The sequence below is a fragment of the Aquamicrobium ahrensii genome, assembly GCF_040545755.1.
GTDB classification, from domain to species: domain Bacteria; phylum Pseudomonadota; class Alphaproteobacteria; order Rhizobiales; family Rhizobiaceae; genus Mesorhizobium; species Mesorhizobium ahrensii.
In genome coordinates this window covers 110,958-222,954 of sequence record NZ_JBEPMN010000005.1, presented here as the reverse complement: position 1 = coordinate 222,954, position 111,997 = coordinate 110,958, and the positions used below count along the sequence as shown (strand labels likewise).

At 64.9% G+C, this 111,997-nt stretch carries 112 protein-coding genes and 1 riboswitch (2 of these 113 only partly in view); of the genes, 37 read left to right on the top strand and 75 right to left on the bottom strand.

The window, feature by feature from the left end; all coding sequences use genetic code 11:
• The 5 genes from ABID44_RS09580 to tesB form a co-directional block, all read right to left on the bottom strand.
• Positions 1–1,386: the 5' portion of a DNA translocase FtsK gene (locus tag ABID44_RS09580; RefSeq protein ID WP_354151476.1), read on the bottom strand. The gene continues 1,281 nt to the left of window position 1, outside the view; 1,386 of the gene's 2,667 nt are visible here — the first part of the coding sequence; it begins with the start codon at positions 1,384–1,386; the stop codon falls past the left edge of the window.
• A gap of 249 nt (positions 1,387–1,635) precedes the next feature.
• Complete coding sequence (locus ABID44_RS09575) at positions 1,636–2,805, bottom strand: porin (protein WP_354151475.1); 1,170 nt, start codon at positions 2,803–2,805, stop codon at positions 1,636–1,638.
• Between the two features lie 428 nt (positions 2,806–3,233).
• The gene (locus tag ABID44_RS09570) at positions 3,234–4,586 is read right to left on the bottom strand and encodes an ammonium transporter (protein WP_354151474.1); all 1,353 of its coding nucleotides are present in this window, start codon (positions 4,584–4,586) and stop codon (positions 3,234–3,236) included.
• A gap of 32 nt (positions 4,587–4,618) precedes the next feature.
• Positions 4,619–4,957 (bottom strand): P-II family nitrogen regulator, encoded by a 339-nt coding sequence (locus tag ABID44_RS09565; protein ID WP_354151473.1) that lies wholly within the window; start codon positions 4,955–4,957, stop codon positions 4,619–4,621.
• A 198-nt stretch (positions 4,958–5,155) separates the two neighbouring features.
• Positions 5,156–6,025, bottom strand: coding sequence for an acyl-CoA thioesterase II (gene tesB / locus ABID44_RS09560; protein ID WP_354151505.1), 870 nt, complete (start codon positions 6,023–6,025; stop codon positions 5,156–5,158).
• A gap of 101 nt (positions 6,026–6,126) precedes the next feature.
• Between tesB and ABID44_RS09555 the strand changes: the two genes are divergently transcribed.
• The 3 genes from ABID44_RS09555 (at position 6,127) to ABID44_RS09545 (ending at position 8,419) form a co-directional block, all read left to right on the top strand.
• Positions 6,127–7,392, top strand: a complete 1,266-nt coding sequence (locus tag ABID44_RS09555; protein WP_354151472.1) for a ubiquinone biosynthesis hydroxylase — start codon at positions 6,127–6,129, stop codon at positions 7,390–7,392.
• A 40-nt stretch (positions 7,393–7,432) separates the two neighbouring features.
• Positions 7,433–7,894, top strand: a complete 462-nt coding sequence (locus ABID44_RS09550; RefSeq protein WP_354151471.1) for a YbaK/EbsC family protein — start codon at positions 7,433–7,435, stop codon at positions 7,892–7,894.
• Positions 7,895–7,981: 87 nt separating this feature from the next.
• Positions 7,982–8,419, top strand: coding sequence for an OsmC family protein (locus ABID44_RS09545; protein ID WP_354151470.1), 438 nt, complete (start codon positions 7,982–7,984; stop codon positions 8,417–8,419).
• A 54-nt stretch (positions 8,420–8,473) separates the two neighbouring features.
• On the opposite strand, the gene ABID44_RS09540 is transcribed toward ABID44_RS09545, so the two are convergent.
• From ABID44_RS09540 to ABID44_RS09515, 6 genes are all read right to left on the bottom strand, one after another.
• A complete protein-coding gene (locus ABID44_RS09540) occupies positions 8,474–9,109 on the bottom strand; it encodes a YceH family protein (RefSeq protein ID WP_354151469.1) in 636 nt (211 codons plus the stop codon).
• A gap of 121 nt (positions 9,110–9,230) precedes the next feature.
• Positions 9,231–10,010: a succinate dehydrogenase iron-sulfur subunit gene (locus ABID44_RS09535; RefSeq protein WP_354151468.1), complete on the bottom strand. Its 780-nt coding sequence runs from the start codon at positions 10,008–10,010 to the stop codon at positions 9,231–9,233.
• 11 nt (positions 10,011–10,021) lie between these two features.
• On the bottom strand, positions 10,022–11,830 hold the full coding sequence (sdhA, locus tag ABID44_RS09530; protein WP_354151467.1) for a succinate dehydrogenase flavoprotein subunit: 1,809 nt from the start codon (positions 11,828–11,830) through the stop codon (positions 10,022–10,024).
• A gap of 3 nt (positions 11,831–11,833) precedes the next feature.
• The gene (gene sdhD, locus ABID44_RS09525; RefSeq protein WP_354151466.1) at positions 11,834–12,229 is read right to left on the bottom strand and encodes a succinate dehydrogenase, hydrophobic membrane anchor protein; all 396 of its coding nucleotides are present in this window, start codon (positions 12,227–12,229) and stop codon (positions 11,834–11,836) included.
• A complete protein-coding gene (gene sdhC / locus ABID44_RS09520) occupies positions 12,226–12,648 on the bottom strand; it encodes a succinate dehydrogenase, cytochrome b556 subunit (protein ID WP_354151465.1) in 423 nt (140 codons plus the stop codon). Before sdhC ends, sdhD begins: the two co-directional genes overlap by 4 nt.
• 246 nt (positions 12,649–12,894) lie before the next feature.
• Positions 12,895–13,281 (bottom strand): hypothetical protein, encoded by a 387-nt coding sequence (locus ABID44_RS09515; RefSeq protein WP_354151464.1) that lies wholly within the window; start codon positions 13,279–13,281, stop codon positions 12,895–12,897.
• A gap of 362 nt (positions 13,282–13,643) precedes the next feature.
• Between ABID44_RS09515 and ABID44_RS09510 the strand changes: the two genes are divergently transcribed.
• Positions 13,644–13,997, top strand: a complete 354-nt coding sequence (locus ABID44_RS09510; protein ID WP_354151463.1) for a hypothetical protein — start codon at positions 13,644–13,646, stop codon at positions 13,995–13,997.
• A gap of 66 nt (positions 13,998–14,063) precedes the next feature.
• Here ABID44_RS09510 and ABID44_RS09505 read toward each other — a convergent pair whose 3' ends face one another.
• Complete coding sequence (locus ABID44_RS09505; RefSeq protein ID WP_354151462.1) at positions 14,064–15,281, bottom strand: GGDEF domain-containing protein; 1,218 nt, start codon at positions 15,279–15,281, stop codon at positions 14,064–14,066.
• Positions 15,282–15,429: 148 nt separating this feature from the next.
• On the opposite strand from ABID44_RS09505, the gene ABID44_RS09500 reads away from it, so the two are divergent.
• A complete protein-coding gene (locus tag ABID44_RS09500) occupies positions 15,430–15,741 on the top strand; it encodes a hypothetical protein (protein ID WP_354151461.1) in 312 nt (103 codons plus the stop codon).
• A 173-nt stretch (positions 15,742–15,914) separates the two neighbouring features.
• Here the strand turns inward: ABID44_RS09500 and leuC are convergent, their stop codons facing one another.
• From leuC to ABID44_RS09475, 5 genes are all read right to left on the bottom strand, one after another.
• Positions 15,915–17,324, bottom strand: a complete 1,410-nt coding sequence (gene leuC / locus ABID44_RS09495; protein ID WP_354151460.1) for a 3-isopropylmalate dehydratase large subunit — start codon at positions 17,322–17,324, stop codon at positions 15,915–15,917.
• Positions 17,325–17,574: 250 nt separating this feature from the next.
• Positions 17,575–18,390, bottom strand: a complete 816-nt coding sequence (locus ABID44_RS09490) for an amino acid ABC transporter permease (RefSeq protein ID WP_354151459.1) — start codon at positions 18,388–18,390, stop codon at positions 17,575–17,577.
• A 107-nt stretch (positions 18,391–18,497) separates the two neighbouring features.
• Complete coding sequence (locus ABID44_RS09485) at positions 18,498–19,295, bottom strand: transporter substrate-binding domain-containing protein (protein ID WP_354151504.1); 798 nt, start codon at positions 19,293–19,295, stop codon at positions 18,498–18,500.
• Positions 19,296–19,418: 123 nt separating this feature from the next.
• Complete coding sequence (gene rplS, locus ABID44_RS09480; protein WP_354151458.1) at positions 19,419–19,967, bottom strand: 50S ribosomal protein L19; 549 nt, start codon at positions 19,965–19,967, stop codon at positions 19,419–19,421.
• A 226-nt stretch (positions 19,968–20,193) separates the two neighbouring features.
• On the bottom strand, positions 20,194–20,355 hold the full coding sequence (locus ABID44_RS09475) for a hypothetical protein (RefSeq protein WP_354151457.1): 162 nt from the start codon (positions 20,353–20,355) through the stop codon (positions 20,194–20,196).
• Positions 20,356–20,492: 137 nt separating this feature from the next.
• Here ABID44_RS09475 and ABID44_RS09470 point away from each other — a divergent pair, with 137 nt between their 5' ends.
• The 5 genes from ABID44_RS09470 (at position 20,493) to ABID44_RS09450 (ending at position 26,058) form a co-directional block, all read left to right on the top strand.
• Positions 20,493–22,400 carry a propionyl-CoA synthetase gene (locus ABID44_RS09470; RefSeq protein ID WP_354151456.1) on the top strand — a complete coding sequence of 636 codons (1,908 nt, stop codon included), beginning with the start codon at positions 20,493–20,495 and terminating at the stop codon, positions 22,398–22,400.
• A 104-nt stretch (positions 22,401–22,504) separates the two neighbouring features.
• Positions 22,505–24,268 (top strand): SLC13 family permease, encoded by a 1,764-nt coding sequence (locus ABID44_RS09465; RefSeq protein ID WP_354151503.1) that lies wholly within the window; start codon positions 22,505–22,507, stop codon positions 24,266–24,268.
• An 84-nt stretch (positions 24,269–24,352) separates the two neighbouring features.
• Complete coding sequence (locus tag ABID44_RS09460; RefSeq protein WP_354151455.1) at positions 24,353–24,613, top strand: hypothetical protein; 261 nt, start codon at positions 24,353–24,355, stop codon at positions 24,611–24,613.
• A 24-nt stretch (positions 24,614–24,637) separates the two neighbouring features.
• Positions 24,638–25,228: a DJ-1/PfpI family protein gene (locus tag ABID44_RS09455; RefSeq protein WP_354151454.1), complete on the top strand. Its 591-nt coding sequence runs from the start codon at positions 24,638–24,640 to the stop codon at positions 25,226–25,228.
• A 113-nt stretch (positions 25,229–25,341) separates the two neighbouring features.
• Positions 25,342–26,058, top strand: a complete 717-nt coding sequence (locus ABID44_RS09450; RefSeq protein WP_354151453.1) for a helix-turn-helix transcriptional regulator — start codon at positions 25,342–25,344, stop codon at positions 26,056–26,058.
• Between the two features lie 97 nt (positions 26,059–26,155).
• On the opposite strand, the gene ABID44_RS09445 is transcribed toward ABID44_RS09450, so the two are convergent.
• From ABID44_RS09445 to ABID44_RS09410, 8 genes are all read right to left on the bottom strand, one after another.
• Positions 26,156–26,605, bottom strand: coding sequence for a RidA family protein (locus ABID44_RS09445; RefSeq protein WP_354151452.1), 450 nt, complete (start codon positions 26,603–26,605; stop codon positions 26,156–26,158).
• Entirely contained in the window at positions 26,602–27,804 is a 1,203-nt protein-coding gene (locus ABID44_RS09440; protein WP_354151451.1) for an acyl-CoA dehydrogenase family protein, read from the bottom strand. Before ABID44_RS09440 ends, ABID44_RS09445 begins: the two co-directional genes overlap by 4 nt.
• Positions 27,805–27,807: 3 nt before the next feature.
• A complete protein-coding gene (locus ABID44_RS09435) occupies positions 27,808–28,650 on the bottom strand; it encodes an enoyl-CoA hydratase family protein (RefSeq protein WP_354151502.1) in 843 nt (280 codons plus the stop codon).
• A gap of 4 nt (positions 28,651–28,654) precedes the next feature.
• Positions 28,655–29,434: an SDR family NAD(P)-dependent oxidoreductase gene (locus ABID44_RS09430; protein WP_354151450.1), complete on the bottom strand. Its 780-nt coding sequence runs from the start codon at positions 29,432–29,434 to the stop codon at positions 28,655–28,657.
• Complete coding sequence (locus ABID44_RS09425; RefSeq protein ID WP_354151449.1) at positions 29,431–31,755, bottom strand: bifunctional salicylyl-CoA 5-hydroxylase/oxidoreductase; 2,325 nt, start codon at positions 31,753–31,755, stop codon at positions 29,431–29,433. The genes ABID44_RS09430 and ABID44_RS09425 overlap by 4 nt, the downstream gene beginning before the upstream one ends.
• A gap of 158 nt (positions 31,756–31,913) precedes the next feature.
• Complete coding sequence (locus ABID44_RS09420) at positions 31,914–32,438, bottom strand: MarR family winged helix-turn-helix transcriptional regulator (protein WP_354151448.1); 525 nt, start codon at positions 32,436–32,438, stop codon at positions 31,914–31,916.
• 75 nt (positions 32,439–32,513) lie between these two features.
• Positions 32,514–33,497 carry a pyridoxal-phosphate dependent enzyme gene (locus ABID44_RS09415; RefSeq protein ID WP_354151447.1) on the bottom strand — a complete coding sequence of 328 codons (984 nt, stop codon included), beginning with the start codon at positions 33,495–33,497 and terminating at the stop codon, positions 32,514–32,516.
• Positions 33,494–34,273, bottom strand: coding sequence for a GntR family transcriptional regulator (locus tag ABID44_RS09410; protein ID WP_354151446.1), 780 nt, complete (start codon positions 34,271–34,273; stop codon positions 33,494–33,496). Before ABID44_RS09410 ends, ABID44_RS09415 begins: the two co-directional genes overlap by 4 nt.
• Before the next feature lie 205 nt (positions 34,274–34,478).
• On the opposite strand from ABID44_RS09410, the gene ABID44_RS09405 reads away from it, so the two are divergent.
• The 4 genes from ABID44_RS09405 (at position 34,479) to kynU (ending at position 38,627) form a co-directional block, all read left to right on the top strand.
• Positions 34,479–35,465, top strand: a complete 987-nt coding sequence (locus ABID44_RS09405; protein ID WP_354151445.1) for an ABC transporter substrate-binding protein — start codon at positions 34,479–34,481, stop codon at positions 35,463–35,465.
• 83 nt (positions 35,466–35,548) lie between these two features.
• Positions 35,549–36,328, top strand: coding sequence for an ABC transporter ATP-binding protein (locus tag ABID44_RS09400; RefSeq protein ID WP_354151444.1), 780 nt, complete (start codon positions 35,549–35,551; stop codon positions 36,326–36,328).
• Positions 36,329–36,332: 4 nt separating this feature from the next.
• Positions 36,333–37,256 carry an ABC transporter permease gene (locus tag ABID44_RS09395; RefSeq protein ID WP_354151443.1) on the top strand — a complete coding sequence of 308 codons (924 nt, stop codon included), beginning with the start codon at positions 36,333–36,335 and terminating at the stop codon, positions 37,254–37,256.
• Positions 37,257–37,364: 108 nt separating this feature from the next.
• On the top strand, positions 37,365–38,627 hold the full coding sequence (gene kynU, locus ABID44_RS09390) for a kynureninase (RefSeq protein ID WP_354151442.1): 1,263 nt from the start codon (positions 37,365–37,367) through the stop codon (positions 38,625–38,627).
• A gap of 10 nt (positions 38,628–38,637) precedes the next feature.
• Here the strand turns inward: kynU and ABID44_RS09385 are convergent, their stop codons facing one another.
• From ABID44_RS09385 to ABID44_RS09355, 7 genes are all read right to left on the bottom strand, one after another.
• The gene (locus ABID44_RS09385) at positions 38,638–39,324 is read right to left on the bottom strand and encodes an ABC transporter ATP-binding protein (RefSeq protein WP_354151441.1); all 687 of its coding nucleotides are present in this window, start codon (positions 39,322–39,324) and stop codon (positions 38,638–38,640) included.
• On the bottom strand, positions 39,321–40,070 hold the full coding sequence (locus tag ABID44_RS09380) for an ABC transporter ATP-binding protein (protein WP_354151440.1): 750 nt from the start codon (positions 40,068–40,070) through the stop codon (positions 39,321–39,323). The genes ABID44_RS09385 and ABID44_RS09380 overlap by 4 nt, the downstream gene beginning before the upstream one ends.
• Positions 40,063–41,034 (bottom strand): branched-chain amino acid ABC transporter permease, encoded by a 972-nt coding sequence (locus tag ABID44_RS09375; RefSeq protein WP_354151501.1) that lies wholly within the window; start codon positions 41,032–41,034, stop codon positions 40,063–40,065. The genes ABID44_RS09380 and ABID44_RS09375 overlap by 8 nt, the downstream gene beginning before the upstream one ends.
• A 5-nt stretch (positions 41,035–41,039) precedes the next feature.
• Complete coding sequence (locus ABID44_RS09370; protein WP_354151439.1) at positions 41,040–41,960, bottom strand: branched-chain amino acid ABC transporter permease; 921 nt, start codon at positions 41,958–41,960, stop codon at positions 41,040–41,042.
• Positions 41,961–42,053: 93 nt separating this feature from the next.
• Positions 42,054–43,190, bottom strand: a complete 1,137-nt coding sequence (locus ABID44_RS09365; RefSeq protein ID WP_354151438.1) for an ABC transporter substrate-binding protein — start codon at positions 43,188–43,190, stop codon at positions 42,054–42,056.
• A 40-nt stretch (positions 43,191–43,230) separates the two neighbouring features.
• On the bottom strand, positions 43,231–44,070 hold the full coding sequence (kynA, locus tag ABID44_RS09360) for a tryptophan 2,3-dioxygenase (RefSeq protein WP_354151437.1): 840 nt from the start codon (positions 44,068–44,070) through the stop codon (positions 43,231–43,233).
• Entirely contained in the window at positions 44,067–45,689 is a 1,623-nt protein-coding gene (locus ABID44_RS09355; RefSeq protein WP_354151436.1) for an AMP-binding protein, read from the bottom strand. The genes kynA and ABID44_RS09355 overlap by 4 nt, the downstream gene beginning before the upstream one ends.
• 264 nt (positions 45,690–45,953) lie before the next feature.
• Here ABID44_RS09355 and ABID44_RS09350 point away from each other — a divergent pair, with 264 nt between their 5' ends.
• The 5 genes from ABID44_RS09350 to ABID44_RS09330 all read left to right on the top strand — a co-directional run bounded on the left by ABID44_RS09350 (position 45,954) and on the right by ABID44_RS09330 (position 49,068).
• The gene (locus tag ABID44_RS09350) at positions 45,954–46,784 is read left to right on the top strand and encodes a hormone-sensitive lipase (RefSeq protein ID WP_354151435.1); all 831 of its coding nucleotides are present in this window, start codon (positions 45,954–45,956) and stop codon (positions 46,782–46,784) included.
• A gap of 145 nt (positions 46,785–46,929) precedes the next feature.
• On the top strand, positions 46,930–47,811 hold the full coding sequence (locus ABID44_RS09345; protein WP_354151434.1) for an MBL fold metallo-hydrolase: 882 nt from the start codon (positions 46,930–46,932) through the stop codon (positions 47,809–47,811).
• Complete coding sequence (locus tag ABID44_RS09340) at positions 47,808–48,134, top strand: ArsR/SmtB family transcription factor (protein WP_354151433.1); 327 nt, start codon at positions 47,808–47,810, stop codon at positions 48,132–48,134. The genes ABID44_RS09345 and ABID44_RS09340 overlap by 4 nt, the downstream gene beginning before the upstream one ends.
• 95 nt (positions 48,135–48,229) lie before the next feature.
• Positions 48,230–48,658 carry a YeeE/YedE family protein gene (locus tag ABID44_RS09335; RefSeq protein WP_354151432.1) on the top strand — a complete coding sequence of 143 codons (429 nt, stop codon included), beginning with the start codon at positions 48,230–48,232 and terminating at the stop codon, positions 48,656–48,658.
• Positions 48,658–49,068: a DUF6691 family protein gene (locus ABID44_RS09330; protein WP_354151431.1), complete on the top strand. Its 411-nt coding sequence runs from the start codon at positions 48,658–48,660 to the stop codon at positions 49,066–49,068. The genes ABID44_RS09335 and ABID44_RS09330 overlap by 1 nt, the downstream gene beginning before the upstream one ends.
• 59 nt (positions 49,069–49,127) lie before the next feature.
• On the opposite strand, the gene ABID44_RS09325 is transcribed toward ABID44_RS09330, so the two are convergent.
• Positions 49,128–49,823, bottom strand: coding sequence for a DUF1013 domain-containing protein (locus tag ABID44_RS09325; RefSeq protein WP_354151430.1), 696 nt, complete (start codon positions 49,821–49,823; stop codon positions 49,128–49,130).
• 223 nt (positions 49,824–50,046) lie between these two features.
• On the opposite strand from ABID44_RS09325, the gene ABID44_RS09320 reads away from it, so the two are divergent.
• Positions 50,047–52,248, top strand: a complete 2,202-nt coding sequence (locus tag ABID44_RS09320; protein WP_354151429.1) for an esterase-like activity of phytase family protein — start codon at positions 50,047–50,049, stop codon at positions 52,246–52,248.
• Between the two features lie 15 nt (positions 52,249–52,263).
• Here ABID44_RS09320 and ABID44_RS09315 read toward each other — a convergent pair whose 3' ends face one another.
• The 5 genes from ABID44_RS09315 to ABID44_RS09295 form a co-directional block, all read right to left on the bottom strand.
• Positions 52,264–52,695, bottom strand: coding sequence for a DUF1284 domain-containing protein (locus tag ABID44_RS09315; RefSeq protein ID WP_354151428.1), 432 nt, complete (start codon positions 52,693–52,695; stop codon positions 52,264–52,266).
• Complete coding sequence (locus ABID44_RS09310) at positions 52,692–53,285, bottom strand: biotin transporter BioY (protein WP_354151427.1); 594 nt, start codon at positions 53,283–53,285, stop codon at positions 52,692–52,694. Before ABID44_RS09310 ends, ABID44_RS09315 begins: the two co-directional genes overlap by 4 nt.
• 264 nt (positions 53,286–53,549) lie before the next feature.
• Positions 53,550–54,218, bottom strand: a complete 669-nt coding sequence (locus ABID44_RS09305) for a GntR family transcriptional regulator (protein WP_354151426.1) — start codon at positions 54,216–54,218, stop codon at positions 53,550–53,552.
• Positions 54,219–54,405: 187 nt separating this feature from the next.
• Positions 54,406–54,546 (bottom strand): DUF1127 domain-containing protein, encoded by a 141-nt coding sequence (locus tag ABID44_RS09300; protein ID WP_354151425.1) that lies wholly within the window; start codon positions 54,544–54,546, stop codon positions 54,406–54,408.
• A 135-nt stretch (positions 54,547–54,681) separates the two neighbouring features.
• Positions 54,682–55,662, bottom strand: coding sequence for an NAD(P)H-quinone oxidoreductase (locus tag ABID44_RS09295; protein WP_378226603.1), 981 nt, complete (start codon positions 55,660–55,662; stop codon positions 54,682–54,684).
• 166 nt (positions 55,663–55,828) lie between these two features.
• On the opposite strand from ABID44_RS09295, the gene ABID44_RS09290 reads away from it, so the two are divergent.
• From ABID44_RS09290 to ABID44_RS09280, 3 genes are all read left to right on the top strand, one after another.
• Positions 55,829–56,023: a DUF1192 domain-containing protein gene (locus ABID44_RS09290; protein ID WP_354151423.1), complete on the top strand. Its 195-nt coding sequence runs from the start codon at positions 55,829–55,831 to the stop codon at positions 56,021–56,023.
• A gap of 231 nt (positions 56,024–56,254) precedes the next feature.
• The gene (locus ABID44_RS09285; RefSeq protein ID WP_354151422.1) at positions 56,255–57,502 is read left to right on the top strand and encodes an MFS transporter; all 1,248 of its coding nucleotides are present in this window, start codon (positions 56,255–56,257) and stop codon (positions 57,500–57,502) included.
• A 32-nt stretch (positions 57,503–57,534) separates the two neighbouring features.
• Positions 57,535–57,798, top strand: a complete 264-nt coding sequence (locus tag ABID44_RS09280; protein ID WP_354151421.1) for an ArsR/SmtB family transcription factor — start codon at positions 57,535–57,537, stop codon at positions 57,796–57,798.
• A gap of 136 nt (positions 57,799–57,934) precedes the next feature.
• Here the strand turns inward: ABID44_RS09280 and rpmF are convergent, their stop codons facing one another.
• Together rpmF and ABID44_RS09270 are read right to left on the bottom strand one after the other, a co-directional pair.
• Positions 57,935–58,117, bottom strand: coding sequence for a 50S ribosomal protein L32 (gene rpmF / locus ABID44_RS09275; RefSeq protein ID WP_035021965.1), 183 nt, complete (start codon positions 58,115–58,117; stop codon positions 57,935–57,937).
• A gap of 134 nt (positions 58,118–58,251) precedes the next feature.
• Positions 58,252–59,019, bottom strand: coding sequence for a biosynthetic peptidoglycan transglycosylase (locus tag ABID44_RS09270; protein WP_378226577.1), 768 nt, complete (start codon positions 59,017–59,019; stop codon positions 58,252–58,254).
• Between the two features lie 84 nt (positions 59,020–59,103).
• Here ABID44_RS09270 and ABID44_RS09265 point away from each other — a divergent pair, with 84 nt between their 5' ends.
• Both ABID44_RS09265 and ABID44_RS09260 read left to right on the top strand, forming a co-directional pair.
• The gene (locus ABID44_RS09265; RefSeq protein ID WP_354151420.1) at positions 59,104–60,042 is read left to right on the top strand and encodes a polyprenyl synthetase family protein; all 939 of its coding nucleotides are present in this window, start codon (positions 59,104–59,106) and stop codon (positions 60,040–60,042) included.
• Positions 60,043–60,179: 137 nt separating this feature from the next.
• A complete protein-coding gene (locus ABID44_RS09260) occupies positions 60,180–62,495 on the top strand; it encodes a response regulator (protein ID WP_354151419.1) in 2,316 nt (771 codons plus the stop codon).
• 7 nt (positions 62,496–62,502) lie between these two features.
• Here the strand turns inward: ABID44_RS09260 and ABID44_RS09255 are convergent, their stop codons facing one another.
• From ABID44_RS09255 to ABID44_RS09245, 3 genes are all read right to left on the bottom strand, one after another.
• Positions 62,503–63,357: a lytic transglycosylase domain-containing protein gene (locus ABID44_RS09255; RefSeq protein WP_354151418.1), complete on the bottom strand. Its 855-nt coding sequence runs from the start codon at positions 63,355–63,357 to the stop codon at positions 62,503–62,505.
• A 4-nt stretch (positions 63,358–63,361) separates the two neighbouring features.
• On the bottom strand, positions 63,362–64,618 hold the full coding sequence (gene ispG / locus ABID44_RS09250) for a flavodoxin-dependent (E)-4-hydroxy-3-methylbut-2-enyl-diphosphate synthase (protein ID WP_354151417.1): 1,257 nt from the start codon (positions 64,616–64,618) through the stop codon (positions 63,362–63,364).
• 375 nt (positions 64,619–64,993) lie between these two features.
• Positions 64,994–65,173, bottom strand: coding sequence for a YdcH family protein (locus tag ABID44_RS09245; RefSeq protein WP_354151416.1), 180 nt, complete (start codon positions 65,171–65,173; stop codon positions 64,994–64,996).
• A 246-nt stretch (positions 65,174–65,419) separates the two neighbouring features.
• On the opposite strand from ABID44_RS09245, the gene ABID44_RS09240 reads away from it, so the two are divergent.
• Positions 65,420–65,623 carry a YdcH family protein gene (locus ABID44_RS09240; protein ID WP_354151415.1) on the top strand — a complete coding sequence of 68 codons (204 nt, stop codon included), beginning with the start codon at positions 65,420–65,422 and terminating at the stop codon, positions 65,621–65,623.
• A 131-nt stretch (positions 65,624–65,754) separates the two neighbouring features.
• On the opposite strand, the gene ABID44_RS09235 is transcribed toward ABID44_RS09240, so the two are convergent.
• The 4 genes from ABID44_RS09235 to thiB form a co-directional block, all read right to left on the bottom strand.
• A complete protein-coding gene (locus tag ABID44_RS09235) occupies positions 65,755–67,206 on the bottom strand; it encodes a M48 family metalloprotease (protein ID WP_354151414.1) in 1,452 nt (483 codons plus the stop codon).
• A 185-nt stretch (positions 67,207–67,391) separates the two neighbouring features.
• The gene (gene thiQ / locus ABID44_RS09230) at positions 67,392–68,120 is read right to left on the bottom strand and encodes a thiamine ABC transporter ATP-binding protein (protein ID WP_354151413.1); all 729 of its coding nucleotides are present in this window, start codon (positions 68,118–68,120) and stop codon (positions 67,392–67,394) included.
• Entirely contained in the window at positions 68,117–69,745 is a 1,629-nt protein-coding gene (thiP, locus tag ABID44_RS09225) for a thiamine/thiamine pyrophosphate ABC transporter permease (RefSeq protein ID WP_354151412.1), read from the bottom strand. The genes thiQ and thiP overlap by 4 nt, the downstream gene beginning before the upstream one ends.
• 6 nt (positions 69,746–69,751) lie before the next feature.
• Positions 69,752–70,750 carry a thiamine ABC transporter substrate binding subunit gene (thiB, locus tag ABID44_RS09220; RefSeq protein ID WP_354151411.1) on the bottom strand — a complete coding sequence of 333 codons (999 nt, stop codon included), beginning with the start codon at positions 70,748–70,750 and terminating at the stop codon, positions 69,752–69,754.
• 43 nt (positions 70,751–70,793) lie between these two features.
• A riboswitch (TPP riboswitch) is annotated at positions 70,794–70,906 on the bottom strand.
• An 83-nt stretch (positions 70,907–70,989) separates the two neighbouring features.
• On the opposite strand from thiB, the gene ABID44_RS09215 reads away from it, so the two are divergent.
• Positions 70,990–71,652: a thiamine diphosphokinase gene (locus ABID44_RS09215; RefSeq protein WP_354151410.1), complete on the top strand. Its 663-nt coding sequence runs from the start codon at positions 70,990–70,992 to the stop codon at positions 71,650–71,652.
• Between the two features lies 1 nt (position 71,653).
• Positions 71,654–73,462, top strand: coding sequence for an ABC-F family ATP-binding cassette domain-containing protein (locus ABID44_RS09210; protein ID WP_354151409.1), 1,809 nt, complete (start codon positions 71,654–71,656; stop codon positions 73,460–73,462).
• A gap of 92 nt (positions 73,463–73,554) precedes the next feature.
• On the opposite strand, the gene ABID44_RS09205 is transcribed toward ABID44_RS09210, so the two are convergent.
• The 4 genes from ABID44_RS09205 to ABID44_RS09190 form a co-directional block, all read right to left on the bottom strand.
• Positions 73,555–74,505, bottom strand: coding sequence for a DMT family transporter (locus ABID44_RS09205; RefSeq protein ID WP_354151408.1), 951 nt, complete (start codon positions 74,503–74,505; stop codon positions 73,555–73,557).
• 71 nt (positions 74,506–74,576) lie between these two features.
• Entirely contained in the window at positions 74,577–75,227 is a 651-nt protein-coding gene (locus ABID44_RS09200; protein ID WP_354151407.1) for a LysE family translocator, read from the bottom strand.
• A gap of 226 nt (positions 75,228–75,453) precedes the next feature.
• Positions 75,454–77,115, bottom strand: a complete 1,662-nt coding sequence (locus ABID44_RS09195) for a hypothetical protein (RefSeq protein ID WP_354151406.1) — start codon at positions 77,113–77,115, stop codon at positions 75,454–75,456.
• A 69-nt stretch (positions 77,116–77,184) separates the two neighbouring features.
• Positions 77,185–78,480, bottom strand: a complete 1,296-nt coding sequence (locus ABID44_RS09190; protein WP_354151405.1) for an adenylosuccinate synthase — start codon at positions 78,478–78,480, stop codon at positions 77,185–77,187.
• Positions 78,481–78,688: 208 nt separating this feature from the next.
• Between ABID44_RS09190 and ABID44_RS09185 the strand changes: the two genes are divergently transcribed.
• The gene (locus ABID44_RS09185; protein WP_354151404.1) at positions 78,689–79,588 is read left to right on the top strand and encodes a DMT family transporter; all 900 of its coding nucleotides are present in this window, start codon (positions 78,689–78,691) and stop codon (positions 79,586–79,588) included.
• A gap of 39 nt (positions 79,589–79,627) precedes the next feature.
• Here ABID44_RS09185 and serA read toward each other — a convergent pair whose 3' ends face one another.
• The 18 genes from serA to rcdA form a co-directional block, all read right to left on the bottom strand.
• Positions 79,628–81,229: a phosphoglycerate dehydrogenase gene (gene serA, locus ABID44_RS09180; RefSeq protein ID WP_354151403.1), complete on the bottom strand. Its 1,602-nt coding sequence runs from the start codon at positions 81,227–81,229 to the stop codon at positions 79,628–79,630.
• An 81-nt stretch (positions 81,230–81,310) separates the two neighbouring features.
• Positions 81,311–82,486, bottom strand: coding sequence for a phosphoserine transaminase (locus tag ABID44_RS09175; protein WP_354151402.1), 1,176 nt, complete (start codon positions 82,484–82,486; stop codon positions 81,311–81,313).
• Positions 82,487–82,671: 185 nt separating this feature from the next.
• The gene (locus tag ABID44_RS09170) at positions 82,672–83,517 is read right to left on the bottom strand and encodes an outer membrane protein (protein ID WP_354151401.1); all 846 of its coding nucleotides are present in this window, start codon (positions 83,515–83,517) and stop codon (positions 82,672–82,674) included.
• Between the two features lie 202 nt (positions 83,518–83,719).
• On the bottom strand, positions 83,720–85,069 hold the full coding sequence (gene glmM / locus ABID44_RS09165; protein ID WP_354151400.1) for a phosphoglucosamine mutase: 1,350 nt from the start codon (positions 85,067–85,069) through the stop codon (positions 83,720–83,722).
• 247 nt (positions 85,070–85,316) lie between these two features.
• Entirely contained in the window at positions 85,317–87,254 is a 1,938-nt protein-coding gene (gene ftsH, locus ABID44_RS09160; protein ID WP_354151399.1) for an ATP-dependent zinc metalloprotease FtsH, read from the bottom strand.
• A gap of 102 nt (positions 87,255–87,356) precedes the next feature.
• On the bottom strand, positions 87,357–88,724 hold the full coding sequence (gene tilS, locus ABID44_RS09155; RefSeq protein ID WP_354151398.1) for a tRNA lysidine(34) synthetase TilS: 1,368 nt from the start codon (positions 88,722–88,724) through the stop codon (positions 87,357–87,359).
• Positions 88,718–89,752, bottom strand: coding sequence for a tol-pal system protein YbgF (gene ybgF, locus ABID44_RS09150; protein WP_354151397.1), 1,035 nt, complete (start codon positions 89,750–89,752; stop codon positions 88,718–88,720). The genes tilS and ybgF overlap by 7 nt, the downstream gene beginning before the upstream one ends.
• A gap of 225 nt (positions 89,753–89,977) precedes the next feature.
• Complete coding sequence (gene pal, locus ABID44_RS09145) at positions 89,978–90,481, bottom strand: peptidoglycan-associated lipoprotein Pal (RefSeq protein ID WP_354151396.1); 504 nt, start codon at positions 90,479–90,481, stop codon at positions 89,978–89,980.
• 287 nt (positions 90,482–90,768) lie between these two features.
• Positions 90,769–92,058 carry a Tol-Pal system beta propeller repeat protein TolB gene (gene tolB / locus ABID44_RS09140; RefSeq protein WP_378226601.1) on the bottom strand — a complete coding sequence of 430 codons (1,290 nt, stop codon included), beginning with the start codon at positions 92,056–92,058 and terminating at the stop codon, positions 90,769–90,771.
• A 55-nt stretch (positions 92,059–92,113) separates the two neighbouring features.
• Complete coding sequence (locus ABID44_RS09135; RefSeq protein WP_354151394.1) at positions 92,114–93,232, bottom strand: UCP034077 family protein; 1,119 nt, start codon at positions 93,230–93,232, stop codon at positions 92,114–92,116.
• 5 nt (positions 93,233–93,237) lie between these two features.
• On the bottom strand, positions 93,238–93,687 hold the full coding sequence (gene tolR / locus ABID44_RS09130) for a protein TolR (protein ID WP_354151393.1): 450 nt from the start codon (positions 93,685–93,687) through the stop codon (positions 93,238–93,240).
• A 46-nt stretch (positions 93,688–93,733) separates the two neighbouring features.
• Entirely contained in the window at positions 93,734–94,441 is a 708-nt protein-coding gene (tolQ, locus tag ABID44_RS09125; protein ID WP_354151392.1) for a protein TolQ, read from the bottom strand.
• A gap of 11 nt (positions 94,442–94,452) precedes the next feature.
• Positions 94,453–94,749, bottom strand: a complete 297-nt coding sequence (locus ABID44_RS09120) for a hypothetical protein (RefSeq protein ID WP_354151391.1) — start codon at positions 94,747–94,749, stop codon at positions 94,453–94,455.
• Positions 94,750–94,827: 78 nt separating this feature from the next.
• The gene (gene ybgC, locus ABID44_RS09115) at positions 94,828–95,286 is read right to left on the bottom strand and encodes a tol-pal system-associated acyl-CoA thioesterase (protein WP_354151390.1); all 459 of its coding nucleotides are present in this window, start codon (positions 95,284–95,286) and stop codon (positions 94,828–94,830) included.
• Positions 95,283–96,320, bottom strand: a complete 1,038-nt coding sequence (gene ruvB, locus ABID44_RS09110; protein WP_354151389.1) for a Holliday junction branch migration DNA helicase RuvB — start codon at positions 96,318–96,320, stop codon at positions 95,283–95,285. Before ruvB ends, ybgC begins: the two co-directional genes overlap by 4 nt.
• Positions 96,321–96,363: 43 nt before the next feature.
• Complete coding sequence (gene ruvA, locus ABID44_RS09105) at positions 96,364–96,984, bottom strand: Holliday junction branch migration protein RuvA (RefSeq protein ID WP_354151388.1); 621 nt, start codon at positions 96,982–96,984, stop codon at positions 96,364–96,366.
• Between the two features lie 18 nt (positions 96,985–97,002).
• A complete protein-coding gene (ruvC, locus tag ABID44_RS09100) occupies positions 97,003–97,512 on the bottom strand; it encodes a crossover junction endodeoxyribonuclease RuvC (RefSeq protein WP_354151387.1) in 510 nt (169 codons plus the stop codon).
• A 71-nt stretch (positions 97,513–97,583) separates the two neighbouring features.
• The gene (gene rcdA / locus ABID44_RS09095) at positions 97,584–98,105 is read right to left on the bottom strand and encodes a protease adaptor protein RcdA (RefSeq protein ID WP_354151386.1); all 522 of its coding nucleotides are present in this window, start codon (positions 98,103–98,105) and stop codon (positions 97,584–97,586) included.
• A 500-nt stretch (positions 98,106–98,605) separates the two neighbouring features.
• On the opposite strand from rcdA, the gene ABID44_RS09090 reads away from it, so the two are divergent.
• The 3 genes from ABID44_RS09090 to ABID44_RS09080 all read left to right on the top strand — a co-directional run bounded on the left by ABID44_RS09090 (position 98,606) and on the right by ABID44_RS09080 (position 101,190).
• On the top strand, positions 98,606–99,253 hold the full coding sequence (locus tag ABID44_RS09090) for a thiamine phosphate synthase (RefSeq protein ID WP_354151385.1): 648 nt from the start codon (positions 98,606–98,608) through the stop codon (positions 99,251–99,253).
• 3 nt (positions 99,254–99,256) lie between these two features.
• On the top strand, positions 99,257–100,246 hold the full coding sequence (locus ABID44_RS09085; protein WP_354151384.1) for a tetratricopeptide repeat protein: 990 nt from the start codon (positions 99,257–99,259) through the stop codon (positions 100,244–100,246).
• A gap of 143 nt (positions 100,247–100,389) precedes the next feature.
• A complete protein-coding gene (locus ABID44_RS09080) occupies positions 100,390–101,190 on the top strand; it encodes an inositol monophosphatase family protein (protein ID WP_354151383.1) in 801 nt (266 codons plus the stop codon).
• Here the strand turns inward: ABID44_RS09080 and ABID44_RS09075 are convergent.
• Positions 101,156–102,166: an acyltransferase family protein gene (locus ABID44_RS09075; RefSeq protein WP_354151382.1), complete on the bottom strand. Its 1,011-nt coding sequence runs from the start codon at positions 102,164–102,166 to the stop codon at positions 101,156–101,158. The genes ABID44_RS09080 and ABID44_RS09075 overlap by 35 nt on opposite strands.
• Before the next feature lie 207 nt (positions 102,167–102,373).
• Between ABID44_RS09075 and ABID44_RS09070 the strand changes: the two genes are divergently transcribed.
• The 4 genes from ABID44_RS09070 (at position 102,374) to ABID44_RS09055 (ending at position 107,199) form a co-directional block, all read left to right on the top strand.
• Positions 102,374–103,402 (top strand): MotA/TolQ/ExbB proton channel family protein, encoded by a 1,029-nt coding sequence (locus ABID44_RS09070; RefSeq protein WP_354151381.1) that lies wholly within the window; start codon positions 102,374–102,376, stop codon positions 103,400–103,402.
• 1 nt (position 103,403) lies between these two features.
• Positions 103,404–104,435: a peptidoglycan -binding protein gene (locus tag ABID44_RS09065; RefSeq protein ID WP_354151380.1), complete on the top strand. Its 1,032-nt coding sequence runs from the start codon at positions 103,404–103,406 to the stop codon at positions 104,433–104,435.
• A gap of 51 nt (positions 104,436–104,486) precedes the next feature.
• The gene (locus ABID44_RS09060) at positions 104,487–105,971 is read left to right on the top strand and encodes a carboxypeptidase M32 (protein ID WP_354151379.1); all 1,485 of its coding nucleotides are present in this window, start codon (positions 104,487–104,489) and stop codon (positions 105,969–105,971) included.
• Between the two features lie 79 nt (positions 105,972–106,050).
• On the top strand, positions 106,051–107,199 hold the full coding sequence (locus tag ABID44_RS09055; RefSeq protein WP_354151378.1) for an amidohydrolase: 1,149 nt from the start codon (positions 106,051–106,053) through the stop codon (positions 107,197–107,199).
• Between the two features lie 5 nt (positions 107,200–107,204).
• Here the strand turns inward: ABID44_RS09055 and ABID44_RS09050 are convergent, their stop codons facing one another.
• Positions 107,205–108,998: an ABC transporter transmembrane domain-containing protein gene (locus ABID44_RS09050; RefSeq protein ID WP_354151377.1), complete on the bottom strand. Its 1,794-nt coding sequence runs from the start codon at positions 108,996–108,998 to the stop codon at positions 107,205–107,207.
• 188 nt (positions 108,999–109,186) lie between these two features.
• On the opposite strand from ABID44_RS09050, the gene rpmE reads away from it, so the two are divergent.
• The gene (rpmE, locus tag ABID44_RS09045; protein WP_354151376.1) at positions 109,187–109,408 is read left to right on the top strand and encodes a 50S ribosomal protein L31; all 222 of its coding nucleotides are present in this window, start codon (positions 109,187–109,189) and stop codon (positions 109,406–109,408) included.
• A gap of 88 nt (positions 109,409–109,496) precedes the next feature.
• On the opposite strand, the gene ABID44_RS09040 is transcribed toward rpmE, so the two are convergent.
• From ABID44_RS09040 to ABID44_RS09025, 4 genes are all read right to left on the bottom strand, one after another.
• On the bottom strand, positions 109,497–109,793 hold the full coding sequence (locus ABID44_RS09040; RefSeq protein ID WP_354151375.1) for an Rdx family protein: 297 nt from the start codon (positions 109,791–109,793) through the stop codon (positions 109,497–109,499).
• The gene (locus ABID44_RS09035; protein ID WP_354151374.1) at positions 109,790–110,539 is read right to left on the bottom strand and encodes a YebC/PmpR family DNA-binding transcriptional regulator; all 750 of its coding nucleotides are present in this window, start codon (positions 110,537–110,539) and stop codon (positions 109,790–109,792) included. Before ABID44_RS09035 ends, ABID44_RS09040 begins: the two co-directional genes overlap by 4 nt.
• A 280-nt stretch (positions 110,540–110,819) precedes the next feature.
• Positions 110,820–111,587, bottom strand: a complete 768-nt coding sequence (locus tag ABID44_RS09030; RefSeq protein ID WP_354151373.1) for a TerC family protein — start codon at positions 111,585–111,587, stop codon at positions 110,820–110,822.
• A gap of 95 nt (positions 111,588–111,682) precedes the next feature.
• A protein-coding gene (locus ABID44_RS09025; RefSeq protein WP_354151372.1) for a TIGR00282 family metallophosphoesterase crosses the window boundary here: on the bottom strand, positions 111,683–111,997 show its end. The gene runs 510 nt beyond the window's last position; only the last 315 of its 825 coding nucleotides appear in the window; the start codon falls outside the window, past its right edge; its stop codon occupies positions 111,683–111,685.

Genomic DNA, 111,997 nt, shown 5'->3' with positions numbered 1-111,997 from the left:
CGCGATGTCGTCGGCAAGACCGATGACACGGCTCGACTTGATGCCCGGCGCGGGCTCAAGCTCATAAAGCGTGACCACAGGGCCGGGGCGCACCTGAATGATCTCCCCCTTGACGCCGAAGTCTTCGAGCACGCCTTCCAGCAGGCGCGCATTCTGCTCCAGCGCATCCATTGACAGGCTGGCGTCACGCACGACATTGGGCGGATTGGACAGGAAATGCAGCGACGGCATTTCGAAGCTGCCGCTTCCGATCAGCCCCGGGGGGATCAACGAAGTCTGCGCCTCACGCTGCACGCGCGCGCCCTGCGCCGGACGTGGCGCAGGCGCGGTTACGCGGGCGGTTGCTTCCGGCGAGCGGAAATGCTGGACGTGGCCATGAGACGCCTGCGCCTGCTGATCGTCGAAATAGAGGTCGTCCGTTCCGGCGTCGTCGAACATGTCGCGATCATGCGGATCGAGCGACGGCGCGCGCTGCCTCACCATTTCGGCGAAGAATTCCGGCTCGACACGGGCGTTGCCGCCCCGGATCATGCGCGCCTCTTCCATCTCGGCAGATTCCACACGCTCAGCCGCACGACGCCAGGCGCTGGCGCGCGACTGCTCCGGGGTTTCGAAATAGCCGTCATCCGCCGCGCGGCGAGAAGGCATATGCCTGTGCGTCCACGCACGCGCCGACATCCACCAGTGCGCCAGCATCCCCAATACGAGGCTGCCGCGCCCGTCATCGTCCTCATCGTCGTCACCGAACTGGCTGGCGCCCTGGTCGAGTTCCTCGTCCTCTTCAGGTTCCATAATGGCGAAACCGTTGCGACGCCTGATGAGAGCCGAGCCATAGGCGAACAGCCACAATGCGGGAACCGCAAGAAACGCGATGACGCCGGCCGCGAACAGGCCGGTCGGGTAGCCTCCGATGACCATGCCGGGGAGCTTCAGCACCATATCGCCGAACACGCCGCCAAGGCCGGTCGGCAGGGGCCAGGTGGGCGGAGGGGAGATACAGCCGGCCATGGCCGCGGCGGCCAGCGAAAAGCCAAACCAGCCGAGGGCGCGCTTCGGCATGCGATCAACGGCGCGACCGGAAAACAGCAGGACGCCCCAGATCACCGCCGGCGCAAGCCCGGCGACCGCGGACAGGCCGAAGAACTGCATGGCGAGGTCCGAAAACACCGCGCCGGCATAGCCCATGGCGTTGGTGACCTGCGCGTCCGTCGCGTGGCTGAAGCTCGGGTCCGCGACATTCCATGTCGCCAGAGCGGCGACCCCGAAGGCGACGAAAGCGAACAGCGCAAAGCCAGCCATCCGGCCCACCTGCCGGCGCGCGAACGCCTGCAAGCCCCCATAGGCCGAATCTTCCAGCGCAAGCCGTGCGGTAGCCCCTGAACGCATGAATTGATCCTCGTCGGTCGTGGTGAGCCGGCGCGGACGCCGGACAGACTCTGAGGCTCAAACTAGCGAAGGGATGGTTAAAACCGCATTAACCATGGGGGTTGCGGGACTTGATCCCCAAAAGCTGCGCGCTCCGTGCTGCGCTTTCGGCGCGCCGATTTCGGAACCAGCGGGCATTGGCGCGGCTTCAAAAAGAAAGAACCCGGCAGTTGCCTGCCGGGTTCTTCTGTTCAGACGGTGAAACCGATCTTAGAACGAACGCTGGAAGCGGAGGTAACCACCCCAGCCGTCCTGCTTGCCGCCAACCTTGGCGCCGGTGATGTCGCGCTCGTAACCAGACGCGTAGACAACTTCCGGACGGATGTTGAAGCCGGGAACCAGTGCGTAGTTCACGCCGACAGCAGCGCCGAAGTTCTCATGGTCGTCATAAGCGAGCTGGAAGTCCAGCGCGGCCTTGTCGGTGAACTGATACTTGCCACCGCCCCAGACAGCCCAGTCGCCGCCCCAGACGCCATAATAGCCGCTCTTGCCGAGCGTCGTGGCGGTGCCGAGAACCCAGGCACGATCGAAGTCGTAATCCTGGTAACCGGCCATGACCCAGAGGCTCAGAGCTTCGTTGACGTTGAAGTCGACGCGCAGCTTGGCGGCAACTTCACCATAATTGGAGTCGTAGCCGATGACGCCCGACACCTTGCCCCAGCCCTGCGTGAACGAGGCGCCAGCCACGACATGCGGAACGTAGGAATCGATGGTGTAGTTAACCCCGGAACCTTCTTCAACGCCGATCGTGGCGGAGAAGCCGTTGCCGCCGTCGAAGGTGTAGGCGATCAGGTGGGTCTTGCCCGGGGTGTAGTTGACGCCGATGTCGTCGTTGATGACCGAGCCGGCCGAGTCGGTCAGCGTCTCGAACAGCGAGTCGGTGTAGGCGATGGTCAGGCCGCCGAGCTGGATGATGGCGTGCTCAAGAGCCCAGGAAGACTCAGTGCTCGACAAAGGATCAACGGTACCAACACCGGGGATCGTGGCGCTGGCTTCGATGGAATCGCGCTGGTAGTAGGTGGCGATGAAGCCGCGCAGGGTGCCGTACTCGGTCTCCGAACGGGCGTCGAAGGTGAGCTGGGCGCGCATGCGCTTGAAGTACGTGTCGTTCAGATCGGGGATACCGGCCAGAGCGTCCTTCTTGTCGAAGCTTTCGATGCCCGACACGTCACCAACGCCGATGTCGTAGCGCAGGTAGCCGCCGACCTTGAGGCAGGTCTCGGTGCCCGGGATGTAGAAGTAACCAGCGCCGTAGACGTCGCAGATGCGGACGTATTCAGCGGGTTCCGGCTCGGCCACGACGATAGCGTCGGCGGCGCGCGCACCGGAGACTGCGACGAGAGCCGCAGCGGAGCCGAGAAGCAGGCTCTTGATGTTCATTTTCTGACCTCCAGTCAAAAGTTCAAAAACGGGTCTGGGCTATTCTTTGCTGAAGGACAGCGTTCCCTGCCCCATCCCCTACGGTGAAAAAGACGCGCACCGCGCCTCTCCTTCGAAACCGACATTACCCATCGGGCCGGCGCGTTCAACAAGGAACACAACGCGCTGCAACCCCTGCGGCTGCTATCCGAAAGGTGTGTTGCAGAAACGCCACGTTTTTGCAGGGCGCGGAAACCTCTCGTTAACCATTGGGGCCTTGCCGGGGGCGTTTTTCCGCATCACGGCTCGAATCGGAATGGAACCGCCCAAAAAAAGAGGGCCGGCAGAACCGGCCCCCAAGGAACGCCACGGCGGAACCTGTGGCGCGTCCACTCTATTTGCCCCTTTCCGAGGCGTTCCCCTTTGGTGGTTGATGAGTGATGGGGTGGTTATGCGTGATAGGCGACTTCGCCATGGGAGGTGATGTCGAGGCCCTGCGCTTCAGCCTCCGCGGCCGGCCGCAGCCCGACGGCCAGGTCGACCAGCTTGTAAAGGATGGCGGAGACCACGCCGCACCAGACGATGGTGACGAGAACGGCAAGGATCTGCGTCCAGACCTGAGCGCCCATGGTCACGCCTTCCTCGTAGCCGACGCCGCCAAGCGAAGCGGAGGCGAAGACGCCGGTTCCGATGGCCCCGACGATGCCGGCCACGCCGTGAATGCCGAACACATCCAGCGAATCGTCATAGCCGAGCCTGTGCTTGACCACCGCGACGAAATAATAGGCCACGACGCTGGCGATCGCTCCCAGAACGATCGCGCCGACCGGGCCGACGAAGCCCGCCGCCGGCGTCACGGCGACGAGGCCGGCGATCACGCCGGATGCGCCGCCGAGCATCGAGGCCTTGCCGCGCACCGCCTTTTCGACGGCCGACCAGGCGATGACCGCGCCTGCGGTGGCGGTGAAGGTGTTGATCATGGCGAGCGCAGCAGTTCCGCCGGCCGAAAGCGCCGAGCCGGCGTTGAAGCCGAACCAGCCCACCCACAGCACAGCCGCGCCAACGAGCGTCAGCGGCAGGTTGTGGGGGGCCATGTTCTCCTTGCCGTAACCCGCGCGTTTGCCGATGATGATCGCCCCGACCAGCGCTGCGATGCCCGCATTGATGTGAACCACGGTGCCGCCGGCGAAATCCATCACGCCCCATCCGAAGAACAGGCCGTTCTCATCCCACGCCATATGCGCGATCGGGAAATAGACCAGACTGACCCACAACACGACGAACAGGACGAGCGCGCCGAACTTCACGCGCTCGGCGAAGCCGCCGACGATCAGCGCCGGCGTGATGCAGGCGAAGGTCATCTGGAAACAGATGAAGACCAGTTCGGGAATGGAGCCCGCTTCGGACTCCGGCGTCACGCCGGCGAGGAACAGCTTGCCGAAACCGCCGAAGAAGGCGCTTTCGCTGCCGCCGAAAGCGAAGGAGTAGCCCCACAGCACCCACACCACGATAACCGCCGCGGTGATCATGGTGCACTGCATGAGCACCGACAGCACGTTCTTGGCGCGCACGAGCCCGCCATAGAAGAGAGCGAGGCCGGGCAGGATCATGAACAGCACGAGGATGGTCGAAACCAGCATCCATGCGGTGTCGCCGGAATCGAGTGCCGAAGCCGCTGCTTCCGTCGCGGCTTCAGCCGCCTCCGGGGCGGTCTCCTGCGCCAACGCGGCGAGCGGACCGAACAGGGCGAGAGCCGCCGGACCGAACAGCCCCGCTCTTCTGAGGGTGGAAGAAAAACGCATTGATCTCTCCATGATAGGTCGACCGCGCCGGATCACAGGGCGTCGGTGTCGGTTTCGCCGGTGCGGATGCGCACGGCCTGATCGATGCCGAAGACGAAGATCTTGCCGTCGCCGATCTGGCCCGTCCGGGCTGCGATGCGAATGGCCTCGACGGCCTTGTCGGCGAGGTCGCCGGCAACCGCGACCTCGATCTTGATCTTCGGCAGGAAGCTCACCGCGTATTCGGCGCCGCGGTAGATTTCGGTATGCCCCTTCTGACGCCCGTAGCCCTTGACCTCGGTGACGGTCAGGCCTTCGATGCCGAGCGCAGTCAGCGCCTCGCGCACCTCGTCGAGCTTGAACGGCTTGATGACAGCCATCACGATTTTCATCAGCTTCACCCTCTGCTGGTGCGCCGGCCCCACACGGACCGGCAGCACAAAGGGTCAATCAAGCTCCGTGCCAATTGCGGGAACGGAAGCTCAACACTCTGATTTAAAAAGGATAAAATTTGAATCTGGGGATGCGCGGCAGACAAGCCGCTCCCACGGCAGACTAATTTTTATGCAGAATATTCCATCTGCATAAAATTAAGGCTGACGACGCAAGCGGATCAGGCCTTCCTGCGCGACCGAAGCGATCAGGGTTCCGTCGCGCGCGAACAGGTCGCCACGCGTGAAACCGCGCCCGCCCTGCGTGGAGGGGCTGTCCTGCGTGTAGAGGATCCAGTCGTCCAGCGGATTCTGGCGATGAAACCACATGGCGTGGTCGAGGCTGGCGGCTTGGATGTCGCGATCGAAGACGGCGCGGCCATGGGCGAAGGTCGAGGTGTCGAGCAGCGTCATGTCGGAGAGATAGGCCAGCACCGCGGACTGCAGCGCGCGGTCGGCCGGAACCGGGCCGGTGGTGCGAATCCAGATGTTCTGCTTCGGCTCCAGCTTTTCGCGGCTCGTATAGTGCTTGAGCATCACCGGCTTCATCTCCACCGGCCGCGGCCGCTCCCAGTAGCGCTTGATGCCTTCCGGGACGGTGTCGCCGAAGCGGCCGATCAGCTCCTTCTGCGACATCAGCGAATCGGGCTCGGGAACGTCGAGCGGCATGGGCGCCTGATGCTCAAGCCCCTCCTCGTCCTGCTGGAACGACGCCTCCAGCGAAAAAATCGCGTGGCCGTGCTGGATCGCCACGACGCGCCTTGTGGTGAAGGAGCCGCCGTCACGGATGCGGTCCACCTCATAAACGATGGGCAGCTTGGTGTCGCCCGGCAGCATGAAATAGCCGTGCAGCGAATGCACATGGCGATCCGGCTCCACGGTGCGCTGGGCGGCCACCAGCGCCTGCGCGATGGTCTGGCCGCCGAACACGCGCTGCCAGTCGCTTTGCGGGCTGCGACCACGGAACAGATTGTGCTCCAGCCTTTCAAGGTCGAGAATGGAAAGAAGCTCGTCCATGGCCGTCGTCATCATCTGGTCCCTTGCCTTATCGTGGCCCGTGGTGTCCGACAGGATGGGCATCGCGTCAAGGCTGCTGTATATCCGCAGTCGGCCGAAGAAGAGGTTGAACGATGTCTGGAACGAGCGAAGCGACGAAGGCCGCGAACGAATTGTCTGACACCGGCAGGCTCGACGTTCTGGTTGCGGGCGCGGGGTATGTCGGACTGGCCAGCGCCGTCGCCCTCAAGCACGCGCGTCCGGGCCTCAGGGTCGCCGTGGTCGACGCCGCGCCCGCCGATGTCTGGCGGAAGGACAGCCGCGCCTCGGCAATCGCCGCCGCCGCCTCTCGCATGCTGGAACAGCTCGATATCTGGCGCCGCGTCGAGCCGCACGCGCAGGCCATCACCGAGATGATCATCACCGATTCGCGCACCGGCGACCCGGTGCGGCCGGTGTTCCTCACCTTCGACGGCGAGATTGCGCCGGGCGAACCCTTCGCCCACATGATCGCCAACCGCGACCTCAACCGCGCCCTGCGCGACCGGGCCGCCGAACTGGGCGTCGACATCATCCAGGGCGTCGGCGTGCAGGGCTTCGACACGGACGGCGGCGGCGTCACCGTGCAACTGGCCGACGGCGCGTCGCTGCGCGCGCGGCTGCTTGTGGCCGCCGACGGCGTGCGCTCGAAGCTGCGCGACATGGCCGGCATCAAGACCGTGCGCTGGGACTACGGCCAGTCCGGCATCGTCTGCACCGTGGCGCATGAGCGTCCGCACAACGGCCGCGCCGTCGAGCACTTCTTCCCCGCCGGACCGTTCGCCATCCTGCCCCTGAAAGGCAACCGCTCGTCGCTGGTCTGGGCCGAGCGCACCGAAGAGGCCGAAAGGCTGATCAACGGCGACGAGATGATCTTCGAGGCGGAGCTGGAGCGCCGTTTCGGGCTTGAACTTGGTGAGATCCGGGTTGAGGACAAGCCCCGCGCCTGGCCACTCGGCCTCACGCTTTCCCGCAGCTTCGTGGCGGCGCGCGTGGCGCTCGCCGGCGACGCCGCCCACGGCATCCACCCCATCGCCGGACAGGGCCTGAACCTTGGCCTCAAGGATGTGGCCGCGCTCGCCGAGGTGATCGTCGAGGCCGACCGGCTCGGACAGGACATCGGCGCGCTTGACGTGCTGGAGCGCTATCAGCAATGGCGCCGCTTCGACACGGTGCAGATGGGTGTGACCACCGACATTCTGACGCGCCTGTTCTCCAACGACGCAGCGCCCGTCCGCGCCGCGCGCGACTTCGGCCTCGGGCTGGTCGAGCGCCTGCCCAGGCTGAAGAATTTCTTCATCAGGCAGGCTGCCGGCCTTGCCGGACCCACGCCACGGCTCTTGAAGGGCGAGCCCCTTTAAAGCCGCTCCGTTCCACCACAGCCATTTGAGGAGGTAGCCCATGAGCCTCGATTCCGTCCGCGCCTTCTTCAGGACACACGCGCCCGACCTCGAAGTCATCGTCACCGACCAAAGCTCCGCCACGGTGGCGCTGGCGGCCGAGGCCCATGGCGTGGAGCCGGCCCAGATCGCCAAGACGATCTGCCTCAGGGCCGGCGACCAGCCGCCCGTGCTGATCGTGGCCGGCGGCCTCGCCCGCATCGACAACCGCAAGTTCAAGGACCGGTTCGGCGGCAAGGCCCGCATGCTCGACGCCGGGCAGGTGATGGAGCTGACCAGCCATCCCATCGGCGGCGTGTGCCCGTTCGGCCTGGCCACGGAGTTGCCGGTCTACTGCGACGTTTCGCTGCGCGCCTATGAGGAAGTGGTGCCCGCCGCGGGCGCGACGAACGCGGCGGTGCGCGTGCCGACGACGAGACTCGCCGAACTGACCGGCGCCGAATGGGTCGATGTGTGCCAATAGGCGGCCCTTGCCTTACAAATCCGCAAGGGCACACTATCTCCTTCATCAGGCAGGCGCCGCCTGCCGATCTGGCAGAAGGAGATGATCATGAACCGTCACGCCACCGCCGTCTGGAACGGCACCCTCACCGAGGGTTCCGGCACGCTCGACACCCAAAGCGGCGCTTTCGCCCAACAGCCCTATTCCTTCAAGGGCCGGTTTCAGGATGAAGCCGGCAAGTCCGGCACCAATCCGGAAGAACTGATTGCAGCCGCCCATGCCGGCTGCTTCGCCATGCAGCTTTCCCATTTCCTGGCGGAGAATGGCACTCCGGCGGAGGAACTCAAGGCCGAGGCCGTGGTCACCTACGGTCCGGCGACCGGCGGCGGTTTCGAGATCACCGAAAGCGCACTGAAACTCACCGGCAAGGTGGCGGGCATCGATGAAGCGACATTCCGGGAACTGGCCGACAAGGCCAAGGCCGGCTGCCCGGTCTCTAAAGCGCTCGGCGCGATCAAGGTGACGCTCGACGCGAAGCTGGCCTGAACGGAGCGCTCACAAAAGCCCCGGACTCCGGGGCTTTTCAATCCGGCGAGCGCTTCAGCCGCCCAGCGCGTCGAGTCTTTCGGTAAGTTGCCGCACCTGCTCTTCCAGCGCCGCGATGCGCACTTCGAGTCCGGCGTCGCCCGACACCACTACAGGGCCGGAAGCGGCTGAAATGGCCGCCATGTCCACCGGTCCGCACAGAAGATGCGCGAAGCGGTCCTCGCGCTGGCCAGGGCCGCGCCCGATTTCCTGCACCAGGGGCGGGCGCTTGCCGATCAGCATGTCGAGTTCGCCGCGCAGATCATCGGCGGAAGCGAAGCGGGCGAGGCGCTCGCCGCGCGCCAGCAATTCATGCAGGGTCTGCGGACCGCGCAGCATCAGCAACCCAAGCAGCGCCGTCTGCGGCACGGTCAGCGAAAACTTCTGGCCCATCAGATGCTCGTAACGCTCGACACGCGAGCCGAAAATCTGCCGCACCAGCCCCTTCTGCTCCAGCATCTTGAGGCCGCGCATCACATCCGACTGCGACAGCGCCATGACCGGCTCGCGCGCCGTCTTCTGGTTCGCTGCCGCCAGAAGCGCATTGGCCGTGAGCGGATAGACGTCCGGCGTCAGTTCCTTTTTCTCGATGAGGCAGCCCAGTATCCGGGCTTCGAGTGCGCTGAGCGTGGGAAATTCGTCGCCGTTCATCGTTTCGAACTCTCCGATCCAGAGACAAGGCCGCCGCCGGGGTTCCGGCGGCGGCCTTGCTATAACCGATCGGGACGAGGGCGCAAACTTTTCACGCCCGCATCTAGCGAGGAATCGCGCGTCAGACGCGGCGCTCGACCATCATCTTCTTGATTTCCGCAATCGCCTTGGCCGGGTTCAGCCCCTTGGGGCAGGTCTGCGTGCAGTTCATGATGGTGTGGCAGCGATACAGCCGGAACGGGTCTTCCAGATTGTCCAGCCGCTCGCCCGTCGCCTCGTCTCTGGAGTCGATCAGCCAGCGATAGGCCTGCAGCAGAACGGCCGGTCCGAGATAGCGGTCGCCGTTCCACCAGTAGCTCGGGCACGCCGTCGAGCAGCATGCGCACAGGATGCACTCGTAGAGGCCGTCGAGCTTTTCGCGGTCCTCATGGCTCTGCAGCCATTCCTTGGCGGGCTCGGGAGAAACGGTCTGCAGCCAGGGCTCGATCGAGGCGTGCTGGGCGTAGAAATTGTTGAGGTCCGGCACGAGGTCCTTGACCACCGGCATATGCGGCAGCGGATAGACCTTGACCGGTCCCTTGATCTCATCCGAGCCCTTGGTGCAGGCCAGCGTGTTGGCGCCGTCGATGTTCATGGCGCAGGAACCGCAAATGCCTTCGCGGCAGGACCGGCGCAACGTCAGCGTCGGATCGATCTTGTTCTTGATCCACAACAGGCCGTCGAGAACCATTGGCCCGCAATCGTCCATATCGACGAAATAGGTGTCGATGCGCGGGTTCTCGTCGTCATCCGGAGACCAGCGATAGATACGGTACTCGCGCAGATTGGTGGCGCCCTCCGGCTTCGGCCAGGTCTTGCCCTGCGTGATCTGCGAGTTCTTGGGGAGCGTGAGTTCGACCATTTTTCAGATCCTCAATACACACGCGCCTTGGGCGCGATCTTGGCCGGGTCGATGCCGCCGTCCTCGGGCTTGAGCTGCGGCTCGGTTTTGACCCCACGGTAGCTGAGCGTCACCTTGCCGTCTGGGCTGAGATGAGACAGCGTGTGCTTGCGCCAGTTGGCGTCGTCACGGGCCGAGAAATCCTCGCGTGCATGCGCCCCGCGGCTCTCCTTGCGCGCCTCGGCGCTGTAGACGGTGGTGATGGCGTTGGCCATCAGGTTCTCCAGCTCCAGCGTCTCGACGAGGTCCGAGTTCCAGATCATCGAACGGTCGAAGACCTTGACGTCCTTCATCTCGCCCCAGATCTGCGAGATGCGCTTGCAGCCGTTCTCCAGCGACTCCTGCGTACGGAACACCGCCGCGTCATCCTGCATGGCGCGCTGCATGCGCTCGCGGATGACGGCGGTCGGCGTCGAGCCGCTGGCGTGACGCAGACGGTCGAAGCGATCCATGATCTTGTCGCAGGCGATCTTGTTGAGCGCGGGCACCGCCGACTTGGGATCGACGATCTCGCCGGCGCGGATGGCGGCGGCGCGACCGAACACTACAAGGTCGATCAGCGAATTGGAGCCCAGACGATTGGCGCCGTGCACCGAGGCGCAACCGGCTTCGCCGACGGCCATCAGGCCGGGCGTCACGCGATCCGGGTCGCCGCTGGTCGGGTTGAGCGCCTCGCCCCAGTAATTGGTCGGAACGCCGCCCATGTTGTAGTGCACCGTCGGCAGCACCGGGATCGGCTCCCTGGTGAGGTCGACGCCTGCGAAGATCTTCGCCGATTCCGAAATGCCGGGCAGGCGCTCGTGCAGCACCGCCGGATCGAGATGGTCGAGGTGCAGGAAGATGTGGTCCTTGTTCCTGCCGACGCCGCGCCCCTCGCGGATTTCCATGGTCATGCAGCGCGAAACCACGTCACGCGAGGCAAGGTCCTTGGCCGATGGCGCGTAGCGCTCCATGAAGCGCTCGCCCTCGGAATTGACCAGATAGCCGCCCTCGCCGCGCGCGCCTTCGGTGATCAGGCAGCCGGCGCCGTAGATGCCGGTCGGGTGGAACTGCACGAATTCCATATCCTGAAGCGGCAGGCCGGCGCGTGCGACCATGCCGCCGCCGTCGCCGGTGCAGGTGTGTGCGGAAGTGGCGGAGAAATAGGCGCGGCCATAGCCGCCGGTCGCCAGAACCACCATCTTCGCGGAGAAGCGGTGGATGGTGCCGTCATCGAGGTTCCACGCCACCACGCCGGTGCAGGTGCCGTCCTCTTCCATGATGAGGTCGACGGCGAAATATTCGATGAAGAACTGCGCCTGATGCTTCAGCGACTGGCCGTAGAGCGTGTGCAGGATGGCGTGGCCGGTGCGGTCGGCGGCCGCGCAGGTGCGCTGCACGGGCGGGCCGTCGCCGAAATTCTGCATATGGCCGCCGAACGGGCGCTGATAGATCTTGCCTTCCTCGGTGCGCGAGAAGGGCACGCCATAATGCTCCAGCTCATAGACCGCCGCCGGCGCTTCGCGCGCCAGATATTCCATCGCGTCGGTGTCGCCCAGCCAGTCGGAGCCCTTGACGGTGTCGTAGAGATGCCAGTGCCAGTGATCGGGCCCCATGTTCTGCAGCGAGGCGGCGATGCCGCCCTGTGCGGCCACCGTGTGCGAACGGGTGGGGAAAACCTTGGTGATGCAGGCTGTCTTCAGCCCCTGCTCGGCCATGCCGAGCGTGGCGCGCAGGCCGGCGCCGCCGGCGCCGACGACAACGACATCATATTTGTGATCGACATAATTATAGGCGGCCACCGGTCAGCCTCCGAATGCGAGCTTGAGCAGCGCGAACACCGAAACGATGCCGACCGCCGCCGTGAAGAAAGTGTTGAGGATCAGGAGCGCGAGCTTCGAGCCTTCCCCATGGACATAGTCCTCGATGATGACCTGCATGCCGAGGCGCATGTGGTAGAGGCCCGACACGAGCATGGCGACCATCACCAGCGCGACGGCCGGATGCGCGAGCGCTGCGCGCACGTCGTCATAGCCGGCCCCGTTCATCACGATCAGGAAGCCGACGAAGAACAGGAACAGGGGGATGTTGGCGACGGCGGTGAGACGCTGGCGCCAGAAATGCATGGTGCCCTCGCGGGCCGACCCCAGACCGCGAACCTTCGCCAGCGGCGTGCGCATATCGTTGCGGGAAGCGCTCATGCCCAGCCTCCGCGCACGATCAGGCCGACAGTCCAGACAGCGACGGTGAGAACGACCGAGCCGACCAGCGTCGCCCAGGCGAGCCTGGAGGCGGAGTGCTTGTCGAGCGCTGCGCCGGCATCCCAGATGAAGTGGCGGACACCGCCCAGCATGTGCAGCATCAGCGCCCATGTATAGCCGAGCAGGATGAGCCGGCCGATGAGAGTGCCGAAGAACCAGTTGATGTAATCGAAGGTTTCCTTCGACGTGGCGGCGGCGATCAGCCAGAGCGCGACCAGAAGAGTGCCCACGTAAAGCGCGCCGCCGGTGATGCGGTGCAGGATCGACGTGGTCATCGTGATCTTGGGCCGGTAGATCGTCAGGTGTGGCGATAGCGGCCGTGGTCTAGGCTGTGCATGGGTGGCTGGTGAACGGCTCATGGCTCCCCCAAAACTGGGCTTCCCGAACTGGGTTGCAATGCGCGGGCATTCTGACGCGGACGCGTCACTGCCGGCTCGAAAAGCGACTTTAAGGACTGCGGCGTTCTAGAACTCTTTTTGCACCGCGTCAAAGCCAGAAAACCGTTTTCTATTCATAATTTAGTCTGAGCAATTCGGCTTGCTGAAGTTCAACCGATTAAGGAAGTTCAAGGTCACGGCGACGAATACTTAACCTGACTAAAACACTCATCTTGTACAGGTGAGCGGAGAATGTCGGCCCTTGACCACGAGCGCCTCGCGTCCGTCGAGCACGATGGCGTCCACGCCCTGGCCATAGCGGCTGCGCTGATTGGCGGGCGAGGCGGGCAGCTCCTCTTCCTCGTCCGGCCCGATCACACGTATCGACGCGCCGAGATTGCGGATCGTCATCATGCTGCCATCGGCGCAATTGTAAGTCGCCCTCGCCGGCTGGGCGACTTCCTTCTCGGCGACGATCGCCATCGATCCCTGCTCGCCTTCCGGCCCCACCAGCGCCTTGTCTTCAAGCGCCCTTGCACCCTGGTTCGACACACAGGCCGCGCAGGCAAGAGGAAAAAGGGTGACAGCCACCCTCGCCATCCGGCACAGTTTCATCGGATCACCTCCTGGGAGCGCGGGCCGCACATGGCCCGGAAATAGCTTCCGCTTGCGGATTGATTCGGGAGTTTTCACCTGCAACCGAACCAATAGCACCCCTGCAGGATGCAGTTCGATGTAACCGCGCGGACCGCGCCTGATCAAGTGCGCTGTCCGCCCGCACGCCAAAAACCGGTGGAGGTTCCAGAAAATACCTCTCCATATCCAGGCACAGGCACAGGCAGAGGCAGAGATGACGCCACCGGACGAAAAGGCGGAACACGGCGTCGCCTTCCATCTTAACAAAGGTTAAGAAATGGTTAATTCTGAGGCATGGGATCAGGGCGGCGATTGTTCCGCCATATTGGGGGAGAGCCATCATGCGCTCCATAGTCCATCTGTCGGCGATTGCCGTTGCCGCATTCGCCCTTTGTCAGGCCCTGCCAGCAGCGGCGGGGCAACAAGGCGATCATGTCTACGCCGATTCCTTCGGCAATCTCGTCGTCGACAGCGCGGCGGGCTACAAGCGCATTGTCGTCGGTCAGGGCCACACGGTCAGGCAGGCCGCCGCCTATATGGCGTCGAATACGCCGAAGGTCATCTATCTCGACAGAGCGGAAGAAAATGCGGCCCGGGCGGCCGACTGCTACCGGCCGCCCGTATTCGTCAAGGGCCGCAGCTACATGTACGGCCTGTCCGACGGCGAGATGCCCGAACTCAGCCCCTGCCGTTAAATCTTCGGGCGGTTTCCGCAAAAGCAGGCCGGGGCGTTTGCGCTCAGAATTGCGCGCGACAACCGGTCAGAGGAAGATACTCTGACTTGCGGCGGCTCGGGGGCCTGTTTCCGGCAGGTTCGAGGTAGCCGATGCGACGCGCACCCGGTTTCGTCCCTCTTTCTTGGCGACATAAAGCGCTTCATCGGCGCGGCGCATGAGATCACCAAGGCTTTCCTGAGGAAGCCCTTCGGCGATGCCGAAACTGGCGGTGCAACGCCGGGTTTCAGGCAAGCCGTCGATCGGCCGCATCTCGTAGGCGGTGCGCACGCCTTCCGCGAACAGGCGCGCACCGCCCAGATTTGTCCCGGTCAGAAGAACGGCGAACTCCTCGCCACCTATGCGCCCGACGACATGGCCCTGCCCTGCCCCTTGGGCCAGCAAGCCTGCGAAGAGCTCGATGACACTGTCTCCCGTCGCATGGCCGAACCCGTCATTGATCTGCTTGAAATGATCGAGATCGGCGATCACCAGAGAAACCGGGGCGCCCGTATGCGGCGCGGCGCGCAACGCCTGGCCCGCATGGGCCATGAAGCCGCTGCGGTTGAACAGGCGCGACAGCGCATCGATTTCCGATCGCGCATTGGCGTCCGACATCACGTCGCGAACCAGCACGACCAGCGTCAGCACGGCGACGGCCATGGCGAAGATCGTGCCGAGCGATTGCGAGGCCATCGCATAAGCGGTTTGAACATATTCCTGAGGCGCGTTTCCCCAGCCGCCCAGCGCATGGGCGAGGAAGGGCTTCGCCGCGAACTGAACCCCGCTCCCGAGCAGCGCCGCCATCAGCAGGCGGTCGGCCAGTTCCATCCGTTGTCGCGATTTCACGATGATGCCGGCAGCGACGAGTTGCATCACGGCATAGGGCAACTGATACGCCATCATCCTGGCCGTGGAATGGCGCGGCAGATCCTGCGCGAAATAGAGCAAGACGGTCGCACCGGTGAAGAACGCCAGCATCGGCGTCCAGCCGAGCACAACATCGTATTTGCGGGCCACGCCAAAATTGTAGGTGATGGTCGAAGCTAAAAAGAGGGAAAAGGCCAGCACCACCGGCAGGCGCGCATTTTCGAAGGCCGGAATGCCGAATTCGGCGACCAGATAGGTCATGCACAGCAGGTTTGAAAGCACCAGCCAGCGGGCCGGAACGCGACGGACGTCGTGGACGGCGATCATCATGAACGCCCCGGCCAGCAGGCCGGAGAGAAACAGATTGATGGCGAGAATGAAGCTTGCGCCGCCCATATGATATCCACCCCCTGACCCGGCTTACCCAAGGACAGCCAAAATCCGGTTAACGGGGAAGCCCCGCCGCGAATTTTATGCGATGCTGGAGGCGTGGAACTCCGGGCAGGGGCCGGCGTTATCAGCCATTGGGCGAAGGAGGCTTGCTATGGCCGAGACGGTCACACTTACCGATCACGACGCGATCAGGGATTGGGCGGCCGCGCGCGCCGGCGCGCCGGCGGTCGTGGACGTGTCCCCCGAAGCGGGAACGCAACCGATGCTGCGGCTGGTCTTCGGCCAGCACGCCTATGCAGACACCGGACAGGCGGAGCGCCCGGCCAATGCCGGCGGCTACGAACTGGTCGAGTGGGACGAGTGGTTCCGCCTGTTCGACGCGGCGCATCTGGCGCTGGTGGTCGGCAAGGACGTGCCCGGTCGCCGCGATTCCTATCACGAATTCGCGCGCCGTCAGGATTGACGCGGACGACAGCATGTCGCCCGAAAGTGGGAACCGGTTTCGGGACGACGAGAAGCATGAAACAAAGACTTACAGCGTGTCGCCTGAGTCCGTTTCATCGCGACGCGCTTGAGTGACGAAAAAGCCCCGCATTCCAGTGCGGGGCTTTTTCCTTCAGGCGGTTTCGTCCGCGCTTATTTCCAGTCGCGGATATCCACGAAATGACCGGCGATGGCCGCCGCCGCCGCCATGGCCGGCGAGACCAGATGGGTGCGGCCCTTGAAGCCCTGACGGCCCTCGAAATTGCGGTTCGAGGTCGAGGCGCAGCGCTCGTAGGGGCTCAGGCGGTCGTCGTTCATGGCAAGGCACATCGAGCAGCCCGGTTCACGCCAGTCGAAGCCGGCCTCGATGAAGATCTTGTCGAGCCCTTCGGCTTCCGCCTGCGCCTTCACCAGCCCGGAGCCCGGCACGATCATGGCGTTGACGCGCGGATTGACTTGTCTGCCCTTGGCCACTTCCGCCACGGCGCGCAAATCCTCGATGCGGCCATTGGTGCAGGAACCGATGAACACGCGGTCGATCTCGATGTCGGTGATCTTCGTTCCGGCGGTCAGGCCCATATATTCCAGCGCGCGCTTCTTGGAGTTGCGCTTGGTCTCGTCCTCGATCAGGTCCGGATCGGGAACCACGCCGGTCACCGAGACGACGTCTTCCGGAGACGACCCCCAAGTCACGATCGGCGGCAGCTTCGCCGCGTCGAGCACGACGACCTTGTCGTAATGCGCGCCCTCGTCGGTCGCGAGGGTCTTCCAATATTCGACCGCCATGTCCCACGCCTTGCCCCTGGGCGCGCGCGGCTTGTCCTTCACATAATCGAAGGTGGTCTGGTCGGGCGCGATGAGGCCGGCGCGCGCGCCGCCTTCGATCGACATGTTGCAGACCGTCATGCGGCCTTCCATCGACAGCGAACGGATCGCCTCGCCGGCATATTCGATGACGTAGCCGGTGCCGCCGGCGGTGCCGATCTCGCCGATGATGGCGAGGATGACGTCCTTGGCGGTGACGCCGGCCGGCAGCTGGCCGTCGACGCGCACCAGCATGTTCTTCGCCTTCTTCTGGATCAGCGTCTGGGTGGCCAGCACATGCTCCACCTCGGAGGTGCCGATGCCATGCGCCAGCGCGCCGAACGCGCCATGGGTCGAGGTGTGGCTGTCGCCGCACACGATGGTCATGCCGGGAAGAGTGAAGCCCTGCTCGGGGCCGATGATGTGGACGATGCCCTGCCGGCGGTCCTTCTCGGAATAGTACTCGACGCCGAAGTCCGCAGCGTTGCGGGCCAGCGCCTCGACCTGGATGCGGCTTTCCTCGTTCTTGATGCCGTTGACGCGGTCGGGCGAGGTCGGGACGTTGTGATCGACCACGGCCAGCGTCCGCTCCGGGTGGCGGACCTTGCGGCCGGCCATGCGCAGCCCCTCAAAGGCCTGCGGACTGGTCACTTCATGCACGAGATGCCGGTCGATGTAGAGCAGGCAGGTGCCGTCGTCCTGGCGGTCGACCACGTGGTCATCGAAAATCTTGTCGTAGAGGGTGCGCGGTGCGCTCATTTGCGTAAATCCGTCGATAATGGAAAGGGAAGCCCGCAATCGGGCCGATGGCGATCAGGCGCGCTCTAGCGAAGTCGGCTGGTCGCCGAGCCTGAGACCCACGCAAAGAACCGTGCCGGCAGACGCTTCTTGTCCTGCAGCACAAACCCTTTGTAGCACGGGTCTCCAAACAGTTCTTCCATCACCCCTAGATACCAATCTTTTGCCGCGACGGCAATCGCCGCGCACGCGCCGGGCGTCGGTGCGTCCGTCAGTCGCGCAACTGGCTGCGTCGCATGCGCTGCTCCAGCCCCCGCAACGCCATGGACAGCCCGACGGTGAGGAGGAGGTAAATATAGGCCACGATCGAATAGGTCTCGAAGAAGCGGAACGAGCCGGATGCATAGATCTTGGCCATCTGGGTGATGTCGGCGACGCCCAGAACCGACACCAGCGAGCTGTCCTTGACCATGGCGATGAAATCGTTGCCCAGCGGCGGCAGGATGGTGCGGACCGCCTGCGGCAGAACGATCAGCCGGAAGCGCTGGCTGCGCGTGAGGCCGAGCGCCTTTGCGGCCTCGATCTGGCCGACGTCGATCGACTGGATGCCGGCCCGGAACACTTCCGCGATGAAGGCCGAATAACCGAGGGCCAGCGCCAGAATGGCGCGCCACAGCAGCGACACATCGCGCACCATCGCGGGTTCGAGAATGCCGGCGTCCTGCAACGGAAAGGTTATCCAGTTCCATGCCGCGACGAGCGCCGGCGCACCGGCGAATGCGACCCAAAACAGCAGAACGAGCATCGGAACGCCACGTATGATCTCGACATAGAAGCGCGAAATCTGCCTCAGCCATACCGACGGCGACAGCGCCATCAGGGCAATGCCAAGCCCGCCCGCCGAGGCGAGCACGAAGGCCGACAGCGTGACGAAAACGGTGATGCCGACGCCTTTTGATACGGTCGCGAAAACCTGGGCGTAGAGATCGCTCGCCGCAATCGAGAGGCCGGCCGCAAGCGCCAGCGCTCCGGCGGCCAGCAGCCACCAGGGAAAATCGGCCTTCTTGGCGCGGCTGGGAGATTGCATGAAGACGGCTCGGCCTGTTTCGGGAAAGGCTTCCTACACCCCTTCCCGCCTTGCCGGCCAGAGCGCCGCCGGCAAAAGCCTCGCCGCGGCCGTCATCGCAACGTCGTTCACTCGCCCATCTTGTAGTCGCGGAACCACTTGACGGTGAGCTTCTCCATCGCGCCATCCGCCTGCATGGCGGCGATGGCCGCGTCGACCGGCGCGATCAGGTCGGAACCCTTCTGGAAGATGAAACCGAAATCCTCGCTGCCCAGCGGCCCGCCGATCATCTTCAGCCCGCCACCCGAACTCTCGACATAGCCCTCGCCGGCCGTTCCGTCGGTGAGCACGGCGTCGACATCGCCGGAGATCAGCGCCAGAATGGTGGCGCCGAAGGTCTCAAAAAGCTTGATGCGGGGGTTCTGCTCATCGCCGTCGAGCACACTGTAGACCGTGGTGTAAAAAGGCGTGGTGCCGGGCTGGGCGCCGATCAGCCCGGCCGCAAAGGCGGCGAAGCTTTTGGCGTCGGTGAAGCGGGTCTCGTCGGCGCGAACCAGCATGAACTGCTCGGAGCGCATGTAGGGACCGGAGAAATCGATCTTGGCCTTGCGCTCGTCATTGATGGTGATGCCGTTCATGCCGATGTCGTACTGCCCGTCCGCCACCGCCTGGATCATCACATCCCAGGACGCGTTGCGGTATTCGACCTCGAAATTGAGCCGCTTCGCGATCTCGTTCATCGCGTCATATTCCCAGCCCTTCTGCTCGCCGGTCCTGGGATCGACGAACTGGAGCGGCGGATAGGCGTTCTCCGTCACCACCACCACCTTGCGCCCGCCCAGATCCGGCAGCGCCTCGGCAGAGGCTGCGAGCGGCATCAGCACAAAGGCCAGCAGGCCGGCCAGAAAAAGTCCGGTGTTCGACATGCGATGGTTCACGATGACACTCCTCTCCCTTGCAGGCGGGGAGTTTATCCGGCGCAACGCACCTTGCAACCAACGAAAAAGGCGGCCGAAGCCGCCTTTCCGGTATTTCTTGCCAAAGGCTGCTTATTCGGCCGAAGCGGCCTCGGCGGCGGCCTTCTCGGCGGCGGCCTTCTCGGCAGCGGCCTTCTCGGCGGCTTCCTGAGCGGCCTTCTCGGCAGCCAGCGCCTCGGCGGCGGCGATCTTCTCGGCCTCAATGCGGGCCTTCTCGGCGTTGAGGGCCTCGCGCTCGGCCTCGTTCAGCTTGCGGGCGCGAACGCCGGTGTTTTCCGAGATGCGCGCCGACTTGCCGCGGCGATCACGCAGGTAATAGAGCTTGGCACGGCGGACCTTGCCGCGGCGCACCACGTCGACGCCCTCGACCATCGGCGAATAGACCGGGAACACGCGCTCCACGCCTTCGCCGTAGGAAATCTTGCGGACGGTGAAATTCTCGTTGAGGCCCGAACCGGAGCGGGCGATGACGACGCCTTCATAGGCCTGCACGCGGGTGCGGGTGCCTTCGGTGATGCGCACATTGACGCGCACCGTGTCGCCGGGCTGAAATTCAGGGAGCTTACGCTTCTCTTCGATCCTGGCGGCCTGCTCGGCCTCGAGCTGACGGATAATATCCATCTTCAAATCCACTTCTTGTTCTTCCGACAGCCAGAGCGCCCTGCACTCGCCGCAGCAGTATCCCCACCGCTGGGCTATGCCGTCGGTCCTCAAGACCTTCGGCAGGGGCGGCTACACCGTCCTGTATTGACGGGTGACCCGGACCGAAAGACCCATTTCCTTCGATCCGGCCGGGCGATACACCATTCCCGTCGCTTTGTCACGGGGGTTGGCCCGATCTTTGCGCTCAACGCCCGTGACTGGCCGCCGCAGCCAGCGCCATCAGCCCCAGCGCCAGCACCGCAAGCTTCCAGAAATCCGCGCGCCGCTTCAGGCCCGGCAGGCCGAGCGGCTTGACGAGGTGGACCATCATCATGGCGAGGATGAGGAAGGCGAGGATCTTGGTCATGCGCTGTTTGAGCAGCCTAGGCCGGTTCTGTCAAAGACCGCTCCCTGCGGCAGTCCGTCCATTGGCCCTTAGTCAGATGGACGCCCCGATTTCCAGCCGTTACAAATCGTGGCGAGGAACTTGGGAGGTTTTGAAGCATGACATCGCGTTATCGTCAGGTCTACGCCGGGTGGAAGCAGGATCCGGAAGCGTTCTGGGCGGAGGCTGCACACGCGATCGATTGGTTCTCTCCTCCGCAAAAGGTGTTCGACCCTGATCAGGGCGTCTACGGCCGCTGGTTCGCCGGCGCAACCTGCAACACATGCTACAATGCGGTAGATCGCCACGTCGAGAACGGGCGCGGCGATCAGACCGCGCTTATCCATGACAGCGCCATCACCGGCACGCAGCAGAGCCTGACCTATGCGGAACTGCAACGGGAAGTCATGGCGCTGGCGGCAGTGCTTGCCAGACATGGCGTGACAAAGGGCGATCGGGTCATCGTCTACATGCCGATGATTCCGGAAGCGGCCGTCGCCATGCTCGCCTGCGCCCGCCTTGGCGCCATCCATTCCGTCGTCTTCGGCGGCTTCGCCGCCCGCGAGCTCGCCACCCGCATCGACGACGCGCAGCCGAAGCTGCTCATCACGGCCTCCTGCGGCCTGGAGCCCAACCGGCTCGTCGCCTACAAGCCACTGCTCGACGAGGCGATCGGGCTGTCGGCGCATCCACCGCAGCACTGCATCGTCTTCCAGCGCGAACAGCTTGTCTGCGACCTGATCGCAGGCCGCGATATCGACTATGCCGAGGCCGTGGCGAAGGAAAAGGAAGCCGGCCTCGAACTGGCCTGTGTGCCGGTCGCCGCCACCGATCCGCTCTATGTGCTCTACACCTCCGGCACCACCGGCCAGCCCAAGGGGGTGGTGCGCGACAATGGCGGCCACATGGTCATGCTGAAATGGACCATGGAGAACGAATTCGGCGTCAAGCCGGGCGAGGTGTTCTGGGCCGCTTCCGACGTCGGCTGGGTGGTCGGTCATTCCTACATCGTCTATGCGCCGCTGCTGCATGGCTGCACCACGGTGATGTTCGAGGGCAAGCCGGTCGGCACGCCCGACGCCGGCACCTACTGGCGCGTTATTTCCGATCATGGCGTCGTGGCCCTGTTCACCGCGCCGACCGCCTTTCGCGCCATCAAGGGTCAGGACCCGCAGGGCGAGTTCATCGGCAAATACGACCTGTCAACCTTCCGCACCCTGTTCCTCGCCGGCGAGCGCGCCGACCCCGAGACCATCAAATGGGCCGAGCAGCGCCTCGGCGTTCCCGTCATCGACCACTGGTGGCAGACCGAGACCGGCGCGCCGATCACCCAGAACCCGGTGGGCCTCGGCATGCTGCCGGTCAAATACGGATCGCCGGGTGTTCCGATGCCCGGCTATGATATCCGGGTGCTGAATGACGAGGGCCATGAGGTGCCGGCGGGTACGCTGGGCAATGTGGTGCTGAAGCTGCCTTTGCCGCCGGGCTGCCTGCCCACGCTGTGGGATGCGGACGAGCGTTTCCGCAAATCCTATCTCGACGCCTTTCCGGGCTTCTACAACACCGCCGACGCCGGCATTCTGGATGAAGACGGCTATCTTTTCGTCATGGCGCGCACCGACGACATCATCAACGTCGCCGGCCATCGTCTGTCCACCGGCGCAATGGAGGAGGTGCTGGCTGAACACCCCGACGTTGCGGAATGCGCCGTCATCGGCATTTCCGACACGCTGAAAGGCCAGTCGCCGCTCGGCTTCGTGGTTCTCAACGCCGGCGTGGCGCGCGACACCTCCATCATCGAGCAGGAGGTGGTGACGCTGGTGCGCGAACGCATCGGGCCGGTTGCCGCTTTCAGGACGGTACTGACCATCAAGCGCCTGCCGAAGACGCGATCCGGCAAGGTGCTGCGCGCCACCATGCAGAAGATCGCCGACCGGCAGGAATGGAAGATGCCGGCGACCATAGACGATCCGGCCGTGCTCGACGAGATCGACGCCGTGCTCAAGGCGCGCGGAATAAGCCGCTGAAACATGATGCCGCTTGACATGGGCATCGCAGCATAATCTTTCCCGGTGCTGAGGGATCAACGCCGCTTGTCGGCGTTTATCTTTACCAATCGGGAAAAATCATGCTGTCACTGCCCCAGGCCCTGTCGTTTGCAGTCATCATTCTGATGATGGCGGCCTTCATATCGGGTCGCCTGCGCTACGATCTGGTCGCGGCCCTGTCCCTGCTGGCGGCGGTGGCCGTCGGCGTGGTGCCGTTCGAAGAGGCGTTTTCCGGGTTCAGCGACGACATCGTCATCATCGTCGGCAGCGCGCTGCTGGTCAGCGCCGGCGTCGCGCGCAGCGGCATCATGGAATATGCGCTGCAGCGCTATGCGCCCGGCGTCAGTTCCGTGCGCGCCCAGCTCGCCCTGCTGGTCATCACCGTCGCCGTGCTTTCCGCCTTCGTGAAGAACATCGGCGCGCTGGCGATCATGATCCCCATCGCATTCCAGTTCGCCCGCCGCTCAGGCGTCTCGCCCTCCATCTTCCTGATGCCGATGGCTTTCGCCTCCCTGCTCGGAGGGCTGATGACGCAGATCGGCACCTCGCCCAACGTCGTCGTGTCGCGCCTGCGCGAGGATCTGACGGGCGTCGCCTTCTCCATGTTCGACTTCACGCCGGTCGGGCTGGCGCTGACCGTCGCCGGCTGCCTGTTCCTGACCCTCTTCCATTTCCTCGTTCCGTCGCGCGAGCGCAACGACAACGGCCTCAACGCCGCGCTCGCCATAGAAAACTATTCCGCCGAGGCGCGCGTCACGGCAGATTCCACGATTGCCGGCAAGCCGCTTTCCGCCCTGCTCAAAATTTCCGCGGGCGAAGCCGCCATCACCGCCATATTGCGCGAAGGCAGCCTGCGCATCGCCCCCCTGCCGGACGCCATATTGCGCGAGGACGACATCGTGCTGATCGAAGGCAGACAGGAAGCGCTCGACCGACTTGTGGCGCAGGCCAAACTGCATGTCGGCGCCGGACGCAGCAAGGGCGCCAGCCCCGAAACCATGGCGGTGGAAGCCGTGGTGACCAAGAATTCCAGCCTGATCGGCTGGTCGGCCCAGCACCTTATGCTCTACGACCGCTTCAATGTGAGCCTGCTCGCCGTCTCCCGCAAGGGCGAACGGCTCGACCAGCGCCTCGGCACCATCACGCTCAATTTCGGCGACATCGTCATGCTGCGCGGTGACAGCCAGACCCTGCCGCAATTCCTGAAGGATTTCGAATTGCTGCCGCTGGCCGAAAGGCAGGTGCTGCTGGGCAGCGTGCGGCGCGGGCTGGTGCCCGTTTCCATCCTCATCGCCGCCATGGGCGCGACCGCGCTGGGCATTCTGCCGGTCGCCATCGCCTTCTTTGCCGCCGCCGTGGCGATGGTGTTGTTTCGCGCCATCCCGCTGCGGGAAGCCTATGATTCGCTGGACGGTCCGATCCTCGTCATGCTCGCCGCCCTCATCCCGGTCAGCGATTCGCTGCGGACCACCGGCGCAACCGACGTGATCGCAGCGCTTCTCGCCGATCTTGGCCACGTTCTGCCGGCATATGGCGCGCTGGCGCTCATGCTGATCGCGGCCATGATGGTCACGCCCTTCCTCAACAATGCGGCGACAGTGCTGGTCATGGCCCCCATCGCCGCCGGCTTCGCCACCAATCTGGGTTACAGGCCCGAGGCGTTTCTCATGGCGGTCGCCATCGGCGCCGGCTGCGATTTCCTCACGCCCATCGGCCACCAGTGCAACACGCTGGTCATGGGCCCCGGCGGCTACCGCTTCTCGGATTATCCCCGGCTCGGCCTGCCGCTGTCCATGATGGTGATCGTGGTAGCGGTTCCCATGCTGATGGTGGTGTGGCCGCTTTGATGCAGCCGCCTTTTCCTTGCTGACAGGGGGCTGTCAGCAGGCCTGTGCGAACATGCCTTCCATCAAACCGGAAGGAGAACCGCCATGCACCGCCCCGGCATTTTTTCCGCCCTTGTGCGCTATGTCCGACTGGCGCACACCCGGCGCAAGGAGATCCGCACCATTCGCATGCTCGATTCGCTGCCGGCTGAAGTCCGGTACGACATCGGCTGGCCCGACCTGCATCTGGACGGCGGCGGTCGCTTCGCGCATCCCGATTCGACGTCTGACGAGATGCCGAGCGTGATCCCGTCCCGCAGAAAAGGCTGGATATCGCCCCCGATGCCGCCAGAATGTCCGGCCTGAACATGCGAACCCGAAGGTCACGACATGCCTGACCGCAAGAAACTTGGTCTCGTCTTCATCCCGAATTTCGCCGACTGGGAATATGGGCTGCTTGCCGCTTCCGCCGTCGAGTGGTTCGGCGCGCAGGCTTTTTCCCTGACGCCTGACGGCCAGCCGGTCGCCTCCACGGCCGGCTTCCGCCTCATGCCCGATCGCAGCGCGGTTTCCGACGAAAACGAGGACCTCGACGCCGTCGCCGTGATCGGCTCCGATCAGTGGACGGGCGCCGCCGCGCCGGACGTTGCGCCGCTTCTCAAATCCGTCGCCCGGCGCGGCGGCGTGGTCGGCGGCATCTGCGCCGGCACCCTGGCTCTGGCCCGAGCCGGCCTGTTCGGGGAAGTCGCCCACACCAGCAATGGTCGCGACTGGATCGCAAGCCACCTGCCGGACTATGCCGGCTCCGCACATTATCGCGACGTGCCTCATGCGGTGAGCGGCGGCAGGATCGTTTCCGCGCCAGGCTCCGCTCCCGGCACGTTCGCTATCGAATTCCTCACGCTTCTGTTTCCCGAAAGGCTGGCCGAGATGGGCGAAATGCGCGCGCTGTTCGCGAAAGAGCATGCCAATAACTCCTGACACCATGCTGTCAGCAAGGCCATGGCAATTATCGCTTGGCATGAGCCGCCGGAGAGGCGATTGTCGGTATATGACGGCGGCGGCTCGGGGCAGACACGCCGAGGGAGCATCACATGCGCAGGGCCGACAGGCTTTTCCAGATCGTGCAGCATCTGCGCGGGGGCCGGTTGGTCACCGCCCACAAGCTGGCGACATGGCTGGAGGTGTCCGAACGGACCATCTATCGCGACATTGCCGACCTGCAATCGACCGGAGTGCCGATCGATGGCGAGGCCGGCGTCGGCTATCTGATGCGGGAGGGCTTCGACCTTCCGCCGCTGATGTTCACGCGTGACGAGATCGTGGCGCTGGTCGCCGGCGCGCGCATGGTGCGCGCCTTCGGCGGCGCGGCCATGGCGCGGGCGGCGGACGAGGCGCTGGTCAAGATCGGCGCGGTGCTGCCGCAGGCCGAGCGCGACCGCATCGCCCGCACGGAAATCCACACCCCGCTCTGGGTGGTGAGCGATGCGGCTCGTGAAGCGCTCGACATCATCGAGCGCGCGGTGGAGAAGCGGCAGGTGCTGACCGTCGACTATTGCGACGAGGCCGGGCGCACGACGGCGCGCGACATCCGCCCCCTCGGCCTCTGGTTCTGGGGCAAGGTGTGGACGCTGATCGCCTGGTGCGAGATGCGCAACGACTTCCGCGCCTTCCGCATCGACCGCATCACATCGCTGGTCGGAACCGAGCGCGGTTTCCGGCCCGAGCCCGGCAAGCAGCTGGCCGATTTCTATCGCGCCGTGGAGGACAGGGAGACCTACGGAACCGGTCCGAGCGCCAGAGGCATGTAGCGGCTACGCCTCCCGTTGTTGCAGGTTGCCGGTCCGCAAATCGCCGGACCGAACTCGTTTTCGTCAACAGCCCGGCGGCATCTCCAGAGCTTGCCGCTCAATCCGGAACGACAGCGACAGCCTGAATCTCGACCAGCGCCTCATCCTCGATCAGGCCGGACACCTCGACTACCGCCATGGCCGGAAAATTGCGGCCCATCGTCGCCTTCCACGCCGCGCCGATGTCCTTCAGCGAGGCGGAATAGGCCTTTCGGTCGGTCACATACCAGGTCATGGTGGTGATGTGCTCGGGGCCGGCCCCGCCCTCACGCAGGATGGCAAGCACATTTTCCAACGTCTGGCGGATCTGGCCGGGCAGATCATGCGCCTCGAACCTGTACTGGCCGTTCCAGCCGATCTGGCCGCCAATATAGATGGTCCGCCCGCGCGCCTCGACGCCGTTGGAATAGCCGATCGGCTTTTCCCAGCCTTCCGGTTGCAGGATGCGATGCGGGGTGCGGGGCAAGGTTGCGGGCGTGGCCTGCTCTGCGGGCCTGATCTCGCTCATGACGACTCCTGTCTCGACATTTTCACCAGCTCGCGGCCGATGATCAGTTTTTGCACCTCGGTGGCGCCTTCATAGATTCTGAGCGCCCTGATCTCGCGATAGAGCCGCTCCGCGATGTTGCCGACCTGCACGCCGCGGCCGCCGAACATCTGCACGGCCTGATCGATCACCCACTGCGCGTTCTCGGTCGCCGACAGCTTGGCCATGGCGGCCTCTTTCGTGGCCGGCAGCTTTTGCACGTCCCGCCGCCATGCCGTGCGCGCCACTAGAAGCGCCGCAGCGTCGATGGCCGTCGCCATCTCGCCAAGCGTGCTCTGCGCCGTCGGCAGGTCGGCCAGCGTCACCCCGAACATGTTGCGCGAGCTGGCGTGCGCCAGCGCTTCGGCAAGCGCCCGGCGGGCGAAACCGAGCGCCGCCGCCGCCACCGAGGGCCGGAAGATATCGAGCGTGCGCATGGCGATCTTGAAGCCCTCGCCGGGCGCTCCCAGAAGCTGGCTCGCCGGAATGCGGCAGCTCTCGAAGCGGATCAGCGCCAGCGGATGCGGGGCGATCGTCTCGATGCGCTCGGCAATCACGAAGCCCGGCGTGTCGGCGAACACCACGAAGGCGGAAATGCCGCGCGTACCCGGCGCTTCGCCCGTGCGGGCAAAAACGGTATAGACATCGGCAATGCCGCCGTTGGAGATGAACACCTTCTCGCCGTCGAGCACATAGGCGTCGCCGTCGCGGCGCGCTGTGCAGCTCATCGCTGCAACGTCCGATCCGGCATCGGGCTCGGTCAGCGCGAAAGCCGCAATCAGCTCCCCTTTCGCCACTCGGGGCAAAATCCGCCGTTTCAGCTCCTCGTGTCCCGAAAGGCTGATCGCGCCGGTCCCCAGCCCCTGCATGGCGAAGGCGAAATCGGCCAGCCCGTCCTCATGGGCGAGCGTCTCGCGCAGGATGCACAGCGAGCGGCCGTCGATCTCCGGCGACACGCCGCCATAGGCCAGCGGCACGCAATGGCGCAGGAGGCCGGCCTGCCCAAGCCGCCTGACCAGCGCCTTGCAGGCGGCGTCAACGTCGTGATGATCGATCGTCCCCAGACCCTCGCCGGCGATGAACGCATCGACCTCGACCGCCAGCGCCCGGTGCTCCACGCCATAGAATGGCCAGTCGAGATGATCGCGAGGCGGCGCCTTGGCCGAAGACGCATGGGCCATGGCTCAGCTCCCCTTGAAGTCCGGCTTCGCCTTCGCCGCGAAAGCCTCGAAGGCGCGGCGAAAATCGCCGGTGGCCATGCAGATCGCCTGCGCCTGCGCTTCCGATTCCAGCATTTCCCCGATGCCCATCGACCATTCCTGGTCGAGCATCTTCTTGGTCATGGAATGCGCGAACCACGGACCGTCGGCGAGCCTGCGGGCGAAGGCCTGCGCCTGGCCAAGCAGGGCGTCACGCCCGGCAATCTCATTGTAGAAACCCCAGTTGTGGCCTTCCTCCGCGGTCATAGCTCGTCCGGTGAACAGAAGTTCCGCCGCCCTGCCCTGCCCGATGATGCGCGGGAGAATCCCGCAGGCCCCCATATCCGCGCCGGCGAGACCAACGCGCGCGAACAGGAACGCGGTTTTGGCCTCCGGCGTGGCGAGGCGATAATCGGACGCCATGGCGAGGATCGCCCCGGCTCCGGCGCAGATGCCGTCCACCGCCGCGATCACCGGCTGCGGACAGGCGCGCATCTGGCGCACCAGATCGCCGGTCATGCGGGTGAAGGCCAGAAGGTCGGGCATCTTCATGTTGGTCAGCGGCTCGATGATCTCGAACACGTCGCCGCCGGAACAGAAATTGTTGCCCTCGCCCGTCAGCACCACGCAACGCACGTCGCTGGCGCGCGCCAGTGCCCGGAACAGATCGCCCAGTTCCTCATAGCTTTCGAAGGTCAGCGGGTTCTTCTTTTCCGGCCGGTTGAGCGTGATGGTGGCGACGCGGCCATCTTCGTCCGTCTCAAAGCGGAAATGCTTCGGCTGGAAATCCCTGAACGGCCTGAGCTTGGCCTGCATGGCGTTGGTCATCATATCAACCTCCCATCACTTCACCGCCAGCGACCGCGATGGCCTGCCCGGTGATTGCGCCTGCGCCCTCGCCGGCAAGCCACAGCACGGCGTCGGCCACTTCCTGCGGCGCAATCAGCCTGCCTTGCGGGTTCGCCCGCGCCAGCGACGCGCGCGCCTCGTCACCGCTGCGGCCGGTCTTGTCCCGGATCGTCTCGACCGCCGCATCAAGCAGCGGCGTATCGGTGAAGCCGGGGCAGACGGCGTTGACCGTGATACCGGTACGCGCCAGTTCCAGCGCCAGCGCCCGCGTCAGCCCAACCACGCCATGCTTGGCCGCACAATAGGCGGACACATACGGATAACCGGTCATGCCGGCGGTGCTGGCGATGTTGATGATGCGTGCCGAACCAGCCTTGCGCAGCGAGGGCAGCAGCGCGCGGGTGACCAGATAGGCGCCGGTAAGATTTACCGCGACGACATGGTTCCACAGCGCCGGATCGGTCTTCTCGAAGGGGGCGGACGGCGCTTCGCCGGCGCAGTTGACCAGCACGAAAACCTCGCCCAGCGCTGCGATCGCGCGTGCCGCGCCGGCCGCCACCGCCTGCTCGTCGGTCACGTCGAAGCCCTCGACGACAAGGGCGGTTCCGCCCCCTTCCTCTATGTTTCCGGCGACTTCCTGCAACGGCTCGGCCCGCCGCCCGGCCAGCGTCACGGCAAACCCCTTGGCGGCCAGAGCCAGCGCAATCGCGCGGCCGATTCCGGTGCCGGCTCCGGTGACGAAGGCGTGGCCTGAGCGGTTCATTTCCGGCCCGCCGCTTCGGCCGCCGCGCGCGCCAGATTGTTCTCATATTGCGAGCGCGCCGACAGATATTGCTTGGGCCACTCGACGCCCTCGAAGCCGATCTTCGCCGCCTCGTGCAACACGAAGGACGGATCGGCCAGATGCGGGCGGGCGATGGCGCACAGATCGGCGCGGCCGGCGGCGATGACGGAATTGGCGTGATCGGCTTCCGAGATCGCGCCGACCGCGATGGTCGCCACGCCGACCTCGTTGCGGATCTTGTCCGACATCGGCGTCTGCCACAGCCGCCCATAGACGGGCTTGTCGTCGGTCACCACCTGCCCGGTCGAGCAGTCGATGAGATCGGCTCCCGCCTGCTTGAACATGGCTGCAAAAATCGCGGCGTCATCGGGCGTATTGCCGCCCTCATGCCAGTCGGTCGTCGAAAGGCGCACGGAGGTCGGCCGCTCCTGCGGCCATGCCTGGCGGACAGCGCGGAACACCTCCAGCGGAAAGCGGGCGCGGTTTTCATGACTGCCGCCATAGTCGTCGTTGCGCGTATTGGTGAGCGGCGACAGGAAGGACGACAGCAGATAGCCGTGCGCGGCGTGCAGTTCGAGAATGTCGAAACCGATCGCCGCCGCCCTTTCCGCAGCCGCGACAAAATCCGCCACGACCCGGTCCATATCCTCCCGTGTCATGGCGCGTGGCAGCGACGAATGCGGCAGATAGGGAATGGCGGATGCCGAAAGAAGCGGCCAGCCACCCTCTTCCACCGGCTGATCCATGCCTTCCCAGCCGCGCTGCGTCGATCCCTTGCGGCCGGCATGGCCAAGCTGGATACCGATCTTCGCCGGCGTCTGGCCATGCACGAAATCGACGATGCGTTTCAGCGCCTGCGCCTGATCTTCGTTCCACAGGCCGAGACAGCCCGGCGTGATGCGCGCATCCGCGGAAGTGCAGGTCATTTCCGGGAAAACAAGGCCCGCGCCGCCCATGGCGCGCGCGCCGAGGTGAACCATATGGAAGTCGCCGGCAAGCCCGTCCGTTGCCGAATACATGGCCATGGGCGAGACGATGATCCGGTTGCGAAGCGTCAGCCCGCGCACCTTGTAAGGCGTAAACATCGGCGGCGGCACATTGCCGTCAGGCGTGGGATCGACACCCGCCCGCTTCGCGAACCAGCGTTCGTAGTCCTCCAGCCAGACCCTGTCGCGCAGGCGCAGATTCTCGTGGCTGATGCGCTGCGAGCGGGTCAGCATGGAATACATGAACTGTTCGGGCTCAAGCCGGTCGGCATAACGCTCGCCCACCACTTCGAACCATTCCATGGCGTTGCGCGCCGCGTTCTGGATGCGCGCGACATCGACGCGGCGCACCTCCTCATAAGCCTCCAGAACCGCCGGGATGCTTTTCGCGTCATGGCCGACCGCGTTGAACTGGCGCGTCAGTTCGATGGCGTCGTCGATCGCCAGCTTGGTGCCGGAACCGATGGCGAAATGCGCGGTGTGGGCGCTGTCGCCCATCAGCACCACATGGCTGTCGCCGTTGAAATGGCTCCATTTCTCACAGATCAGCCTGCCGAAGTTGAGCCAGGCCGAACCGCGCAGATGGCGGGCGTTGCTCATCAGCCGCGCGCCGTCCAGCGTCCCGGAAAACAGCTTTTCGCAAAATGCGATGGACTGGTCCTGATCCATCTCGCCGATGCCGTGGGCGTTGAACACGTCCTCGGTGGTCTCGACGATGAAAGTCGAGGTGTTGTCGTCGAACCTGTAGATATGCGCCTGGAACCAGCCGTGTTCGGTGCGCTGGAAATCGAAGGTGAAGGCGTCGAAGCGCTTGTCGGTGCCCAGCCAGATATAGCGGTTCGGACGCATCATCATGTCGGGCCTGAAGACATCCTCGTAACGGGCGCGAATGCGGGAGTTGACGCCGTCGGAGGCGATGATCAGATCGGCGTCGGCGAACTCATCGTCGCTCTGAACCTCATGCTCGAACACGAGTTCGACGCCGAGTTCGAGGCAGCGCTCCTGCAATATATTGAGCATCTTCTTGCGGCCTATGCCAACAAAACCATGCCCGGTCGTGCGGATCTTGCGACCCTTGAACACCAGCTCGATATCGTCCCAGTGATTGAAGGCGTCTTCGATGGTGGCGGCTGTCTGCGGGTCCCACTCGCGCATCGATTCCATGGTGGCGTCGGAAAACACCACGCCCCAGCCGAATGTGTCGAAGGCCCGGTTGCGCTCAACCACGGTGACATGGTGCCCGGGATTCTGCTTCTTCATCAGCAGGGCGAAATAGAGACCGGCCGGCCCGCCTCCGATGCAGACAATGCGCATGCTGGTTCCTCCCGTCATCGGCCGGACGCATCGCGTCGGCGCCGCCGGACAAGGAAAGATCATTCCGAAAAAAACTTCAAGCTTAAAGTTTTTCCGCCATGCGCAAAGCCGGCGGCTCCGCCTCATGGAGAGGCGGCGTCCATCGACCGGCCATGACCTTATTGCGGGCCCGAAAGCGCCGAGCGGACCGAGCCCTTGAGGCGACCCAGCGCCTCCATCAGCAGGGCTTCATCGTGCCGGGACAGGTCCTTGAACAATTCGCCGACCCATTCGCCATGACGGTCGGCCATGGTGCGGAATGCGGCGCGCCCTTCATCGGTCAGGGCGACAATCTGCACGCGCCGGTCCTTCGGCGAAACCGTACGGCTGACATAGCCCATCTCGACCAGCCGCTCGACCAGGGCCGTGAGATTGCCGGCCGAAACCATCATGCGTCTCGAGACCTCGCCCAGCACCATGCCGTTCTCGGCGCGTTCGAGCTGCGCCATCAGGTCGAAACGGGGTAGGGTGAAGTCGAACTCCTCGCGCAGTCGCCGGCGGATTTCGGTCTCGGCAAGCGTCGTGCAGGTCAGGAGTCTCAACCAGAGGCGGATTTCGGCCCCATGGTCGCCTGGCGCTTCCAGCACCTTGGTCTCGCCGTCCAGCCATTCGGCCCGGCTCTCGTCGGCCTTGCTCTCGTCCATGTCCAGCGCGGTCGTCCTCAAAGCTACACGGCCCCTTGTAGAGCCGTTTAACCGCTAGGGACAAGCCGGTATGCATCAGGGGGCGGGAATGCCGCCGGCAAGCACCGTGGCGTAGGCGTCCGCGTCGATATTGCCGCCAGAGATGACGCACACGACATTGCCCTTTGCATGCGGACTGGCGAGCGCCGCGGCCAGGGAGGCCGCACCCGCGCCTTCCGCCACCACCCGGGCTTTGGAGAACAGCATGCGCATGGCTTCGGTCACTTGTTCGGGGCTGACGCTCACCGTCCCGTCGATCAGATCGCGCGCCACCGGCCAGAGCTGCGGCACGACCGAGGGGCCGCCGATGCTCTTGATGAAGGACGGTTTCGTTTCGATGTCCACAATGCGGCCGGCGGCCAGCGCCGCCGCCACCGGAGCGGCGTTTTCATCCTCGCAGGCGAGGATTTTCACATGCGGCTTCAGCGCCTTCACCGCGCTGGCGACGCCCGTGGTCATCGACCCGCCGCCATAAGGCGCGAACACGACATCGACGTCGGGCAGCCCCTCTACGATTTCCAGTCCTACGGTTCCATTGCCATTGAGCACCGCCTGATCGGTGACCGGGTTGATCAGCAGTTCGTCAAGCTGCGGACGATCGGCTTCGGTGATGTAGCGCCACCAGTCGTCCATGCCGATAAAGCGCACCTCGCCGCCCAGGCCGCGCACGCCGTCGATCTTGGCCTGTGGCGCGCCGGCATACATGTAGGCCGCCATTTTCACGCCGAGCGCATGGGCGGCGAAGGCCATGCCATAGGCCATATTGCCGGAACTGACCGTCGCCACGCCATTCGACAGGCTGCCCCGTTCGCGCGACAGCAGCGCGTTGAGCGCCGGCCGCAGCTTGAAAGCGCCGATCGGCGAAAGCGTTTCCAGCTTCAGGAAGATGCGCCGGTCCGGCAGCCCACCATCCAGCGGGCCAAGGTTCAGCGGCACAAGCGGCGTTGGCTGCATATAGGGCGCCAGGCGCTTGGCGGCCGCCTCCATGGCCGCCAGCGTCGGCCGGCGCGGGCCGCTCATTCGGCAGACGCCTTCCTGCCGGAAGCAGCCTTGTCCAACCTGCTTCCACTGCCGGTTTCTTCCTCGGTATGGATATAGGCATGCAACGTGTAGCCGATATGCTCTTCCATGAGACGGCGCGCCCGCTCGATATCACGATCGAGGGAGGCCTCCATCAGAGCCGTATGATGCCCGATACCCATGGCTTCGCGCAGCGCCGCGACAGCCTTCTCGTAGCCTTCGTGCCGCCCTTCGGCGGCGCGCAGCGTGGGCGCAAGGCCAAGGAAGCGATGATGGCGGCGCAACTGGTCGGAAATCGTGGCGTGGAAGCGCAGCAGCCAGCTCGACCGCGCTGCGCTCAGGAGCGCGTCATGGAACGCGGTATGCTTCTCGTCCCATTCGTCGACCGCGGCTTCGGAAGGATCGTCGGGCGCGATCTTGCAGCGCGACAGCCGATAATGGCTGGTGACGACCGCCGCCTCCCACTCCGCATCGCCATGGGCGATCGATTCCAGCAGCAGCGGCAATTCCACCACCATGCGCGCACGCGCCAGATCCTCCAGCTCCCCTTTCGACACGGGCGCGACGGCGAACCCGCGATTGGAGATGGCGGTGACAAGCTTCTCGGCCTCCAGCCGCGACAGCGCTTCGCGCAGCGGCGTCCAGCCGACGCCATAGTCGTCGCGCAGCGCGCCGAGCTTGAGGGCCGCGCCCGGCTTCAGCCGGGTTGCCAGAATGTCCCGCCGCAGCAGGCGATAGGCCGTCTCGGTCTTGCTCTGGTAAGTTTCTTCCTGCATCGTGCCATCCGCCTGCACCTGGCCCTCCCGCCGCGCCCGTCCGGCAACTCACAGCAACATATATAAAATCATCCAACAGCCAAATTATATATGATTTGCGGCCATAGCCTGATCTATATATATGCGTTTGACAAGCCTTCCGAAGCCGCTATGATCCCGCTCAAGGCGAGCTAAAGCGCCGATGCCTATGTCTCGGGAGGTTCTAATGATCAGGTCGAAATCCGGCTTGTTGTCCGGAATTGTTGTCGCCGGCGCGATGCTGGCCAGTGTCATGACGGCGGCTGCGGACCCTATCCGCATCGGGGTCGCCAATTTCGGTGAGCATTCCCAGCTCAACATCTCCATCGAAGGCTTCAAAAGCGCCCTCACCGAGGCCGGCTATGAAGAAGGCAAGGACGTTGTCTACACCGTCAGCCACACCAATTTCGACGCTTCGCTGGTGCCGCAGATGATCGCCAAGCTGCAGGCCGAACAGCCGAAGCTGATCTATACCGTCACTACGCCGGTTTCGCAGATCGCCCAGAAGGCGCTGGCCGGCTCGGGCATTCCGATCGTCTTCACCGCCGTCACTGACCCGGTCGCGGCCAATCTCACGCCCTCGTGGGACGAAGGCGGCGAAGGCATCACCGGCTCCTCCGACCTTCAGGACCTCGCGGCGGTGATGAAATTCACCAAGGAGCTGATGCCCGACGCCACCCGCCTCGGCATCCCCTACAATCCGGGCGAAGCCAATGACGTCGCGCTGGTGGAAAGCGCCCGCGAACTGGCCAAGGATGCCGGCTTCGAGATCGTTGCCGTCGGCGTCGACAACGTCAACGACATCCAGCAGCGCGTCGCCTCCTTCGCCGGCAAGGCCGACGTGATCTACGTTCCCACCTCCAACCTGCTTCAGCCGGCCGTCGCCGCCGTCGCCGCCGCCGCCCGTCAGGCCGGCATTCCGATCGTCAACTCCGATGACGGCGCGGTTCGCGACGGCGTGGTGCCGGCAAGCTTCGCCGTCAACTACACCAAGGTGGGTGAGAATGCCGGCAACATCGCCGTGCGCATCCTCAAGGGCGAGGACCCGAAGTCCATCGCGCCGTCCAAGCCTGCCTATGAAGACCACGTCATGGTGATCTCCAGGAAGGCGGCCAAGGAATTCGGCCTCGAAATCCCCGCCGCCCTCGACAATTGCGAGTGCTTTGTCGACTGACGGGCTCATATAGCCGGGAAAGGCGACGCCGCCAGAGCGCCGCCTTTCCTCAAGCTTTTCAAAAAAAGGCGCAGGGGTAGCGGATGCTGGAAGTCCGATCCGCGCGCAAAGTCTTCTATCGGGGCCAACCCGATGAGAAGGTCGCGCTCGACAATCTCGATCTGACGCTCGCCACCGGCGAGTTCGGAGTCGTCATCGGCTCGAACGGCGCTGGCAAGAGCTCCATGCTGAACGCCATTTCGGGTTCGCTGGTGCTCGATTCCGGCAAGGTTCTCGTCAACGGCGACGACGTCACCTCCATGCCGGTGCACAAGCGTGCGGCCCGGCTGGCGCGCGTTTTCCAGGACCCGATGCGCGGCACCGCCGCTTCCATGACCGTCGCCGAGAACATGCTGCTGGCCGAGCTGCGCGCAAAACGCCGTACGCTGCGTCCCGGCCTCAACGCCACCCGGCTTGCCGAATACCGCGAGCGCCTTTCCCTGCTTGGCCTCGGCCTCGAAAGCCGGCTCGACACCAAGGTCGAGCTGCTTTCCGGCGGCCAGCGCCAGTCGCTGTCGCTGATCATGGCCGTGAGCGACAGGCCCGACGTGCTGCTGCTCGACGAGCATACGGCCGCGCTCGATCCGCGTACCGCCGACATCGTCATGCAGGCGACGATCCGCACCGTCTCTTCCCTCAGGCTGACCACGCTGATGGTCACCCACAACATGCAGCACGCCGTCGATTTCGGCGATCGGGTCATCATGCTGGACGCCGGCAAGGTGAAGCTGGAGATCGCGGGCGAGGAAAAGAAGAACGTGACGGTTGTCGATCTGATCGGCCATTTCTCCGTCAAGACCGACCGCATGCTGCTGGCGAGCTGACATCATGGGCTTCATCGAAACCACCCTGTCGAGCTTCGTCTCGCTCGTTCCCGTCACGCTGGCGCAGAGCCTGATCCTGAGCTTCGTCGTGCTCGGCATCATGATCCCGTTCCGCATGCTGAGCTTTCCCGACCTCACCAGCGAGGGCGCGTTTCCTCTCGGCGGCAGCGTATGCGGGGTGATGCTGGCGGCGGGCGTATCTCCCGTTCCGGCCATTCTGGCGGCTCTGGCTGCGGGTTTCGTGGCCGGCTGCTGCACGGCCTTCATCCATCTGCGTTTCCGCATCCACACGCTTTTGGCCGGCATTCTGGTCATGACCATGCTCTACAGCGTGAACCTGCGCATCATGGGCCGCTCGAACCTGTCCGTATTCGGCAATACAACCGTCTATGACTGGGTGCCCGGCCTTCAGGCCGGCTTCCCCGCCTCCAAGATCGTGGTGGCCGGGTTCGTGGTTCTGGCCGTCTTCGCCCTGCTCTATTTCTACTTCAAGACCGAGAAGGGCACCGCCATGCGCGCGGTCGGCTCCAATCCGGACATGGCCGAAGCGCAAGGAATCAACGTCTGGGCCGCCACCATCGGCGGCATCGGGCTGGCCGGCGCGTTCTCCGCCACCGGCGGCGCGCTGATGGTGCAGAGCCAGGGCTTCGCCGACGTGAACATGGGCATCGGCGTGCTGATCAACGGCCTCGCCGCGCTGATGATCGGCGAGGCGATCACCGGCAAGCAGACGGTGCGACGCCAGTTGCTGGCGCCCTTCGTCGGGGCCGTCGTCTACTACCAGCTCGTGTCGCTGTGCCTTGCCGCCGGCATGCCGCCGCCCGATCTCAAGCTGGCGACGGGTCTGTTCGTCCTGACCATGCTGGCGCTGCCAAGCCTCAAGCGTGGCCGCGGCCCTGCCGCCGCCAAGGAAACGTTCCGCGAATAGGCGTCTGCTCCAGCTAACGCTTCGGCGAGGCCTGCGCTTCGCCGGCAGCCTGCAACCACGGCATCGGGCAAGGCCGCGCTCCCACGGCATGGCCCGCAAGGAGGTTCCATGCCCGCTCATCCCGATCTCGCTTCCCCCGATCCCGCTTCGATAGAAGCTCTGGACGCGGCCGATCCGCTGCGCGCGTTTCGTGATCGTTTCGTGCTGCCCGAAGGCGTGATCTATCTGGACGGCAATTCGCTGGGCGCCGCCTCGTCCGCTGCGCTTGCCGAACTCGAAGCGGCGGCCCGGCAGGAGTGGAGCCGGGATCTCATCCGCTCCTGGAACAGCGCCGGCTGGTTCGACATGCCGGTGCAGCTCGGCGACAGCATCGGCCGCCTGGTCGGCGCGGCCGATGGCCAGACCGTGGTTGGCGACACCACCTCGATCAACATCTACAAGGCCCTGCATGCGGCGCTGGCGCTGCGGCCGGGCCGCAACGTCATCGTCGCCGAAAGCGGCTCCTTCCCGACCGACCTCTATATGGCCGAAGGCGTCGTCTCGACCCGTCCGGGCGCGTCGCTGAAACTGGAGGGCGTCGATGCGCCGGCCATCGAGGACCTGATCGACCAGACCGTGGCGGTGGTGCTGCTCAACCATGTCAACTACAAGACCGGCGAGTTGCGCGACATGGCGGCGCTGACGAAGCGCATCCACGCTGCCGGTGCGCTCGCGATCTGGGACCTGTGCCACAGCGCCGGCGCATTGCCGGTGGAACTGGACGTCGCCAACGCCGACTTCGCCGTCGGCTGCACGTACAAATATCTCAACGGCGGGCCGGGCGCGCCAGCCTTCATCTATGCCGCGCGCCGCCATCACGAAAACATCGTCCAGCCGCTGTCCGGCTGGTGGGGTCACGCCCGCCCCTTCGCCATGGAACATGCCTATGCGGGAGCCCCGGGCATCCGCCGCTTCCAGTGCGGCACCCAGCCGATCCTGTCGATGCGGGCGCTGAAGGGCGCGCTCGACATCTGGAACGCAGTCGACATGCAGATCTTGCGGCAAAAAAGCCTGGCGCTCACCGATCTGTTCATCACGCTGGTGGAGGCTCGCTGCGGTCAGTATGGCGTGACGCTGGAAACGCCGCGTGAGCGCGAGCGACGCGGCAGTCAGGTGTCCTTCGCCCATGCCAACGCCTATGAGGTGATGCAGGCATTGATCGAACGCGGCGTGATCGGCGATTTCCGCGCCCCCGCCACGCTGCGCTTCGGCTTCACCCCGCTCTACACCAGCTACCGCGATGTGTGGGACGCGGTCGCCGTTCTGGAGGACATTCTGGCGAGCGGCGTGTGGAAGGAACCGCGCTTCGCCGTGCGTTCCGCGGTGACGTGAAGCGGCCCGATCATACGCCCAGATAGCGGTCCTGCAATTCAGGCGACAGCGCTTCCGGCGCGCCTGCAAAGACGGTGACGCCCTTTTCCAGCACGAAGCAGCGGTCGGCCACAGGCAGCAGCTCCGACAGCGTCTTGTCGACCACGAGGATCGACTGGCCGGTGGCCTTCAGCTTGCGGATCGCGGCCCAGATGTCCTGCCTTATCACCGGGGCCAGCCCTTCGGTCGCCTCATCGAGGATCAGCAGGCGCGGATTGGTCATCAGCGCCCGGCCGATGGCCAGCATCTGCTGCTCGCCCCCCGAAAGCGTGTTGGCATACTGGCTGCGGCGCTCGCCAAGGCGCGGAAACAGCTCCGTCACCCGCTCCAGCGTCCATTCATCGCCACGCGCCGCGACCAGCAGGTTTTCCTCCACGGTGAGGTTCGGAAAGCAGCGCCGTCCTTCCGGCACAAGGCCGAGCCCGAGCCGCGCGATGCGATGCGGGCGCATTCCGGCCAGTTCCTTGCCGGCGAAACGGATATTGCCGGCGCGCGGCCGCACGAGGCCGACTATGGAATTGATGGTGGTGGTCTTGCCCATGCCGTTGCGGCCCATCAGAGCCACTACCTCGCCATCCTCGATGGCCAGGCTGACGCCGAACAGCGCCTGTGACGCTCCATAGAAGCTTTCGACGCCGTCGAGGACGAGCAGGCTCATGGCGCGTCTCCGAGATAGGCGCGCCGCACGTCCGGATCGGAGCGGATTTCGGCCACCGTGCCGGTGGCGATGATGCGGCCATAGACCAGCACCGAAATCCGGTCGGCCAGCGCGAAGACGGCGTCCATGTCGTGCTCCACCAGCAGGATCGGCGCTTCATGGCGCAGGCCGTCGAGAAAGCCGGTGAGCCGCTTCGAGCCTTCCGGCCCGAGGCCCGCCATCGGCTCGTCGAACAGAAACGCCTTCGGCCCGAGCGCCAGCGCGATGGCGATTTCAAGCTGGCGGCGTTCGCCATGCGATAACTCCGCCGCCGGCGTCTCAGCCCTCTTTTCGAGCCCGACGCGCGCCAGCATCGCCATGGCGGGTCCGGTCAGGCTGCGGTCGGTCGCCACCGGCCGGAAGAAACGGAAGCTGGAGCCCTGCCGCGCCTGCACGGCCAGCATGACGTTGCGAAGCCCCGAAAACTCCGGCGCGAGCGATGAAATCTGGAAGCTGCGCCCCAGCCCCTTGCGCACCCGCGCAGCCATGTCGAGCCCGGCCATGTCCTCGCCGAGCAAACGGATCGTTCCCCTGTCGGGCCGGATCGAGCCGCAGATCTGATGGATGAGCGTGCTCTTGCCAGCCCCGTTCGGGCCGATCAGGGCATGGATTTCGCCTGCCCGCAGATCGAGGTTCACCCCGTCGGTCGCCTTCAGCGCACCGAAGCTCTTGGCGAGGCCCTCAAGTTGCAGCACCGGTTCAGCCATGGCGCGCCTTTCCGGCCAGCAGCCCCAGAAGACCACCGCGCGCGAACAGAACCACTCCAAGGAGAATCAGCCCAAGGAAAAACTGCCAGCGCTCGGTGACGCCGCCCAGCGCATATTCGAACAGCACATAGACCATGGCCCCCGCCACCGGTCCGAACAGCCGCCCCTTGCCGCCGAGGATGATGAGCACGATCAGTTCCCCCGACATGTGCCAGGACAGCATGGATGGGCTGACGAAGCGGTTGAGATCGGCGAACAGCGCCCCGGCCAGTCCCGTCACCATGGCCGACACCGCGAAGGCGACCAGCCTTATGCCGAAAGGCGTTATGCCGACGGCGGCGAGCCGCGTCGGGTTCTGCCGCGAAGCTTCCAGCGCCGCCCCGAAGCGCGAGCCCTTGATGAGTTGGAACAGCACCAGCCCGGCCACAAGAACGCCGAGGCAGAGCAGGAAGTAAGGCAGCGGCTGCGCCGTATTCAGGCCCGGAAAACTGTTGCGCACATAGATCGACAGCCCGTCCTCACCGCCATAGCTCGGCCAGGAGACGGCGAAATAATAGATCATCTGCGCGAAGGCCAGCGTGATCATGATGAAGTAGACGCCCGAGGTGCGCAGACTGATTGCCCCGATCGGCAGCGCCGCCAGCCCGCACAGCGCCATGGCGCCCAGCCAGATCACCGGCATCGCGGTCGTCGCCGTAAAGCCGAAGGGCAGCGGCTCCGCGTTGAAGGCGTGGGTGGCGAAGATACCCGCCACATAGCCGCCAAGGCCAAAGAAGGCGGCGTGCCCGAACGACACCAGCCCGCCGAGACCGAGTGCGATGTTGAGCCCCACGGCCGCCAGCGCCAATATGGCGATGCGGGTGGCGAGCGTGACGTAGAACGGCTCGCCCGCCGCCGTCGCCAAAAGCGGAATGGCGACCAGCAGCGCGACCAGCAGCGCGCTGATCAGCGTTTCGCGGGACAGCGCCATCACGCCTGCCCCGCGAACAGGCCGCGCGGCCGCAACGCCAGTATCAGCGCCATGACGATGTAGATCAGCATCGAGGCAAGTGCTGCCCCCACCAGATTGGCCTGCGAGGCGGGCATGGTCAGCGCCAGCAGCTTGGGCAGCAGGAAGCGGCCCATCGTATCGACAACCCCGACCAGTATGGCGCCGACCAGCGCGCCCTTGATCGAACCGATGCCGCCAATGACGATGACCACGAAGGCGAGGATCAGCGCCGGCTCGCCCATACCGACCTGCACTGATTGCAGCGCGCCGACCATAGCGCCGGCAAGGCCGGCGAGGGCAGCACCCAGCGCAAACACCACCGTGTAGAGCGTGCGTATATCGACGCCGAGTGCGGCGATCATCTCGCGGTCGCTTTCGCCGGCGCGGATACGCATGCCAAGCCTTGTGCGCGAGATCAGCAGGTAGAGCCCCACCGCCACGACGATGCCGACGCCGATGATCGCCAGCCGGTAGAGCTGGTATTGCCCGCCGCCCGGCAGCGGCACCGCGCCTTGCAGGATCGGCGGAATGTCGAGATAGAGCGGAAACGAGCCGAACAGCCAGCGCGTGCCTTCTGACAGGATGAGGATGAGCGCGAAGGTCGCCAGCACCTGGTCGAGATGATCGCGCTCATAGAGCCGACGGATGATGGCGATTTCCATCAGCGCTCCGGCGGCGGCGGCGGCGGCAAGGCTCGCCGCCAGCCCCAGCCAGAACGAGCCGGTCGCGGCCGCCACGGCGGCGCAGGCGAAGGCCCCGATCATGTAGAGCGAGCCATGGGCGAGGTTGATAAGCCCCATCACGCCGAAAATCAGCGTCAGACCGGCCGCGATCAGGAACAGCATGACGCCGAGCTGGAGCCCGTTCAGCAATTGCTCGATCAGCAGGGCAGCGGACAACAGGCGGATTCCGGGTGCGGTTTCAGGGGCGGGACAGAGCGGTCGCAGGAGCATCGGGGCGACATGACAGTCGCCCCTGCTGCCTTCGCAGTGCTACATCTTGCACTGCTCGACATAGGCGTCGCCATGCTTCTCGAAGGCGGTGCCGATGATCTTGTTGGTCAGCACGTCGCCTTCCTTCACCACCTCGCGCACATAGATGTTCTGGATCGGGTGCTGGTTGGCGTTGAAGGTGAATTCACCGCGCACAGACTTGAAATCGGCTTCCCTTAGGGCGGCCCGGAAGGCGTCCTTGTCCTTGACGCTGGCCTTGGCGAGCGCCGACAGGATGAGGTTCGCCGTATCCCAGCTCTGCGCCGCGTAGATGGAAGGCAGGCGGCCATATTCGGCCTGGAAGGCCTCGACGAATTCCTTGTTGGCCTCGTTGTCGAGGTCCTTCGACCAGCTCGCCGAATTCTTCACGCCAAGCGCCGCGTCACCGATGGCCGGCAGCACGTCCTGGCTGAAGGAGAAGCTCGGCCCCAGCACCGGCAGGCCGACGCCCGATTGCGCATACTGCTTCATGAAGGCGATGCCCATGCCGCCGGGCAGGAAGAAGAACACCGAATCCGCCCCGGAGGCGCGAATCTGCGCGATTTCGGCGGCGTAGTCGGTCTGGCCGACCTGCGTGTAGAGTTCGCCGGCCAGTTCGCCCTTGTAGTAGCGCTTGAAGCCGGTCAGCGAATCCTTGCCGGCCGGATAGTTGGGAGCGAGGATGAAGGTGTTCTTGTAGTCCTGATTGGCGTATTGCCCCATCGCCTCGTGGAAGTTGTCGTTCTGGTAGGCGACGTTGAAATAGTTCTTATGGCAGTTCGCGCCGGCCAGCGCCGAGGGGCCGGCGTTGGGGGAAAGATAAATCACGTCCTGCGCCACGGTGTTCGGCACCACGGCCATGGCGAGGTTCGACCAGATGATGCCGGTCATCAGATCCACCTTGTCGCTCTGGATCATCTTCTCGGCGATCTGGACAGCCAGTTCCGGCTTCTGCGCGTCGTCCTCGATGACCAGCTCGACATCCGTTTCGCCGGCCTTCTTGATGGCCAGCGTGAAGGCGTCGCGCGTGTCGACGCCAAGTCCCGCGCCACCGCCCGAGAGCGTGGTGATGACGCCGATCTTGACCGGATCGGCCTGCGCCACGCCGGCAGCCGTCATCGAAAGGGCGAGCAGGCTCGCCGTCAGAATTGTGCGCATCTTGTCTTCCTCCCAGAAGTTCCCCGTCACTTGACGTTCTTTACAATCGTGTCCGAACTTTCCAGAGTTCCGGAAACAGTTCAACCTCCAGCATGCGTTTTAGATAGGAAACGCCGCCGGTTCCTCCCGTCCCGCGCTTGAGGCCGATGATGCGCTCCACCGTGGTGACGTGATTGAAACGCCAGCGGCGGAAATAGTCCTCGAAATCGACCAGCTTCTCGGCGAGTTCATAGAGCTCCCAATAGCGGTTCGGTTCCTGATAGACCGCGCGCCAGGCGTCGAGCACGGCTTCGCTTTCAGCCCGCGTTTCGCGCCAGTCGGTGCGCTCGCGGTCCGCGCCGATGTCGAAGCCGCTCCGGCCCAACAGAAGGATCGCCTCGTCATACAGGGATGGGCGGGACAGGATCTCTTCCAGCCGCGCCACCACGTCGGGGCGATGGTTGTGAGGCCCCAGCATGGCGGGGTTGCGATTGCCGGCGAGGAATTCGATCGCCCTGTATTGCCATGACTGGAAGCCGGACGACTGGCCGAGCGAATTGCGAAACTCGGTATATTCGCTGGGCGTCATGGTGCGCAGCACATCCCAGGCGCTGTTGAGCTGTTCGAAGATGCGCGCCACGCGCGTCAGCATCTTGAAGCAGGGCCGCACCTCGCCCCGCTGCACGCAGGCGATGGCCGAGCGCAGTTCATGCAGGGCCAGCTTCATCCACAGTTCGGACGTCTGATGCTGGATGATGAACAGCATCTCGTCATGGGCGTCGGAAAGCGGCGCCTGCGCATCCAGTACCTTGTCGAGTTGCAGATAGTCGCCATAGGACATGCGCCCCCGGAAGGACATCTGCGCGCCCTCGGCGGAAGGATCATAGGGCCTGTCGCTCATCGTCGTTCCGTCCTCAGTCTGAAGCGCTGGATCTTTCCGGTCTGCGTCTTGGGCAGCGCATCGAGAAAGCGGATCGAACGCGGGTATTTGTAAGGTGCGATAGTCGCCTTCACATGATCCTGCAAGCGCCTGACCATCTCCGCGTCGCCGGCCGTTCCGCGCGCCAGCACGACATAGGCCTCGACAATCTGGCCGCGGTCGAGATCGGGAGCGCCGATCACCGCGCATTCGGCGACGTCGTCATGCGCCAGCAGGGCGGCCTCGACCTCCGGCCCGGCAATGTTGTAACCGGCCGAAACGATCATGTCGTCGGAGCGGGCGGCGAAGTGGAAATAGCCCTCCTCGTCCTGAACGAAAGTGTCTCCGGTCAGATTCCAGCCGTCGCGCACATAATTGCGCTGGCGCGCGTCGGCCATGTAGCGGCAGCCGGTGGGACCGCGGATCGCCAGACGGCCCGCCGTGCCGCGCGGCGCCTCGTTCATGTCCTCGTCGACGATGCGCGCCTCATAGCCGCGCACCGCAGTGCCGGTCGAGGCCGGGCGCATGTCGCCAAAGCGGTTGGTGATGAAGATATGCAGCATTTCGGTAGCACCGATGCCGTCGAGGATCGGCTTGCCGGTCTTCGCCACCCATTCCTCGAACACGGGCCCCGGCAGCGTCTCGCCGGCCGAAACCGCAACGCGCAGCGACGACAGGTCCGCGCCCTCGTCCATGGCCTTCATCATCGCCCGGTAGGCGGTCGGCGCGGTGAAGGAAATGGTCGCTTTATAAGTTTCGATGATCTCGATCATGTTGGGCGGCGAGGCGTTTTCCAGAAGCGTGGCCGTCGCTCCGAAGCGCAGCGGGAACACCGCCAGCCCGCCTAGCCCGAAGGTGAAGGCCAGCGGCGGCGAACCAACGAAAACGTCGTCCGGCGTCACGCCCAGCACCTCTTTCGCATAGCCGTCGGCGATGATCAGCAGATCTCGGTGAAAATGCATGGTCGCCTTGGGCTCGCCCGTGGTGCCCGAGGTGAAGCCCAGCAGGGCGACATCGTCGCGGCCGGTCCTGACCGCCTCGAAGCGAACGGACTTGCCGAGCGCGATGCGGTCCAGTTCCGCATCGTGATTGGCGGTGCCGTCGAAGCCGATCACTTTCCTGAGGAACCGGCTTTCCTTGGCGCAGGCCACCATCTCGTCCATCAGCCGCGTATCGCACAGCGCCAGCGAAATCTCGGCCTTGTCGACGATGCTGGCAAGCTCGCCCGCACGCAGCATCGGCATGGTGTTCACCACCGCCGCTCCCGCCTTCGTCGCCGCCAGCCAGCACGCCACCATGGCCGGGTTGTTGGCGGAGCGGATCAACACCCGGTTGCCCGGCTGGACGCCGTAATCCTCCACCAGCGCATGGGCAAGCCGGTTGGTCCAGTCGGACAATTCCTTGTAGGTGCGTCGCCGCCCGTTGCCGATCAGCGCCGTATGATCGCCAAAGCCCTGCTCGACCAGGCGGTCGGTGAGTTCGTAGCCGGCGTTGATGTGTTCGGGATACCGGAAACCATCGAGCAGGAAGTCCGGCCACTGTTCCTGCGGCGGGAGATTGTCCCTGGTGAAAGTGTCGATATGCGCCGTAGGCCCTAGCATGCGCGTGATGTCCTCCCTGCCACGATCACCGGGCCCCGCTGTTCGCGAAGCCGCCTGAACGCTGCGGGCCGGCTCCTCATCCGTCCCGGAGCCCACGCGCACCCCGAGCGGGGCGTGCCGGCGTCATCGGCTGATAAAAAAATGACACCGCCCGAATATTATTTCAAGCCTAAAGTTTTATCGCTGCGGGTTCATTTCCGGAATTGACTTTGCGCCGCTGACTGCCTTGTCTTGGCGCGCACGAAAGAAGCGGGAGAACAGCCTTTGTTAAGCTATGCGGTCAGGGACTGGAGCGACGCCTACACCAACACAATCCATATTGCAGGCGGCGAGCGCTGGCCGCAGCAATGGGTCGAGCCCGCGCGCGCATATCGTGAATCGCTGCAACGGCAGGGCCGGGCGCGGCTTGATCTTGCCTATGGCCCTGCACCGCGCAACCGGCTCGACCTGTTCTTGCCGCAAGGGAAGCCGCGCGGCCTCATGGTGTTCGTGCATGGCGGGTTCTGGATGGCGCTGGACAACAGCTACTGGTCGCATCTGGCGGCTGGCGCTGTCGACAATGGCTTTGCGGTGGCGATGCCAAGCTACACGCTATGCCCGGAAATCCGGTTGACCGGTATTGTCGGCGAAATAGCCGCCGCCATCGCCTTCGCCGCTGGCGAGATCGACGGGCCGGTTTTCCTCAGCGGACACTCCGCCGGCGGACATCTGGTGACGCGCATGATGTGCGCCCATTCCCCCCTGCCGGCGCAGGTCCGGAAAAGGGTCCGGCGGGTATTGTCGCTGTCCGGCCTGCACGATCTGCGCCCTCTGCTGCGTATTCCCTATAACGAGACCATGCAGATCGACGAAGCCGAAGCTTTCAGCCAGAGCCCGGCTCTGCTGGAGCCGGCGGAAGGGCTTGACCTCATTTGCTGGGTCGGGGCGGCGGAGCGGGCGGAGTTCGTCCGGCAGAACGCTTTGCTGGCCAACATCTGGATCGGGCTGGGCGCCAGCACCTGCGAGGTCATGGAACCCGATCTGCATCATTACAACGTCATCGACGGTCTTGCTGACAAGAACCACGCAATGACCCGGGCCCTGCTTTTCAGCTGATCACGCCGGTTTCGCGCCACCGTTCTACGGCGTCGTACGGGTTTAAAATAACAATTGCATTTTTTTGCAATCATTTTTATTTAATAATCAAGATAGGACCGGGACACGTATCCGGCAGCAACCGGCGAGCGAGGGGAAACACCGCATGAGCCCGAAACCGGACGTCACCGCCTTCTTCGACCCGCGCACATGGTCGGTGCAATATGTCGTGGCCGATCCGGCGACCGGCAAATGCGCCATCATCGACCCGGTCTACGACTACGACGAGAAGTCGGGCCAGACGGCATCCGCCAATGCGGACCGCATCCTCGACTTCATCCGGCAAAAAGGGCTCTCCGTTGAGTGGATTCTCGACACCCATCCCCATGCGGACCATTTCTCCGCTGCAACCTATCTGCGGGAGAAGACAGGCGCGCCGACCGCCATCGGCGCAAAAATCGTCGAAGTGCAGAAGCTCTGGAAAGGCTTCTACAACTGGCCAGATTTTCCCGCTGACGGCTCGCAGTGGGACCGGCTGTTTGCCGAAGGCGACACCTTCATGGTGGGCGGCATCCCGGCACGGGTGATGTTTTCGCCCGGCCATACGCTCGCCTCCATCACCTATGTGATCGGCGATGCGGCCTTCGTGCATGACACGCTGTTCATGCCGGACAGCGGCACGGCGCGCGCCGACTTCCCCGGCGGCAGCGCCGCGGCGCTGTGGAAGTCGATCCAGGCGATTCTCGCCCTGCCCGACGACACCCGCATCTTCACCGGCCATGACTATCAGCCCGGCGGACGCGAGCCGCTCTGGGAATCGACGGTGGCCGAGCAGAAGGCGAAGAACAGCCACATGTCGCAATATCTGAGCGAGGCCGAGTATGTCGCCGCCCGCGAGGCGCGGGACGCCACCTTGCCGATGCCGAAGCTTATCCTGCATGCCCTGCAGGTGAACACCAATGGCGGGCGGTTGCCGGAGCCGGAAGCGAACGGCACGCGCTATCTGAAAATCCCGCTCGACCTGCTGAACGGCGCGCCATGGGGATGAAACCGATCGCGACCGCCGGAACGCTTTCCTGCGAGGCGGCCAACCTCAGGGCTCGTGTGGACGAGGCGTCGTCCTTTCTGAAGAAGCTTTCCAATCCGGACCGGCTGCTTGTGTGCTGCGCGCTGGTCGACGGCGAGCGCTCGGTTCGTGAGCTGGAGAACCTGCTGGGCATCCGTCAGCCAGGCCTGTCGCAGCAACTGGCTGAACTGCGCGAGGCGGAGCTGATCGTAAGCCGCAAGGAGGGCAAGCAGGTGTTTTACCGGCTGGTCGATCAACGCATCGGGATCTTCATCCACACCATGCATGAGCTTTTCTGCAAATGAGCACATTGTTCGTCCCGGACGACGCCCCGGAGCGCATCGTCCGTCCGGCCTGTTGCTTGCCGGCCGGCCCGACCAACGAAAGAGGCCTGTAAACGATGACCGAGTTCACGCCCTTCATGTCGCTTGCCGGCGGCGCGCTGATTGGCCTCGCCGCGGTGCTGCTCATGGCGTTGCATGGCCGCATCGCCGGCATTTCCGGCATTGTCGGCGGCATCGTCCCGCCACTGGCCGCCGACTGGGGCTGGCGCGCCGCCTTCCTTGCCGGCGCGATTGCCGCCCCCGCCCTCATCATCGCATTGACCGGCCATAAGATCGCGTTCAGCAGCCCCGCCGCAACGCCCTGGCTGATCGTCGGCGGCCTGATCGTCGGCGTCGGCGTCACCATCGGCGCCGGCTGCACCTCCGGGCATGGCGTGTGCGGCATTGCGCGTCTCTCGGTGCGCTCCCTCGCCGCCACGCTCACCTTCATGCTGACGACAGGCGTCACCGTCTATGTCGTGCGCCATATTGCGGGAGGTTTATGATGGGCCGCATTTCAAGCGCGTTGCTGATCGGCCTGGTCTTCGGCGCGGGCATCGCCCTGTCCGGCATGATCAATCCAGCCAAGGTGCTGAACTTCTTCGATGTCGCCGGAAACTGGGACCCGTCCCTGGCCTTCGTCATGGGTGGGGCGCTCATCGTCACGGCGATCGGTTACCGGCTGGTGCTGAAGAGGCCGGTGCCGCTGTTCGATACGCGCTTCCATCTGCCGGCCCGCAGGGACATCGACCTGCCGCTGCTGGCCGGCGCGGGCCTGTTCGGCGTCGGCTGGGGCATTGCCGGTTTCTGCCCCGGAGGCTCGATCCCGGCGCTGGGGCTGGGAGAACCCGCCGCCCTCATTTTCGTGGCCTCGATGATCTGCGGCATCGCCGTCACGCGGCTGATCCGCCGCTGAAGCGGCAACAAAAAAGCGCGGGTCGAGGTCCGCGCTTTTTGCTTGAGATGGAACGAGGCTTATTCCTCGTCGTCTTCGTCCGGCTCCGCGCCCTTCAGCGCCGAAAGCTTGGCGAACACCGCATCCGCGTCCAGCTCCGCATCCTCGTCGCGCGGCGCTTCGGCCTGCGGGTCCAGACGCTCGGTGAGCGAGGCCGGCAGCAGCGTGTCGCCGGCAGGCTGGATGTGCTCGCGGTTGCGCGAGGCGCGCTGCACCTCGATGTCGAGATCGATCTGCGAGGTCAGGCCAAGCGTCACCGGGTCCATCGGCGCCAGATTGGCCGAGTTCCAGTGTGTCCGGTTGCGGATCTGCTCGATGGTCGCCTTGGTGGTGCCCACCAGGCGCGAAATCTGCGCATCCTTCAGCTCAGGATGATTGCGCACCAGCCACAGGATCGCGTTCGGGCGGTCCTGACGTTTCGAAAGCGGGGTGTAGCGCGGCCCCTTGCGCTTGGTTTCGGGCACCCGCACCTTCGGCTCGGAAAGCTTCAGGCGGTGGTTGATGTCCTGCTCGCCACGCGAAATCTCCTCGCGGCTGAGCTGACCGGTGATCACGGGGTCCATGCCCTTGATGCCTTGCGCCGACTCGCCATCCGCGATCGCCTTCACCTCCAGCGGATGCAGACCGCAGAACTGGGCGATCTGATCGAAGGACAGCCCGGTGTTGTCGACCAGCCAGACGGCTGTCGCCTTCGGCATGAGAAGCGTGTTTGCCATAGAATAAAATCCTCTCGTTCGCCCGCGTCCCGTTACGCGGGCGGTGGTTTTACAAGCCACCGAAAAAGGGAAAATCCGTTTTCCTATAACCGCGTTCAGGGCCAAGGGCAAGAAAATCCGGCAGCGAAACCGCCGTCATGCAAGCGTCGCAGAAGCGTCATCGCGCTGAAATACAGGTGGCACAAAGGGAAGCTGCATTCTTCTCATGAGGGAAAGAGGTCCCATGCGCACCCGCTCGTCACTTATCGCGGCTATGGCCGCGCTTGCCGCTTCCGTTTCGCTGCCGGCTCACGCCGATCAGGTCTTCAACCGTATCGCCACCTTCCCGGTCGCGTCCAACCTGCCGGAAGGCGTCGATGCGGCAACGCCGACGTCTTCCGAAATCATCACCGCCACCGAAGACGGCGACACGCTCGTCTACTCCGACAGCCCGCTGGGCGCCGTCGGCTTCATCGATATCGCCGACCCGAAAGCGCCCAGGGCCGGCGGCGTCGTCAAGATCGACGGCGAACCGACTTCGGTTGTGGTGATCGGCGCAAAAGTTCTGGCCGGCGTCAACACCTCGAAGAGCAGGCAGGAGCCGTCCGGCAATCTCACCGTCATCGACATCGCCTCGAAGACGGTCGAATCCTCCTGCGACCTCGGCGGCCAGCCGGATTCGGTCGCCGCCAGCAAGGACGGCCGTTTTCTCGCCATCGCCATCGAGAATGAGCGCGACGAGGAGCTGAACGACGGCGAAATCCCACAGATGCCATCGGGCAATCTCAAGATCGTGTCGATGAAGGCCGGATTGCCGGATTGCGACGCCATTCGCACCGTCGATCTGACCGGCCTCTCCGAGATCGCGCCGGAAGACGCGGAACCGGAATTCGTCGACTTCAACGATGCCGGCGAGATCGTCGTGACCTTGCAGGAGAACAATCACATCGCCATCGTCAACGCCGAAACCGGCGAGATCGTCTCGCATTTTTCCGCCGGGTCGGTGACGCTCGAAAACGTCGACACGAAGAAGGACGGCAAGCTCTCCTTCACCGGCAAGGTTGAGAACGCGCTGCGCGAACCCGACGCCGTAAAATGGCTCGACAACGACCGCCTCGTCACCGCCAATGAGGGCGACTACAAGGGCGGCGCGCGCGGCTTCACCATCTTCTCGAAGAAGGGCGAGGTGCTTTATGAATCCGGCTCCGCATTCGAGCATGTCGCAGCCCGCCTCGGCCACTATCCCGAGCACCGCAACAAGAAGGGCATCGAGCCCGAGGGCATGGAAGTCGGCACCTATGGCGAGCAGAAGCTGATCTTCGTCGGCGCCGAGCGCGCCTCGCTGGTTGGTGTCTATGAGGACACCGGCGCGGAACCGGAATTCATTCAGGCCCTGCCCTCCGGCATTGGCCCAGAGGGCCTTCTGGCCCTTCCTGCCCGCAACCTCTTCGTCACCGCCAACGAGACCGATCTGGTCGAGGACGGCGGCGCCCGCTCGCATGTCATGATCTTCGAGCGCACTGAAGGCCAGCCGGCCTATCCGATGATACAGTCCGACAACGACGCCAACGGCCTGCCGATCGGCTGGGGCGCGCTGTCCGGCCTCGCCGCCGATCCGAAGACGCCCGGCAAGCTCTATGCGGTCTCGGATTCGGTCTATGGCGGCGCGCCGGCGATCTTCACCATCGACGCCACGCAGACGCCGGCGCGCATCACCGCCAGGACCGTGATCACCCGTAGCGGCAATCCCGCCCAGAAGCTCGACCTTGAAGGCATCGCCTCCGACGGCGAAGGCGGCTTCTGGCTGGCCAATGAAGGCGACCTCTCCAAGCTGGTTCCGCACGCCATCTTCCGCGTCGACGCGGAAGGCGAGATCAGGCAGGAAATCGCCCTGCCGGCCGAGCTGGTCGCCCACCAGACCCGCTTCGGCCTCGAAGGCGTCACCACCGCGGGCGAAGGCGACGACCTGACGCTGATCGCCGCCGTGCAGCGCGAATGGGGCGACGATGCGAAGGGCCAGGTCAAGCTGCTCGCCTACAAGCCGAAGACCAGGGAATGGTCGGCGGTGCGCTATCCGCTGGAAAAGGCCGAAACCGGCTGGATGGGCCTGTCGGAAATCACCGCCCATGGCGGCAAGCTCTACATCGTCGAGCGCGACAACCTGATCGGCGACGCGGCGAAGGTGAAGCGCGTCTACGCCGTCTCGCTCGACGGCTTCAAGCCGGCCGAACTGGGCGGCGAGCTGCCGCTGGTGGAAAAGACGCTGGTGCGCGACCTGCTGGCGGACCTGAAGTCCGCCAGCAACGGCTATGTGGTCGACAAGGTCGAGGGCTTCACCATCGACACGACCGGCGAGGCCTTCGTCGTCACCGACAATGACGGTGTGGAGGACTCCTCCGGCGAAACCCTGTTCATCCGCCTCGGCAACATCGCCGCAGTGAACTGACGGGAAGGCGGGCCGTCAGCACGGCGGCCCGCCCACCTTCACGCCCGACCACCCGTTTGCAACCACCGCCCCACACAGACCGGTCCACTCGCAGCCTGTACAGGCAGTGCGCGTCAGCCCGGCCGCGAAGCCCGAGCGCAGCCTTGCAAGCAGGAGCGCATCGGGCGCTATCCGTTCGCCCACCCCGATGCGGCGGCCAAGCAGATCGCCGACATCGCGGGCGGCCTGCCAGTCCCGCTCCAGCACGCTTTCATTGAAGCAATGCGGCTCGGCCTCGCCCAGTAGCGGGGCGCAGACATCGTCCGGCCCTTCCACGATCACGATCTCCTCGCCCCGGCTCAGGCGTTCGGCGATGCGGTCATAACCGGCGGTGAATGCGGGCGTGTAGCCCTTTCCGACATAGGTGAGCATGCACAGCAGGTGATGCGCCCGCAGCCTGATGGTCACGAGGCCTTCGGCTCCGTCTTTCCGCTTGGGAACAGCTTGAGCGTTGCGGCAGCCAGCGCCGATTTCAGCACGCCGCCGACAATGAAAGGCGTGACGCCAAGCGCAATCGCCTTGCCCAAGCCGACGATGCCAGCCAGCCACAACGCGCCGATGGCGAGGCAAAGCCCGTTGCCGATCAGCATGGCCGCAAAGGCGAGGAAAACGCGCTCCCCATTCCAACCGCGCGCGACAAGCCAGCCAACGAGAGCGGCGACGACCGGAAACGCGAACAAATAGCCGGCTGTCGGGCCGACGAAAGGCGCGAGGCCGCCCGAGCCGCCGGCCAGAACCGGCATGCCGACAACCGCTTGCGCCAGCCACGCCACCACTGTGAACGCACCCAGCCGCCAGCCATAAAGCGCTCCCACAAGCGTGACCGCAAAGGTCTGCATGGTGATCGGCACCGGGATCATCGGCACCTCGATCCTCGACGACAACGCCAGAAGCAGCGTGCCGATGACGACGGCCGCCACCTGCCACAGCACAGAACGCTCCTGCAGGCGAAGCGGATTCAAGGCCGGAGTTTCGACGCGGATTTCGGATTGCGACACAGGCTCTCTCCAAATTATAGATAATTTTTGATTCTGATCTATTATCGAATCCATATTTTTCGGCTGGAGGCAAGCGCCTTGGCCAAAATCAACGGACGCAGGCGCGCTCCGCGACGCCAGCGTCGTCACAGGATTTATAAAATCTCTTTTGGTAGCAATGTGTTATCGCAGACCACCGCGCAAACGGCGGATCAGGAAAGCATGGACAGTCGCCGCTGACTGACGAAGGCGGATTGCCGGATCGCTTTCCGCAGGCCGGAAACCTCAGCCGACGATGGCGAAAACCTCGCGGGTCGCGCCCGATTTCATGCGCACCGGCCGCTGGCCGATCCACTGCACATGGCGGGCGAGGATGGAAGCAGCGTTTTCAACCTGCCCCTCACGCAGGGCCGCAAGGATGGCCCGGTGGTCGTGGTCGGTACGGGTTTCCCATTCGGAACGCCATGCGGCGAACAGGAATCGGGCGCTGGCCGCATGCAGGTCGTCTATGGTGGTCAGCAGGCGCGGCATGGCGCACGGCGTCAGAATCAGACGATGAAATGTCCGGTTCGCCTCTTCCCAGGAGCGGACATCGCGCGAGCGGTCGCCGGCACGGGTCGCCTCCTCGGCCTGGTCGAGGATCGCGGTGGTCAGATGCGGGGCGGCATGGCGTAGCGCCAGAACCTCCAGCGCCGCACGCATCTCGGCGACTTCCTTCACCTCACCAAGGTCGAAGGCGGCGACACGCACGCCCCGGCGCGCCTCGCTGACCGCGAGCCCCTGCGCCTCCAGCCGCCGGAACGCCTCACGCACCGGCACATGGCTCGCGCCGAACTCCTCCGCGATGTGATCCTGGCGCAGGCGCGCGCCCGGCTCGATCGCGCCCGAGATGATGCGCTCGGCCAGGGATTTCGCGATTCGCACCGCGATGGTGTCATCCTTGCTCGATTCCATGACCGCTAGATAAGGGCGACATACCGCCTGTGTCGATGGGGCGACGGCGACCTTTGTTGTGTGCAGCGCAACATGATGCGCAGGCGGCAGGCGCAAAAACAAAACCCGCCGGACCAGGTCCGGCGGGTTTGGAGCAGGAGGCGCTGTTTCCAGCGCCAGACCTCAGCTCTGCTTGAGTGCTCCCGGATCAGAGAGCGGCGCGCGCAACCGAAGGAATGTCGGCGCGGTTGATGCCGAGATCCTTGAGTTCGCGGGTGTTCAGGCGGTTCAGCGCACGAACGGTTTCGTTGTAGCGGCGCCAGTTCTTGTAGGACTGAATGATGTTCATGTTTGCCTCCTAAGGGTGATGAATTCGATGCCCTGTAGATAGGCGCTCCTGCCCAATTATTGAACAGACGCTTTTGCATAGCGGCAATGCGTTTGTGCATTGCAACATAAATGAAGGGTTAAGCGAACCTTTCGATCAGGCCACGTCGAGGACGACCTTCCCGATAGACTCGCCGCTCTCCAGCCGTTCGTGCGCACGCCATGCCTCCTTCAGCGGATAGATCATGTCCATGACCGGCGCCACGCGGCGACTGGCGAGCAGCGGCCACACTTCCGCCTCCAGGGCGGCGGCCACCTTGCCCTTGAATTCGTCGCTGCGCGGCCTCAGCGTCGAACCGGTATGCACCAGCCGCTTGGCCATCAGCCTCGCAAAGTTCGCGCTCGCCACCGCGCCGCCCTGAACAGCGATCTGGACGATGCGCCCCTCTTCGGCGGCGGCGATGTAGTTGCGGTCGACATAGTCGCCGCCCACCATGTCGAGAATGACGTTCGCGCCCTTGCCTTCCGTCACCTCCTTCACCACGGCGACGAAATCCTCCTCGCGATAGTTCACCGCGCGTTCTGCGCCGAGCTTCAGGCAGATCCCGCACTTGTCGGCAGTTCCTGCCGTGGCGATCACCCGCGCCCCCCGCGCTGTGGCGAGCTGGATCGCCGTGGTTCCGATGCCGGAGGAGCCGCCATGCACCAGCAGCGTCTCGCCCGCCTGCAATCCGCCGCGCTCGAACACGTTGTGCCAGACCGTGAAATAGGTTTCCGGCACAGCAGCCGCCTCGCTGAAGGTGAAGCCGGCAGGAATGGGCAGGACATGGCTTGCATGCACCTTCACATATTCGGCATAGCCGCCGCCGGGCGTGAGCGCGCACACATGGTCGCCGATGCGCCAGCGCCCGACGTTTTCGCCGATTGCGGCGACCTCGCCGGCCACCTCCAGCCCCGGAAGATCGGATGCGCCGGGCGGCGGCGGGTAGGAGCCGTTGCGCTGGGCGACGTCGGGACGATTGACGCCGGCCGCCCGCACCCGGATCAGGATTTCGTCCGGCCCCGCCTGGGGCGTCGACCGCCGCTCCGGCTTCAGCACCGCTGGTCCGCCCGGCTGCGAAATGGCGATCGCCGTCATCGTCTGCAACAGTCCCTCGGCCGCTATCATGCTCGTCTCCTGCCCATGGTTGCCGCGGCCCTGTTTGCGCGCCGCGCCTGCCCTATCTATGTTTGGCTTTCTATTCCGAATGGCGGCGCAGGCAAACCGCCAGTTCCGGATAGGACAGGATTTTCGGGGAATGGCCATGGCGATTTTCGACGACGAACCGGCAAGCAAAAGCGGCCCGCATGAAATCGGACAGGATCTGAGCAAGCTCTCCCGGGATGAGTTGCAAGCGCGCATCGACATGCTGCGCGGTGAAATCGCGCGCATCGAAACCGAGTTGCAATCGAAGGGCGCGACGCGCTCGGCGGCGGAGGCGCTGTTCCGGCGCAGCTAGAGCAATTCCCGCGAAAATGCGCACCGGTTTTGCCTCCTGACCTGCGCCGAAACAGGGGGCCGGAACTTTTTCGGTTCGGTGAAAAACGGAAATGCTCCCGGGCGCGACGCCGATCTGATGGATCGCGACGCGTCATGGTCGCCAACCGGGGAGACGGCCACCGAAAAGCCTGAAACAATCTGCCGAGATAACCAGCAGACGTGATTCGACGATTCGACGCCGGAACCCCCTATGCTTGCAGCCTACAGACCGATCCTGTCCCTCTTGCGCGGTACGGCCTTTCTGCTTGCCGCCTCCGGCCTGCATGGCCTGCTTCTGCCGCTACGCGGACAGATGGAAGGCTTCTCCACCACATCGCTGGGCCTGATCGGCACCGCCTGGGCGGCCGGCTTCGTGCTCGGCTGCTACTTCGCCCCGCGCATCGTGCGGCGCGCCGGCCACGTGCGCGCCTTCGGCACCTTCGCCGCCTGCGCCGCCATCATCGCCCTGCTCACCGGCCTCATCATCAATGAAGCCGCATGGATCATCCTGCGCGCCTTCACCGGCTTCGTCATGGCCGGCGCCTTCATGGTCATCGAAAGCTGGCTGAACGAAAAATCCACCAACGAGAACCGCGGCGCCGTGTTCGGCCTCTATATGATGGTCACCTACGCCTCCATCATGGGCGGCCAGATGATCGTCGCCGCCGGCGACGTCGGTTCGGCCTCGCTGTTCATGATCACCGGCATCTTCTTCTGCCTTTCGCTGATCCCGACAGCGGTTTCCACCGCCTCGCACCCGGAGCCCTTGCGTGATGTGTCGCTCGACCTGAAAGGCCTCTACGCCAATTCCCCGGTGGCGGCGCTTGCCTGTCTCCTGATCGGCGTCGCCAACGGCGCATGGGGCACGCTGGGTGCGGTCTATGGCGCACGCATCGGCATATCGACGGCGCAGATCGCGCTGATGATGAGCCTTGTCGTGATCGCCGGCGCATTCATGCAGCTCCCGGCCGGCCGCCTTTCCGACCGCACCGACCGGCGCTACGTGCTGGTCGGCGCATCGATCGGGGCGGCCCTGTTCGCCCTGCTGATCTTCCTCGTTCAACCGCGTTCCGGGGCGGTCGTGCTGGCGATGGCCGCCGCCTATGGCGCTTTCGCCTATACGCTCTATTCGATCGCCGTCGCTCACGCCAACGACCACGCCAAGGCCGAGGAGTTCGTCAAGGTGGCCGGCGGACTGCTCATCCTCTACGGCTTCGGAACCATGATCGGGCCGATGCTGGCCGCCGGCATGATGGAGTGGTGGCGTCCCGAAAGCCTGCTCCTCACCACCGCGCTGGCCCACCTTGTCATCGCCGGCTACACCGCCCTGCGCATCCGGCAGCGGGCTCCGGTCCCGATCGAGGACCGGGAGGCTTTCACCACGCTGCCGGTCGAGCGGTCGATTACGCCGCAGTCGCTGACGCTCGATCCGCGCACAAAAAATGAAACCGATGGTTGAGAATTAGGCGCGTTTGACGCACTACTGGAGTCATGATGCTTGCTGATGCATTCATGGCGATCGCCGATCCCAACCGGCGTCATATTCTGGAGGAGCTTCGGCGTGGCCCCAAGACCGTCACCGAACTGGCGTCCGGCCTGCCGGTTTCAAGACCGGCGGTTTCCCAGCATTTGAAGGTGTTGCTCGATGCCGGGCTGGTCAGCGCGCAGGCGGAGGGCACCCGTCGCGTCTACAGCATCAGCAATACGGGTTTCGTGCAGCTCAACCTGTGGCTGGACCAGTTCTGGACCGTTTGAAGGCCTGTCGCCCGGAAAGCGCGACAGGCTTCAGGACAATGACATGCCGTTTGATACCACCGGCAATTTTTCCGGGTTGCAGAAATGAAAAGACCGCCCGAAGGCGGCCTTCAAACCTGCCGGCGATCCTGAAAGATCAGCCTTCCTTCGGCGTCAGCACCTGGCGACCGCGATACATGCCGGTCTTCAGGTCGACGTGATGGGGGCGACGCATTTCGCCCGAATTCTTGTCCTCGACATAGGTCGGCGCCTTGAGCGCATCGGCCGAACGGCGCATGCCGCGCTTGGACGGGGAGGTTTTTCGCTTCGGTACGGCCATGGATATGCTCCGCTCGTGTTCAACAACCCGCTTCGCCCTTGTGTAAGGGCCGCCTGCAGGGCCAAATTCCAGATGAAAGTGGCGTGCCTATACACGGCCTGCAGCGTTTTGGCCAGCGGGGTCCAGCAAGTTTTTTAGCTGCGCGCCGATTTGAGGCAACCGACATAGCTGCCCGCACGCGACGCACGCCGTTCTATCAGGTTGGCCAGCCGGCGCAAGCCGGGGCCGGGTTTGGCAGGGTTGCGCGCCTGCGGATTGGGCAGCGTGACGGCCAGCAGCGCCGCCTGCCGGCGCGTCAGCTTCGAGGCCGGCACGCCGAAATGATGCTGCGCCGCCGCTTCGATACCGTAGATGCCCGGCCCCCACTCCGCGATATTGAGATAGATTTCCATGATCCGCCGCTTGGGCGTCACCAGATCGAAATAGACCGCCAGCGGCAGTTCCACCACCTTGCGCGCCGTGGTGAAGGGTTTTTGCCAGAGATAGAGGTTTTTCACCGTCTGCATGGTGATCGTCGAGGCCCCGCGCGCGCCGCCGCCGGCCAGCGCGTCGTTGACCACGGCCCGCAACTCGCCGACGTCCACCCCATGGTGCGCGCAGAACTGCCCGTCCTCCGACATGATGACCGAATGGGCGAGCACCGGCGCGATGTCGTCCAGCCGCACCCAGCGGCGATCGTAGCCTGAGAAGGTGACCGCGTCCTTCAGCATCAGGGTGGAAACCGGGTGGACGAAGGACGGCAGGTAAAGCAGGGTCAGCACGACCGGCGCCAGCGCGAGGATCGCCGCAAGCCTCACGAGCGCGCGAAGCCTGCCCCTGCTTCTGCCCCTCGATCGCGAAGCCATGCCTTGTCCCCGGTGGACCAGCCCCTCGGTCTCCTGCTCTATGATCGGTTCCGACACCCGGCCGCTCCCGCCTGCTCCCTTCCCGCATAAAGGTGCTTGGCTGCTTGCGCAATGTCTGCGCGTCGGCTACCGCTCCCCAACATGGAAAACGATGCTCGAATTCGCTTCGAAACCCTGCTCGATGAACGGGCTCAGGCCATCGGGACGCTGCTGCGCGGCATACTCGACGGCAACCCGCTGGCGGGAGAAATCGTGCGCCCGGAGCGTCTGGTCGCCGCCATGCGCCATGGCGCGCTCAATGGCGGCAAGCGCCTGCGGCCCTTCCTCGTCATCGAAAGCGCGGCGCTGTTCGGCGCGAAACCTCGCCAGCAGGAAGCTTTGCGCGTCGCGGCGGCGCTGGAATGCGTGCATTGCTATTCTCTGATCCATGACGACCTGCCGGCGATGGACGACGACGACATGCGCCGTGGCCAGCCGACTGTGCACAAGGCTTTCGACGAGGCCACCGCCATTCTTGCAGGCGACGCCTTGCTGACGCTGGCCTTCGATATCCTGTCCGACGACCTTGGCGACAGCGGCCCGGCATCCGTGCCGCCGGCTGCGCGTCTGGCGCTCGTGCGCGGCCTTGCCCGCGCCTCGGGGCTCGGCGGCATGGTGGGCGGACAGATGCTCGACCTTTCCGCCGAGCGCGAAACGCCCGATGAAGCGGGGGTCATCCGTTTGCAGGCGATGAAGACCGGCGCGCTGTTTCGCTACGCCTGCGAGGCCGGCGCCATTGTGGCGGGCGCGCCCGAAGGCGACCGCGAAAGGCTGGCCGAATTCGGTTCGGCCATCGGGCTCGCCTTCCAGCTTGCCGACGACCTGCTCGACCTGACCGCGGACGCCAACCAGCTTGGCAAGGCGACCGGCAAGGACGCCGCCGCCGGCAAGGCTACCCTGGCCGCCCTGCACGGACCCGACTGGGCGCGCAGCCAGCTTCTCGGACTTGTGGAGCAGGCGTCGGCCCTGCTCGAACCCTATGGCGAACGTGCCGCAATCCTGAAACAGGCTGCACATTTCGTCGCCAGTCGCGACAAGTAGCCCGCGCTGCCCGGTCCGGAACGGATTGTTAATGATATATGGAGCGTAATCCCGGCATTTGATTGAGCCGGATCCCAAAGCCGGGGACGCTTTCGGGTCCGATGCTCTGAAATTGCGTAGAGGGCTGGGGACTGCGCATGCCGGAATATTCGTCGTTCGTCCGGTCCGTCCGGATAAGATACCTGTCCGGCCTTACAGTGCTGGCGCTTACGGTGATCGGCCTTGTGGCGGCCCTGAACCACATCAACACCTATCGCAACCGCGTCGACATGCTGAGCGCCCTCATCGCCAGTTTCGGCAGCAGCCTCGACAATGCCGCGAACTTCACTGAAAACGCCGCTTCCGCCTGGCGCACCACCACCAGCGACGAACTCACCGGTTCGGCCGGCCTGCACGCACGCAAGCTGCTGCAAGGCATCGAGGCGATCACCACAGATCTGGCGGAGCTCTCCCCCCGGATGACGCAAGGCACGACCGACGCGCTCGCCGCAGCCTCGGTCAATCGCGATCTCCTGTGGTCGGCGCGCGACATGGCCCGCAACCTGGCCCTCATGACGCAGGCGAAAAGCCTCGATGACTGGAACCATCGCGACGTCCTCAACCAGAACACCCTGTTTGCGCAGCCCCTGCTGATGCGCGCCCGCGTGGCGCTGGACGCCGAGCGCCGGCTGGCCGACGCCCGCTCCTCCAGCCTGCTGTTGTGGGGAACGGTGATCTTTGCGCTGACGCTGGCGGGTGTCACCTTCTGGATATTCAGGCCCATGGAAAAGGCGATCCAACGCGCCTTCGCCCGCACCGCTGAATCGCTCAAGCGCGCCGAGGCGGCCGATCGCGCCAAGTCCGAATTCCTGGCCAATATGAGCCATGAAATCCGGACCCCCATGAATGGCGTGCTCGGCATGGCCGAGCTGCTGGCCAACACGGACCTCACGCCGCGCCAGAAGACCTTCACCGACGTGATCGTCAAATCCGGCCATGCGCTGCTCACCATCATCAACGACATTCTGGATTTTTCGAAGATCAACGCCGGTCAGCTGACGTTGAATCCGGCCCCGTTCAGGCTGACCGAAGCGGTGGAGGACGTCGCCACGCTGGTCTCGGCCCGTGTCGCTGAAAAGAATCTTGAACTGATCGTGCGCGTCGACCCGCGTCTGCCGGCCTTCGTCGTCGGAGACGCCGGCCGCTTCCGCCAGATCGTCACCAACCTGCTTGGCAACGCCGTGAAGTTCACCGAAAAAGGCCATGTGCTGGTCGATGTCAGCGGCGAGGTGGTCGAAGGCGCGGCCATGCTCAAGGTCAGCGTCGAGGACACCGGCATCGGCATTCCCGCCGAGAAGCTGCAAAGCGTGTTTGAAAAGTTCGCACAGGTGGACGCCTCTTCCACCCGCCGCCATGAAGGCACGGGCCTCGGGCTCGCCATCGGCGCGCGGCTGGTGGAACTGATGGGCGGCGAGATGGGCGTCAGCAGCGAGATGGGACGCGGTTCGATCTTCTGGTTCAGCGCCCCGATGCCGGTTCACGACATGCATGTCGACGACGAGCGCGTCCCCGGCGACGTGACCGGCGCGCGCGTCCTGATCATCGATGACAATCCGGTCAACCGCGACATCCTGCTCGAACAGCTCCGAAGCTGGGGGTTCGACTGTGCGGCGGCCGAAAGCGGCGCCGTCGGCCTCGCCTTCCTGGAACGGGCCTGCCAGCTCGGCGCGTCCGTCGACTGCATCATTCTCGACTACCAGATGCCCGGCATGAACGGCGCTGACGTGGCCCGCGCGCTCGCCGGCGACAGCCGTCTCTCCACCATACCGGTCGTGCTGCTCACATCCGTCGATCAGGTGGATTTCGCCCGTCTGATCATCGACTACGGCATTGCCGCGCATCTGACGAAGCCGGCGCGCTCCGCAGTGCTGCTGGGCACCATCATCTCCACCATCCAGAAGGCGCGCCAGCATCCCGGCGCCACGCAATTCATTCGCCAGCCATTGCCGAAACCTCCCATACAGCGCCGCATCGAAACGCCCGTTCTCGCACCCGCCATGGCGAAGGAGGCTGCGAGCGGTTCGATCGACATTCTGATCGCAGAGGACAATGAGGTGAACCAGCTTGTGTTCAGCCAGATCCTCAACGGGCTTGGCCTCAGCTACCGCATCGCCTCAAACGGGCGCACGGCTCTGGACATGCACCGCGCGCTCAGCCCGCGCCTGATCCTGATGGACGTGTCGATGCCCGACATGAACGGCTTTGAAGCGACCCGCGCCATCCGGACCGCCGAAGCGCCGAGCGGCCGCCGCACGCCGATCATCGGCGTCACCGCGCATGCCCTGAAGGGGGATCGCGAAAAATGCCTCGATTCCGGCATGGACGACTATCTGCCGAAGCCCGTGTCTCCCGACCGGCTGGCGGCCAAGATCGGCAACTGGCTGGGCGAAACGCAGACGGCGAAAACGGCCTGACGCGCCGTCAGCGATTGCGCAGCACGACGCAGGAGCCGCCGGAACCGCGCAGCCTCTGGCAGATCGTATCGGCCTCGGAGCGGCTCTCGGCCCCTATGCGCACCGCATAGATGCCACGCCGCCCGCGTGGCGAGCGCACCCGGCTGACCACCGGCTCATGCCCTTCAAGCACGCCTGAATGGCGCGCCTGCAACCGTTGCCATTGCCGGATCACCGCCGCCCGGTTGAAACCGCCGGCCACCTGCACGCCCCATGGGCTGACCGGAACCGTCGCCATGGCGATGGTCGATGACGCCGAAACCGGCAGACGCCGGCAAGCCGGACCGAATCCGAGTTCGGAATGCAGCTTCTGCACCTTGCCGGCATAGCTCCTGTCCGAAAAAGCGTCAGCCGGCTCGCCCATGATGTCGAGCACGTAGTTTTCCGTTTCCAGCGGCAGGAAACCGCCGGTGGACAGCCAGCGCGCCACCCGGTTCTCGCCGGCGTTGTAGGCGGCGGCGGCAAGACCGAGATTGCCGAAATTCTCCTTCAGCTCGCCGAGATAGGCGGCCGAGGCGGGGATCGCCTGCTCGATGTCGAAGGAATCGGCCAGACCACGCAGCTTCGCCGTTCCGGGCATGAACTGGGCGATGCCCTCCGCGCCGACCGGGCTCACAGCGTTCGGGTCGAAGCGGCTTTCCTTCCAGATCAACCGGGCGAAGAAATCACGCGGCAGGCCGGCGCTGCCGGAATGAAACTCGATGAGGTCGCAGACCCGGTCGATCAGCCGCTCCCGCGCCGGCCGGGGCGGATCGGCGCGCGCGGCATTGCCCGTCAGCGCACAACAGATCAGGATGGCGATCAGCGGCGCGGGAAGGCGCATGGCGCTATTCGGCCGCCTTGGCCCTTGTTCCGACGCCGAAGCGGTTCTCGATATATTCGGTCACCATCTTTTCGAAATCGGCTGCGATATTGGGTCCACGCAAGGTCGCAGCCTTCTGTCCGTCGATGAACACCGGCGCTGACGGCGTCTCGCCCGTGCCCGGCAGCGAGATGCCGATATCGGCATGCTTGGATTCGCCCGGCCCGTTGACGATGCAGCCCATCACCGCAACCTTGAGCTGCTCCACGCCCGGATATCTGGTGCGCCAGACCGGCATGTTGCGGCGAATGTCTTCCTGGATGTTCTGGGCGAGCTCCTGGAACACGGTCGAGGTGGTGCGCCCGCATCCCGGACATGCCGCCACGATCGGCACGAACTGGCGGAAGCCCATGGTCTGGAGCAGTTCCTGCGACACCTGCACCTCGCGCGTGCGGTCGCCGCCGGGCTCCGGCGTCAGCGAAATGCGGATGGTGTCGCCGATGCCCTGCTGGAGCAGAATGCCCATGGAAGCCGAAGACGCGACGATGCCCTTTGAACCCATGCCGGCCTCGGTCAGACCAAGATGCAGCGCATGGTCGCAGCGCTTTGCCAGTTCCGCATAGACGGCGATCAGGTCCTGCACGCCGCTGACCTTGGCCGACAGGATGATGCGGTCGCGGCCGAGGCCGATCTCTTCCGCCATATGAGCCGACAGGATGGCCGACTGCACGATGGCTTCGCGCGTCACTTCCTGCGCCGTCATCGGAAAGCCGTTGTCCTGATTTTCGTTCATCAGCCGGGTGAGAAGCTCCTGATCGAGCGAGCCCCAGTTGACGCCGATGCGCACCGGCTTGTCGTAGCGGATCGCCATCTCGACGATGTCCGCGAACTGCTTGTCCTTCTTGTCCTTGAAACCGACATTGCCCGGATTGATGCGGTATTTCGCCAGCGCCTCGGCGCAGCCCGGATGATCGGCCAGAAGCTTGTGGCCGATATAATGGAAGTCGCCCACCAGCGGCACATCGACGCCAAGCCGGGCCAGCCGGTCGCGGATTTTCGGCACCGCCGCGGCGCTCTCGTCCCGGTCCACGGTGATGCGCACCAGTTCAGAACCGGCCCTGTGCAGGGCCGCCACCTGTGCGACGGTGCCGTCGATATCCGCGGTGTCGGTGTTGGTCATCGACTGCACCACCACGGGCGCGCCGCCGCCGACCATGACGCCGCCGACATCGACGCCCACCGAAGCGCGGCGCGGGAACGGAGAGGAATAGTACCCGGTCATGCCCGGTTGCCTCTGACATTATTCCTGGGCGCGGCGCGTCCCGCCGGACACGTCAGCAGCCCTGTTACATCAAACCTTGCGTACCGATACCGAAATGAAGGCGCATTCAAGGTCGGTCGGCGCGGGCCGGCCAACCCGGGAACGGGCGGACACGCAAAACTCAGCAATGAGGTGGAGGAGAGAGCCTCTCTTGTCAATGCCGCCAATGCGCCCGGCGGCAAATCCGGCGCTCAGCCGCCGCCTTTGACAGGCGTCGTCTTCGGCCCGGGAACGCCGCCCGAACGATCGGATTCAATAAAATCACAGGCTCCAGCCGGCGGCTTTGCGCCGCCGACGGCCGTTTGCCGAATTGCCCGCCTTCAGGCAGGCCGGATATCAGTGAGAGGTCGGCTGGGCCCTGAGTTTCTCAATCTCGTCCTTGATGGCCAGCTTGCGTCGCTTCAGATTCGCGATTTCCAGATCGTCCGTGGAAGGATGTTGCAGGGCTGAATCGATCTGCCGTTCGATATCGCTGTGTTTTCTCTGCAGTTCGTCAAGATGGGATGCAAGAGACATGATTGGTTCTCCCTTTCATGGTTTCCTCGACTGCAACCGCCACCGATGTTGCCGGCCCACATTTGTGACGGCTGGATGACACTGTGCCATCAACCGGGACGGTTGTCGAACGCATAAGCGTTGCATTTCACCTGGGACCAAAATGTGATATTGATTTGCCAGCGAGTGGTTTTTTTGGCCGCTCCCCGCCCGATCTGACCCCGCCGCGGCAGCGTTGCGGGCGTCGAAATTTGCATATGGTAGGTAATGTCCGAGCAGGAACAGGCCGAGATTCGACTCGAATTCGCGCGTTTGAAGCAGGACCACGCCGATTTCGACGCCGCCATAAACGCCATGGTGGCCACAGGCTGCGACCCCTTGCAGATCCAGCGCATGAAGAAGAAGAAGCTGGCCCTGAAGGACAGGCTCCGCTCTCTGGAAGACCGGATCATTCCCGACATCATCGCCTGAGCGGATCGCTTTGGCGGCGCGAGCCCCGGAACCGGCGCGGCCACGATGCAGCCTCTTCGAGCGCCGTTTCGTGCATGAAGACAAAGCAGGCAAGCATGGCCGCTCACGCGCCTGCCCTGTTCCGGGACAGGCTACCTGTCGGTGACGATCTTGACCTTGTCGCCCGCCGAAAGCGTAGTTCCCGGCCCAAGCGCGTTCAGCACCCTGAAGAGATCGAGCTTGCGGTCCACGCCCACCATCTGCGCCGCCAGCGTGCCCATGGTCTGGCCGGGCTTCACGGTCACGACCCGGATACGCAGCGGTTTCAGGGCGTCCCTCTCGGCTTGCGTCAGGATACGGAACGAGCCGCCCACCACGCGCGCCACACTGTCCAGCGACGTGCTGGCGGCCGGAGCCGCCGTGAGCAGCCGGTAGACCTGGCTGCCGGCCCGGATGACGGTGACATCGAACTGCCAGCCCTCGGCGCGCGCTCTGGCCGTAGCGGCCGGACTGCCGTTTATGGTCGTCTCGCGCACACTCGACGCATCGAGCCCGGCCACCCAGCCGCTGCGGATATAGTCGCCCAGAGAGCGATTGGGATCGAGCGAGACGCCGTCGAAGCGCACCGCCATGTCTCCGGGCCCCGTGGCCGTCACCGCGGTGGCGGAATTGTCGATCATGAAGCTGTCCGGCACCGAAAAGGAAATGCCGAGCTTCGGATGCAGGAAATTGTTGCCACGCACATAGCCCTCGTCGGGCGTGTCGCCGTAGAGCAGCCCGTCGATTCCGGCGAGATAGCTGTCGCGATCGCGCGTGCCGACGCCGGGCTGGCCGAACTGCCGCGCATGGCGCAGCGCCAGTTCAATACGCTGTGGCGTGTTCGGGTGCGTGGCGAGGAAGTCGAGGCTGGCGTCGGTGGCGCCGCTGACCGAGCGGAAATCCGTATAGGCCGACATGGATTGCAGGAAGCGGCTGGCGGCGAACGGATCGTAGCCCGCCTCGCCCACCGACTTGATGCCGATGACGTCGGCCTCCAGCTCCTGGTTGCGCGAGAACTGGGCGAGACGCAGCTTGCCGCGGATCAGCGCCGCCTTGGCGGTCGGGCTGTCGCCAAGCACGTCGGAGACGACCTTGGTGGCGAGTCCTTCTTCCGCCTCCAGCCGCTGGCGCTGCAATCCGTGATTGGCGGTGACATGGCCCATCTCATGCGCCACGACGGCCGCCAGCTCCGAGGAATCGTTGGCCAGCGCCAGCAGACCGCGGGTGATGTAGAGATAGCCACCCGGCAGCGCGAAGGCGTTGACATTGGGCGAATTGAGAATGGTGATGCGGTAGTTCTGGGTCGGATTGGCCGAAACCGTGGTCAGGCTGCCGATAACCTTGGCCACCATGCGCTCCAGCTTCGGGTCTGAATATTCGCCGCCATAGGTAGCCAGAATGCGCGGATGCTGGGCGCGCGCCAGTTCCGCCAGCTTGTTGTTGGCGGTGACATTATCCACCGTCACCGGCTTGGTGGAAGGCCGGAAAGCCGATTCCTGCATGTCCGGCGGCACGATGGCCTGACATGCCGCCAGCGCCACGGCGACACCAGCCAGCGCGAGCATTCGCGCCGGAGACAGCTTTCGGTCAGGCTTCAGGACGGACGACAGCTGGGCTTCCTTTCCTCATCTGCGGCATAACCGCTACCGTGCCCCGGACAGTTGCGAACAACGGCCACGATTCGACCGATCCCGCCATATTCCCTAATGTCGCATTGATGGCAAATTATGTCCGCATGCGGGCGATCGCTTCAGGAAGCGCCGATATAGCGCCGGAAAGCCTCCGGTCCACCCTCGCCGAAGAACTCCGCGACAGGCCCGCTGGCCGCCACCCGGCCCCCCTCGATGAAAACCATGTCGTGCGAGATGCGGCGCGCATCCTCCGGCTGATGGGTCACGAACAGCACCGTCAGGCCGCGCTCCTTCTGCAACGCGGCGACCAGATCCAGCATGTCCTCGCGCAGCGCCGGGCCCAGCGACGCAAAAGGCTCATCGAGCAGCAATACCGGCCGTTCGCGCACCAGCACCCGCGCCAGTGCAACCCGCTGCCTCTCGCCGCCGGACAATTCGCGCGGCAGGCGTTTTCCCTTGCCGCCAAGCCCGGTGCGCTCCAGCGCCCCGGCTACGGCCACGCGATCCGCATCGTTCAATCGCAGCGACGCCGAGCGGCCAAGCCCGACATTCTGCTCGACGGTGAGATGCGCGAACAGGTTGTTTTCCTGAAACACCATCGAAACGGGCCGCGCCGCCGGCAGGTCGGCGCTGACATCCCGGCCTCCGATCAGCACACGGCCGGAGGCCGGCATCTCGAAACCGGCGACGAGGTTGAGCAGGGTCGATTTGCCCGATCCGCTCGGCCCCATCACGGCGGTGATGCAGCCGGGCCGAAACGCCACGTCGAACTCGAACGCGGCCTCGCCATAGCTGAACCTCACCTTCTCCACCTGTACCCCGGCGACGGACGATGCGCTGCGGGTCATTGCTGCGTCTCCTTCGCGAGCCGCGTCGACAGGAACATCAGGGCGAGGCAGGCCAGCCCGAGAAGCAGCGCCAGTCCCGCCGCATCGGCAGTGCGGTAGCTGCCCATGCGCGCCAGAAGCAGATAGGGCAGCGTCTGCACGGCATCGGAACCGAACAGCGCGATCACGCCAAGGTCGCCCAGCGACAGCGCCATGGCGAATGCGGCCGCGGTGGCCAGCGGCCGCCGCAGCGAGGGCCAGTCGATCAGCCTGAGCCGGGCCCAGCCTACGATTCCCAACTGCGCGCACAGCCGCTCGTGGCGGGCGCTCGCCGCATCATAGGCCGGGCGAAGCGCTCTTATGGCGAAGGGCATCGCCATCACCGCATTGACGGTGACCACCAGCACCGGCGCGAAAGCGAACACATCTGCGACATGGCGCAGCAGGATGAACCAGCCCGCGCCGACGACGATCGGCGGCACCACAAGCACGAAGCCGGCTCCCGTATCGGTGGCGTATTCGAGCAGCGGGCGGCGCGCACCGGCGGGGCGCAGGGCGAGCGCGCGGCGCGCCATCACCAGCGCCATCGAAAGGGCGGCCGCCAGCAGCGCCGACGACAGCGCCAGCGCCAGACTGGTGAGCGCCGCGCGCTGCACCGCCGGCTCCAGAACGAGACGGCCAAGCTCGGCCTGCAAGCCCGCCGCCACCGTCGCGGCCATGGGGCCGGCGACGAACAGCAAGGCGAGCACGATCAATACGGCGTTGAGCGCCGCCTCCCCGGCTCCGACCGAGACGAAGCGGCGCGGCGCTACCGAAAGACTGGCCTCCGCCGTCGTATTGGCTCCCAGACGCGTCAGCGCGAAGACGATGGCCAGCGTCAGCGTCACCTGCAAGGTGGTCAGGGCCACGGCGCGGGCAGGGTCGAAATCGAAGCGCAACGCCTGATAGATCGCGACTTCCAGCGTGGTGGCGCGCGGTCCGCCGCCAAGCGTCAAAACGATGGTGAAGGATGTGACGCACAGCATGAACACCAGCCCGGCCACGCCCGGCAGCGCCTGACGCAGCACCGGCCATTCGATCAGCCTGAAGCCGGCCCGCGCCCCCATGCCGAGCTGGCTCGCCAGCCGCCACTGGTCCGTTGGAACCGTCTGCAAGGCTTCCACGAACAGCCGCACGCTGAGCGGCAGGTTGAAGAACACATGCGCGACGAGGATGCCGGAAAGCCCGTAAACGCCCGGCCATTCATCGCCGCCGAGCGTGGAGAACAGCCCGGCGAAATAACCGGCGCGCCCGTAGAGCGCCAGAACGCCGAGGGCCGCGACAAGAGCCGGCAGCGCCAGCGGCACGGCGAAGAGTTGCAGGATCAGGCCGCGCCCCGGAAAATGCGGGTGCCGCGCCAGCGCACGCGCCACGAACAACGCTGGCGCCACGGAGAGCAGCGTCGACAGCAGCGCCTGCCACAGCGTGAAACGCGCCACCCTCAGCATATAGGGATCGAAGGCGGCGACCGCGCCGGAGAGGTCGCGCACGCCTTCGGCCACCAGACCGGCGAAGGCGCCGCCGATCAGCAGCGAAATCGCCGCCAGCGCCACGATGCCGGCGGCGATGCGCAGGTCGCTTTGTGCGGAAACTCTCCCGGCGGCCAATTTGTCTTACCTGCCCATGACCGCCAGCCACTCATCCACCCAGGCCTTGCGGTTGTCGGCCACCTCCTGCGGGCTGAACTGCAAGGTTTTGGTCGGCTTCACGAGCTTGTCGAAGGCCGGGTCGAGCGGCTTGTCGGTCTTGCCGGCCGGGTACATCCACTGGGTTTCCGGCACCGAATCCTGAAAGCCCGGCCCGGTCATGAAGGCGAGGAATTTCTCGGCCAGCGGGTTCTTCGCCCCGGCAATGGTGATGCCGGCCACCTCGACCTGGAGATAATGCCCTTCCGCGAAGGGGGCGGCCTGATAACGCTCCGACTTGTCGGCGATCATGTGATAGGCTGGCGAGGTGGTGTAGGACAGCACCATCGGCGCTTCGCCCTTCGTGAACAGCCCATAGGCCTCGCTCCAGCCGGGCGTCACCGTCAGCACGCGGCCTTTCAGCTTCTCCCACGCCGCGCCCGCCTCCTCGCCATAGACCGAACGCACCCACAGCAACAGGCCGAGGCCCGGCGTCGAGGTGCGCGGGTCCTGAATGACGATCTTCTGCTTCTGGTCCCCCTCGACCAGCTCCTTGAGGCTCGACGGCGGCTCGGGCAGCTTTTCGGTGTCATAGACCACGGCGAAATAACCGTAGTCGTAAGGCACGAACATGTCGTCGTTCCAGCCGCCCGGAACGTTCGCTTCCGGCGTTGCGCCATGGGCCACGAACAGTCCCGTGCCCCACGCCTCTGCTGTGAGGTTTGTGTCGAGCCCGAGCACGATGTCGGCCTTCGTGGACGCGCCTTCCAGCTTCAGCCGGTTGAGCAGGGCCACGCCGTCAGCCACGGAGACGAAATCGACCTCGCAGCCGCATTCGGCCTCGAAATTCTTCTTCACCTGCGGGCCGGGGCCCCAGTCGGCGGTGAAGCTGTCATAGGTGTAGATGGTGAGCTTGCCTTGCGCCGAAGCGGGCGCGACGGCGAACAGCGCGGCGACAGAGAGGACGGATAGAAGCAATGTGCGCATCGGCGCCTCCTTGGTTTCGTGGTCAGGGGGTCGAGGCGCCGGATGTCCGACAGCTTCTAATCCCTCCGCCGGTACAAGCCGGATCAGGTTCGGCGGGTTGGCCTGAGCCTCTCAGCCGGGCCGCGAAGAACGCGTCCGGCACCCCGTTAGAGCATATCCAGAAATAGGGCCCCCGACGGCGGGAAGCAAGAGAGGCGGCGCTCTTCCGTTCCATTGAAGGGACTGCTAATGCCCCTCCCATGAGCCGATACACAATTCTTCTCGGCGGCGAGCTTGTCCGCACGCCCGCCCTTGAGCGCCAGATCGCCGGAACGCGAATCATCGCCGCCGATTCCGGCATTGGCCACGCCGAGGCCCTCGACATTGTGCCGGAGCTTTGGGTTGGCGATTTCGATTCCGCTCCCCAGATGCTGCCGGAGCGTCTGAAAGCTGTGCCAAAGCGGGAATTCCCCTCGGACAAGGACCGCACCGACGGTGAGCTGGCGGTGGACATCGCGCTCGAACAGGGGGCGAGCGCGCTTGTGCTGGCCGGTGCGTTCGGCGGCGCGCGCGCCGACCACAGTTTCCTGCACATGACGCTGGCGCTGCGGCTGGCCGAGATGGGGATCGACGTGATTCTGACCAGCGGCGCGCAGGAGGGCCGGCCGCTGCCGCACGCACCGGTGGAATTCGATTATGCCGAGGGCACGCTGTTTTCGGTTCTCGGTTTTTCGGAGCTGGCCGGGCTGACCGTGACCGGCGCGAAATGGCCGCTCGACGCCGTCACCGTGCCGTTCGGCTCGTCGCTGACCATGTCGAACGAAGTTTTGAAGTCGAACGCAACTGGCGGGCGGCTTCGTATCGACCTTGCGCGGGGCCGCGCCCTGCTGGTCGCCCATCCGCTTACCGGAAAGGACGGCTGACATGGCCCCGCCGCTTCTCAATCTTGCCGGCATCCGCCTCACCTTCGGCGGCACGCCGCTGCTCGACGGCGCGGACCTTACTGTCGGCCCCGGCGACCGCATCGCGCTGGTCGGCCGCAACGGCTCCGGCAAGTCGACGCTGCTGAAGATCGCCGCCGGGCTCGCCGAGGCGCAGGACGGCGAGATTTTCCGCCAGCCCAGCGCCACCATCCGCTATTTGGCGCAGGCTCCCGACATGGAAGGCTTCGCCACGGTGCGCACCTATGTCGAGGCGGGGCTGGGACCTGCCGACGACCCTTATCGCGCCACCTATCTGCTCGAACATCTCGGGCTTACCGGTGAAGAATCCCCGGCGGAGCTGTCCGGCGGCGAGGCGCGCCGCGCCGCGCTCGCCCGCGTCATGGCCCCGGAGCCCGACATATTGCTGCTCGACGAGCCGACCAACCATCTCGACCTCAACGTCATCGAATGGCTGGAGGAAGAGCTGATCCGCTCCTCCTCGGCGCTGGTGGTCATCTCGCACGACCGCCGCTTTCTCGAACGCGTGTCACGCGCCACCGTCTGGCTGGATCGCGGCCAGACACGCCGTCTCGACCGAAGCTTCGCCAATTTCGAGGAATGGCGCGACCAGATCCTGGAGGAGGAGGAGCGCGACCAGCACAAGCTCGGCCGCCAGATCGCGCGCGAGGAGCACTGGCTGCGCTATGGCGTGACCGCCCGGCGCAAGCGCAATGTGCGCCGTCTCGGTGAATTGCAGACGCTGCGCCAGCGCCACCGTAGCCACAGGGGCGTGGAAGGCGCGGCCACCATGGTGGCGAGCGACGCCGCCGAATCCGGGAAACTGGTGATCGAGGCAAAATCGATCTCCAGGAGCTTTGGCGATCTGGTCGTGGTCCGGGACTTCTCGACCCGCATCCAGCGCGGCGACCGCATCGGCCTTGTCGGGCCCAACGGCGCGGGAAAGACCACGCTGCTGAAGATGCTGACCGGCGAGCTTGCGCCCGACACCGGCAGCGTGCGCCTCGGCGTCAATCTGGAGATCGCCACCCTCGACCAGAAGCGCGAGGCGGCCGACCCCAATGAAACGCTGGCGCACTATCTCACCGACGGGCGCGGCGAGAGCCTGGTCGTCAATGGCGAGCAGCGCCATGTCGTCTCCTACATGAAGGACTTCCTGTTCAAGCCGGAACAGGCGCGCACGCCGGTGCGCGAGCTTTCGGGCGGCGAGCGCGCGCGCCTGTTGCTGGCGCGCGTGCTCTCGCGCCCGGCCAACCTGCTGGTTCTGGACGAGCCGACCAACGATCTCGACATGGAGACGCTGGAACTGTTGCAGGAGCTCGTGGCGGGTTTTGCCGGCACGGTCATCCTCGTCAGCCACGACCGCGACTTCCTCGACCGCACCGTGACCAGCGTGATCGTCCCCGACGGTGACGGACGCTGGATCGAATATGCCGGCGGCTATTCCGACATGCTTTCCCAGCGTGGCGCTTCGAAACTGGACGATCGCAAGCTGCGCACCCGCACCGAGGACACGCCCGCCGCGAAAACGCAGGAACCGACGAAAACCGCGTCGAAAAAGCTCTCTTACAAGCAGAAATTCGCGCTTGAAAATCTCCCGAAAAAGATCGGGACGGTAACCGAGGCGATCAACCGGCTTGAGGACCAGATCGCCGATCCGGGTTTCTACGACCGCGACCCCATCGGCTTCCAGAAGACCATCGCCGCCCTCGACAAGGAGCGGGCGGCGCTGGCCGCAATGGAAGAGGAATGGCTGGAGCTGGAGATGCTGCGCGAGGAACTCGAAGGGTAGAGCATTTCCCAGCAAAAGTGTGCAGCGGTTTTGCGTTCGGAAATACGGCTAAAACAAAGAGATGGAACGGTTCTGCCGATTCTGTGGAAGCCCTACCGGCGACCGACCGCCGGGCTCGCCAACCTCCGTATCGCCCGCCATGGCCGTCCGTCGATGGCTGCGAGGCCAAGGCCGATCAGCGCCATGCCGGCCAGATGGCGCGGCGTCAACACTTCGTCCAGAAACAGGAACCCCAGCAGAATGGCGCTGACCGGCACCAGGAAGGTGACCAGCGCCAGATTGCTGGCCCCGGCCGAAGCCAGCAGCCGGAAGAACAGCACATAGGCAAGCGCTGTCGACAACACCGCCAGACCCGCCACCGCGCCGAGCGCGGCGGGACCGGGCATCGACAGCTCCCACGGCCGGTCGACCAGCAGCATCACCGGAACCAGCAGAACGCTGGCCGCCGCCACCTGCCCTGTCGCCGTCACCAGCGGCGGCACGCCCATGGCGCGGAAGCGCCGTCCGTAGATGCTGGCCAGCGCATAGGAAACGGTGGCCGACAGGCACATGAGCTGCGCCGTGACATGGCTGCCGAGCGCCTGCACGGCGTCGAGCCCGACCATCACGGCGACTCCGAAAAAACCGATCAGGACGCCGATGAGACGGTTGCCCGTCATCTTCTCGTCCGCCGTCAGGAAATGGGCGAACAGCACGGTGAACAGCGGCGTGGCGGCGTTGAGGATCGAGGCGACGCCCGAGGCGATGTGCTGCTGGCCGCCGACGATCAGCGAAAACGGAATGGCGTTGTTGAGGAGGCCAATGCCGAAGAACGCGGCCCATATGCGCCGGTCCGAGGGCAGTTTCAGCCCCATGATCCGGAGCAGGCCGAGCATCAGCACCGCCGCCAGGGCGACCCGCCCGACGACCACCGTGAAAACCGGCAGCTCCTTCACCCCGACGGCATTGAAGAAGAAAGAACCGCCCCACAGGATCGACAGGAAAACCAGCGTGGCCCATTCGGCCGTCGTCATCGGACGGTTGGTCACGGTTTCATTCGACATCGCTCACCTCACCGCGGTGACAATGCCGCACATCGCCGCCGCCCTCGACCCGATTCCTGACGCAATCGATGCTATTTGCGGCTATTTCCGGCAAAGGCCGCGCTGACGCCAAGCCCGATGAACAGCGCGCCGCTGACATAGCGCTCGAAGCGCAGATAGGCGCGGCTTTGCCGCAGCCGGTCGCCCAGCGCGCCCGCCGCGAAGGCATAGCACCCGTCGCTGACAAAACCGAGCAGGGTGAACACCAGCCCCAGAAAGGCGATCTGCATGGCCACATGCCCACGCTCCACCTCAATGAACTGCGGCAGGAAGGCGAGGAAGAACAAGGCGGTCTTGGGATTGAGCAGATTGACGACGAAGCCGTCGCGGAAAAGGCGGCGATAGCTGTGCGGCTTCATCTTCATGTCCGGACCGGCCTCCGCGTCGCGGCCGAAAATCTTCTTCAGGCCCAGCCAGATCAGATAGGCCGCGCCCGCATATTTCACGATCGAGAACGCAATCGCCGACGAGGCGAGCAGGGCGGAGAGGCCAAGCGCTGCGGCGGCCACATGGATCAGCGTCGCGGAGTGGATGCCGAGGTCGGAGACCATGCCCGCCTTGCGGCCCTGGGCGACGGAACGTGCGACGATGTAGAGAACGGCAGGGCCGGGAATGATGAGCAGAACGACGGCCGCGGTGATGAACACCGCAAGATTGGCGAAACTCGGAACAACGATCTCCATGACACCCCTTCCCGGCCGACTCGCGGGCGAAGCCATGCAGGCCGCCCCATAAAGGACACTCTGACACCTTGATAGGGCATCGGAGCAATCCGAAAAGCCGCATACACTTTTCGGTTTGACGCTCAGAGCAGCGGGCGTTCTGACAAACACACCCACGCTGATCCAGCTTCGTTTCCTTGGCCGCATTTGTGCATCGTCAGACGATTCCGTCTGACTGCAAAATGCTCTAGCCTGCGGTCTTCGCCTGCCAGGCCTTGATCGCCTCATCGAACACCTTGCCGCCCGGAATGCCCTTTTCCATGGTGAGCAGGGCGCGGCGGCCCGATTTGTAGATCACCGGAACGTCGATCCATTCCTGATTGCGCAACAGCGACAGGTTGGCGTCCTCGTCGGCCTTGGTGTCGTTGAGCGCGACGAGGAAATAGCCGTCGGCGATCTTGGCGGGGATGCCGATCAGCGGACTGCCCGCATCCTGCTCGGCAGCCTTCAGCGCGATGCGCAGCAGGCCGTCGATACCGCCGCCCTCGAAGCCGCTCGGCGTCAGGAAGATCATCTCGATGATGTGGCTGGCCGGCAGCGTCTCGTCAGCGTTGCGGCGGATGGTCATGCGAAGCTGCACGTCCTTGCCGGGAACCTGCACCTCGCCGCGGATGGCGGGCTCGGGCGGCTCGTCGCCGCCAGGCGATTCCTGCACCAGCGACCACACCACGTTTCCGGCCTCGGCCGAACCCTGAGCCACATTGGTGCGCTCTTCGTAGTAGATCGCCTTCTGGCCGACGGCGACGCCGGGCTGCGTGCTTTCACCCTGCTGGGGAGCAGACGGCGATCCCGGTGCGGCAGGCTGGCCCGCGTCGGGGGCGGAAGACGGCGGCGGCGTGGTCAGCGCCACGACGGACGACCCTTCGCCGATGCTGCTGCCACCGCCGGCAGGGCCGGGATCGACCTCGTTGCCATCGGGCAGCAGGCGCTGCGTGAATTTGTCGGATGTCTCGCCGCCATTGCCGGCAGGAAGCGGCGCGGGTGGGGGAGGCTCGGCCGACGTCGTTTCCTCGCTCGGCGGCGGCACTTTCACAGGCTTGACGACGACCGGCTTCGGCTCGCCGCTGTCGCCTGCGAACATATCGCCGATGGCGTCCTTGTTGAGCCACGCCGCATATCCGCCGCCCGCCAGCACCGCCAGCGCGACGACGGCCGCTATCAGGCCCTTGCGGCTGCGGCGCTCGGTCTCGTCGTCCTCATCGGACTCCATTTCCGGCCGCCGCTCGATGCGGGGCGCGCCCTGGGCTTGAAACTCCGGCGGGTGGTCGAAAATATCGTCGGCATCGTCCCGCGCGGGGCTGCCGCCCGCCAGCGGACGATCGAAGCCGGATGGGGAAGCGGCAGGTTCCGCCCGTCCCGCCGGAACTGCGGCTTCCGGATCGGGCTCCCTGGAGAGCGCCTTGGGGGGCTCCGGCGTCGGTGGCGGCTGCGGGGCCGGCGCTACCGGCTTTTCCGCCGCCGGCGGCGCGACGATCCGTTCCTGCTCCTTGGGCGCAGGTTCCGATCCCGAAGCTACGGGAGGCGCTATCGGTGCGGAAACGGTGGGGGCCGCATGTGTCGTCTGGTTCTTGTTGCGGTCGATTGAGGAGAACAGGTTCTCCAGTTCCGCCAGCGGATCGACCTCCACGGGAGGGGGCGGCGGCGCATATTCGCGCTCCACCGCGGCGATGGCGTCCTCAAGCATCTTCTTCTGACGCTCAGCCACCGCCGCCGGCGGCTGCGGATCGAGCGCGGCCAGCTTGGCGGCAATGGTCGAACGGGCCTTGTCATAGACCCTGGTGCGTATTTCAGGCGTGGTTTCGCCGAGCCCGCCGAGCGTCTTTTTCAGAACCGCAACGAAATCTGCCATGCTTCTGTTCGACCTGTCCTTTCGCCGGCGGCGCGGGGCTCACGGGCCCGCCTCGCCGAACGGGCATAGTTAGTCCTGAAACGGGTCCGTCACAAGTATCGTATCGTCCCGCTCCGGGCTGGTGGAGAGCATCGCCACCGGCGCGCCGATCAGTTCCTCGATGTGGCGCACATATTTAACGGCCTGTGCCGGCAGCTCGTTCCAGCTGCGCGCGCCGGCGGTGGTTTCCTTCCAGCCCTCCAGCGTCTCGTAGACCGGCTGCACACGCGCCTGCGCACCCTGGCTGGCCGGCAGATAGTCGATCTTCTCGCCATCGAGCATGTAGCCGGTGCAGACCTTGATCTCGTCGAGACCGTCGAGCACGTCGAGCTTGGTGAGCGCGATGCCCTTGATGCCGTTGACGGCCACCGCCTGGCGCACCAGCACGGCGTCGAACCAGCCGCAGCGGCGCTTGCGCCCCGTCACCGTGCCGAATTCATGACCGCGCGTGCCGAGGAACTGGCCGATCTCATTGTCCTGCTCGGTCGGGAACGGACCTTCGCCGACGCGGGTGGTGTAGGCCTTGGTGATGCCCAGCACATAGCTCAGCGCGCCCGGCCCGATGCCGGATCCCGCCGCAGCCTGCCCAGCCACCGTGTTGGAGGAGGTGACGAACGGATAGGTGCCGTGATCGATGTCGAGCAGCGTGCCCTGCGCGCCCTCGAACAGGATGCGCTCGCCGGCCTTGCGGCTGTCGTCCAGCACCTTCCACACCCGGTCCATATAGGGCAGGACATCGCCGGCGATGGAGGTCAGCTCCTGCATGATCGTCTCATGCGCCACTTCCTCGTGGCCGAGGCCCTTGCGCAACGCGTTGTGATGCGTCAGCAAACGATCCACCTTGGCCGGCAGCGTATCCAGATCCGCCAAATCCATCACCCTGACGCCGCGGCGACCGACCTTGTCCTCATAGGCAGGACCGATGCCGCGCCGGGTCGTCCCGATCTTCGTTCCGGAATTGGAGGCCGCATCCTCGCGGAAACCATCCAGCTCCCTGTGCAGGGACAGAATAAGCGCGGTGTTTTCGGCAATTTTCAGGTTGTCCGGATTTATTTCCACGCCCTGTCCGCGCAGCTTGGCCACTTCGGCCACGAATGCGTGCGGATCGAAGACCACGCCATTGCCGATGATCGACAGCTTGTTGCGCACCACGCCCGAGGGCAGCAGCGACAGTTTATAGACGTTCCCGTCCACGACAAGCGTATGCCCGGCATTGTGCCCGCCCTGGAAACGCACCACCACATCGGCGCGCTCCGACAGCCAGTCCACGATCTTGCCCTTGCCTTCGTCGCCCCACTGCGAGCCGACGACCACCACATTGGCCATGTCTTCTTCCTTCCATCGGGCCGCAGCCGAGCGCGCCCGCAAAAACGACAGGCCTCTATAGCGTCCCCAAACGCCGCGCGCGACCTTTGTTTGCCTTTTCAAGGCGCGGGCGACACAACAATTTTGGCTTGGAGACGATTTATCTGGCATGAAGCGGCATGACAACTTCCCGAATGCACCCGCATCCAGCTTGCATGGCCCTGCCTCGATGAAACAGAACCCCTATATCCTGCTCGCCGCAGCAACGCTGTTCTGGGCCGGCAACTCCGTGGCGGGCAAGATGGCGGCCGGCCACGTCTCGCCGATGTTCCTCAACGCCATCCGCTGGGGCGTGGTCCTAGCCATCCTCGGCCTTGCCGGACGCCGCGAGATCGTGATCGACTGGCCGGTCATCCGGCAGCGCAAATGGTATCTTCTGGCCATGGGCGCGATCGGCTTCACCATGTTCAGCGCCGCCCTCTACAGCGCCCTGCTCTATACCTCGGCGACCAACGCCAGCATCGAGCAGGGCGGCATCCCGCTGCTGGTCTTCATGTTCAGCTATCTGCTCTACGGCGCCCGCACCACCCTCGCGCAACTTGGCGGCTTCGTCTTGTCATTCGTGGGCATCATCCTCACCGCGACGCAGGGCGAACCGGTCCGGCTGCTGCAACTGGACGTCAATTTCGGCGATGCGCTGATGATCGTCGCCATCCTCACCTACGGCTTCTACACCGCCGCCCTGCGGCGCAAGCCGCAGCTTCACTGGATGAGCCTGATGGTGGCGCTGTGCGCCGGCGCTTTCATCAGCGCCCTGCCGCTTCTGTGGGCGGAAGCGGCGGCGGGCGGGCTGATCCTGCCCGATGCGACCGGCTGGGCGATCATCGCCTATGTCGTGCTGTTCCCGTCCCTGCTGTCGCAGATCACCTATATTCGTGGCGTGGAGCTGATCGGCGCCAACCGCGCCGGCCTGTTCATCAATCTGCTGCCGATCTGGGGAGCGTTCCTGGCGGTGGTCATCCTCGGCGAGGAGTTCCGGACCTATCACGCCATCGCCCTGCTGCTGGTGCTTTCAGGCGTGCTTATCGCCGAATATGACGGACGCCGCAGGGCGGCGTCACCCTCCTGAATGAAGGAGCGGCCGGGGAAATCCCCGGCCGCAATCTTTTCACAGGCCGTTGACGTCGAACCGCAAACGCTTGGCCGAGTCGATGGCCTGATGGGAGCGGACCTCCGCCAGCACGTTCTCCGGGAACGGCCCATCCAGATAGAGCAGCGCGATGGCGTCTCCGCCGGGCCGGTTGCGGCCGAGCGCGAAGTTGGCGATATTGACGTCATGGGTGCCGCAAAGCGTGCCGAGCAGGCCGATAATGCCCGGTGCGTCGGCATTGGTCGTGTAGAGCATGTGCTGGCCAACCTCGGCGTCGAGATTGATGCCCTTGATCTGGATGAAACGCGGCTTGCCGTCGGAGAAGCAGGTGCCCGCTATCGAGCGCTCCATGTGCTCGGTCTTCACCGTCAGCCTGATATAGCCGTCGAATACGCCCGACTTGTCCCGCTTGACCTCGGCCACGATGATGCCGCGCTCCTTCACCATGATCGGAGCCGAAACCATGTTGACGTCGGCCACCTGCGGGCGGATCAGCCCGGCGAGCGCCGCGCTGATCAGCGCCCTGGTGTTCATCTGGGCGGTGGAGCCGTCGAACAGGATCTCGACTTCCTTGATCGGGTCTTCCGTCACCTGCCCGACAAATGCGCCCAGAACCTCGGCGAGCTTGACAAACGGCTTGAGCCGCGGCGCTTCCTCGGCGGTGATGGAAGGCATGTTGATGGCGTTGGAGACCGCGCCCTTGATGAGGTAGTCCGACATCTGTTCGGCAACCTGCAGGGCGACGTTTTCCTGCGCTTCCGACGTCGATGCGCCCAGATGCGGCGTGCAGACCACATTCTCCATGCCGAAAAGCTCGTTTTCCGTCGCTGGCTCGACCTCGAACACGTCGATGCCGGCGCCCGCCACCTTGCCGCTCTTCAGCGCGGCGATGAGGTCGGCCTCGACGACCAGGCCGCCCCGCGCGCAGTTGATGATGCGTACGCCGGTCTTCATCCTGGCGATGGACTCGGCGTTGATGATGTTGCGCGTCTTTTCGGTCAGCGGCGTGTGCAGGGTGATGAAATCGGCGCGGGCGAGCAGATCGTCCAGTTCCACCTTCTCCACGCCCAGTTCCTCGGCGCGGCTTTCCGACAGGAACGGATCGAAAGCCACGACATGCATTTTAAGGCCGACGGCGCGGGTCGCCACGATCGAGCCGATATTGCCGGCGCCGATGATGCCCAGCGTCTTGCCGGTGATCTCGACGCCCATGAAGCGGTTCTTCTCCCATTTGCCGGCGTGCGTGGAGACATTGGCCTCCGGAAGCTGGCGGGCGACGGCGAACATCAGCGCGATGGCGTGCTCGGCGGTGGTGATGGAGTTGCCGAAAGGCGTGTTCATCACGATGATGCCGCGGCGCGAGGCGGCCGGGATATCGACATTGTCGACGCCGATGCCGGCGCGGCCGACGACCTTGAGATTGGTCGCTGCGGCGATCAGCTTTTCCGTCACCTTGGTGGCGGAGCGGATCGCAAGGCCATCATACTGGCCAATGACTTCAAGCAGCTTTTCCTTGTCCTTGCCGAGATCGGGCAGGTAATCGACCTCGACGCCGCGATCCTTGAATATCTGGACAGCGGTGGGAGAAAGTTTATCGGAAACGAGTACGCGGGGCGCCATCATGGCCTCCTTCGTCAAACAGATCTGGAAATCAATCGTGAGGGGAACGGACCGTCGCCAGGCGGCGGCCCGGTATCGCGATCAGGCGGCGGCCTTGAGCGTCGCCTTCTGCTGGGCGAAGGCCCAGTCGAGCCAGGGCGTCAGCGCCTCGAGATCGGATGTCTCGACGGTCGCGCCGCACCAGATGCGCAGGCCGGGCGGGGCGTCGCGGTAGTGACCGATGTCGTGGGCCACGCCCTGCTTGTCGAGAACCGAAACGAGCCCCTTGGCGAAGGTCGCCTGACCATCGGCATCCAGAGCGGCGATGTCGGGATCGATAATCGACAGGCATACGGAGGTGTTCGAGCGCGTCGCCGGATCGACGGCCAGATGGCCGAGCCAGCCGGACGTCGCGACGAAGCGGTCGATAACCGCGAAATTTGCGTCGGCGCGGGCGACTAGCGCATCCAGCCCGCCGATCTCTTTCGCCCAGCGCAGCGCATCGAGATAATCCTCGACCGCCAGCATGGAGGGCGTGTTGATGGTCTCGCCCTTGAAGATGCCCTCGATCAGCTTGCCGCCCTTGGTCATGCGGAAGATCTTCGGCAGCGGCCATGCCGGCGCATAGCTCTCCAGCCGTTCGACGGCGCGGGGCGACAGGATCAGCATGCCATGCGCGCCCTCGCCGCCCAGCACCTTCTGCCAGGAGAAGGTGACCACATCGAGCTTCGCAAAGTCGAGGCGTTGCGCGAAGGCCGCCGAGGTGGCGTCGCAGATGGTGAGGCCCTGCCGGTCGGCGGGGACGAAGTCGCCATTCGGCACGCGCACGCCGGAGGTAGTGCCGTTCCAGGTGAAGACGACATCGCGATCGAAGTCGATCGACGCAAGGTCGGGCAGCTCGCCATAGGGCGCCTCGACCTTGCGCACATCGGGCAGCTTGAGCTGCTTGACCACATCCGTCACCCAGCCGGCGCCGAAGGATTCCCAGGCGACCATGTCGACGCCACGCGGGCCGAGCAGCGACCATAGCGCCATCTCGACCGCGCCGGTGTCGGAAGCGGGCACGATGCCGATGCGGTAATCGGCCGGAACCTGCAGAATTTCACGGGTGAGATCGATGGCCTCGGCCAGCTTGTTCTTGCCAAGCTTTGCGCGGTGCGAGCGCCCGAGCGCGGCATCGGCAAGCGCTTCGAGCGACCAACCGGGACGCTTCGCGCAGGGACCAGAAGAAAAACGGGGATTGGCCGGACGCTTGTCCGGCAAAGGCAGTGCAGTCATCGTGGTCTATCCTTCCAGATAGCTAGCCCCTCGTTGGGGAGGGGTGGCCCACGGACGGCGATATGCCTTCACGACTGCGCCGTCAAGAGGAAAGTTTCCGTCGCGGGCGGGACAGATCGGACGCATGCCAAAAAAAGGGGCGGGCCGAAGTCCACCCCTTTTTGAAACGCATGAAGGTTAGAAGATCACCACAGGTCGTAGCGAAGGCCGACCTTGATTTCATGGGTCTTGAGACCGCCGTCACGCCCCTGGAAACCGCTTGCGCCGGCGGCGGTATCAGCGCTGTTCCACTTGTACATGTCACCGCCGTCGACATTGCGGTACTTGTAGCCAAGGTCCAGCGTGAGATTGGGGGCGATCTCGTAGCCCACACCCGCCATCAGTGCGTAGGTGAAGCGCCAGCTGTCATCGCCGCCATGGGTGGAACTGTAAACCGGGGCGCTGGTGGTGCAGTCGTCACCCACGCAGAAGCCGTCGCTGTTGAGGTTTTTCCAGCGCACCAGCGTATAGCCCAGACCGGCGCCCACATAGGGCGTGAAGCCGGCATAGGTTCCCAGATCGACATAACCGTTCGCCATGACCCCCATGGCGGAAAACCTGGCGCTGTCTTCAGTACGGCAATTGGTCGTTACCGGCTCGCCGGCGCAGGGGCCGCCGCTGCTGGTGGTTCCGTTGAAACGTCCGCGCAGGCCCTCGGCGGTCAGATCGGCACGCAGCCAATCGTTGAAATGATAGCCGAAACCGCCCGAGAACGTAAAATCAGTATCGAACTTGTTCGTGTCGAAGCTGTGATCGGCATAACTGCCGGGCGGCCCCGGGTCGAAGGTGCGATAGTTCACCCGCCCGGCCTTGTCCTTGGCTATGTAGCCGACGTCGCCCCGCAGATACCAGCCCGAGCCGACCTCGACCGGCACATATTCAGGGGCCTCTTCCACGAAGATCGGCGGATCGTAATCGGCCGCGAAGGCCGCCGTCGCCATAGCCAGCGGCGCAGCCACCAGCGCCGAAGCGATGCAAGTCCTGAGTTTCATGTCACCAACTCCCGAGGTTGGCGCTGGTCGAGAAAAGGTAAACCCCAGCCGCCTTTCAGGAGAGCATTGTTAACCATAGCGGTTAAATGACCGTTAAGGCTAACAAAAGGTAGCAAGGTGCGGTTGCCGGTCACACCCCTTCGCGCAAACGAAAACGCCCGGCACAGGGCCGGGCGTCATCGAAACCGGAAAATTCGCAAGCTCAGGCGGCGTTGCGCGCCTGCGAGATGACCTCGACAATGTCGTCCACGACCGCCTCGACCAGCGCGCGGTCGTCGCCCTCGGCCATGACGCGAATCAGCGGCTCGGTTCCGGAAGGCCGGATCACCAGACGCCCGCCCGCGCCCAGCCGGTTCTGCGCTTCCGCAATGGCTTCCTTGACCTGCTTCTCCTCCAGAGGCGCTCCGCCTGAAATACGCACGTTCTTCAGGAGTTGCGGCACCGGATCGAATTTCTTGGCCACTTCGCTGACTGGCTTGTTCTGCCGCTTGATGCAGGCCAGCACCTGCAAGGCCGAGACCAGCCCGTCGCCGGTGGTGGAGAAATCGGACAGCACGATGTGGCCGGACTGCTCGCCGCCGACATTGAGACCGTTGGCGCGCATATGTTCCACCACATAGCGGTCGCCCACCTTGGTGCGATGCAGTTCAAGCTTCAGTCCGGCCAGAAAACGCTCCAGCCCCAGATTGGACATGATGGTCGAAACCACGCCCTTGCCGGACAGGCGTCCGTTCTGGTGCCAGGATTCGGCGATCAGCGCCATGATCTGGTCGCCGTCGACGATCTCGCCGTTCTCGTCGATGATGACGACGCGGTCGGCGTCGCCATCGAGCGCGATGCCGATATCGGCGCGCACCTCATGCACCTTCTTCTGAAGGCCGGCGGGATGGGTCGAGCCGCATTCCTTGTTGATGTTGAAGCCATTGGGATCGTCGTTGATGGCGATCACCTCGGCGCCCAGTTCCCACAGCGCTGCGGGCGCAACCTTGTAGGCCGCGCCATTGGCGCAATCGATGACGATGCGCAGACCGGCCAGCGACATGGAGCGCGGCAGCGTGCGCTTGGCGAATTCGATGTAGCGGTCATGGACGCCGTCGACGCGCTTGGCCCTGCCCAGCGCATCCGGATCGGCCAGCGCCATTTCCACGCCGTCATCGAGCATGGCTTCGATACGCCCCTCGATCCCATCGGACAGCTTGTAGCCGTCCGGACCGAAAAGCTTGATGCCGTTGTCCTGATAAGGGTTGTGCGACGCCGAAATCATGACGCCCATGTCGGCGCGCAACGAGCGCACCAGCATGGCCACGGCCGGCGTCGGGATCGGGCCGAGCAGGAACACGTCCATGCCGGCCGCGCACAGGCCGGCGACCATCGCGTTCTCGATCATATAGCCGGAAAGGCGGGTATCCTTGCCGAGCACCACGCGGTGGCGATGGCTGCCGCGCTGGAAGGACAGGCCCGCCGCCATGCCGACGCGCATGGCGATCTCCGCCGTCATCGGAAATTTGTTGGCGCGCCCCCGGATACCGTCGGTGCCGAAATAACGTCCCATGGAATGTTTTCCCTTGCGAGCGAACAGCGCACCTAATGCCACAGCGCACGCGTGTTCTGCCATCAAATTATGTAAGTAGAGGTCACCATCTGAGGGTAAAGAGTTTGCTAAACGGCAAAAGCTTTTATCCCGATTGGCGGGGTTGCACGCATTTCCACGAAAAAAGCGGCGGTTTATTGTCCGGCTTTCAAAAAGGAAACGCCGCGCAAAAGCGCGGCGTCCTGATTGCATCGTTGCTGATGGAATTTCAGTTCTGCGGCTGAGGCTCCATGCCGCCTTCCGGCTCGGAACCCTTCTTCTTGCCCTTGGCGGCGCCGCCGGCCTTCGGAACGGCCGAGCCGCGGCTGGTCGGCGTGTCGTCGCCAAGATCGCGCGAGGGCTTGTTGCCCGCCAGCAGCTCCCGGATCTCGTCGCCCGAAAGCGTCTCGTATTCGAGCAGCCCTTCGGCCAGTGCGATCCAGTCCTTCTTCTTCTTCGTCAGGATGGAGCGGGCGGTGGTGTAAGCCTCATCGATCAGCCGGCGAACCTCCGCGTCGATGATCTGCGCCGTTTCCTCGGAAATGTTCTGCGTACGCGCCACCGAGTGGCCGAGGAACACCTCTTCCTGATTGTCGCCATAAGCGACCTGCCCGAGCTGGTCGGAGAACCCCCAGCGGGTGACCATGGCGCGCGCCAGCTTGGTGGCCTGCTCGATGTCGGAAGACGCGCCGGAAGTGATGTTCTCCTTGCCGAACTTCAGCTCTTCGGCCACACGCCCGCCCATCATGATCCCCAGGCGCGAGATCATGTACTTGTAGCTCATCGAGTAGCGATCGCCCTCGGGCAACTGCATGACCATGCCGAGCGCTCGGCCGCGCGGGATGATGGTCGCCTTGTGCAGAGGATCGGCGGACGGCACGTTGAGCGCCAGAATGGCGTGGCCGGCCTCGTGATAGGCGGTCAGTTCCTTCTCGGCCTGGGTCATGGCCGAAGAGCGGCGCTCCGCGCCCATCATGATCTTGTCCTTGGCGTCCTCGAACTCCTGCATGGTGACGAGACGCTTGTTGCGCCGCGCCGCCATCAGGGCAGCTTCGTTGACAAGGTTCATCAGGTCCGCGCCGGAGAAGCCCGGCGTGCCGCGCGCCAGAACCCTGAGGTCGACATTCGGAGCCAGCGGCACATTGCGCACATGCACCTTGAGGATTTTCTCGCGACCGACGATGTCCGGGTTCGGCACGACCACCTGCCGGTCGAAGCGGCCGGGACGCAGAAGAGCCGGGTCGAGCACGTCGGGGCGGTTGGTGGCGGCGATCAGGATGATGGACTCGTTGGGCTCGAAACCGTCCATCTCGACCAGAAGCTGGTTCAGCGTCTGCTCGCGCTCGTCATTGCCGCCGCCGAGCCCGGCGCCGCGATGACGGCCGACCGCATCGATTTCGTCGATGAAGATGATGCAGGGCGCGTTCTTCTTGGCCTGCTCGAACATGTCGCGCACGCGGCTGGCGCCGACGCCGACGAACATCTCGACGAAATCCGAGCCCGAAATGGTGAAGAAGGGGACATTGGCCTCGCCGGCGACCGAACGGGCCAGCAGGGTCTTGCCGGTGCCGGGAGGCCCGACGAGCAGCACGCCGCGCGGAATCTTGCCGCCAAGGCGCTGGAACTTCTGCGGATCGCGCAGGAATTCGACGATTTCCTCAAGGTCCTGCTTGGCTTCGTCCACGCCCGCAACATCGGCGAAGGTGACGCGGCCATGCGCCTCGGTGAGCAGCTTGGCCTTGGACTTGCCGAAGCCCATGGCGCGGCCCGAGCCCGACTGCATCTGGCGCATGAAGAAAATCCACACGCCGAGGATCAGGATCATCGGCAGCCAGGACAGGAGGTAGCCGAACAGCGTGTTGGACCCGTCGGTTTCAGGGCGCGCGTTGATGGTCACGCCCTTTCCTTCCAGCCGCGACACCAGCGACGGATCGCCCGGCGAGTAGGTCTGGAAACTGGAAGCGGAGTCGCCATAGGAGCCGCTGATGCGGTCGCCGGCGATGGTCACGCTCTTGACCCGGCCGGACTGAACGTCCTGCAGGAACTGCGAATAGGGGATATCGGTCGCGGCTCCGCGCGTCTGCGGCGTCTGGAACAGATTGAAAAGCGCGATGAGCAGGACCGCTATGATCGCCCAGAGCGCAAGGTTGCGGTAGTTCGGATTCATCTATTGTCCCGTTTGCGCCCGTCAGGCGCGCGTCGTTGAAAGGAGCCTTCGCCTAACATAGGTGGCCCATAACCCCTTGCCAAGCAAAAGCACGACAATCGGTTAAGGCCGGCCAATATCCTTTCCCGGCACGAAAGGCGGCACAGGCGGCATGGGCGGCTGCGGAACGGGCGAAGCGCCCGCCAGTTCCGCCAGAGCGCCAGCCGATTCAAGATCGAAACCGGGCAAAAAGCGGGCGAAGGGGGCGACAAGCGGCACAAGTGCGACATTTTTTCCGGAAGGAATCGCAATCGGTCCGGTCGCAAGGGCGGCGCGCGCGAGACTTTCCGGCACATCGGGCGGTAAAGCCTCGGCCACGAAGCCCTCGCCGCCGCCGGCCCTGATCGAGACAGCGCCGTCGCCGTCCTGCAAGGCGATCCTGTAGCGCCCGTCCCAGATCAGGCCGTCCGTCGCACGCATCGGCTCCGGCAGTCCGCGCGCTTCGCGCAGCAGGAAAACGCCGTCGCGCCTTGCATCGACCAGCGCCCGCGCCAGCGTCGCCCGCCGCACGGTTCCCTCCGTTAGCCCATCCAGCAGGGACGCTGTCCTTTCAGTGTCGGGCGGCATCTGAAGACCGCCAGCGGCTGCAAGCAGCAGCCGCAAGGCATGGATCGCAGCCGCACGGTCCTGCTCGGCCAGGAAAGCGGGGTTGAGCCGGATCAGCCCTGCAACAGGGCGCGACGCATGGCCGCCGATCAGGGCCGCCGTTCGCGCGTCGAGATCGCAGCGCTTGTGCGCCGCCTCCCCCGCCGCCCGCATGGCCGAGACAAAGCCTTTCTCGTCGATCGCGGAACGCACGCGGGGCCGCTCATAGGCGTGATCTTCATTGGTGGGATCTTCGATCCAGCCGATCTTCCTTTCCCGCAACAGGGCTCGCAGGGCTTCGCGGCGCGCTCCAAGCAATGGCCGCACGATCCAGACATCGCCGTCAAAAAGGGTGGCCGGAGCCATGCCGGCGAGACCGCGCTCCTCACCCCCCATCGCGACGCCGCGCTCCCGCCGCATGGTCACGGTTTCGGCCTGATCGTCCGACGTATGGCCGGTCAGCACCATGCCGACGCCCTCGGCGCGGGCGACATCGGCCAGAAGCCGGTAGCGGGCCTCGCGCGCGGCGGCGAGAAGGCCGCTCTGCGGCTTGGGTCCCTCCCAGACCTGGATGTGGTGTGCGATGCCGAGGCCAGCGCAGAAAGCTCCAACCTTCAGCGCCTCATCGCGCGACGCCGGCCGCAGCGCATGATCGACGGTCACCGCGACAAGCTTCGCGTCCGGCCAGTGCGTGCAAAAGAAATCGTTCGCGAGAACGAGAAGCGCGGTCGAATCGCCGCCGCCGGAAATCGCCACGACAGCGCCCCCGGAAAAATCAGTTTTGCAAAGATCGATATCGAAAAAAACGCGGGCGTCGCGGTCCGGTTCAGCTTCCAGCGTCAGCACGACGCGAGCGCCCGTTCCTGCTTGACACGCTCCTTGAGCGCCGATGAGGCGTCGGGATAGCGCTTGCCGACTTCGGCGAAGGTGGCGCAGGCCACATCGCGCTGCTTCAGGCCGACCAGAGAAACGCCGAGCTTGAGCAGCATGTCGGGCGCCTTCCTGGCCTTGGAATAGTTCTTGCTGGCTGCAAGGAAGACCTCGGCCGCATCACGGTATTTCTGCTGCCCGAGCAAAGCTTCGCCCAGCCAGTAGTGCGCGTCGGCGGCGTTGGCGTCCTTGGGGAAACGGTCGATATGCTCGCGGAACCCGGCCTCGGCGGTGCCATAGTCGCCGGACAGGATGAACTGGTAGGAATTGCGGTAGAGTTCCTGGGGGTCGTCGGTGCGCGGCAGGGCGGCGACCTGGGCGCCGTCGTCCCCTGCCGGCTGGCCCGCCGCCGGCGCTTGCGGAGCAGCCGTCACGGACTGTGTGCCGGACCCGGCGTCGATGACATTGCCGTCCTTGTCGACGGTGATGGTGCCGAAATTCTTCGGAGGTGCGCCGGGGATGAGCTTGCCTGGCTCGCCATCGCCGGAATCGATGATGACATCCTCGACGGTCGAACCTCCGGCGATGTCGCCGGAGGTCGTGGTTTCGGGGGCGGCGGGCGCATCGGCCACCGAAGCGCCGGAATTGCCCGCGTCGGTGCGCTTCTGCCCGCCCTCTTCAAGCTGCTGAAGGCGGAATTCATTGTCCTCCTGCTGCTTGCGGATCTGCTCCTGCATTTGCAGGATCTGGAAATTGAGCTCCTCGACCTTGCCGTTGAGGGCGCGGATCTGCTCTTCCAGCGCGGTCATCCCGCCGCTCTGGGCAAGCTGGTAGCCGCCCTCGTCCTTGCCGAATCCGAACAGGGAGGGCAATTCCACACCCGGAAGTTTGAAGTTGAAGCCGCCACGCTCCGGCGCTGCCGGTCCGGCTTCGCTGGCCATGGCGGCCGCGCCGGACAGGAACAGCGCCGCCAGCGTGCCGCTCAGGATTGTTCTAAGATGCATGAGCCTCTCGCCATTGCAGTGAAACCCCGGTTTCGCGTCCGGCCTTCGGAATGAAGAACCGGACGGCACCGTTTCTAGCAGGGCGCGAGACTTCGGCCAAATTTTGTTTAGATCACGCCGCTTGAAAAACAGCGCCCGTTTTGGCGCGGGAATGTGAGCCTTCAGCAACAAAAAAAGGCGGCCATACCAGCCGCCTTTCTGTCAGTTCCGAAATCTGCAACGGGATCAGGAACCCGCGCCGCCCAGCGTGGTGACGGCGCGGCGGTTCTGCGACCAGCAGGAAATGTCGTCGCAGACGGCGACCGGACGCTCCTTGCCGTAGGAGATGGTCTTGATGCGGCCGGCGGCCACGCCCTGCGAAGCAAGGTAGTCGCGGGTGGCGGCGGCGCGGCGGGCGCCGAGCGCGAGGTTGTATTCGCGGGTGCCGCGTTCGTCGGCGTGACCTTCCACCACGATCGAATACTGGCGATAGTTGTTGAGCCACTGGGCCTGTCGGGCCAGCGTCTGCTGGGCGTCGGCGCGGATCGACGAGGAGTCCAGATCGAAGAAGATGCGGTCGCCGACATTGACGGTGAAGTCCTGCGCCGAGCCGGGCGTCGCCGCACCGCCCCCGAGGCCGAGATCGGCCGCGCTGTTGGGGGTCTTCTTGGAGGCGCAGCCGGCAAGCGCCAACGAGGCGACGAGCGCGACCATCACCGGATTTGCTGCAAGTTTTGCGATACGGCGCATACCGCCTCTCCTTCGCATTCGAGTGACTTCGTTGAGTTGCCAGTAACCACTTTTCGGTTAACCGGCATTCAAAAAACACGGTTAAATTTCGGTTCACGCCTTCGGTAAGCTGCTGAGCGTCGTGTCCCCGGAAGGCGCGATCCGATGATGGTGCGCAGCCAGATGACGACAAAGAGGCAAAATCTTGGCCGCAATCCGTTTGCGCGTCATTTTACGCCAAAATACGCCCGAAACCCATGGATTCGGGCGTATTCGTCACACATGTCCGGTTTCCCGGTCGATGCGCGTCAGTCCAGCAGCGGCGACCAGGCCGGATCGGAAGCGAAGTTCGGCGACGGAATCTGCTGCTCGTTGCGGCCGGTGAGGTCGACCGAATAGAGCTTGGGTCCACCGGAACCCGCCGTCTGCTTCAGATACATGATCACGCGTCCGTTCGGGGCCCAGGTCGGGCCTTCCTGCAGGAAGCCGGAGGTGAGAATGCGCTCACCCGAACCATCGGTGCGCATCACGCCGATCTGGAACTGGCCGCCCGACTGCTTGGTGAAGGCGATCAGATCGCCGCGCGGCGACCAGACCGGCGTCGAATAGCTGCCTTCGCCGAACGAGATGCGGCTCTGGCCCGAGCCGTCGGCTCCCATCACATAAATGTGAGGCCGTCCGCCCCGGTCGGAGGTGAAGACGATCTTCGATCCGTCCGGCGAATAGGAGGGCGAGGTGTCGATGGCGTTGGAACTGGTCAGGCGCGTGGTGTTGCGGCTCCTCAGATCCATCGAATAGATATTGGAATTGCCGTCCTCGCGCATCAGGCTCATGATCACGCGCTGACCGTCGGGCGAGAAGCGCGGCGCAAAGGTCATGCCCGGAAAATTGCCGACCAGTTCGCGCTGCCCGGTTTCGAGCTGGAGCAGATAGACGCGCGGCTGCCCGCTCTCATAGGACATATAGGTGATTTCCTGCCGGTTGGGCGAGAAGCGCGGCGTCATCACGATCGCGCGCCCATCCGACAGGAAGCGCGTGTTGGCGCCGTCCTGATCCATGATCGCCAGCCGCTTCTTGCGATCGTTCTTGGCGCCCGATTCGTCGATGAAGACGATGCGGGTGTCGAAATAGCCCTTCTCGCCGGTCAGCCGCTCATAGATGGCGTCGGCGATGATGTGCGCCACCCGGCGCGTATTGGCTCCGTTGGCGAAGAACTGCTCGCCCGAGAGCTGCTGCCCGGCGAAGGTGTCCCACAGCCGGTATTCGGCGCGGATGCGGCCGTCGCCTTCCTTGTTGACGCGGCCCGTCACCAGCGCCTGCGCATTGATGACTTTCCAGTCGTCGAAGCGCGGAGCCTGATCGGGATTGGCGATCTTCTCGATGAAGGCGGCCTTGTCGATCGGTGCGAACAGACCCGAACGCTTCAGGTCCGCCTGAACGATCGAGGAGATTTCCGCGCCCAGCTCGCCGCCCGCGAAATCGGTGACGGCGACCGGCAGCGGCTCGATGGTGCCCTTGTTGACGTCGATTTCCACCAGCGCGCTGGCGGGGCCGACGGCGAGCCCCGTGGCCGCGCCGGCAAGCGCTGCGACCATCATGAGCGTCTTGAGCAGTGTCTTCATGCTTTCAGCCTCATTGGTTCCAGTCCGGCGATCAGAACATGTCGCTCGGGTCGAAATTCACCACCACTTCCGACCAGCTGTCATATTTGTCGGCGGGCAGGTTGAAGGGCGCGCATTTCTGCACCGCGCGCACCGCGGATTCGGCGGCCGTGCGGCCGGGGCCGGAAGGCGCGCCGCCTGAGATCACTTCCGGACGGCCTTCCAGCACGCCAGAGCGGTCGAGCCTGAAGCGGACCGAGACCTTCAGCATGCCGGCGTCGTCGACGCCGGCGGGAATGCTCCAGCAGCCGCCCAGCTTCTGGCGCAGCGCATCCATCTCGTTTTGCGAGAGACGATTGCCGCCGGTGGTCTTCCTGCCGCCAAGCGAGGCCTGTTCGTTCGAACGTTTCGCGCCGCCGCCGGAAGGCGTACGCTTGTCGAGCAGCGCTGCGATCTCGTCGGCGTTGAAATCCTTCTCGTCGGACTTCTGCGTCGCCGAGCTGTCCTTCGCCGGCTTTTCGGAAGCCTTGCTGTCGGAAGCCTTGGCGGTCCGCGTCTCGGCCGGCCGGGGTCGCGCCTGCGGGGCAGGCGCCGTGTCGGGAAGCGAAGACTGCTCGGTTGGCTTGTCCTCGGCCGCGATCGCCTCGGCGACCGCATCGGGTTCGGCGGGCTCGGGTCTGGCCTCGGCCGGTTTCTGTTCGGCCGGCCTGGGCGCAGGCTCCGGCTCCTTCACCGGCTCAGGCTTGGGATCGGGCTTCGGCTCCGGCGGCTTGACCGGCTCGGGCTTTGGCTGCTCCTGCGGCTTGGGCGGCTCCTCGGGCGCCGGCTTCTCGCTCGGCGCGGGGGCCGGCGGCGGCGCGGCGGCGTTATCGACGGGCTGCGGCTTGGGATCGGGCGTCGCCGGCTTGTCGGTGTCGACCGTGTTCTCGCCGATCTCGCGGGCGTCGGCCACGACGTCGGGGCGCTGGGTGGGCGTCGGCGCCGGCTTTTCGTTCATCGGCGCTTGCCTGTCGCCCTGCTGGATCTGGGTCAGTTCCTCCAGCGGCACGATGTCGACCGGCAGCGATTCGACCTCGCTCACCTCGAAGGCGGCAGGCGCCGACAGCGACACCAGCCCGAAGGCCAGCACCGCCGCATGCAAGGCCAGCGATGTGGTGAGGCTCGCCTTCAAGACTGTCAGTCCTGTTCCTGAAGGGTGACGAGGCCGAGGTTCTTGTAACCGGCGGCCGAGATGCGGGCCATGACCTGCATCACCGTGCCGTAGTCGGCTGTCTTGTCGCCGCGCACATAGATGCGCTCCTCATAGCCGGTCTGGGCGATCGCCTCGAGGCGCGGCACCACCTCGTCGACCGCAATCTCGGTCTCCTGAAGATAGACCTGGCCCTTGTCGTTCACCGAAACGGTGATCGGCTGGGTCTCGGAATTCATGGGTTTCGCCTGCGTCTCCGGCAGGTCGATCGGCACGCCGACGGTAAGCAGCGGCGCCGCCACCATGAAGATGATGAGCAGCACCAGCATCACGTCGACGAAGGGCGTGACGTTGATCTCCGACATCAGCGCCTTGCGGCGGCCACGCCTTCCGCGCCCGCCCCTGCCGCCTCCGCCCGTGCTTACAGACATTCCCATTTCCGAACCTCAGACTGCCCCGGTTGCGCGATCACGCATTGCCCGATCAGGACCGGGCGACCTTTTCATCGATTTGGCGCGAGAGTATGGCGGAGAACTCGTCGGCGAAGCCCTCCATGCGACCGGCCAGCCTGCCGGCGTCGGACGACAGCTTGTTGTAGGCGATGACGGCGGGGATCGCCGCAAGCAGGCCGATGGCGGTCGCCAGAAGCGCTTCCGCGATGCCCGGCGCCACCACCGCGAGGCTGGTGGACTTAGAGCCGGCGATCGCCTGGAATGAGGTCATGATGCCGATCACCGTGCCGAACAGGCCGATGAAGGGCGCGGCCGAGCCGATGGTGGCGAGGAAGCCGAGGCTGCCCTCCAGCCGCTCCATCTCGCGGGTGAGCGCGAGGTCCATGGCCTTTTCGATACGCATCTGAAGGCCGTGCGGCGATTTCGCGCCCTTCTCGAAGCTTTTCTTCCATTCCCGCATGGCGGCAACGAAGATCGAGCCCATGCCAGTGGTCTTGCGGTCGGAAAGCGTGCGGTAAAGCTCTTCCAGCGACTGGCCTGACCAGAAGATCTGCTCGAAGCGGTTGAGCGCCGAGCGCATGCGCCCGTAGGAGACGACCTTGTCGAAGATGATCGCCCAGGTCCACACGGATGCGCCGAGCAGGCCGATCATGACCAGCTTGACCACCCAGTTGGCCTGCATGAACAGGGCCCATATCGACAGCGACGCCGCCGGTTCGGCGAGAGCGATGTTTTCCATCCAAACGTTCCTTAAATCGTCCCGGGCCGGGCAAGCCGCCAGCCCGCGACGTTCGACCCTTTCAAGCCCGCGCGCCCTGTCCGCACCAAAATTCCGAAAAGCGCCAGTGGCGGCCTTTTCAAGGCAAATGTTGGTAAAAGGAAGGCGCGTTGATTCCTTCGAATTTCATCGCCATCTTCATGAATGGTTATGGTTAAGGATGCGTTAGAAAGAAAGCGTGCGGCAAGGTGGCGCGCAAAAATCGCTGTTTGGAACGCCAGGCGTCCAACCGGGCGCATAAAGGACGCTCTAGCATTTTGATCGAGCATCGGATTTGCCGAAAATCGGATTCCACTTTCCGGTCCGCGGCTCGGCATGCACCGGCCGCCGTTCGATGCCGGTCCGAATCAGGCTTCCGGCATGAAAGCGGCGATCCAGCCCTTCGGGAACCGGCGCGGACGCCCGTTCTCGCCGATGATGGCCGCTTCGACACGCGCCTCCACCAGAAGCTCCTCGCCCCGTTTGAGCTGCTGGGCCATGGTGATGCGCGCGCCCGACACCTCCACCGTTCGCGTCTCGACCGTCAGGATATCGTCGATGCGCGCCGGCGCGCGGAAATCGATCTCCATGCGCCGCACCACCCATACGATCTTTTCGCCCTGCTCGCCCGCCGCAAGCTCCGTATGATGCACGCCCACCAGCCGCAGGAAATCCGAACGCCCGCGCTCGAAGAACTCCAGATAGCGCGCATGGTAGACGACGCCGGAGAAATCCGTGTCGGCGTAATAGACGCGCGCCGCCAGCCGGTGGCCGAACCGCGTCAGTTCGCCGGAGAGTCCGGGCGGAGTGTCGTCCTGCGTGCTCATTCGTCCTGGAACAGACCGATCTGCTGCTGGGTGATGTCGCGTGGCGCTTCGAGCCCCAGTTGACGCCATGCATTGGCGGTGAGGACGCGTCCGCGCGGCGTGCGCTGTATGAAGCCCTGCTGGATGAGATAGGGCTCGATGATGTCCTCGATGGCGTCGCGCGGCTCTGAGAGCGCCGCAGCGATGGTCTCGATGCCGACAGGCCCGCCGCCGAAATTCGCGGCGATCATGGAAAGGTAGCGCCTGTCGAGCGCATCGAGGCCGAGCCCGTCGACCTCCAGCCGAAGCAGCGCTTCGTCGGCGATCTTGCGGTTGACGGTCTCGGCGCCCGCCACCGTGGCGAAATCGCGCACCCGCCGCAAAAGCCGGCCGGCGATGCGCGGCGTGCCCCGGGCCCGGCGCGCGATCTCCACCGCGCCGTCGTCGGTTATCGGCAGGCTGAGAATACGCGCGCCACGCCGCACGATCAATTCCAGCTCCTCGACCGTATAGAAATTGAGCCGCACCGGAATGCCGAAGCGGTCGCGCAGGGGATTGGTGAGCAGGCCGAGCCGCGTCGTCGCCGCCACCAGCGTGAAACGGGCGAGGTCGATCTTGACCGATCGCGCCGCCGGACCTTCGCCGATGATGAGGTCGAGCTGGAAATCCTCCATGGCGGGATAGAGGATTTCCTCCACCGCCGGGCTGAGGCGATGGATCTCGTCGATGAACAGCACGTCGCGGTCTTCGAGATTGGTGAGCAGGGCGGCGAGGTCGCCCGCCTTCGCGATCACCGGGCCGGACGTCGAACGGAAATTGACGCCCATCTCGCGCGCCATGATCTGGGCGAGCGTGGTCTTGCCCAGACCGGGAGGACCGACGAACAGCACATGGTCGAGCGCATCGCCACGCCCCCTGGCCGCCTCTATGAACACTTTCAGGTTGGCGCGCGCCGCCGCCTGCCCGACGAAATCGTCGAGCGTCTGCGGGCGCAGCGTCTGGTCGGCGTCCTCGCCGCGCTTTTCGGACGAGATGAGGCGGGGGGCGGTGCTCATGGCGCTGTCCTGCCACGCCGCGCGGCAAGGGGCAAGCAGCGCCTCACCGCGCCAGCTCCTTCAGGCCGAGGCGGATAAGCCTGGCCGAGTCGGCGTCCTCCCCGGCCGATTTCAGCGCGGCCGCCACCGCATTGGCGGCGATGTCGCGCGCATAGCCGAGATTGGTGAGCGCGGAAACGGCGTCGGCGACCGGGGCGGGCGCGACGCCTTCGCCCAGTTCCTGCTTGAGGCCGATATTGCCCGCCGCCTCGCCGGCGTAGGCTGGCGCCTTGTTCTTCAGTTCGGTCAGGATGCGCTCGGCGACTTTCTTGCCGACGCCGGGAGCCCGCGTGACCATGGCGATATCACGCAGAGCGATCGCATTGGCCAGATCGGCCGGGCCGAGCGTCGACAATACAGACAGCGCCACCTTGGCGCCAACGCCCGGCACATTGGTGGAAAGAAGGCGGAACCATTCACGTTCCAGCGCCGAGCTGAATCCGTAAAGGCGGATCATGTCCTCGCGCACCAGCGTCTCGATGAACAGCACCACCGCCTCACCGGGCGCGGGCAGCGCGGCCAGGGTGCGCGCCGAACAGAAGGCGACATAGCCGACGCCATGCACATCGACGACGCAATGATCCTCGTCGATCTCGTCCAGCGTGCCCTTCAGCTTGCCGATCATGATCCCTGCCCGTCCCCGTTACGCGATCTGTTTCAACCTGTATGCCACGCTTTGCCGGTGATGGGCATGGCAGATGGCGATGGCGAGCGCATCGGCCGCATCGTGCGTGTCGAACACGGCCTTGGGCATCAGCACCTTGACCATCATGTGGATCTGCTTCTTGTCGCCATGGCCGACGCCGATGACCGCCTTCTTGACCGCATTGGGCGCATATTCGGCCACAGGCAGGCCGGCCAGCGCCGGAACCAGCATGGCGATGCCGCGCGCCTGCCCGAGCTTCAGCGTCGCCGTCGCATCCTTGTTGACGAAGGTCTGCTCCACCGCCGCCTCATGCGGCATGGCCTGATGCAGCACCTGCGACAGGCCATCGTGCAACTGGCAAAGGCGTGAGGCGAGCGTCGCCTTGTCATCCGAGCAGACGGAGCCGGAAGCCACGAAGCGCAGCGAATTGCCAAGGTATTCGACGACGCCCCAGCCGGTGCGCCGAAGTCCCGGGTCGATGCCGATGATCCGAATCGTTTCCGCCATGATCGCCCACTCTATTCACCGGCGGCAGACTTGCCAGCGAAATGTGAACAAACCGGAAACGTGAAGCGCGCTTATCCCCGCGCGAAGGCGGTGTTGAGAAGCGAAATCTGGTCGAACACGGGGCTGCCGCGCTCCAGCCCCTGCGGCAGCGCATCGCCATAGACTTCCTCGTCCATGCGCCGCACCAGCGATTGCAGGCGCAGCGAGCGGCGCACCAGATCGACGAATTCGACCGGCAGTTCGCTCCAGCCTTCCGCATCCTCATGCGCCGACACCGTGTCGAGCCGCACCTTGGCCTTTTCCGCCGCCACCTGATCGCGCGTCATCTCGCCGGAATTGGCGGCGCGCTGGAGCAGCAGCCAGGAGGCGATCTGCATGAGCCGTGTGGTGAGCCGCATAGATTCGGCCGCATAAAGCGTCGCCGCCAGCCGGCTCAGTTTCTTCGCCTCGGTGCGCCCGCGCGAATCCAGATACTCGGCCGCCTGCTCCACCAGCCCCATCCCCTCATTGTAGAGCGGCTGGAAGGATTGCGAGAAGATGCGGCGCTCGGCCAGCCTGATCGTGTTCCCGCTTTCCTGTGAAGATCGATTCATGACGCACCCTGGTCTTGCGCAGAGGCGATTCGCCCCGGCAGCATGACTGCAACCCTATACGGCCTCTGCACCGGAAAATGCGCCCGACCGCTTTTCAAGGCAAGTCTATACTTAATGAAAGGTTAATATGAACAGGCTGCGTGCCCGAACCGGCGCACAAACGACTCCATTTGTGAAGAGAGCGACCTGAAAATCGGCATAAAAAAAGAGCCGCGGGTAAGGCGGCTCTCAGAAGTTAACAGGGAGGCGTCAAACAAAGTGGCTCCAACCACTCGGTAAGTATCCAGATCACTGGATGCACATAGTAAACAGCTGTAAAGCTTAATGGTCGCTTAACGCGACCTGTAATTTTCACGAAAAATGCAATCGCCGGCCCGCACGCAACCCCGACGGCGGCGGACCATGGGCCATGCGCCACCTGTTCAATGCGAACGCTTTGCTCTATGCCGCAATGCAACCAATTTCGCCCTGCATAGGGCAGATCGAAACCCGGAATGGCCATGAACCCGCAAACGACCCCAGACCGCTGCCGTCTCGTCCTGATCGTCATGCCCGGCACCGATGCCGGCCACCTTGCCGCGGCGCTCGAAGGCGGCGACGTCGCTTCGGTGCTTTTGCCGCAAGGCGAGACGGATGAAGCGACCTTCCAGCGGTCAGCCGAAAAGCTCGCGCCGCTGGCCCAGGCTGCCGGCGCCGCCGCCATTATCGCCGGCGACAGCCGGGTGGCGGGCCGTGTCAAGGCGGACGGCGTTCACATCGAGGCGAAGCGGCAGGAACTCGCCGACACGATCGAGCGGATGCGGGAGCGCATGATGGTCGGCGCCGGCGGCGTCAAGACGCGCGACGACGCGCTGGGGCTTGGCGAGGAGGGGCCGGATTACATGTTCTTCGGCCGCTTCGGCTACGACACCGATCCGAAACCGCATCCGCGCAATCTCACCCTCGGCTCATGGTGGGCGGAGATGGTGGAAATCCCCTGCATCGTCATGGGCGGCTCCGATATCGCCTCGGTCGTCGATGTCGCCGCGACCGGAGCGGAATTCGTCGCCCTGTCGGCAGCCATATTCGCGGACGGCATCGATCCGCGTGAGGCCGTCGCCCGCGCCAACGAGCTGCTCGACGGGCATGCGCCGCGCTTCAGGGACTGATACATGGCAAGGCGGCCCGTCCTCGTTGCAATGTTTCTGTACGCCGCTCTCGGCACAGCCGGCGCGTCCGGAACCACCATCGATCAGGACAAGGGCGACCGGCCCCTGCCCCAGCCGGCCACGACACAAGAACGCGACACCCTGCCCGATCTCGATCCGGCCCGCTTCGGCAAACGGCTCGACGACGCCTATGGCGCTTATCAGCGCGGCCTCTACAAGACCGCCTACAATCTGGCCCTGCCGCGCGCGCAGAATGGCGATCCGGCCGCGCAGACGCTGGTGGCCGAATTGCTGGCGCGCGGGCTTGGCGTTCCCATCAACGCCGGGGAAGCGGCGAAATGGTATGCGGCAGCGGCGGAGCGCGGCGTGCCTGAAGCCCAGTTCCAGTATGCGCTGATGCTTCTCGACGGCAATTTCGTGCCGAAGGACGAGAAGGAGGCCCATGCGCTGATGCAGGCGGCGGCCGAGGCAGGCAATGCGCTGGCCCAGTTCAACTTCGCCCAGCTTCTGGTCAGGGAGAACCCCAACGACCTGTCGAGGGCGGTGAGCTATTACGAGCGCGCTGCGGAAGCAGGCGTCGCCGACGCGCAATATGCGCTGGCGCAGGCCTACGCCAATGGCGTCGGCGGCAAGGAGCACGACGACGCGAAGGCTCGCGAATTGCTTGAAAAGGCCGCGCGGCAGAATTTTGACACCGCCCAGCTCGACCTCGCCCAGTGGCTGATCGAGGGACGTGGCGGCGAGCGTGACTACGGCAAGGGCTTCGGCTGGATGCAGGTGGCGGCGCGCGGCGGTAATGTGGCCGCGCAGAACCGGCTGGCCAAGCTCTACGTCGCCGCCCTTGGCGTCGATCCCGACCCGATCCTCGCCGCCGCCTGGTATATCGTGGCGCGCCGCGCCGGTCTCATCGACCGGGAGATGGAAGACTATCTGCAGGGCCTGACCGACAAGCAGTTGCAGGAAGCGGTGCAACGGGCGAACCGTCTCCCGTAGCAGCCACACGGCGTCACAGATCGGCGCAAGCAGGCCGCGGCGCGCCCTTTCTCTTGCGTCGGGCGGCGATTTGTGGTCTTGGAAGCGCCGACTGCCCGCCTTTCGCCGGCGACCATTCCAACAGATTCGGAGACCTTACCGACATGGCCCGCTCCGCCATAATCAACGTCATGGTTCAGGCTGCCATGAAGGCCGGCCGCTCGCTCTCGCGCGATTTCGGCGAGGTGCAGAACCTTCAGGTTTCGCTGAAGGGGCCGGGCGACTACGTCAGCCAGGCCGACCGCCGCGCCGAGGACATCGTTTTCACCGAACTTGCGAAGGCGCGTCCCGGCTATGCTTTCCTGATGGAGGAGCGCGGCGTCGTTGACGGCGACGACGACCAGCACCGCTGGATCGTCGATCCGCTCGACGGCACCACCAATTTCCTGCACGGCATTCCGGTTTTTTCGATCTCCATCGCGCTGGAACGCCAGGGCCAGCTGGTCGCCGGCGTCGTCTATAATCCGATCATGGACGAGCTCTACACCGCCGAGCGTGGCGGCGGGGCCTTCATGAACGACCGCCGATTGCGCGTCGCGGCGCGCACGAAGCTTTCCGACGCGGTGATCGGCTGCGGCATACCGCATCTGGGTCGCGGCCATCACGGCAATTTCCTGATCGAATTGCGCAATGTCATGGGTGAGGTGGCCGGCGTGCGCCGTATGGGCTCCGCCGCGCTCGATCTCGCCTATGTCGCCGCCGGGCGCATCGACGGCTACTGGGAAACCGGCCTTTCGGCATGGGATGTGGCCGCCGGGCTTCTGCTGGTGCGCGAGGCGGGCGGCTTCGCTTCCGAACCCGGTGGCGGACAGGACATGCTTGAAAGCGGCGATGTCGTGGCCGGCAACGAGGTCATCCACCGCGCGCTGGTCAAGACGCTGTCGAAGCCCGTCGCCTCACGCTGAAGCCATTGGAGCGCCCTTGCCGCGGCGGGCTGAACAGCCGCCGCATGGGCGCGTCGACCGGGGCTGTCGCCACCGCCACCAGAACCGAAAGCAGCGCCAGAACCGGCAGCAGCAACGCCTGCGGGATCAACGCGGGCGCGCCCGAGGCGACGAAGGCCATCACCAGCAGCCCGTGCAGCAGGTAGATCGCCAGCGAGCGTTCCCCGAGCCAGCGAAGCAGCGGCGGATCGCGCGGCACGAGCGCTGCGAAACCCATGGCCGCCCCGGCGCCGAGCAGCATCAGGCCAAGGCGGGCAAGTGCCGGATAGCTGGCGTCGGCAGCGCCGCTCGTATAGTCGCGGCTGCCGGTGAGCGCCCCCGGATTGAGGCCGAGTTTCCACCACGCCAGCACTGCGCCCACGCAACAGACGAACATAAGCGCGAACAAAAACGGGTGGCGCCGCGCGGTGGCCGCCAGTTGCTCGCCATACAGATGGCCGAACACGAAGAAGGGGAGGAAATAGAGCGTGCGTGAAACGCTGAGCGTATAGCCGACGCCATCGTCATAACCTGCGGCCATCGAGATGACGACGGCGACCACCAGCCCGGCCGGCGAGGCGAACAGCGGCAGCAGCAGCCGCCAGAAGATCATGCTGGCGATGAACCACAGCAGCCAATAGGGCGTGAACAGCGAATATTCGTACCAGCCCGTCAGCCTGCTCATGCCCGTATAGACGAACTGGAAGACGACCAGCGGCAGCACCAGCGTCCACACGATCTTGCTGTAGTCGCCGGCCTCAAGCCTCTCGCGGGCGAACATGCCGGACAGGAAAACAAAAAGCGGCATATGGAAAGAATAGATGCCGACATAGATGGATTGCAGAATTGGTGATCCCGATGACGGCTGCTCGATCAGGTGTCCGAAGACGACGAGCAATATACCTGCGCCCCTGAGGGCGTCCAGATGGGTGTTCCTGCTGTTTTTTACTGAACTCATAAGCCAAAGCGCGCATCTGCGTCTTTTCTCTCGAAAGCCCCGTCCGCCGTCACCGATTCGATTTATCCACCATAAGCTGGAGCGGGGCGACACTATGGCAAGCCTTTACCCGACCCCTTTCCAGGCAAGATCGCGCCGGGCGGCTTCCAATTTCGCCGGAATTCCGATTAGAGTTGCCGCGACGCGCGCAAACCAGATGGAAGACGCATGGCCCTGCTCAGATCGTTCGGCATTGGCGGCGGCTCGGATGTGCTGAGCTACGATCCCCACAAGCTCTCAAGCCCGCAGGTGTTCCTGCTCACCATGGTCATCTTCCTGGGGCTGGTGGGTTTCATCGCCATCATCCTCAGCCGGCAGATCCAGTCGGCCTTCGTCACCAATCCCGGCCTCAACGGCCTCATCCTCGGCGTGCTCATCGTGGGTATCCTGCTTGCCTTCGCGCAGGTCGGCCGGCTGTTTCGCGAAGTGCGGTGGGTGAACTCCTTCCGCGCCGGCGCCGAGACCACCAACCCGGTGCTGCTAGCGCCGATGCAGGCCATGCTCGGCCGCTCCGCCTCGATCGCCGTGTCGACCAGCTCCATGCGCACCATGCTCGATTCCATCGCCACACGTCTCGACGAGACCCGCGACACCTCACGCTATCTGGTCGGCCTGCTGGTGTTTCTCGGCCTGCTCGGCACGTTCTGGGGCCTGCTGCAAACCATCGGCTCGATCAGCGAGACCATCCAGTCGCTAGATCCCGGCACCGGCGATTCGGCCTCCGTGCTGGAAGCGCTGAAGCAGGGCCTTTCGGCCCCCCTCTCCGGCATGGGCACGGCCTTCTCGTCCTCGCTGTTCGGCCTTGCCGGCTCGCTGATCCTCGGCTTCCTCGACCTTCAGGCGGGTCGCGCCCAGAATCGCTTCTACACCGAGCTTGAAAACTGGCTGTCCTCGGTGACGGACCTGTCCTCCGATCTGGTCGGCCCCGAGAACGGGCGCGGCGCCGGCACCACCGACGAACTGCGCGCTCTTTCCGAACGCCTGCGCTCGCTTCAGGAAAACGGCGGCTCCAGCCCGCGCGTGGCGGCGGCCATGGCCAATCTGGCCGACGGCATCGCCGGCCTTGTCAAGAACATGCGCTCCGAACAGCAGATCATGCGCGACTGGGTGGAAGCGCAGTCCGACGAGCAGCGCGCCATGCGCGAGACGCTGGAGAAGATCGCCGAAGCCCTCAAGGCCCAGCAGGGAGTGAAGTAAAGTGGCTCTCGCCCGTGGCCGCCGCAGCTACCGCCACATCGACTACTGGCCGGGCTTCGTCGATGCGCTGTCGACGCTGCTGCTCGCCATCATGTTCCTGCTGTCGGTGTTCGTTCTGGCGCAATTCCTGCTCAGCCGCGAAATCTCCGGCAAGGACGAGGCGCTCAATCGCCTGAACGCCCAGATCAATGAGCTGACGCAGCTTCTGGCGCTCGAACGCGGCAATGTGCAGGACGCGCAGGATGCGCTGGCCAACCTCCAGGCCTCGCTGTTCGCCTCCGAGGCCGAAAAGAGCCGGCTTGAACAGTTGCTGGCCGCCGGCGAAGGCACGGGAAGCGCCGCGACCGCGCGCGCCGACGAGCTTGCGGGCGAACTGGACAGCGAACGCCAGCTCAGCCAGCGGGCGCTTTCGCAGGTCGAACTGCTCAACCAGCAGATCGCCGCCCTGCGCCGCCAGATCGCGGCGCTGGAACAGGCGCTCGACGCCTCGGAGGCGCGCGACCGCGAATCCAACACCAAGATCGCCGATCTCGGACGGCGGCTGAACGTGGCGCTGGCCCAGCGCGTGCAGGAACTGAACCGCTACCGGTCCGACTTCTTCGGACGCTTGCGCGAAATCCTGGCCGACCGCGAAAATATCCGCATCGTCGGCGACCGCTTCGTATTCCAGTCCGAGGTGCTGTTTCCCATCGGCTCCGACCAGATCAACGACGCCGGGCAGGTGGAGATGAAGAAGCTCGCCGACGCCATCATCGAATTGCAGAAGGAAATCCCGCCCGAGATCAACTGGGTGCTGCGTGTCGACGGCCACACCGACGATCGGCCGCTGTCCGGCACGGGGCGCTTCAAGGACAATTGGGAACTGTCGTCCTCCCGCGCCATTTCGGTGGTCAAGTTCCTCATCGCCAACGGGGTTCCGGCCAACCGGCTGGTCGCCGCCGGCTTCGGCGAATACCAGCCGCTCGATGAAACCGGCACGCAAGACGCCCGCGACCGCAACCGTCGCATCGAGCTGAAATTGACGGAGCGCTGATCCGGCGCTGTCCAGTCTCTTCCCGTCACTCTCCGTCAGCAGGAGTTTTGCATGTCGTTCCAGAAGCTCGATGATCTTTGCCGCCGCCTCGAAGCGCTCGAACATGCGCTCGCCATACTGGGCGCGGACGAGGCCACCCACATGGCGGTGGGTGGTGGCGAGAAGCGCGCCGAAGCCATGGCCGCGCTCTCCGGCATGTATCACCGGCACGCGACCGCGCCGGAGATCGCCGACTGGATCGAGGCCGCCGAAACGGAGGCGCTGAACGAGGACCAGACTGCGGCGCTTCGCGAGTTCAGGCGTCACCATACCAACCTCACCTGCCTGCCCGCCGACTTCGTCGAGCGCCAGACGGCGGCGCGCCTGCGCTGCGAACAGTTGTGGCGCGGCCTGCGCGCCAGGAATGACTGGACCAGCTTCCAGCCGGCGCTGGAGGGCGTGGTGACCCTCGTGCGCGAGGAAGCCGCCATGCGAGCGGATGTGCTCGGCCTCTCGCCCTATGACGCCCTCATGGAGCAATACGATCCCGGCAATCGCGCCGCCGACATCACGCCGGTCTTCGCGGAACTGAAGGCGTTCCTGAAGGATTTTGCGCCGCAGGCGCTTGAGGTTCAGGCCGGGCGGCTGGCCAAGCGCCCGCTAAAGCCGCTCTCCGGCAGCTATTCCATCGAGAAGCAGCAGGCGCTGGGCCTCGCCATGATGGAGGCGGTCGGTTTCGACCTGACGCGCGGGAGCCTTTCGGTCTCGCACCATCCGTTCTGCGGCGGCGTTCCCAGCGATGTGCGCATCACCACGCGCTATCGCACCACCGAATTCCTGTCCGCCCTGATGGGCATATTGCACGAAACCGGCCATGCGCTTTACGAGCAGAACCTGCCGCAGGACTGGTCGCACTGGCCGCTCGGCAAGGCGCGCGGCATGGCCATTCACGAAAGCCAGAGCCTGTTCGTGGAAAAGCAGATCGGCCGCAATCCCGCCTTCTGGCGCTGGGCCTTGCCGGTGGTGGACACCCATCTCGACGAAAACTGGTCGCTGGACGACATCCAGCCCCATGTCCATCATGTCGCGCGCGGGCTGATCCGCGTCGACGCCGACGAAGTGACCTATCCGCTGCATGTCATCCTGCGCTACGAGCTGGAGCAGGAGCTGGTTGCCGGGCGGCTGGAAGTGGCCGACCTGCCGGAAGCGTGGGACGCGCACATGCGCGACTATCTCGGGCTTTCGACCATCGACAATCCGGCCGACGGACCAATGCAGGACGTGCACTGGCCGGGCGGGGCCTTCGGCTATTTCCCATCCTATACGCTCGGAGCGATGATGGCGGCGCAGCAATGGGCGGCGCTGGTTCGCGACCATCCGGATACCGATGAAGCTATCGCCAAAGGCGATTTCTCCACCGCCAACGAATGGCGGCGCGACCGCATCTGGTCACAGGGCTCACGCTGGTCGACGCCCGCACTGATGGAGCGCGCCACGGGCGAAAAACTCGACGCAAGTCATTTCATCGCCCATCTGCAAAAGCGCTACGGGGGCTAATATCCCGAATCCGGAATTCGCATCGTTCGCACACGGCGTCGCGCGAATTTCAAATCCACCACGACAGGGGACGCTTTCCATGAACCTCACCAATCGGGACATCGAAGACCTCATCGCCTTCCGCCGCGAATTGCATCGCTTCCCCGAAATCTCCAACGAGGAGAAGGAGACGGCGAGGCGGGTCGTTTCCTTCCTTGCCGGCACCGGCGCGGACGAGGTGCTGACCGGGCTCGGCGGCCATGGCGTCGCCTTCGTCTACGACAGTGGCCAGCCCGGCATGACGGTTCTGTTCCGCGCCGAGCTGGATGCGCTGCCCATCGCCGAGATTTCCGACATTCCCCATCGCTCGACCGTCGAAGGCAAGGGGCACATGTGCGGCCATGACGGCCACATGGCGATCCTGGCGGCGACCGGCCGCCTGTTCGGCCGGCAGCGCCCGGCGAAGGGTCGCGTCGTGCTGATGTTCCAGCCTGCGGAGGAAACCGGAGACGGCGCAGCCGGCGTTGTCGCCGACCCGCGCTATGCGGCGATCCGCCCGGACTTCGCCTTCTCGCTGCACAATCTGCCCGGAACCCCGCTCGGCCATGTCCGGCTGCGCGAAGGGGTCGTCAACTGCGCCTCGCGCGGCCTTCGCATCACGCTGGAAGGCAGGACCGCCCATTCGTCGATGCCCGAGAGCGGAATTTCTCCGATGATGGCGGTGAGCCGGCTGACGCCGCGGCTGGCCGCACTGGGCGGCGGCGCTTTCACCAGCGACGACTTCGCCATGGCCACCGTCACCCATGTGCGCATGGGCGAGCCCGTGTTCGGCGTCGCCCCCGGCCATGCGGAAATCCGCGTGACCCTGCGCACCCGGCTCGACGCCCGCATGGCCGATCTGTGCGCCACGGCCGAAGCTCTGGTGCGCGAGGAGGCCGAACACCATGGTCTTCAGTGCGTCTTCGACTATCACGAGATATTCGTCGCCAGCCTGAACGAACCGGAAGCGACCGCGCATCTTGGCGCGGCGCTCGATGCCGAAGGCGTGCCTCACGACGGAGCGCAGTTGCCGATGCGCGCTTCCGAGGATTTCGGCGTCTTCGGCCACGCCTCGAAATCAGCGATGCTCTATCTCGGTTCGGGCGTCGAGCGGCCGAACCTGCACAATCCCGACTATGATTTCCCCGACGACCTGATCGCCATCGGCGCGCGCATCTTCATGCGAACCGCGCGCAATCTGCTGGGGTGACGGCCCTACTCGGCCGCATCCTCCAGCTTGCCTGTCTCGAATTGCAGGCGGGCAAGCTCGGCATAGAGCCCCCCCTTCGCAACGAGGCTGCGGTGGGCGCCTTCTTCCACGATACGGCCGTCATCCATGACGAGGATGCGGTCGGCTTCCAGAACTGTGGCCAGCCGGTGCGCTATGACCAGCGTGGTGCGCGCCTGCATCAGGCCGGCCAGCGCCTCCTGCACCAGCGTCTCGCTGGCGGCGTCAAGCGCGGAGGTCGCCTCGTCGAGCAGCAGGATCGGCGCGTCGCGCAGGATGGCGCGGGCGATAGCGATGCGCTGGCGCTGACCGCCGGAAAGCGTCACGCCGCGCTCGCCCACCTGCGTGTCGTAGCCACGCTCCAGCCTGAGGATGAATTCCTCGGCCTGCGCCGCGCGCGCCGCCGCCTCGATCTCGGCGTCCGAAACATCAGGCTGGCCGAAGGCGATGTTGTCGCGCACGCTTGCCGCGAAGATGGTGACGTCCTGCGGCACGATGGCCATGGACGCGCGCAGCGCCTGCGGATCGACTTCGCGCAGATCGACCCCGTCCACGCGGATCGCGCCGCCGTCGACATCGTAGAAGCGTTGAAGCAGGGAAAACACCGTGCTCTTGCCCGCACCCGAGGGGCCGACGACCGCCACCGTCTCGCCGGGCCGGATCGCGAAGGAAAGTTCATGCAGCGCGGAACGGTTGGGGCTTGCCGGATAGGCGAACGACACGCCCTCGAAGGCGATCTCGCCACGCGCCGGGACCGGCAGCGGTTTCGGATCGGCGGGGGCCTTGATGTCCGGCTCTTCAGCCAGGAGCTCCGTCAGCCGTTCGGCGGCGCCCGCAGCCTGCGAAAGCTCGCCCCACACTTCCGACAGAGCGCCGAGAGCGCCGGCTGCGAAGACGGAGTAGAGCAGGAACTGTCCGAGCGTGCCGGGGGACATGACGCCGCCCAGCACGTCGCGCGAGCCGAACCACAGCACCGCCACCACCGAGGTGAAGATGATGAAGATCGCGACGAACGTAAGCAGCGCGCGCGCCAGAATGGAGGCGCGGGCAGCCTCGAACGCCGCCTCCACCGCCGCCCGGAACCGGGCCGTGACCAGCCCCTCATTGGTGAAGGATTGCAGGGTGCGCACCGCGCCGATCTGCTCGCCGGCATAGGCGTTTGCGGTGGCCAGCATATCCTGTGCGGCGCGCGAACGCCCGCGCACCGAGCGCCCGAAGGCGACCAGCGGCACCACCACCAGGGGAATGGCGGCGATGACGAGGCCCGACAGTTTGGGGCTCGTCACCACCATCATGGCGAGCGCCCCGAACCCGAGGATGAGATTGCGCAGCGCGACCGAGGCGGTCGCCCCGACCGCCGACTTGATCTGCGTGGTGTCGGCGGCCAGGCGGGAAACGATCTCGCCCGACTGCACCCGGTCGAAAAAGGAGGGCGACAGCGTCGTCAGATGGGAGAAAACGTCGCGGCGCAGATCCGCCACCACCCGCTCGCCCAGTGTGATGACGAAATAATACCGGGCGGCCGACGCGAAGGCGAGCAGCGCGGCCATTCCCATGAGCATGATGAAATAATTGGACACGAAAGCGGTGTCGGCATGGGAAAAACCATGGTCGATCATGCGGCGCACCGCCAATGGCAGGGCAAGCGTCGTTACGGCGGCCAGAACCAGCGAGAACAGCGCCCCGACGACCAGTCCCCGGTAGGAGCCGATATAGGGGAACAGCCGCCGCAGCGGTCTCAGCGAGCGCCTGCGCGCTTCCGCGCCTTCGGATTGCGCCATGTTGCGGGTTCTCCTGCCCTTCGACCGCGACCATTATGCGTCGGTGCGACCTTGTGATTCAATTCCGGTTGATGTATAGGCTCGCCGACCGTTTCAGGGCCGCCGCTTTTGAATAGCTGCGGCTTCGAGTTTTTAAAAAGGGGCGCATCGCCGCAGGGCCGCCGTCCCCCCGAGACAGGACGAGAGCGATGAAGGCAGACATCCATCCCGATTACCACTCCATCAAGGTCGTCATGACCGATGGCACCGAATACATGACCCGTTCGACCTGGGGCAAGGAAGGCGACACGATGAACCTCGACATCGACCCGACCACGCACCCGGCCTGGACCGGCGGTCAGCAGACCCTGCTCGACCGTGGCGGCCGCCTGTCGAAGTTCAAGTCCAGATTCGCCAATCTCGGCATCTGATCAGGGCCAGCAGCCTGAACGAAAAACCCGCCTTCGAGGCGGGTTTTTTTATTGATACCGGATCGGTTCGCCCAAGAACCGGCATATATCAGCCATGCGGCTTGCGGTCGGAATGGCCAAGGTCGCGATCCGGGTCGATCACGTCGCGGACAAGTTGCTTGAGGCGGGCTGCGTCGGGAAAGCCTCCGTCGCGCTTGCGTTCCCAGATCAGCTCGCCCTGGCAGGTGATGGAAAAGACGCCGCCGACGCCGGGCGCCAGCGCCACCTCGCCAAGGTCGGGACCGAAGGTGGACAACAGCTCCTGCGCCATCCAGCCTGCACGCAGCAGCCATTGGCACTGCGTGCAGTACGTGATGACGATGCGGGGCTTGCCCTCCCCGGTCATGCCGCGCTGAGCTTGGCCAGCGTTTCTTCGTCGACCTCGAAATTGGCGTAGACGTTCTGGACGTCGTCGTCATCTTCAAGGACGCCAACCAGCTTCATCAGCGAGCGGGCACGGTCCTCATCGACCGGAATGGTGTTCTGAGGCTTCCAGATCGCCTTGACGGAGCTGGCTTCACCAAGGGCGCTTTCGAGCGTTTTGGAAACCTCGCCCATATCCTCGAACGCACAATAGATGGTGTGGGCCTCCTCGTCGGATTCCACATCCTCGGCGCCAGCCTCGATGGCGGCCTCCATGACCGCATCGGCGGAACCGGCAGAGGCCGGATAGACGATTTCGCCCACGCGATCCCACATGAACGAAACCGAACCGGTTTCACCCAGAGCGCCGCCGGCCTTGGTGAAGGCCGCGCGCACGTTGGAAGCGGCGCGGTTGCGGTTGTCGGTCAGCGCTTCCACGATAACGGCCACGCCGCCGGGGCCGTAGCCTTCGTAGCGCACTTCCTCGTAATTTTCGCCGTCATTGCCGGACGCCTTGTTGATGGCGCGCTGGATGTTGTCCTTGGGCATGGACTCGGCCTTGGCGTTCTGGATGGCCAGGCGCAGGCGCGGGTTCATGGCGGGGTCGGGCATGCCGGTCTTGGCGGCGACGGTGATCTCTCGCGCCAGCTTGGAAAACATTTTTGAGCGCATCGCGTCCTGACGGCCCTTGCGATGCATGATGTTCTTGAACTGTGAATGGCCGGCCATGGGACTCCTTGATGCTTGGCGGCGTCCGTATCGCGGCGGGCCTCAACGCCCGGGATCGGACCTCATTGTCTGATAAAGCATCGGGTGGTCCGCAAGCCGGATTCCGCTTGGGAGAACCGATGCCGGAATGGCCGGGTTATAGAGAAACCATCGCAATTCGTCCAGCCGGACCGCCCTGTCCCGTCGCGAAAACGTGACTGGCGGTGCCGCCCGGCCGAAAGCGTCAGAGCGTCCTCTGTACGCCCGAAAGGACGTACGGCGCTGCACGCGCCGCGCATCGTCAGCGCTGTGCGCCGCCGCTCTTTGCTTTCGCGTTGCGCCGTCGGGCCAGCATGTTGAGACCCTCGACCATCGCCGAGAAGCCCATGGCGGCATAGATGTAGCCCTTGGGCACATGGTAGCCCATGCCATCCGCGATCAGCGTCATGCCGATCATGAGCAGGAAGCCGAGCGCCAGCATGACGATGGTCGGGTTCTTCTCGATGAAGGCCGACAGCGGGTTGACGGCGAGCAGCATCACCGTCACCGCCGCGATCACGGCAATGTACATGATCGCGATTTCATCGGTCATGCCGACGGCGGTGATGATCGAGTCGATCGAGAAAACCAGATCGAGCAGCAGGATCTGGAAGATGGCGCCGCCGAGCGAGAGCTGGACCGTGCGACCGATCATCTGACTCTTGTCGGCGTCCGGATCGACCGAATGGTGGATTTCCCTCGTCGCCTTCCAGACGAGGAAAAGACCGCCGGCGATCAGGATGAGGTCGCGCCACGAAAAAGCGTGGTCGAACAGCGTGAAGAGCGGAGCGGTGAGCTTCACTATATAGGAAATCGTCGCCAGCAGCAGCAGGCGCATGATGAGCGCCGCGCCTATGCCAAGCGTGCGCGCCCGGGCCCGGTGCTCCTGCGGCAACTTGTTGGTCAGGATGGAGATGAAGATAAGGTTGTCGATGCCGAGAACGATTTCCAGCACCACCAGGGTGAACAGCGCGACCCATGCGGTCGGATTGCTCAACCAGTCGAAATGGTCGGCGATAACGTCCAGCATGCGGGCGACGGTCTCCATCGGAAAGGTCGCAACAAACTAGGCGTCGGGCAGCCTGCCTTCAATGTGCCGGGGGAGATTTTTTTGAACCGGGCGCATCAAGCCCAGAAAGACGGCGCCGCTTCCTCCAGTCTCGGCCCGCGCCGGAACGGCGCGATCCTTTCGGCCAGCCCGGTGCGGTCGGAGATGTCGACGCCGACGCCGCACAGCGTGGCCGGACCATTGGCCGCCTCGAAACGGCCCTTCGGCACCTTGGAGAGAAAGCGGTTGAGCGGCTCTTCCTTGTCCATGCCGAGTGAGGAATCGTAATCGCCGCACATGCCGGCATCGGAAATATAGGCGGTGCCGCCGTTGAGGATCTGGTGATCGGCGGTCGGCTGATGGGTGTGGGTGCCGACCACGAGCGAGGCGCG

Coding starts and splice junctions, on each gene's coding strand:
- ABID44_RS09575 (WP_354151475.1), bottom strand. CDS start 2,805: ATGAACATCAAGAGCCTGCTTCTCGGCTCCGCTGCGGCTCTCGTCGCA.
- ABID44_RS09570 (WP_354151474.1), bottom strand. CDS start 4,586: ATGCGTTTTTCTTCCACCCTCAGAAGAGCGGGGCTGTTCGGTCCGGCG.
- ABID44_RS09565 (WP_354151473.1), bottom strand. CDS start 4,957: ATGAAAATCGTGATGGCTGTCATCAAGCCGTTCAAGCTCGACGAGGTG.
- tesB (WP_354151505.1), bottom strand. CDS start 6,025: ATGACGACGGCCATGGACGAGCTTCTTTCCATTCTCGACCTTGAAAGG.
- ABID44_RS09555 (WP_354151472.1), top strand. CDS start 6,127: ATGTCTGGAACGAGCGAAGCGACGAAGGCCGCGAACGAATTGTCTGAC.
- ABID44_RS09550 (WP_354151471.1), top strand. CDS start 7,433: ATGAGCCTCGATTCCGTCCGCGCCTTCTTCAGGACACACGCGCCCGAC.
- ABID44_RS09545 (WP_354151470.1), top strand. CDS start 7,982: ATGAACCGTCACGCCACCGCCGTCTGGAACGGCACCCTCACCGAGGGT.
- ABID44_RS09540 (WP_354151469.1), bottom strand. CDS start 9,109: ATGAACGGCGACGAATTTCCCACGCTCAGCGCACTCGAAGCCCGGATA.
- ABID44_RS09535 (WP_354151468.1), bottom strand. CDS start 10,010: ATGGTCGAACTCACGCTCCCCAAGAACTCGCAGATCACGCAGGGCAAG.
- sdhD (WP_354151466.1), bottom strand. CDS start 12,229: ATGAGCGCTTCCCGCAACGATATGCGCACGCCGCTGGCGAAGGTTCGC.
- sdhC (WP_354151465.1), bottom strand. CDS start 12,648: ATGAGCCGTTCACCAGCCACCCATGCACAGCCTAGACCACGGCCGCTA.
- ABID44_RS09515 (WP_354151464.1), bottom strand. CDS start 13,281: ATGAAACTGTGCCGGATGGCGAGGGTGGCTGTCACCCTTTTTCCTCTT.
- ABID44_RS09510 (WP_354151463.1), top strand. CDS start 13,644: ATGCGCTCCATAGTCCATCTGTCGGCGATTGCCGTTGCCGCATTCGCC.
- ABID44_RS09505 (WP_354151462.1), bottom strand. CDS start 15,281: ATGGGCGGCGCAAGCTTCATTCTCGCCATCAATCTGTTTCTCTCCGGC.
- ABID44_RS09500 (WP_354151461.1), top strand. CDS start 15,430: ATGGCCGAGACGGTCACACTTACCGATCACGACGCGATCAGGGATTGG.
- leuC (WP_354151460.1), bottom strand. CDS start 17,324: ATGAGCGCACCGCGCACCCTCTACGACAAGATTTTCGATGACCACGTG.
- ABID44_RS09490 (WP_354151459.1), bottom strand. CDS start 18,390: ATGCAATCTCCCAGCCGCGCCAAGAAGGCCGATTTTCCCTGGTGGCTG.
- ABID44_RS09485 (WP_354151504.1), bottom strand. CDS start 19,295: ATGTCGAACACCGGACTTTTTCTGGCCGGCCTGCTGGCCTTTGTGCTG.
- rplS (WP_354151458.1), bottom strand. CDS start 19,967: ATGGATATTATCCGTCAGCTCGAGGCCGAGCAGGCCGCCAGGATCGAA.
- ABID44_RS09475 (WP_354151457.1), bottom strand. CDS start 20,355: ATGACCAAGATCCTCGCCTTCCTCATCCTCGCCATGATGATGGTCCAC.
- ABID44_RS09470 (WP_354151456.1), top strand. CDS start 20,493: ATGACATCGCGTTATCGTCAGGTCTACGCCGGGTGGAAGCAGGATCCG.
- ABID44_RS09460 (WP_354151455.1), top strand. CDS start 24,353: ATGCACCGCCCCGGCATTTTTTCCGCCCTTGTGCGCTATGTCCGACTG.
- ABID44_RS09455 (WP_354151454.1), top strand. CDS start 24,638: ATGCCTGACCGCAAGAAACTTGGTCTCGTCTTCATCCCGAATTTCGCC.
- ABID44_RS09450 (WP_354151453.1), top strand. CDS start 25,342: ATGCGCAGGGCCGACAGGCTTTTCCAGATCGTGCAGCATCTGCGCGGG.
- ABID44_RS09445 (WP_354151452.1), bottom strand. CDS start 26,605: ATGAGCGAGATCAGGCCCGCAGAGCAGGCCACGCCCGCAACCTTGCCC.
- ABID44_RS09440 (WP_354151451.1), bottom strand. CDS start 27,804: ATGGCCCATGCGTCTTCGGCCAAGGCGCCGCCTCGCGATCATCTCGAC.
- ABID44_RS09435 (WP_354151502.1), bottom strand. CDS start 28,650: ATGACCAACGCCATGCAGGCCAAGCTCAGGCCGTTCAGGGATTTCCAG.
- ABID44_RS09430 (WP_354151450.1), bottom strand. CDS start 29,434: ATGAACCGCTCAGGCCACGCCTTCGTCACCGGAGCCGGCACCGGAATC.
- ABID44_RS09425 (WP_354151449.1), bottom strand. CDS start 31,755: ATGCGCATTGTCTGCATCGGAGGCGGGCCGGCCGGTCTCTATTTCGCC.
- ABID44_RS09420 (WP_354151448.1), bottom strand. CDS start 32,438: ATGGACGAGAGCAAGGCCGACGAGAGCCGGGCCGAATGGCTGGACGGC.
- ABID44_RS09415 (WP_354151447.1), bottom strand. CDS start 33,497: ATGAGCGGCCCGCGCCGGCCGACGCTGGCGGCCATGGAGGCGGCCGCC.
- ABID44_RS09410 (WP_354151446.1), bottom strand. CDS start 34,273: ATGCAGGAAGAAACTTACCAGAGCAAGACCGAGACGGCCTATCGCCTG.
- ABID44_RS09405 (WP_354151445.1), top strand. CDS start 34,479: ATGATCAGGTCGAAATCCGGCTTGTTGTCCGGAATTGTTGTCGCCGGC.
- ABID44_RS09400 (WP_354151444.1), top strand. CDS start 35,549: ATGCTGGAAGTCCGATCCGCGCGCAAAGTCTTCTATCGGGGCCAACCC.
- ABID44_RS09395 (WP_354151443.1), top strand. CDS start 36,333: ATGGGCTTCATCGAAACCACCCTGTCGAGCTTCGTCTCGCTCGTTCCC.
- kynU (WP_354151442.1), top strand. CDS start 37,365: ATGCCCGCTCATCCCGATCTCGCTTCCCCCGATCCCGCTTCGATAGAA.
- ABID44_RS09385 (WP_354151441.1), bottom strand. CDS start 39,324: ATGAGCCTGCTCGTCCTCGACGGCGTCGAAAGCTTCTATGGAGCGTCA.
- ABID44_RS09380 (WP_354151440.1), bottom strand. CDS start 40,070: ATGGCTGAACCGGTGCTGCAACTTGAGGGCCTCGCCAAGAGCTTCGGT.
- ABID44_RS09365 (WP_354151438.1), bottom strand. CDS start 43,190: ATGCGCACAATTCTGACGGCGAGCCTGCTCGCCCTTTCGATGACGGCT.
- kynA (WP_354151437.1), bottom strand. CDS start 44,070: ATGAGCGACAGGCCCTATGATCCTTCCGCCGAGGGCGCGCAGATGTCC.
- ABID44_RS09355 (WP_354151436.1), bottom strand. CDS start 45,689: ATGCTAGGGCCTACGGCGCATATCGACACTTTCACCAGGGACAATCTC.
- ABID44_RS09345 (WP_354151434.1), top strand. CDS start 46,930: ATGAGCCCGAAACCGGACGTCACCGCCTTCTTCGACCCGCGCACATGG.
- ABID44_RS09340 (WP_354151433.1), top strand. CDS start 47,808: ATGAAACCGATCGCGACCGCCGGAACGCTTTCCTGCGAGGCGGCCAAC.
- ABID44_RS09335 (WP_354151432.1), top strand. CDS start 48,230: ATGACCGAGTTCACGCCCTTCATGTCGCTTGCCGGCGGCGCGCTGATT.
- ABID44_RS09330 (WP_354151431.1), top strand. CDS start 48,658: ATGGGCCGCATTTCAAGCGCGTTGCTGATCGGCCTGGTCTTCGGCGCG.
- ABID44_RS09325 (WP_354151430.1), bottom strand. CDS start 49,823: ATGGCAAACACGCTTCTCATGCCGAAGGCGACAGCCGTCTGGCTGGTC.
- ABID44_RS09320 (WP_354151429.1), top strand. CDS start 50,047: ATGCGCACCCGCTCGTCACTTATCGCGGCTATGGCCGCGCTTGCCGCT.
- ABID44_RS09305 (WP_354151426.1), bottom strand. CDS start 54,218: ATGGAATCGAGCAAGGATGACACCATCGCGGTGCGAATCGCGAAATCC.
- ABID44_RS09300 (WP_354151425.1), bottom strand. CDS start 54,546: ATGAACATCATTCAGTCCTACAAGAACTGGCGCCGCTACAACGAAACC.
- ABID44_RS09295 (WP_378226603.1), bottom strand. CDS start 55,662: ATGACGGCGATCGCCATTTCGCAGCCGGGCGGACCAGCGGTGCTGAAG.
- ABID44_RS09290 (WP_354151423.1), top strand. CDS start 55,829: ATGGCGATTTTCGACGACGAACCGGCAAGCAAAAGCGGCCCGCATGAA.
- ABID44_RS09285 (WP_354151422.1), top strand. CDS start 56,255: ATGCTTGCAGCCTACAGACCGATCCTGTCCCTCTTGCGCGGTACGGCC.
- ABID44_RS09280 (WP_354151421.1), top strand. CDS start 57,535: ATGATGCTTGCTGATGCATTCATGGCGATCGCCGATCCCAACCGGCGT.
- rpmF (WP_035021965.1), bottom strand. CDS start 58,117: ATGGCCGTACCGAAGCGAAAAACCTCCCCGTCCAAGCGCGGCATGCGC.
- ABID44_RS09265 (WP_354151420.1), top strand. CDS start 59,104: ATGGAAAACGATGCTCGAATTCGCTTCGAAACCCTGCTCGATGAACGG.
- ABID44_RS09260 (WP_354151419.1), top strand. CDS start 60,180: ATGCCGGAATATTCGTCGTTCGTCCGGTCCGTCCGGATAAGATACCTG.
- ABID44_RS09255 (WP_354151418.1), bottom strand. CDS start 63,357: ATGCGCCTTCCCGCGCCGCTGATCGCCATCCTGATCTGTTGTGCGCTG.
- ispG (WP_354151417.1), bottom strand. CDS start 64,618: ATGACCGGGTACTATTCCTCTCCGTTCCCGCGCCGCGCTTCGGTGGGC.
- ABID44_RS09245 (WP_354151416.1), bottom strand. CDS start 65,173: ATGTCTCTTGCATCCCATCTTGACGAACTGCAGAGAAAACACAGCGAT.
- ABID44_RS09240 (WP_354151415.1), top strand. CDS start 65,420: ATGTCCGAGCAGGAACAGGCCGAGATTCGACTCGAATTCGCGCGTTTG.
- ABID44_RS09235 (WP_354151414.1), bottom strand. CDS start 67,206: ATGCTCGCGCTGGCTGGTGTCGCCGTGGCGCTGGCGGCATGTCAGGCC.
- thiQ (WP_354151413.1), bottom strand. CDS start 68,120: ATGACCCGCAGCGCATCGTCCGTCGCCGGGGTACAGGTGGAGAAGGTG.
- thiB (WP_354151411.1), bottom strand. CDS start 70,750: ATGCGCACATTGCTTCTATCCGTCCTCTCTGTCGCCGCGCTGTTCGCC.
- ABID44_RS09215 (WP_354151410.1), top strand. CDS start 70,990: ATGAGCCGATACACAATTCTTCTCGGCGGCGAGCTTGTCCGCACGCCC.
- ABID44_RS09210 (WP_354151409.1), top strand. CDS start 71,654: ATGGCCCCGCCGCTTCTCAATCTTGCCGGCATCCGCCTCACCTTCGGC.
- ABID44_RS09205 (WP_354151408.1), bottom strand. CDS start 74,505: ATGTCGAATGAAACCGTGACCAACCGTCCGATGACGACGGCCGAATGG.
- ABID44_RS09200 (WP_354151407.1), bottom strand. CDS start 75,227: ATGGAGATCGTTGTTCCGAGTTTCGCCAATCTTGCGGTGTTCATCACC.
- ABID44_RS09195 (WP_354151406.1), bottom strand. CDS start 77,115: ATGGCAGATTTCGTTGCGGTTCTGAAAAAGACGCTCGGCGGGCTCGGC.
- ABID44_RS09190 (WP_354151405.1), bottom strand. CDS start 78,480: ATGGCCAATGTGGTGGTCGTCGGCTCGCAGTGGGGCGACGAAGGCAAG.
- ABID44_RS09185 (WP_354151404.1), top strand. CDS start 78,689: ATGAAACAGAACCCCTATATCCTGCTCGCCGCAGCAACGCTGTTCTGG.
- serA (WP_354151403.1), bottom strand. CDS start 81,229: ATGGCGCCCCGCGTACTCGTTTCCGATAAACTTTCTCCCACCGCTGTC.
- ABID44_RS09175 (WP_354151402.1), bottom strand. CDS start 82,486: ATGACTGCACTGCCTTTGCCGGACAAGCGTCCGGCCAATCCCCGTTTT.
- ABID44_RS09170 (WP_354151401.1), bottom strand. CDS start 83,517: ATGAAACTCAGGACTTGCATCGCTTCGGCGCTGGTGGCTGCGCCGCTG.
- glmM (WP_354151400.1), bottom strand. CDS start 85,069: ATGGGACGTTATTTCGGCACCGACGGTATCCGGGGGCGCGCCAACAAA.
- ftsH (WP_354151399.1), bottom strand. CDS start 87,254: ATGAATCCGAACTACCGCAACCTTGCGCTCTGGGCGATCATAGCGGTC.
- ybgF (WP_354151397.1), bottom strand. CDS start 89,752: ATGCATCTTAGAACAATCCTGAGCGGCACGCTGGCGGCGCTGTTCCTG.
- pal (WP_354151396.1), bottom strand. CDS start 90,481: ATGCGCCGTATCGCAAAACTTGCAGCAAATCCGGTGATGGTCGCGCTC.
- tolB (WP_378226601.1), bottom strand. CDS start 92,058: ATGATGGTCGCAGCGCTTGCCGGCGCGGCCACGGGGCTCGCCGTCGGC.
- tolR (WP_354151393.1), bottom strand. CDS start 93,687: ATGGGAATGTCTGTAAGCACGGGCGGAGGCGGCAGGGGCGGGCGCGGA.
- tolQ (WP_354151392.1), bottom strand. CDS start 94,441: ATGGAAAACATCGCTCTCGCCGAACCGGCGGCGTCGCTGTCGATATGG.
- ABID44_RS09120 (WP_354151391.1), bottom strand. CDS start 94,749: ATGCTCGATCAAAATGCTAGAGCGTCCTTTATGCGCCCGGTTGGACGC.
- ybgC (WP_354151390.1), bottom strand. CDS start 95,286: ATGAGCACGCAGGACGACACTCCGCCCGGACTCTCCGGCGAACTGACG.
- ruvB (WP_354151389.1), bottom strand. CDS start 96,320: ATGAGCACCGCCCCCCGCCTCATCTCGTCCGAAAAGCGCGGCGAGGAC.
- ruvA (WP_354151388.1), bottom strand. CDS start 96,984: ATGATCGGCAAGCTGAAGGGCACGCTGGACGAGATCGACGAGGATCAT.
- ruvC (WP_354151387.1), bottom strand. CDS start 97,512: ATGGCGGAAACGATTCGGATCATCGGCATCGACCCGGGACTTCGGCGC.
- rcdA (WP_354151386.1), bottom strand. CDS start 98,105: ATGAATCGATCTTCACAGGAAAGCGGGAACACGATCAGGCTGGCCGAG.
- ABID44_RS09090 (WP_354151385.1), top strand. CDS start 98,606: ATGAACCCGCAAACGACCCCAGACCGCTGCCGTCTCGTCCTGATCGTC.
- ABID44_RS09085 (WP_354151384.1), top strand. CDS start 99,257: ATGGCAAGGCGGCCCGTCCTCGTTGCAATGTTTCTGTACGCCGCTCTC.
- ABID44_RS09080 (WP_354151383.1), top strand. CDS start 100,390: ATGGCCCGCTCCGCCATAATCAACGTCATGGTTCAGGCTGCCATGAAG.
- ABID44_RS09075 (WP_354151382.1), bottom strand. CDS start 102,166: ATGAGTTCAGTAAAAAACAGCAGGAACACCCATCTGGACGCCCTCAGG.
- ABID44_RS09070 (WP_354151381.1), top strand. CDS start 102,374: ATGGCCCTGCTCAGATCGTTCGGCATTGGCGGCGGCTCGGATGTGCTG.
- ABID44_RS09060 (WP_354151379.1), top strand. CDS start 104,487: ATGTCGTTCCAGAAGCTCGATGATCTTTGCCGCCGCCTCGAAGCGCTC.
- ABID44_RS09055 (WP_354151378.1), top strand. CDS start 106,051: ATGAACCTCACCAATCGGGACATCGAAGACCTCATCGCCTTCCGCCGC.
- ABID44_RS09050 (WP_354151377.1), bottom strand. CDS start 108,998: ATGGCGCAATCCGAAGGCGCGGAAGCGCGCAGGCGCTCGCTGAGACCG.
- rpmE (WP_354151376.1), top strand. CDS start 109,187: ATGAAGGCAGACATCCATCCCGATTACCACTCCATCAAGGTCGTCATG.
- ABID44_RS09040 (WP_354151375.1), bottom strand. CDS start 109,793: ATGACCGGGGAGGGCAAGCCCCGCATCGTCATCACGTACTGCACGCAG.
- ABID44_RS09035 (WP_354151374.1), bottom strand. CDS start 110,539: ATGGCCGGCCATTCACAGTTCAAGAACATCATGCATCGCAAGGGCCGT.
- ABID44_RS09030 (WP_354151373.1), bottom strand. CDS start 111,587: ATGCTGGACGTTATCGCCGACCATTTCGACTGGTTGAGCAATCCGACC.